We start from the raw sequence: 115,343 nt of genomic DNA on the forward strand, positions 1-115,343 counted from the left end.
GAAGCGAGCCGCTCTTGATCTTGATCTGCTTGTGATCTTGATCTCAGGCGCCCCGGTTAAACCACGCTGGCCGAACGCAGGCTTGAATCCGTGGGCCGCCGTCAGGCGGAACCCTAAGTAGCCGTTACCGCAGCAATGGATATGTACACAATCCAACCGTCTAGGCTGCCAGACCGCCTTCGCGAGCAAGCCCTCTCCCACAGTTTGATCACGGGGTGTCAGGGAGATAGGTGTCGGCTGTCAGGCCGTCTTCGCAGGCAAGCCAGCTCCCACAATTGGATCGTGGGGTGTCAGGGAGATAAGCGTCAACTGTCAGCCCCTCACGGGAGCAAGCTCCCTCGCCACAGGTACGGCGTCGCTGCAGATAACGGCTCCCACAGAGGTCTGCATTTTAATTCAAGGGCAAGTTGAAACAGTGCCAAATGGGAGGTTTCAGCCTACCTTGTAGGATCCTGCCACATCTTGCCGTTTGGTGATCGTGAAAGCGGCACGTATGATGCATCCCAAACTCCCGCAGATTAGAAGCCTATGTCCCTGATAGTTCTACTGCTTCTGCCTTTTATCGGCAGCTGTCTGGCGGCCTTGCTGCCGCATAACGCACGTAACACCGAATCGCTGTTGGCCGGCCTTGTGGCGCTGGTCGGTACTATTCAAGTCGCCCTGCTCTACCCTCAGATCGCCCACGGTGGCGTGATCCGCGAAGAATTCATGTGGTTGCCCAGCCTGGGGCTCAACTTCGTGTTGCGCATGGATGGGTTTGCCTGGCTGTTCTCGATGCTGGTGCTGGGCATCGGCACGCTGGTGTCGCTGTATGCGCGCTACTACATGTCGCCGGACGACCCGGTGCCGCGTTTCTTTGCATTTTTCCTGGCGTTCATGGGCGCCATGCTGGGTTTGGTGATCTCCGGCAACCTGATCCAGATCGTATTCTTCTGGGAACTGACCAGCCTGTTCTCGTTCCTGTTGATCGGCTATTGGCACCACCGCGCCGATGCGCGACGCGGGGCGTATATGGCGCTGATGGTCACTGGCGCGGGTGGGCTGTGCCTGTTGGCGGGAGTGATGCTGCTGGGGCATATCGTCGGCAGCTATGACCTGGACCAGGTGCTGGCGGCGGGCGATCAGATTCGCGCGCATTCGCTGTACCCGGTCATGCTCGCCCTGGTGCTGATCGGCGCCTTGAGCAAAAGCGCGCAGTTCCCCTTCCATTTCTGGCTGCCCCATGCCATGGCGGCGCCCACCCCGGTTTCGGCTTACCTGCACTCGGCGACGATGGTGAAGGCCGGCGTGTTCCTGCTGGCCCGCCTGTGGCCGTCGCTGTCCGGCAGCGAAGAATGGTTCTGGATCGTCGGCGGTGCCGGCGCCCTCACTCTCCTCCTCGGCGCTTACTGCGCCATGTTTCAAAACGATCTCAAGGGCCTGCTGGCCTATTCCACCATCAGCCACCTCGGGCTGATCACCCTGTTGCTGGGCCTCAACAGCCCACTGGCCGCAGTTGCCGCGGTATTCCACATTCTCAACCACGCCACCTTCAAGGCTTCGCTGTTCATGGCGGCGGGCATCATTGACCACGAAAGCGGCACGCGGGATATCCGCAAGCTCAGTGGGCTGGTGCGCCTGATCCCGTTTACCGCGACCCTGGCGATGGTCGCCAGCGCGTCCATGGCCGGGGTGCCGTTGCTCAATGGCTTCCTGTCCAAAGAGATGTTCTTTGCCGAAACCGTGTTTATCTCGTCGACCCAATGGGTGGAAATCGCCCTGCCGGTGATCGCGACCATTGCCGGTACATTCAGCGTGGCCTATGCCCTGCGTTTTACCGTGAACGTATTCTTCGGCCCGCCCGCCACCGACTTGCCGCACACGCCCCACGAGCCGCCGCGCTGGATGCGCGCACCCGTCGAGCTGTTGGTGTTCACCTGTCTGCTGGTGGGGATTTTCCCGGCCCAGGTGGTCGGCTCGATCCTCGCCGCTGCCGCCCTGCCGGTGGTGGGCGGTACGCTACCGGAATATAGCCTGGCGATCTGGCACGGCTGGAACGCGCCGATGATCATGAGCCTGGTGGCAATGACCGGCGGCGTGGTGCTGTACCTGATGCTGCGCAAGCAACTCAAGCGTGGCCGCTTCGAATACCCACCGCTGATCGGCTACTTCAACGGCAAGCGCGGTTTCGAGCGCTGCCTGGTGGTGATGATGCGCGGCGTGCGCCGCATCGAGAAACGCATCAGCACCAAGCGCCTGCAAACCCAGTTGTTCCTGTTGGTGCTGCTGGCAGTGATCGGCGCGATGATCCCGATGATCAACAGTGGCCTCAGCTGGGGCGACCGCCCGAAAATCCCGGGTTCCATCGTCTTCGTGACCCTGTGGTTGCTGGCGATTGCCTGCGCCCTCGGCGCCGCCTGGCAAGCCAAGTACCACCGGCTGGCGGCCCTGACCATGGTCAGCGTGTGCGGCCTGATGACCTGCGTCACCTTCGTGTGGTTCTCGGCGCCGGACCTGGCCCTCACCCAATTGGTGGTGGAAGTGGTCACCACCGTGCTGATCCTGCTCGGCCTGCGCTGGCTGCCAAGGCGGATCGAAGAGGTCTCACCCCTGCCCAGCTCGCTGCGCAAGGCGCGTATCCGCCGCCTGCGTGACTTGCTGCTCTCCACTGTGGTGGGCGGCGGCATGGCGCTGTTGTCCTACGCGATGCTGACCCGCCAGACGCCCAACGATATCTCCTCGTTCTACTTAAGCCGTGCCCTGCCCGAAGGCGGCGGCAGCAATGTGGTGAACGTGATGCTGGTGGACTTCCGTGGCTTCGACACCCTGGGCGAAATCACCGTACTGGGCGCTGTGGCCTTGACCGTGTACGCCTTGCTGCGCCGCTTCCGCCCGTCCAAGGAAAGCATGGAATTGCCACCCCAACAGCGCCAACTGGCGCCGGACGTGGCCACCGACCTGGTCAACCCGCGCCAGGCCAGCGACACCGCCCTGGGCTTTATGATGGTGCCGGCGGTGCTGGTGCGCCTGTTGCTGCCGATAGCGCTGGTGGTGTCGTTTTATCTGTTCATGCGCGGCCACAACCAACCTGGGGGCGGCTTCGTCGCCGGGCTGGTGATGTCGGTGGCGTTTATCCTGCAATACATGGTCGCCGGTACCCAGTGGGTCGAGGCGCAGATGAGCCTGCGGCCCATGCGCTGGATGGGCTTCGGCCTGCTGTCGGCCACCTTGACCGGGCTGGGCGCGCTGTTCGCCGGGTACCCGTTCCTCACTACGCATACCTGGCATTTCAGCCTGCCGTTACTGGGCGATATTCATATCGCCAGTGCGCTGTTCTTTGACGTCGGCGTGTACGCCATGGTCGTGGGCTCGACCCTGTTGATGCTCACCGCCCTCGGCCACCAGTCGGTGCGCGCGCATAAACCGAGCAACCAGCCCAAAGTGGTTGCTGCAACCGAAGGAGCCGCCTGATGGAAGAAGTCATCGCAATAGCCATTGGGGTCCTGGCGGCCTCCGGCGTCTGGTTGATCCTGCGGCCACGGACGTTCCAGGTGGTCATGGGTTTGTGCCTGCTGTCCTACGGGGTCAACCTGTTCATCTTCAGCATGGGCAGCCTGTTTATCGGCAAGGAGCCGATCATCAAGGACGGCGTGCCCCAAGACCTGCTCAACTACACCGATCCACTGCCTCAGGCCCTGGTGCTCACGGCCATCGTGATCAGCTTCGCCATGACCGCGTTGTTCCTGGTGGTGCTGCTGGCATCCCGGGGCCTCACCGGCACTGACCATGTAGACGGCCGGGAGCCCAAGGAATGACGTGGATGAATCAACTGATCGTCGCGCCGATCCTGCTGCCGCTGCTCACCGCCGGGCTGATGCTGATGCTGGGCGAGAAACGCCGCCCACTCAAAGCCCAGATCAATCTGTGCTCCAGCATCGCCGGACTGGGCGTTGCCGTGCTGCTGTTGTACTGGACGCAACAAGGCGGCCCCGGCTCGATTGGTGTGTATCTGCCGGGCAACTGGCAGGTGCCGTTCGGCATCGTCCTGGTGGTGGACCAACTGTCGGCGATGATGCTGGTGCTGACCGGGGTTATCGGCGTCAGCGCGCTGCTGTTCGCCATGGCCCGCTGGGACCGTGCGGGCACCAGCTTCCATGCCCTGTTCCAGATCCAACTGATGGGGCTGTATGGCGCCTTCCTCACCGCCGACCTGTTCAACCTGTTCGTGTTCTTCGAAGTGCTGCTGGCCGCCTCCTACGGCCTGATGCTGCACGGTTCCGGCCGTGCGCGGGTGTCGTCGGGGCTGCATTACATTGCGATCAACCTGCTGGCGTCGTCGCTGTTCCTGATTGGCGCGGCGATGATCTACGGCGTCACCGGCACGCTGAACTTTGCCGACCTGGCGTTGAAGATCCCGCTGGTGCCGGAGGCTGATCGCGGCCTGTTGCATGCTGGTGCAGCGATCCTGGCTACGGCGTTCCTGGCCAAGGCCGGCATGTGGCCGCTGAACTTCTGGCTGGCACCCGCCTATTCCTCCGCCAGCGCGCCGGTGGCGGCAATGTTCGCGATCATGACCAAGGTCGGCGTGTACACCGTGCTGCGCCTGTGGACCCTGCTGTTCTCCGGCCAGGCCGGGGCTTCGGCACTGTTTGGCGGCGATTGGCTGGTGTATGGCGGCATGGCGACCATCATTTGCGCGGCACTGGCGATGGTGGCGGCGCAGCGCCTGGAGCGCATGGCCAGCCTGAGTATCCTGGTGTCGGCGGGTATCCTGCTGTCAGCGGTAGGGTTTGCCCAGCCGAGCCTGACCGCGGGGGCGCTGTTCTATCTGGTCAGTTCTACCCTGGCACTGAGTGCGCTGTTTTTGCTGGCGGAGTTGATCGAGCGTTCGCGTTCGGCCAACGACCTGCCGCTGGATGAAGAAATTGATGCGCTGCCCAAAGCCATGGAATCGCTGCATCCGCGCCCGGGTGTGAACCTGGACGATGAGCAAAAAGCGGTGATCGGCCAGGTCATCCCTTGGACCATGGCCTTCCTGGGCCTGAGCTTTATCGCCTGCGCGCTGCTGATTATCGGCATGCCGCCGCTGTCCGGGTTTATCGGCAAGCTCAGCCTGTTGAGCGCGCTGATCAACCCACTGGGCTTGGGCAACGCCGTGGACGAGTCCATCCGCCCGGCGGCCTGGGGCCTGGTGGCGCTGCTGATTCTCTCTGGCCTGGCCTCGCTCATCGCTTTCGCCCGCCTCGGCATCCAGCGCTTCTGGACCCCGGAAGAACGCCCATCACCGCTGCTGCGCCGCTACGAGTGTGTGCCGATCTTCCTGCTGCTGGGGTTGAGCATCGCGCTGACCTTCAAGGCCGAGGCGCTGATGCGCTACACCCAGGCCACTGCCGAAAGCCTGAACAACCCGGAACACTACGTGATGGCAGTGCTCGCGACCCGGCCAGTGCCGAGCCCTGAAGCCAAGGCCGCCGCCCTGGAGGTGCAGCCATGAAGCGTCTGTTCCCGGCTCCCTGGCTGTCGTTGGCGTTGTGGGTATTGTGGCTGGTGCTGAACTTGTCGATCAGCCCCGGCAACCTGCTGCTGGGCGCACTGTTGGGCTTTCTTGCGCCGCTGATGATGGCGCCGCTGCGCCCGCTGCCGATCCGCATCCGCCGCCCTGGGGTGATCATCCGCCTGTTTTTCCGGGTCGGCCTCGATGTGATCATCTCCAACCTGCACGTGGCATGGGGCGTACTCACCTGCGGCTCCCGCCCACCGCGCTCGCGCTTTATCAAGATCCCCCTGGACCTGCGCGACGCCAACGGCCTGGCTGTGCTGGCGATGATCACCAGCGTGACCCCCGGCACCGTCTGGTCGGAGCTGGCCCTGGACCGCAGCATCCTGCTGCTGCACGTTTTCGACCTGGATGACGAAGCCTCGTTTATCCAGCAATTCAAGCAAGCCTACGAACGGCCCCTGATGGAGATCTTCGAATGAGCGCCCTGCTCGCCAATGCGATCCTGTTCAGCCTGTTCCTGTTCTCCCTGGCCATGGTGCTGACCCTGGTGCGCCTGTTCAAAGGCCCCTCGGCCCAGGACCGGGTACTGGCGCTGGACTACCTGTACATCCTGGCGATGCTGATGATGCTGACCCTGGGTATTCGCTATGCCAGCGACACTTACTTTGAAGCGGCGCTATTGATCGCGCTGTTCGGCTTCGTCGGCTCGTTCGCCCTGGCCAAATTCCTGCTGCGTGGCGAGGTGATTGAATGATGCCGTTATGGGTTGAAATTATCGTGGCGGCGTTGCTGTTGCTCAGCGGCCTGTTTGCCTTGATTGGCGCGATTGGCTTGCTGCGAATGAAAGAATTTTTCCAACGCATGCACCCGCCAGCACTAGCCTCGACGTTGGGGGCGTGGAGCGTGGCGTTGGCGTCAATCATCTACTTTTCGGTGCTCAAGTCCGGGCCGGTATTGCATGGCTGGTTGATTCCGATTTTGCTCGCGATCACCGTGCCGGTCACCACACTGCTGCTGGCGCGAACCGCGCTGTTCCGCAAACGCATGGCCGGTGATGACGTGCCCGCCGAAGTCAGCAGCCGCCGCTGACTCTTCAGGCGAATTCAGTAAAAATGTGGGAGCTGGCTTGCCTGCGATAGCGGTTTATCAGTTACAGCATCATTGACTGAAACTGCGCTATCGCAGGCAAGCCAGCTCCCACCATTTGGTTTGGCGCCAGGCAAAAGAGCGGATACGCGCCGCCAATTGCGCCAGCTCAGCATCATCGGCCCGCACCAAGTCGAAATCCCAGACAAAAATCGAATAATCCTACATCCTACTCGCACGATAAAAGGCGAAACATCCGATATTTCCTATTTACATTCTTTTGTATGTTTATGGCGAATAAATCAGGATGCCAACGTCCATGGCTAACCACGGCTACATGTCCATTAACGGAAAATCTCAAGGCCTGATCTCGGCTGGTTGCTCAACCCAAGACTCCATCGGCAACAAGTGCCAGGAGGGGCACCGAGACGAAATCATGGTGATGTCCTTCAATCACAATATGCTCAACACCGGCAATGTCAGAGCTTCCACTCACGGCCCGGTGGTCATCACAAAAAACATTGATAAATCCTCGCCCTTGTTGGCCGTGGCGTTATCCAACAGAGAAGAACTGAACTGCGTCATCAACTTCTATCGAATTTCACAGTTTGGTCGGCACGAAAAATACTACACCGTCGATATAAGGGGCTGCATCATTGCCAGCCTGACCGTGGACGTTCCCCATTCCGTACTCCTGAATGATGTAGACGCACAAGAACATCTGTCGATTCGTTATCGGGAAATTATCTGGACACATCACATCGCGGGGACCAGCGGCTATGGCTCATGGGAAACCGGGCGATGAAATCAAAGAACAAAAATCAAACACCGAGCTTTTATGACTTATGGGTCGTCAGCCAAGCCGCAGGCAACCTGACCAGCCAGGCTTGCACAATCAGCGCTCGTCATCTGCAGGACGGTGTGACTCGCTCGATATTCAATCGGGAAGTGGCCTATTACGCTCGCAGTATTGTTAACGATGTGGAGCAGGGAAAAAAGACCGTCGCAGAGGGGCTGATCGAGATAAAAAAAGAGCAGCGTAGTTTGCTGGATCAGTCAATAGCAATTGGGAGAAATGGAATTGGAGCCGTTGCAGGCGCGCTTCAAATAGCTACTGGTGCCGGAATTTGCTACGCATCGGTGGGTACCCTGTGCCTCGTCGCAGGAGTGCCATTAATGGCACATGGCGCTAATAATTTATATGAAGGTGGACACAACCTAGTAACAGGTAGATCCGATACCGTCGGTCCGGTTCGTACAGCATATCAATCAGTTGCATCCGCCGTCGGTCACGGAGAGCGGGAAGCAAACATGGCCTACGGCGCCGTTGATATTAGCCTATCTATCTACAGCACTGTAAGACATATATACAAACCAGATGCTTGGCGTTTATTTAGGTATTTGGATTCAGACCGGATACGAGCCTATAAAACCATGACACCAACTTCGCTGACAGCGGAGGCCGCAACAGATGCAATCACATTAAAGCAACTACATGAAGAGTCTAAAAAGTGATTATTATGGCTTTTCTAATACTCTCGCCACTGGGGCTGTTATTCGCTTACTGGCTTAGAGTTATCTTCTCCGGCAAAGGACTTGGATATACAAAAATCTATATCTGCTTAGCAGTCAATATTTTCTTTATGATGACACATATGGAAATCGCTCAATTTGACAAATACTTATACTTCGGTACTCATCCAGAAGTCATCGAAAACTATCCAATCATTGGCTGGATCGCACTAGCGTTCTTCATACTGCATGCACTCGCACTCCCAGTTAAACGCGACTTGAACTGGTGGTGGAAACGCTAAGTGACATCGCTATTTTTTGTAAAAAAACGCCCCGAACCAGTCAGGGCGTTTTTCATTCAGCGTGCAGCTATCAACGGTCAGTCAGCCAACCGCCACGTCGTCCCACCCTTGCCGTCTTCCAACACCACACCCATCGCGGTCAGTTGGTCGCGGATACGGTCGGATTCCGCCCAGTCTTTATTGGTGCGAGCCGCCAGACGCGCCTGGATCAGTGCATCTACCTCAGCGGCATCCACACGCCCTTCAGCGCCGGCTTGCAGGAAGTCATCGGCCTCCATCTGCAACACGCCCAGCACGCTGGCCAGTTCTTTCAGACGCGCCGCCAGGCCCGCCGCTGCGTCGATATCGGTCTCGCGCAAGCGGTTGATCTCGCGCACCATCTCGAACAGCACGGCGCAGGCTTCCGGGGTACCGAAGTCGTCGTTCATCACTTCGGTGAAGCGTGCCACGAAGGCTTCGCCGCCTGCCGGCGCCACCGCAGGCAAACCTTTCAACGCGTGGTAGAAACGCTCCAGGGCGCCCTTGGCGTCCTTGAGGTTGTCTTCCGAGTAGTTGATGGCGCTGCGGTAGTGGCTGGACACCAGCAGGTAACGCACCACTTCCGGGTGGTACTTTTCCAGCACGTCGCGGATGGTGAAGAAGTTGTTCAAGGACTTGGACATCTTCTCGCCATTGATGCGGATCATGCCGCAGTGCATCCAGGCGTTGGCGTAGGTCTTGCCTGTGGCGGCTTCGCTCTGGGCGATTTCGTTTTCGTGGTGCGGGAACTCAAGGTCGCTGCCGCCGCCATGAATGTCGAAGGTCTCGCCCAGGCAGCAGGTGGACATCACCGAGCATTCGATGTGCCAGCCCGGACGCCCGGCGCCCCACGGCGACTCCCAGCTCGGCTCGCCCGGCTTTGTACCTTTCCACAGTACGAAGTCGAGCGGGTCCTGCTTGGCTTCGTCGACTTCGATCCGCGCGCCGATGCGCAGGTCTTCGATCTTTTTGCGCGACAGCTTGCCGTAGCCCATGAACTTGGCGACGCGGTAGTACACGTCGCCGTTGCCTGGGGCGTAGGCGTAGCCCTTGTCGATCAGGGTCTGGATCATCGCGTGCATGCCAGGGATGTGGTCCGTGGCACGCGGTTCCATGTCCGGCTTGAGGATGTTGAGGCGCGCCTCGTCCTCGTGCATGGCGGCGATCATGCGCTCGGTCAGCGCGTCGAACGACTCGCCGTTTTCGTTGGCACGGTTGATGATCTTGTCGTCGATGTCGGTGATGTTGCGCACGTACGTCAAGTCATAGCCGCTGAAACGCAACCAGCGGGTCACCAGGTCGAAGGCAACCATGCTGCGGCCGTGGCCGATGTGGCAGTAGTCGTACACGGTCATGCCGCACACGTACATGCGCACCTTGTTGCCGTCCAGCGGCTTGAAGACTTCTTTGGTCTTGCTGAGCGTGTTGTAGATCGTTAGCACGATGTTTCCCTTAAATCACTGGCCCCACGAATCTCGCAAGGTCACGGTACGGTTGAATACCGGAGCGCCTGGTTTCGAGTCCTTGATATCCGCGCAGAAGTAGCCTTCGCGCTCGAACTGGAAACGGTCTTCCGGCTGTGCGTCGCCAAGCGATGGCTCGGCACGACAACCTGTGAGCACTTGCAGGGAATCAGGGTTGATGTTGTCGAGGAAACTCGCGCTGTCTTCAGCCTTCTCAGGGTTTGGCGAGCGGAACAGACGATCGTACAGGCGCACTTCGCATTCGATGCTGGCAGCGGCCGGCACCCAGTGGACCACACCCTTGACCTTGCGGCCTTCAGGGTTCTTGCCCAGGGTGTCCGGATCGTACGAGCAGCGCAGCTCGACGATGTTGCCGTCGGCGTCCTTGATCGCTTCGTCCGCACGAATCACGTAACTGCCGCGCAGGCGCACTTCGCCGTTCGGCTCCAGGCGCTTGTAGCCTTTTGGCGGCTCTTCCATGAAGTCGTCACGGTCGATGTAGATCTCGCGGGCGAATGGCAACTTGCGCACGCCCAGCTCTTCTTTCTGCGGATGACGCGGCAGTTCGAGGTTCTCGACCTGGCCTTCCGGGTAGTTGGTAATCACGACTTTCAACGGGCGCAGCACGCACATGGCGCGCGGGGCGTTGGCGTCGAGGTCCTGACGGATGCTGAATTCGAGCATGCCGAAATCGACCACGCCGTCGGAGCGGTTGGTGCCGACCATATCGCAGAAGTTGCGGATCGACGCCGGGGTGTAGCCACGGCGGCGGAAGCCCGACAGCGTGGACATGCGCGGGTCGTCCCAGCCATGCACGTGTTTTTCATCGACCAGTTGCTTGAGCTTGCGCTTGCTGGTGATGGTGTAGTTCAGGTTCAGGCGGCTGAACTCGTACTGACGTGGGTGCGCCGGGACCGGCAGGCTGTCCAGGAACCACTCGTACAGCGGGCGATGGCTCTCGAACTCCAGGGTGCAGATGGAATGGGTGATGCCTTCGATGGCGTCCGACTGACCGTGGGTGAAGTCGTAGTTGGGGTAGATGCACCACTTGTCACCGGTCTGGTGGTGATGGGCATGGCGGATGCGGTACATGATCGGGTCGCGCAGGTTCATGTTCGGCGAGGCCATGTCGATCTTGGCGCGCAGCACGCGGGCGCCGTCCGGGAATTCGCCGGCGCGCATACGGTTGAACCAGTCCAGGTTCTCTTCCACCGAACGGTCGCGGAACGGGCTGTTCTTGCCCGGCTCGGTCAGCGTGCCACGGTACTCCTTGGCCTGCTCGGGGGTCAGGTCGTCCACATAGGCCTTGCCGGCCTTGATCAGCTCGACAGCCCAGTCGAACAACTGGTCGAAATACTTGGAGGCATAGCGCACTTCACCGGACCATTCGAAGCCCAGCCACTTGATGTCGCTTTCGATGGCGTCGATGTATTCCTGGTCTTCCTTGGCCGGGTTGGTGTCGTCGAAACGCAGGTGCGTGACGCCACCGAACTCCTGGGCCAGGCCGAAGTTCACACAGATCGACTTGGCGTGGCCGATGTGCAGGTAGCCGTTGGGCTCAGGTGGGAAACGGGTGACGATCTGCGTGTGCTTGCCCGAATCCAGGTCCGCCTGGATGATCGGGCGCAGGAAATTGACCGGGACGGCAGGTCCGGCCTTGGTATTCGAGGTAGGGTCGACAGTGGGCTTGCTCATAGGATCCTTGAACAGACAGGTGCGTGGCCAGGTGGGGCCAGATAAAACAAAGGGCTCATAATAGCCGAAGCAGTCAAGACACATACAGAGCGCGGCCAATTAATTGCCCGGGCGGTAAAAAACCACCTCGAAATTCCCGCAGGGCACGCTAAACTGCGCGCCTTGGCCGTCGTTTAGCCAGACAGGTAAGGTGCCCAGGCGCCCACACCCACGAATTCCCTGAAAAGAGTAGCGAACATGACTCAAGTCAAACTGACCACCAACCACGGTGACATCGTTATCGAGCTGAACGCCGAGAAAGCGCCGATCACCGTCGCCAACTTCATCGAATACGTCAAAGCCGGCCACTACGAAAACACTGTTTTCCACCGTGTCATCGGTAACTTCATGATCCAGGGCGGCGGTTTCGAGCCGGGCATGAAAGAGAAGAAAGACAAGCGTCCAAGCATCCAGAACGAAGCGGACAACGGCCTTTCCAACGACAAGTACACCGTCGCCATGGCCCGTACCATGGAGCCGCATTCGGCCTCCGCGCAGTTCTTCATCAACGTCGCCGACAACGCCTTCCTGAACCACAGCGGCAAGAACGTGCAGGGTTGGGGCTACGCGGTGTTCGGTAAAGTCACCGAAGGCACTGACGTTGTCGACAAGATCAAAGGCGTATCGACCACCTCCAAGGCCGGTCACCAGGACGTTCCAGCCGAAGACGTGATCGTCGAGAAAGCCGAGATCGTTGGGTGATATTGCTGATTTCAGATTTGCATCTGGAAGAGGAGCGCCCGGACATCACCCGGGCGTTTCTGGATCTGCTCCACGGCCGCGCCCGTGGCGCCCAGGCGTTGTACATTCTGGGGGACTTCTTCGAAGCCTGGATTGGCGACGATGGCATGACCCCCTTCCAGCGTTCCATCTGCGCGGCTCTGCGTGAGCTGAGCGACAGCGGCACCCCGATTTTCATCATGCACGGCAACCGTGATTTCCTGATCGGCAAGGCGTTCTGCAAAGCGGCAGGCGCTACCTTGCTCAAGGACCCGACGGTCGTGCAGTTGTATGGCGAGCCAGTGCTGTTGATGCACGGCGACAGCCTCTGCACCCGCGACCTCGGCTATATGAAGCTGCGGCGCATCCTGCGTAACCCGGTTGTACTGTTTATCCTGCGCCACCTGCCCTTGGGCACCCGCCACAAACTGGCGCGCAAGTTGCGCAGTGAGAGCAGCGCTCAAGTGCGCATGAAGGCCAACGACATTGTCGATGTCACCCCTGAAGAAGTGCCACGGGTGATGCAGCAGTTCGGCGTGCGCACCCTGGTCCACGGCCATACCCACCGCCCCGCCATCCATAAGTTGCAGATCGGCGACCAGGCGGCCAAGCGCATTGTGCTGGGGGACTGGGACAAGCAAGGGTGGGCGCTGCAGGTGGATGAGCAAGGATTTCAGCTGGCGGCGTTTGACTTCGTCAACCCGCAGTTGGCGTTGCCTGGCGCCTGAACCTCTGACACAACACCGTTCAACCTGTGGGAGCTGGCTTGCCTGCGATGCAGACACCTCGGTGTATCAGATGCACCGAGGTGATGCTATCGCAGGCAAGCCAGCTCCCACACAAGCCAGCTCCCACAGGGACCGCGCTGACCTTACAATCAGTGCCCCGAAGCCGCAGGCCCGGCCTTCGCCGTGAACGGTGGCTTGGCCAGCCACACCAACAACATCAAGCCCATGAACATCCACCCCAGCAACGTGAAGTAATCCACGGTGGACATCATGTACGCCTGGCTGGTGAGAATCTGGTCCAGTTGGGTATAGGCCTTCTGCCCTGCCCCACCCAGCGCCTGCAACGCATCGCGGGTGGTCGAGTCGTAGACGGTCATGTTCTCGCTCATGTAGGCATGGTGCTGGTCGGCCCGGCGGATCCAGATCCAGGTTGTCAGCGAGGCCGCGAAGCTGCCGCCCAAGGTGCGCAGGAAGGTCGCAAGCCCCGCGCCGTCGGCAATCTGGTGCGGCGGCAGGTCGGACATGAGGATGCTCAAGGTCGGCATGAAGAACAGCGCCACGCCGATACCCATGAACAGCTGCACCATGGCGATGTGGGTGAAGTCCACTTCGTTGGTGAAGCCGGCGCGCATAAAGCAGCTCAAGCCAATCGCCAGGAACGCCAGGCCCGCCAGCAGGCGCAGGTCGAACTTGTGCGCGTACTTGCCCACGAACGGCGACATCAGCACCGGCAAAATGCCGATGGGCGCCACTGCCAGCCCGGCCCAGGTGGCGGTGTAGCCCATCTGGGTTTGCAGCCACTGCGGCAGGATCAGGTTGATGCCGAAAAAGCCCGCATAACCCAGGATCAACACGATGGTGCCGATCCGGAAGTTACGGTGCGCGAACAGCCGCAGGTTGACCACCGGGTGCTTGTCGGTCATCTCCCAGATCACGAACACCGCCAGGGCAATCACCGAAATGGCCGCACCAATGATGATGAAGTTGGACTCGAACCAGTCCAGGTCATTGCCCTTGTCGAGGATGATCTGCAAGGCGCCCACACCGACGATCAGGCTCAGCAGCCCAACGTAATCCATCGGCTGATAACTGGTGACCACCGGACGCTTCTTCAACTGCGAACGCACCACCATCACCGCAAAGATACCGATGGGCACGTTGATGAAAAAGATCCACGGCCAACTGTAGCTGTCGGTGATCCAGCCGCCGAGGATGGGCCCGGCAATCGGCGCGACCACCGTGACCATCGCCAATAACGCCAGGGCCATGCCGCGCTTGGCCGGCGGGTAGACTGCAATCAACAAGGTCTGGGTCATCGGATATAACGGCCCGGCGACCAAGCCTTGCAGCACCCGAAAGCCGATCAGCTCAGGCATCGAGGTAGAGATACCGCACAGGAACGACGCCAGCACGAACAGCAGGGTCGCCCACAAGAACAGCTTCACCTCGCCAAAGCGCCGGCTCAACCAACCGGTGAGCGGCAAGGCGATGGCGTTGCTCACCGCAAACGAAGTGATCACCCAGGTGCCCTGCTCCGAACTCACCCCCAGGTTGCCGGAGATAGTCGGCAACGCCACGTTGGCGATGGTGGTGTCGAGCACCTGCATGAAGGTCGCCAGCGACAGGCCAATAGTGGCCATCAACAGGCTGGGTGGCGTGAACGAGGCGTTATTGCTCATCAGCGTTGCGCAGCCTTGGGAGCGGCGACGCTGTTGTCATGGATCAACTGGTTGATCATGGCATCGGCCTCGGCCAATTGGCGGTCATACACGTTGGTGGTGAACGAGGCTTTTTGCGGCGCCTGTTGCGCCAGCACCGGGCCGCTCTGGTCGTGCAGGTCTACGTTGACCACGGTGCTCAAGCCCACGCGCAGCGGGTGTTTGGCCAGCTCTTCGGCGTTGATATGGATGCGCACCGGTACCCGCTGCACGATCTTGATCCAGTTGCCGGTGGCGTTCTGTGCAGGCAACAAGGCGAACGCGCTGCCGGTGCCGGCGCCGAGGCTGTCGACGGTGCCGCTGTACTTGACGTCGCTGCCGTAGATGTCCGACTCGATATCCACCGGCTGGCCGATGCGCATATCCCGCAGTTGGGTTTCCTTGAAGTTGGCGTCGATCCACAGCTGGTCCAGCGGGATCACCGCCATCAGCGCGGTGCCCGGTTGGACGCGCTGGCCCAGTTGCACGGTGCGCTTGGCCACATAGCCGGTGACCGGCGCGATCAAGGTGCTACGCGCATTGGTCAGGTACGCCTGGCGCAGTTGCGCGGCGGCCGCTTGCACATCGGGGTGGGACGAAATCACCGTGTCATCCACCAGGGCATTGGTGGTTTTCAGTTGTTGCTCAAGGTTGGTCAAGGCGTTCTTGGCAGCGGTCAGGCTGTCGCGAGCGTGGGACAGTTCTTCCTGGGAAATCGCGCCGCCCTGGGCCAGGGTCTTGCGGCGGTTGTAGTTGTCCTGGGCCGTCTGTACATCGGCCTTCTGCGCATTGACCTGGGCTTTCATGCCATCGACGTTGCTGTACAGGCCGCGTACTTGGCGCACGGTGCGGGCCAGGTTGGCCTGGGCACTCTGCAGGCCGACGGCGGCGTCGTTGGGGTCGAAGTTGATCAGCACCTGGCCTTCATGCACCAGGTCGCCATCGTCGGCGCCAATGCTGACCACGGTGCCGGTGACCAGCGGGGTGATTTCCACCACGTTGCCGTTCACATAGGCGTCGTCGGTGCTTTCATTGAAGCGCCCGTAGAACTCATACCAGGCCCACACGCCCACCACACTCAGGATGACGATCAGCGCCAGGCCGATCAGCATCACTTTGCGTTTGCGGGGGTTGGTGTCTTTGGGTTGTTCGGTTGCGTTGTTGCTGTCGGCAGTGGCCATGACAAATACCTCAAATTATTCCGTGCGTGTAGCTGGGGTGGTCGCGGCCACGCTGTTGGCGTGGTACCCGCCACCCAGGGCCTGCATCAATTGAATCGACAGGTCGATCTGCGCCGCATTCAGGGTGGCCAGCTGACGCTGGGCCTGCAGCAATTGCTGCTCGATGCTGAGCACATCCAGGTAGTTACCGATGCCTGAGCTGTAGCGTTGCACCCCGGTGTCGTAGGACTGCTGGGCGATGTCGGCGGCATGTTGCTGGGCCTGGATCTGCCGCCCGGTGTCGCGCAGTTGGGACAGGCTGTTGCCGATATCGCCCAAGGCTTGCACCAGGGTTTTGTTGTACTGGGCCACGGCCAGGTCGTAGTCGGCATCGCGAGCATCGAGGTCGGCGCGCAGACGGCCGCCGTCAAAGATCGGCAGCGAAATCGTCGGAGCAATGTTGAAGAAGCGGCTGGCCGAACCGAACATCGCATCGCCCAGCAACGACTCGGCACCGGCGCTCGCGCTCAGGTTGAGGTTGGGGTAGAAGCGGGTCTTGCTGGCAGCGATGTTCTTGCTCGCGGCCTCTACGCGCCAACGTGCGGCGACCAGGTCCGGGCGACGGCCAAGCAACTCGGCAGGCAACACCGCCGGCACGGCCACGGCGCTGGGTTTGAGCACCGCTGGGCGCGCCAACTCGTCACCGCGGTCCGGGCCTTTGCCGAGCAACACAGCCAACGCGATCTTGGCGCTTTGCAGTTGTTTTTCCGCGTCAATCAGTTGCGACTGAGAGCTGGCTTCCAGGCTCTCGGTCTGCTGGAACTGGTACTCGCTGTCGATACCGGAACTCAGGCGGCGCTTGCTCAGGTCGAGCATCTGGCGGGTACGCTTGAGGTCATCCACGGCCAGGTCACGCACGATATGGGCCTGGCCCAGGTCGCTGTAGGCCTTGGCCACGTTCGCGGCCAGTGTCAGGCGCGCGGCCTGCTGGTCGACTTCGGCAGCACGGGCCTCGCCCAACGCCGCTTCCCAGGCGGCGCGCTGGCCGCCCCACAGGTCGAAGTTGTAATTGAAGCTGGCGCCGATGTTGCGCACCGTCGAATAGGCATCGCCCTGCCCGCGTGGGTCCTGGTCCTTGGCCAGGCGCGAACGGCTCACGCCGGCGCTGGCATCCAGGGTCGGCATACGGGCGGCGTTGGCGGCATAGGCCGCCGCTTCGGCCTGGTGGGCGCGGGCGTCGGCGACTTGCATGTCGGGGCTGTTCTGCAGGGCTTCCTGGATCAGGCCGTCAAGCTGTGGGTCGCCCAGGCTTTTCCACCAGTCGGCGGCCGGCCAGGCGGCGCTCGACAGCGTCACGCCGCTGAGGGATTTACCGGTGTGCAAGGTATTGGCGTCGAGGCGCTGGCCCTGGGTGTCGAGGCCGCTGTAATTGGCGCAACCGGCCAACGTCATCGCCGCCAGCACCAGGCTGAATGCGCGTGTGTTCATGATCTACCTACCCGCTGGATCGTGATGGGGTCACCCGCAGCGATCAGCATTTTCTTCAGGATCCGCTCCAGGGTTTCCAGCTCGCCCGGCTCAAGCACACCGGCCAACTGGTTGAGAGCCTTGGCGCCGATGTGCGGCAGCATGTCCGCCAGGCGCTGGCCCTCGGCGGTCAGCACCAACTGCACCTGGCGCCGGTCCAGCTCGGAACGCTTGCGGCTGAGCAGGTCTTTTTGCTCCAGACGGTCGAGCATGCGCGTCATCGAACCGCTATCCAGGGATAGGTTGCGGCACAGCTCCGCCGGGGTATCGACGCCGAACTGGGCCATGATGATCAACACCTTGAACTGCGCGGCGGTGATGCCGTGGGGTTCCATATGGGTGTCGATGATGCGGTCCTTGAGGATCGCGGCGCGGCCCAGCAACAGCCCGAGGTGGCAGTTGTGGAAGTTGTCAGGGGTGAAGTGAGGCATCGAAAGTCACCTTATTACTGCCTAGGCAGTGAATGTGTGACGAGATGTTACTGCTTAGGCAGCGAATGTCAAATGGAATAATTAGGTTGCTTGGTAGTTGAGTAACTTAGAGCCTTGGACAGCAATCAAATCAGCGAGAGTCCAGTTAAGGCTTTTTGTAGGAGCGAGCTTGCTCGCGAAAAAACTCACGGGCACCGCGTGCATTCAGGATGCACGCGTTATCGTTGACGTTTTTCGCGAGCAAGCTCGCTCCTACATTTTTTGATCGGGCAAGGTTTAGAAATCGCGCTTGTAGAAGATATCCAGGGAACTCGCTACGCCCGTGGCCACTTCCAAGTACACCTTCTTGCTCAGCAGGTAGCGCAAGGCAATGGTGTTAGCCGGCTCGAACACCCCTACCCCATAACGCAAGCTGAGCTTCTCGTTGATCTTGCCGCTGGCCACCACGGCGGTGCTGTTACCCGTACCCTGGGTGTCCAGATCAAAATCCTGAATCCCCAGCTTATTGGCAATATCCGAAGTCACGCCAGCGCTGCCCATCAAGCCCAGGCCCAGGGCGGCTTCGGCGAGCATGTTGTTGTCTTCGCCAGTGTTGGTGCGCGAACGGCCCAGCACCAGGTATGACAACGCATCTTCCTGGGCCATGGCCGGCTCGGAAAAGATCTGCGTGGTGGGTTGTTCGGCGCTGCCGCTCAGGCGGATACCTGCGGTGACCGTGCGGCTGGATTCGGTAACGATGCGCACCGCTTCGATATCCAGGAACGGCTGGTCCAAGGGCCCCGCGAACAACAGGCGTGCGCGGCGCACATTGAGGCGCTGGCCGTAGGCACGGTAGCGGCCGTCGTTGAGCCACAGCTCACCACGGGTGTCCATGTTGTCGCCGATATGCACATGGCCCTGAACCTTGGCGGTGAGGCCGAAGCCGGCGAAGTTGAGCTGGTCCTCACCCACTTCCACGTCGATATCCATGGCCATGGCCATCGGCGCTTTGCCCTCTTCGGTCTGGCTGCCGATGATCACGGTGTCGTCGGACACCTTGACCGTCGAAGGCGGCAGTTCGCGCACGGTGATGTCGCCACGGGGGATGTGGACTTTACCGGCAATCGCCAGTTTGTCGTCCTTGAGGCTGATCTTCAGGTCGGGGGCCACTTCCAGCTTGGCGTAGGGCTCCACGGTGACCGGCAGTTGCGAGCCTTTGAGGCTGAGGTCGACCACCAGGGCACGGCCCCAGTCGATCTGCCCCGTGAGGCTGCCCTGCCCGGCCTTGCCGCTGCGCCAGCCACCGTTGAGCTGCACGCTTTCACCGGCGATCTGCGCCTGCAGGTTCAGGCCCTCGAGGCTGATGGGCAACTCCGGCCCGGAGACTTCACCGTCCACCAGGTTCAAGTTGCCGTTGACCTGCGGCGTGAGCAACCCGCCGGAGATGCGGCCGCTGCCGTTGAGCTTGCCGGTGAGTTTTTCAACCATTGGCACAAAGGGCCGCGCCACGGCGAGGTCCAGGCCAGTAAGGCTGAAGTTGCCGGTGATTGGCTTGTTGTTTGGCAGCGGGTTGATCTGCGCCTGCAACAGCAACTCGCCGAGCTTGCCGCCATGAAAGTTGAGCTGAGTGTCGATGCGCTTGGGATTGAGGGTGGTTTCCAGCTTCAGGGTGTCGTAGGGGAAATCCAGCCACTGGCCCTTGTCGCGCACGCGCAGGGTGCCGCCACTGGCGTCCACCGCGACCACACCTTTTGGGCCGCTCTGGGGCAGGTCCAGTTGCACATCGGCGTTGAGCCTGCCCTGCCAGGCGAAGTCTTTGGGCAAGAACCCCGCGAGGCTGTCGAGGGGGAATTGCTTGAGGTGGTAACGCAACTTCGGCTCGGGCATCAGGCGCTGGTCTTCCCCACACAGGCTGGCGCCACCGGAGACCCAGCAGTGCGCACCGAAGGTCAGCTTGCCATCGGCCAGGCGTTCGATCTTCGCCGGGGCTTGCAGCCGCCAGTCTTGGCCACCGGCTTGCACGTCGCCACTGGCCAGGCGCCCGCGCCAGTTGTCTTTGTCAAGGTTACCATCCAGGGCCAGGGCCAGTTTGACCAGCGGGCCAGTCAGCGCCAGCTGGACTTTCTGGTTCTTGATATCGCCTTGGGCGCTGGCGGTGAGGTTGCCGACTTGCGTCTCGCCGCTTTGAATGCCGTTGGCCTTGAGGTCGAGCTTGGCGCGCTGGGCGCTATCAAGGTTGGCGTCCAGGTTGAGGGTTTGCAGACGGTTGTCGGCAAAGGCCAGTTGCTGACCCTTGAGGTCGAGCTTGCCTTGAGGGGCTTTCAAGGTGCCAGCCACTTCGACACGCCCGTTGACTTGCCCACGCAGTTGCGGCCAGAGCTGGGCCAGGCGCGCCAGCTTGATGTCGATCTGCCCGGCCAGACGCTGTTGCAGGCTGCCGCTGCCATTGATGCGGTTGTCGCCCAGGCGGATGTCCAGGTTGGCGAGGGTCCATTGTTCGCCGGCGCCTTCGGCCTTGGCCGCCAGCACAGCGGTTTGCCCGCGCAGGCGGCCCTTGAGGTCGAGGTCAGCGTTGAGCTTGAGTTGTTCGTTCTTGAACTCACCTTTGCTGCGCAGCGGCCCGGCCAGGGTGCCGGGCAACTCTGCGACCCAGTAGGCAGGGTTCAGCGCCGACAGATCCAGCGCAGTGTCCCAGGCAATGCCGTCGGCAAATTGCAGGTTCAGGTGGCCTTCGGCCTTGCCTTGGCCGGCACTCAGTTTCAGCTCAGGCAGGAAGACCTGCTTGAGGTCGCCACTGAAGGGGGTGACCACATTGAACTTGCCCGCCGGGCCGTCGAGGTCGGCCTTGAGATTGCCCAGGTAGTTGCCGTCTTTATAGGAGATTTCACCGTTGAAGGTGCGCAAGGTCACTTGCGGTTCGTCAATGACCGGATAGAGGCGATGCCAGGGGAAGTCCAGCCAGTCGATCTTGGCGTCCGCGCTGAAGCCTTGTTGCCAGTCCAGGTTGGCACTGAGCTTGAGGCTTTGCTTGTCGCCGGCCGTCAGGTCCAGGCCAGCAATCTGTGCGCCCTTGGCGTCAACCTTGCCCTTGAGCAGTAAATCCACCGGGCCGTTTTCGGCCGGTAGCACGGCCTTGCCCAGCAACTGGTAGCCATTGCTCAGGTCGCCTTTAGCGTTCAAGTCCAGTTGGTTGAGTTGCAGGGTATCGGGCAGGTCTGCGCTGGGTTTGAACGACTCGGAGGTGATGTGCACCTGCGCCGGCAGGTTTTCCACCAGGGGTTGCAGCTCGCCAGTGAGCTTGGCCGGCAGATAGCCGCTGCTGTCGGCGTCGAGCTTGAGAGTCTTGAGCAGGTCGCCATCGATCTTGAGCGCAACGCTCCAGGGAACACCGCCTGGGGCGTAGGGCAGGCTGAGGTTGCCGGTGGCGTTCAGCGGCCAGTCGCCGGTGGGTTGCAGCAGGCCGGCGAGGTCCAGCACCAGGTCGTCGCGTTGTAAATGTACCGAGTCGATCTGCATACCGGCGCCAGTCCAATGCGCCACCAGTTGCAGGCCCTTGAGTTCTTCATTGCCGTTGAACAGCAGGCTGCCAATGCGAACATCGCCCAACTGGAGAGAAACCGGCAGCTTCAGGTCGGGCAGTTGAATCGGCCCGCTGTCGCTCTCTTCGGCACTGGGGGCGAATTCCAGTCTGACCTGTTCCACATCCAGTCGGTTGATGCACAGGGTCATGCGCAGCAGGCAGCCGGGGGACCAGTCAAACGTCGGTGCATTCAGCTCGACGCGGCTGCCATCCTGCTGCCACAGCAAATGATCGGCACTCCACTGCCCTCCCAGGCGCCCCTGGAAATTTTCCACGCTCAAACCTGGCACCTGGGCCAAGGCCCAACGACTGCCCGCCTGGGTGCCAAGCACTGACCACAGCGCCAACAACAGCAAGACGAGGATGGCAACCAACGCCAGCCCCGCTATTTTCAAACCACGCATCACAGCTCAGGCCCCATGGAAAAGTGCAAGCGAATGCCGCCCGGATCTTCGAGGGCATGGGCCAGGTCGAGGCGAATCGGCCCCACCGGCGACACCCAGCGCACGCCGACGCCCACGCCGGTTTTCAGGCTGGGCAAGTCCAGGTTGTTGAACGAGTTGCCCTGGTCGACAAAGGTCGCGATACGCCATTTATCGGTGATGGAATATTGATACTCAGCGCTCAAGGCCACCATGTAGCGGCCGCCGATGCGGTCGCCGCGATCGTTCTCGGGCGATAGCGTCTGGTACTCGTAGCCGCGCACGCTCTGGTCACCACCGGCGAAGAAGCGCAAGGAAGGAGGCACGGATTTGTAGCCATTGGTGGCACTGCCGCCAAATTGCGCACGGCCCAGGAAGCGGTGGTTGTCCCACAAGGTGGTCAAGCCCTTGACCGTCGCTGTGCCGTAAAGCAAGTTGGTGTCGGACCCCAGGCCCTCTTTGGCGACCTTGGTGTCGAACATCAGGCGGTAGCCATGGTGCGGGTCGATGCGGTTGTCACTGCGCAGGTAGGAATAACTCACGCCAGGCATCAGCAGGTTACTCAGGCCCGAGTCATTGCCCAGGCGATATTCTTCGCGCTGGTACTTGAGGGAGATCACCCGCGTCCAGCCACTGGGCAACTTGCTGTGCCATTCGGGGCCGATGGTGAGCAGCTTGCTCAGGGTGTCAGTGTTAGCGATCTCTTCATTCTGGTAGCCGCCAGCAAAGCGCAATTTGTCAGTGAGCGGCGGGTCGAGCGGGATGTCGTACCACAACCCGACGTTCTGCCGTGGCGCCGACAGTTCAGCTTCCCAGCCATAACTGTGGCCCTGTGGGTTGACCCAATGGCGCGTCCAGTTGGCTTTGCCCCGTGGGCCGACGTCAGTGGAATAACCCAGGCCCAGGCCCATGGTGCGCGGCTTGCGGGTGTCCAGTTGCACCGCCACCGGGATCACATCATCGGTGGCGGCGGTGGGGCTGGCGTCGACGCGCACGCCTTCGAAGAAGCCACTGGCTTGCAGGTTCTGGTTGAGTTCGGCGACCAGTTCGGAGTCATAGGGTGTGCCGGGCTTGAACGGCACCATGCGCTGCAACAGCTCTTCATCAAAGGGCGTGTCGCCGGTGAAGCTGACCTTGCCCATGCTGTAGCGTGGGCCGCTGTCGTAAATGAGTTCGATGTCGGCCACGCCCGCTTGAGGGTCTATGGCAAGTTTCTGGCTGGTGAAGCGCCCGCTGAAAAATCCGTAGCGCGAGGCCTGGTTCTGGATCAGGCGCTTGGCGTCTTCATAATGGCCGTGATTGAGCACGGCGCCGGGCTTGAGGTCGTCGCTGGCGGGCACGCGAAAGGTCTTGAGACTCGCGGCCTGGCCGTCGACCCTTATGGTGACGTCGCGCAAGTGCACCGGTTCGCCGGGGTCGATGGTGAGGGTCAGGCGCGGGTTCTTGCCGCCCTTCACCTCGCTGTTGATCTGCGGCTGATAGTAGCCCAGGGCCTGCGCGGCTTTGCGCGCCTGCTCCTCGGCGCCACGGCTGAACCGCAGCAAGGCTTCTTCATCACGATCGCCCACACCGCCGATGTAGCCTTCGATGTTGGCTTTCAGCGCGTCGTTCGAGGGTTTGATCCGCACGTCCAGTTCGCTTTGCGCCAATGCGCCGCAGCTCGTGAACAGCAGAATCAAGCCGCTGGTAAATCTTCCTGGAAACTTCATAGGCGCGGATGCTACACGAGCGAGAGAGGAACTATGAACCCGGATTCTTCTGAATAATTCTGTCTCAAGCCGTTGCAGGATGTAACGCCTGGGGATTGGGATGGAAAAACACATGCTCGCGCACCGGCCCTACGGCGACTTCGCCGATTTCCTCATAGCCCTGGCGCTTGTAGAAATCCAGATAACGGGAGTTACCGGTGTCGAGCACCACGCCGGATGAATGCGGGTCGTCCGCACACCAATTGTGTACCGCTTCCAGCAACTGCTCACCATGGTGCTTGCCCTGGAACTGCGGGTGAATACCCAGCAACGGCAGCACATGCACAGACGTGTTGGGCAGGCACGCCATGACGGCATGATGGTATTCCAGGTAACGCCGCGTACCGCGCACGCCGGTGCTCAGCCACATGCGGATTTGCCAGGCCCAGCTTTCGGTGATGCCCAGGCGCCGCTGGGGCGGTGCAATCAGGGCAATGCCGATCAGCCGGTCGTTGACGAACAGGCCGATGGCCGGGAGTTTCTGGAAAAAATGCTGCTTGACCAGTTCGCGCACAGTGGCACGTACTCGCTGTTCATAGCCCGCCCGCTCGGCTTCGAAGATGTAGGCAAAGGTCGGCTCATGGCGATACGCCTGGTACAGCAGGGATCGCGCTTCACGGGAGTAGCCGCTATTGAGCAGGCGGATTTCGGCAGTGGCCGTCGAAGTGTCTGGCATAACAGTCAATCTCCCTGGGCGCCACTCAAACATGGCGTTCTTATGGGTACGAACCTGCACAGCTCCAGTCGTTCCCAGACATTAGCAGCGCATTCATCCTGCCGCCACGCTGGCCCCCATCCGACTTGTCGGCTAGCATCGCCCTTTTGCCAGACTGGACTGCCGACCATGAAAATCGTCTCCTTCAATATCAACGGGCTGCGTGCTCGCCCTCATCAGTTGGCGGCGCTGATTGAAAAGCATCAACCGGACGTGATCGGTTTGCAGGAAACCAAGGTCCACGATGATCAGTTCCCGTTGGCCGAAGTGCAGGCCCTGGGTTATCACGTGTACTACCACGGGCAGAAAGGCCACTACGGCGTGGCCCTGCTTTCGCGCAAAGAAGCGTTGAGCTTGCACAAAGGCTTTGCCAGCGATGAAGAAGACGCCCAGCGCCGGTTTATCTGGGGCACCTTCGCCGACGAAAACGGCCACCCAGTGACCATCATGAACGGCTACTTCCCCCAGGGCGAAAGCCGCGACCACCCAACCAAGTTCCCGGCCAAGCAGCGCTTCTATGAAGACTTGCAGCAATTGCTGGAAAGCCAGTTCAGCAATGACCAGGCGCTGGTGGTGATGGGCGACGTGAACATTTCCCCAGAGGACTGCGACATCGGCATCGGCGCCGACAACGCCAAGCGCTGGCTGAAAACCGGCAAGTGCAGCTTCCTGCCGGAAGAACGCGAGTGGATGGCACGCTTGAAGAACTGGGGCCTGGTGGACAGCTTCCGCCACCTCAACCCGGACGTGACCGACCGCTTCAGCTGGTTCGATTACCGCAGCCGTGGCTTTGAGGACGAGCCCAAGCGCGGGCTGCGCATCGACGTGATCTTGGCGTCCACCGGGTTGGTGCCTCGGGTCAAGGACGCGGGGGTGGATTATGATTTGCGTGGGCTGGAGAAACCGTCGGACCATGCGCCGATCTGGTTGGAACTGAGCTGATTGTAGGAGCGAGCTTGCTCGCGAAGAACTTGAGGGCGCCGCGTTTATTCAGGAAGCCCGCGTTATCGTTGACGTTTTTCGCGAGCAAGCTCGCTCCTACAGGAGATCAGGGGTGCCAGCCCCGTGTCGGTCATATGGCTGCAATCCGACTGACTTAATCTTCCGGCACTCCCTTTGGCCTAAGAAGGTGCCGGCATGATGCTGCGCGTTCTGTTCCTGTGTTTTGCAATCGCATTCCCCGCCGTGGCGGCCCCTCTGTCCATTCCCGACCAAGGCCCGGCCCTGCGCATCCAGGGCTCCAACACCATCGGCGCGGCACTCGGCCCGGCGCTGGTCAAAGGCTTGATGGAGTATCAGGGCTTGCAGGATGTGCGTGCTGAACCGGGTGCCGGGGGGAATGAGCAGCGCGTGGTCGGCAAGACACGCCAAGGCCAGACGGTCACCATCGAGGTGGCGGCCCACGGTTCCAGCACCGGCTTTGCGGCGCTGAAAAACAATCGCGCCGACCTCGCCGCCGCGTCCCGCCCGATCAAAGACAGCGAGCTGGTGGACCTCGACCCCCTGGGGGACTTGAAAACCCCAGGCGCCGAGCATGTGATCGCCATTGATGGCCTGGCAATCATCGTCAACCCGCGCAACCCGCTCAATAGCCTCAACACCGAGCAATTGGCGCAAATCTTCAACGGCGAGGTCAGCACCTGGGAGGCACTGGGAGGTACAGGCGGGACCATTCATTTATATGCCCGGGATGATCAATCCGGCACCTTCGACACCTTCCGGGAACTGGTGCTGAGCCGCCGCGGCCAACCGCTCGCGCCGTTGGCCAAGCGCTTTGAATCCAGCGAACAGCTTTCCGATGCGGTGAGCCAGGACCCCCAGGGCATCGGTTTTATCGGCCTGCCCTCTGTGCGCCAGGCCAAGGCGGTGGCGATTGTCGACGGCGACTCGCAACCGATGTTGCCGCTGACCAGCCTGATCGCCACCGAGGATTACCCGCTGTCACGTCGGCTGTTCTTCTACTTGCCGCCCTCTTCCCGCAACCCATGGGCCAAGGCGTTGGTGGAGTTTTCCCAAGGCAGCAAGGGCCAGGCGATTGTGGCTGCCAATGGCTTCATCGCCCAGCAGGTGCAAGCGATCGGTGTGGCGCCGCGCCCGCCGATGCCCGACGATTACCAGGCCATCGCCCGAGACGCTCAGCGCCTGACGGTGAATTTTCGTTTCGACGAGGGCAGCGCCAGCCTCGACAATAAGGCGCGCCAGGATGTGCAGCGGGTGGTCGCCTATATCAGAAGCCACGGCAAGCTGAATAAGCAGGTGACGCTGGTGGGGTTTGGCGACACCAAGAATGATCCGCAACGTGCGGCGCTGCTATCGAAGTTGCGGGCGATGGCAGTGCGCCGAGAGCTGGTCAAGAGCGGCGTGGTGCTCAAGGATATTCGCGGGTTTGGCGCGCAGATGCCGGTGGCGGCCAATACTGCGGATGAAGGCCGGATCAAGAATCGGCGAGTGGAGGTTTGGGTGTACTGAAGATCGTTGAAGATCGTTCCCACGCTCCGCGTGGGAATGCCGCTCTGGACGCTCCGCGTCCGCTCTTGAGAGGGTGACGCAGAGCGTCACGGGAGGCGTTCCCACGCAGAGCGTGGGAACGATCATCATCAGTGTTACTGCCCGCCGCGCATCAATTCCCGAGGCACATATTTGCCAATCTCGAACTTGCCAATCGCCGCACGGTGCACTTCGTCCGGGCCGTCGGCCAGGCGCAGGGTGCGTTGCATGGCGTACATATAGGCCAGCGGAAAATCATTGGACACCCCGGCGCCGCCGTGCATCTGGATCGCGCGGTCGATGACCTTCAAGGCCACATTCGGCGCCACCACCTTGATCTGGGCGATTTCGCTTTTCGCCACTTTGTTACCCACGGTGTCCATCATGTACGCCGCTTTCAAGGTCAGCAGGCGGGCCATGTCAATTTCCATGCGTGAGTCGGCGATCTTGTCGATATTGCCGCCCAACCGCGCCAAAGGCTTGCCGAAGGCAGTGCGGCTGACCGAGCGTTTGCACATCAACTCCAATGCGCGTTCGGCCATGCCGACCGAACGCATGCAGTGGTGAATGCGGCCAGGGCCAAGGCGGCCCTGGGCGATCTCGAAGCCACGGCCTTCGCCCAGCAACACGTTTTCATAAGGCACACGCACATTGTCGAACAGCACTTCGGCATGGCCGTGGGGCGCATCGTCGTAGCCGAATACCGGCAGCGGCCGCAGGATTTTCACGCCTGGGGTATCGACCGGCACCAGGATCATCGAGTGCTGCTGGTGACGCGGTGCATCGGGGTTGCTCAGGCCCATGAAGATCAGGATCTTGCAGCGCGGGTCGCAGGCGCCGGAGGTCCACCACTTCTTGCCGTTGATCACCCACTCGTCGCCCTGGCGTTCGGCGCGGGCGGCCATGTTGGTGGCGTCCGAGGAAGCCACATCCGGTTCGGTCATGGCAAAAGCCGAGCGAATCTCGCCGCGCAGCAAGGGTTCGAGCCAGCGCTGTTTCTGTTCTTCGTTGGCGTAGCGCACCAGCACTTCCATATTGCCGGTGTCGGGAGCGGAGCAGTTGAATGGCTCCGGGCCGAGCAACGAGCGGCCCATGATTTCCGCCAAGGGTGCGTATTCAAGGTTGGTCAGGCCAGCGCCCAGTTCGGATTCCGGCAGAAACAGGTTCCACAAGCCCTCGGCCTTCGCCTTGGCCTTGAGTTCTTCCATGATCGCCGTGGGCTGCCAGCGATCACCTTCGCTGACTTGGCGTTCGAACACCGGTTCGGCCGGGTAGACATAAGCGTCCATGAACGCAGTGACGCGTTCACGCAGTTCCTGAACCTTGGGCGAATAGGCGAAATCCATGAGCAGCTCCCTTCTTTGAGAGGTTGTTTAGGTCATGCATTCGATGCTAGAACAGCGCTGATAATTTACCTAGCCTATTCTCGCCGTGTATTAACATTCATCACCGATATATGATCGGTGTATGAGCACCTCACAATAAGAGCGCAACGAAATGAATCTGAGCAAGGTCGACCTCAACCTCTTTATTGTCTTCGACGCGATTTACACCGAAGCCAACCTGACCCGCGCCGGCCAGATCGTGGGTATCACCCAGCCGGCGGTGTCCAACGCCCTGGCGCGGTTGCGCGAGACCTTCAACGACCCGCTGTTCGTGCGTACCGCCCAAGGCATGGTGCCCACGCCCATGGCGCAAAACATCATCGGCCCGGTGCGCAATGCGTTGTCGTTGCTGCGCGTGTCCGTGCAGGAAAGCCGCATCTTCAACCCGCAGCAGGCGGCCAAGACCTACCGTATCAGCATGACCGACCTGACCGAGGCCGTGATCCTGCCGCTGCTGTTCCAGCGCCTGCGTCGCCTGGCGCCTACCGTGATGATCGAGAGTTTCCTGTCCAAACGTCGCGAAACCACCAAGGAACTGGCCGCCGGGCGCCTGGATTTTGCCGTGGATGCGCCGCTCAATACCGACCCGCAGGTGCGTCACGTCAAGCTGATGGAAGACCGCTACGTGTGCGCCATGCGCAAGGGCCACCCGATGGCGGGCAAGGATAAATTCACCCTGGATGATTACCTGTCGCTGACCCATATCCATATCTCCAGCCGCCGCAACGGTTTGGGCTATGTGGACCTGGCCTTGGGCAAGATGGGCATTCAACGCAAGATCGCCCTGCGTTCCCAGCACTACCTGATGGCCTATCAGGTGTTGCAACAGACCGACATGGTGATGACCGTGCCCGAGCGTTTCGCCCGTCGTCATGAACTGCACTGGTTCCAACTGCCAGTCAACAGCGTGCCGCCGCTGGAAACCCATTTGTACTGGCACGAAAGCACCGACCAGGACCCGGCGAACCGCTGGATGCGTGAACAGATGATCGAGTTGTGCCAGCAGGTGACGGCCCAGGAAAAGAAAGCCCAGCAGCCTTGACGTTTACGTCAACCTGCAATTAGCTTAGCGCCAAGACTTCCTTGAGCACCGCCATGAGCACCACCTACAGCATCTCCGACCTCGCCCGCGAGCTCGACATCACCACCCGCGCCATTCGTTTCTATGAAGAACAAGGCCTGCTGGCCCCCGAACGTCGAGGCCAGGAGCGCATTTACTCGGCGCGGGACAAGGTCAGCCTCAAGCTGATCCTGCGTGGCAAGCGCATCGGCTTCTCCCTGGCCGAATGCCGCGAACTGATCGAACTCTACGACCCCACCGGCGGCAACCAGATCCAACTCAACAGCATGCTGGCCAAGATCGCCGAACGCCGTGAACAGTTGGAACAGCAACTGCTGGATATCGAACAGATGAAGCTGGAACTGGACACCGCTGAAGAGCGTTGCACCCAGGCCCTGGCGCAGACCATCAGCCAAGCCGGCCATTGACCAGAAGGTAACTGCCATGTCCCTCCCCTCCCACGTACGCCTGGTTGAAGTCGGCCCGCGCGACGGTTTGCAGAACGAAGCCCAGCCCATCAGCGTGGCGGATAAAGTCCGATTGGTAGACGCCTTGAGCGCCGCTGGCTTGAGCTATATCGAAGTCGGTAGTTTTGTCTCGCCCAAATGGGTGCCGCAAATGGCAGGTTCAGCCGAAGTGTTTGCGCAGATCCAGCGCAAGCCCGGCGTGACCTATGGCGCACTGGCACCGAACCTGCGCGGGTTCGAGGATGCGCTGGCGGCCGGGGTCAAGGAAGTCGCGGTGTTCGCGGCGGCGTCCGAGGCGTTCTCCCAACGCAATATCAATTGTTCCATCAGCGAGAGCCTGGAGCGCTTCGCACCGATCATGGCCGCCGCCAAGCAGCACGGCGTCAGCGTGCGCGGCTATGTGTCCTGTGTACTGGGTTGCCCCTATGAAGGCGATATCGCCCCGGAGCAAGTGGCGGCCGTCGCCCGCGAGCTGTATGCCATGGGCTGCTATGAAGTGTCCTTGGGCGACACCATCGGTACCGGCACGGCGGGCGCTACCCGGCGCCTGTTCGAAGTGGTCGGCGCGCAAGTGCCACGGGACAAGCTGGCCGGGCACTTCCACGACACCTACGGGCAGGCCATCGCCAACATCTATGCCAGCCTGCTGGAGGGCATCACGGTGTTCGACAGCTCTATCGCAGGCCTGGGCGGCTGCCCCTACGCCAAGGGCGCCAGCGGTAACGTCGCTACCGAGGACGTGCTGTACCTGCTCAACGGCCTGGGTATCGACACGGGTATCGACCTGGAACGCTTGATTGGCGCCGGCCAGCAGATCAGCCAGGTGCTGGGACGGCCTACGGGTTCCCGCGTGGCGAAGGTGCGTAACGCAGGTGAGTAGCACAGCTGTGACAATGTGTTACCGCACACCGGCATAACGGGTAACGCGGGAACAAAATCCGCCGTGCAAACTGAAAGAAAATACTGACAAAAAACCAACTTGTTGATTTTAAAGGCTTTTAAAAAGTTGGCACGCCTTCTGCTATCTCTATGGCATAACAAGAATAAAAAGCGCCAAACCTAATAAAAATAAGACGAAACGACTCTGACATAACAAAAACAACACGGCAGAGACGCAGCTAACAGATTTTTTTGGAGAAGATGTGCTTCCCAGGGTACGGCATGCCGCAACCCGCAACCGGATAGAGAAAAATAAAACTACCTCAGGTAGCTACCCACTGGTTGGATCGTTTACGAAGAAGCAGGTCAGCGTTCAAAAAAATACGTTTGCTCTTGACCCCGGATGGGGGTCGCCAAAAAAGCGGTACGGGCCACGGCTACCAAAAACAACAACAGGCCGCCCCTCAATAATAAGAAAAGAGCACGCAACGACAAATTAAAGGGGACCTTCGGGTCCCCTTTGTGCTTTCTGGGTTTCACTATTTTGGTGGCACAGCAGGTTCGCGGGGTATCAGGTAGATGTGGGCCGGCAGTCAGGCCGCCATCGCAGGCAAGCCAGCTCCCACAGGGGGTTGACGTTGTCAGCGCGCTTGCAGCTCCTGGATGGAAATCTCGCGCATGCGAAACTTCTGGATCTTGCCCGTGACTGTCATCGGAAACTCATCCACGAATTTGAAATGCCTGGGCGTCTTGAAATGGGCGATGCGGTCCTTGCACCAGCTCAACAACTCCAGCTCGTTGGCCACTTGACCGGGATGAAACTTGATCCAGGCAACAATCTCTTCGCCATAACGTTCATCCGGGATGCCAACGATCTGCACGTCCGCCACGGCCGGATGAGTAAAGAAAAACTCTTCCAGCTCCCGCGGGTAAACGTTCTCGCCACCGCGAATGATCATGTCCTTGTTACGCCCGGCGATGCACACGTAACCCTGCTCATCCATGGTCGCCAGGTCGCCGGTGTGCATCCAGCCGGCCTCATCGATGGACTCGCGAGTGCCGTCGGGGTTGTTCCAGTAACCGAGCATCACGCTGTAGCCGCGTGTACACAGTTCACCGATCACGCCCCGGGCCACGGTGTTACCGGCCTCGTCGACAATCTTGGTTTCCAGTTGCGGTTGGGTGCGGCCCACCGTGGTAACACGCCGTTCGATATCGTCATCTGCGCCGGTCTGCAGCGACACCGGGCTGGTTTCAGTCATGCCATAGGCAATCTGCACCTCTGCCATGTGCAGCTCATGGATGACCCGACGCATCACCTCGATCGGGCATGTCGCCCCGGCCATGATCCCGGTGCGCAGGCTGGACACCTCGAACTCGGCCCGGCGTGGGTGATCGAGCAGCGCGATAAACATGGTCGGCACGCCATATAAGCCGGTGGCTTGTTCTTCGGCGACGGCGCTCAGCGTCAGCAACGGGTCGAAGCCGTCATTGGGGTAGATCATGGTGGTGCCGTGAGTGATACAACCGAGGTTGCCCATGACCATGCCGAAGCAGTGGTACAGCGGCACTGGGATCACCAGGCGGCCCCCTGCCGTCAGGCCCAGGCTTTCACCGACCATGTAACCGTTATTGAGGATGTTGTGGTGACTGAGGGTGGCGCCCTTGGGGAAGCCGGTGGTGCCGGAGGTGTACTGGATATTCACAGGTTGATCGAAATGCAGGCTGGCCTGACGGCTTTGCAGTTGCTCGGGCGGCACGCCTGCGCCAAGCGCCGCCAACTGCGACCAGGGCATGAATTCCGGCGGCGGGCTGGGGTCCAGGCTGATGAGGCCGCGCAGCTCGGGTTTCAATGCCTGGAGCATGGCGTGGTAATCGGAGCTTTTGAACGAACCGGCGCATACCAGCCATTGGCAGCCGGATTGTTTGAGCACGTAGTCCAATTCACTGCTGCGATAGGCCGGGTTGATATTGACCAGGATCACCCCGAGCTTGGCGCTCGCCACCTGGCAGATCAGCCACTCGGCACAGTTAGGCGCCCAGATCCCCAGGCGGTCGCCGGTTTGCATGCCCAGGGCGATGAATGCGCGGGCGTGCAGCTCAACTGTCTCGGCCAGCTGCCGCCAGGTGTAGCGCCGCTGCTGGTGGCGCACCACCAAGGCTTCGCTGTCTGGATACTGCGCAACGGTGTGATCGAATGCCTGGCCAATGGTCATGGCCAGCAAGGCCTTGTCCTGGGAGCCACGGCTGTAACTCTGGTTCGGTTGATCCATAACGACCCCTGTTATCTTTTTTGTAGGTTGACGTATACGTAAACTACGATTGACAGCGCCGCAACGCAAGCTTACGTTAACGTAAAGGTGAGCGCCCTCCTCTCGCGCCCTGCCCACACAACAACAAAGCTCACATTAAGGTGCCTGTCCATGAGTTACCCGTCCCTGAACTTCGCCCTCGGCGAGACCATCGACATGCTGCGCGACCAGGTGCAGTCCTTCGTGGCCAAGGAGATCGCACCGCGCGCGGCCCAGATCGACCTCGACAACCTGTTCCCCGCCGACCTGTGGCGCAAGTTCGGCGACATGGGCCTGCTGGGCATCACCGTGCCCGAGGAATACGGCGGTGCCGGCCTCGGTTACCTGGCCCATGTGGTGAGCATGGAAGAAATCAGCCGTGGCTCGGCCTCGGTGGCGTTGTCCTACGGGGCGCACTCCAACCTGTGCGTCAACCAGATCAACCGCAACGGCAACCACGCACAAAAACTCAAGTACCTGCCCAAGCTGATCAGCGGCGAGCACATCGGCGCCCTGGCCATGAGCGAGCCGAATGCCGGTTCCGACGTAGTGTCGATGAAACTGCGCGCCGACAAGCGCGACGACCATTACGTACTCAATGGCAGCAAGACCTGGATCACCAACGGCCCGGACGCCAACACCTATGTGATCTACGCCAAGACCGACCTGGAAAAAGGCCCCCACGGCATCACCGCTTTCATCGTCGAGCGCGACTGGAAAGGCTTCAGCCGCAGCAACAAATTCGACAAACTGGGCATGCGCGGCTCCAACACCTGCGAGCTGTTTTTCGACGACGTCGAGGTGCCCGAAGAAAACATCCTCGGCGTGCTCAATGGCGGCGTGAAAGTGTTGATGAGCGGCCTGGACTACGAGCGCGTGGTGCTTTCCGGTGGCCCTACCGGGATCATGCAGGCATGCATGGACTTGATCGTGCCCTACATCCACGACCGCAAGCAGTTCGGCCAGAGCATCGGCGAATTCCAGTTGATCCAGGGCAAGGTCGCCGATATGTACACCCAGCTCAACGCCAGCCGCGCTTACCTATACGCGGTGGCCCAGGCGTGTGAACGCGGCGAGACCACGCGCAAGGACGCTGCGGGCGTGATCCTCTACAGCGCCGAGCGCGCCACGCAAATGGCCCTGGATGCAATCCAGATTCTGGGCGGCAACGGCTATATCAATGAATTCCCCGCCGGGCGCCTGCTGCGTGACGCCAAGCTCTACGAAATTGGTGCGGGCACCAGTGAGATTCGGCGGATGTTGATCGGTCGCGAACTGTTCAACGAAACCCGCTGAAGGAGCACGCCCATGGCCACCTTGCACACCCAGCTCAACCCGCGCTCGGCGGAATTCGCCGCCAACCGCGCGGCGATGCTTGAACAGGTCGACGCCCTGCACAGCCTGCTCGCCCACGTCCATCAAGGTGGCGGCGCCAAGGCCCAGGAACGCCACACGTCACGCGGCAAGCTGTTGCCCCGCGAGCGTATCAACCGTCTGCTCGATCCGGGTTCGCCGTTTCTCGAGCTGAGCCAACTGGCCGCCCACCAGGTGTATGGCGAAGACGTCCCGGCTGCCGGGGTGATTGCCGGCATCGGCCGGGTGGAAGGCGTCGAATGCATGATTGTGGCCAACGATGCCACGGTCAAAGGCGGCTCCTATTACCCGCTGACCGTTAAAAAACACCTGCGCGCCCAGACCATCGCCGAGCAAAACCGCCTGCCGTGTATCTACCTGGTGGACTCCGGCGGCGCCAACCTGCCGCGCCAGGACGAGGTGTTCCCCGACCGTGAGCATTTCGGGCGGATCTTCTTCAACCAGGCCAATATGAGCGCCCAGGGCATTCCTCAGATTGCCGTGGTGATGGGCTCGTGCACCGCCGGCGGCGCCTACGTGCCGGCCATGGCCGACGAAGCGATCATGGTGCGCCAGCAAGCCACCATCTTCCTTGCCGGCCCGCCGCTGGTGAAGGCCGCCACCGGTGAAGTGGTGAGCGCCGAAGAGCTGGGTGGCGCCGATGTGCACTGCAAGGTCTCGGGCGTGGCCGACCACTATGCCGACAGCGATGAGCACGCCCTGGCGCTGGCGCGGCGCAGCGTGGCCAACCTCAATTGGCGCAAGCAGGGTGAGCTGCTGCAACGCTCGCCGGTGGCGCCGCTGTACAGCAGCGAAGAGTTGTACGGCGTGATCCCGGCGGATGCCAAGCAACCCTTTGATGTGCGCGAAGTCATCGCACGGCTGGTGGACGGCTCGGTGTTCGATGAGTTCAAGGCCCTGTTCGGCACGACCCTGGTGTGCGGCTTTGCGCACTTGCATGGCTACCCGATAGCGATCCTGGCCAACAACGGCATCCTCTTCGCCGAAGCCGCGCAAAAAGGCGCGCACTTTATCGAACTGGCCTGCCAGCGCGGGATTCCGCTGCTGTTCCTGCAAAACATCACCGGCTTCATGGTCGGCCAGAAGTACGAAGCCGGCGGCATTGCCAAGCACGGCGCCAAGCTGGTCACCGCCGTGGCGTGCGCCAAGGTGCCGAAATTCACCGTGATCATCGGTGGCAGCTTTGGTGCGGGTAACTATGGGATGTGTGGCCGCGCCTACGACCCGCGCTTTTTGTGGATGTGGCCCAACGCACGCATTGGCGTGATGGGGGCCGAACAGGCCGCCGGGGTGTTGGCGCAGGTCAAGCGCGAACAGGCTGAGCGCGCCGGCAACGGTTTCAGTGCCGAGGAGGAAGCCGCGATCAAGCAGCCGATCCTCGACCAGTATGAAACCCAGGGCCATCCCTACTACTCCAGCGCGCGCTTGTGGGATGACGGCGTGATCGACCCGCTGCAGACCCGTGACGTGCTGGCCCTGGCCTTGTCCGCCGCACTGAACGCCCCCATCGAGCCGAGCCGCTTCGGCGTGTTCCGCATGTAACCTGTAGGAGCGCGCCTGTTGTGGCGAGGGAGCTTGCTCCCGCTGACTGCGCAGCAGTCCCGGCTTTTTTGGGGGCGCTGCGCACCCCAGCGCAAGCAAGCTTGCTCGCCACAACAAGCTCGCTCCTACAGGAGGCCTCTCATTATCATGGAGCTCCTTGCATGAGCGACTTCAACACCCTCGAACTGATCACTGACCGCCGTGGCTTTGCCACGCTGTGGCTCAGCCGCGAAGCCAAGAACAACGCGTTCAACGCCGAGATGATCCGCGAATTGATCCTGGCTCTTGACCGCGTACAAGGCGACCCGTCCCTGCGCTTCCTGGTACTGCGCGGGCGTGGCAAGCACTTCAGCGCCGGTGCCGACCTGGCCTGGATGCAGCAATCGGCCGAGCTGGACTACCACACCAACCTGGACGACGCCCGGGAACTGGCAGAGCTGATGTACAACCTGTCCAAACTGAAAATCCCCACGCTGGCGGTGGTGCAAGGTGCGGCCTACGGGGGCGCGCTGGGCCTGATCAGTTGCTGTGACATGGCCATCGGTGCCGACGACGCGCAGTTCTGCCTGTCGGAAGTGCGTATCGGCCTGGCGCCGGCGGTGATCAGCCCGTTCGTGGTGCAGGCCATCGGCGAACGCGCTGCCCGTCGTTATGCACTCACAGCCGAGCGGTTCGGCGGCCAACGCGCACGGGAGATCGGCTTGCTGGCGGAAAGTTATCCTGCCGAGAGCCTGGATCAACAGGTGGACCAGTGGGTCACCAACCTGCTGCAAAACAGCCCGGCGGCCATGCGTGCCAGTAAGGATTTGCTGCGCGAAGTGGGCAACGGTGCCCTCACCCCCGCGCTGCGCCGCTATTGCGAAAACGCCATTGCGCGCATCCGGGTGAGCGCCGAGGGCCAGGAAGGTTTGCGTGCATTTCTGCAAAAACGTGCGCCAAGTTGGCAAACCCAGGAGCCGCGTTCATGAGCACACTCAACACCGCTCTGGTGGCCAACCGTGGCGAAATCGCCTGCCGGGTCATGCGTACCGCCAAGGCCATGGGGTTGACCACCGTGGCTGTGCACAGCGCCATCGACCGCGATGCCCGCCATAGCCGTGAAGCCGATATCCGCGTCGACCTGGGCGGCAGCAAGGCCACCGATAGTTACCTGCAAATCGACAAGCTGATTGCCGCCGCCCACGCCAGCGGCGCCCAGGCGATTCACCCCGGCTACGGCTTCCTCTCGGAAAACGCCGGCTTCGCCCGGGCCATCGAGGCGGCAGGCTTGATCTTCCTCGGCCCGCCCGCCTCGGCAATCGACGCCATGGGCAGCAAATCCGCGGCCAAGGCCTTGATGGAAACGGCTGGCGTACCCCTTGTGCCGGGTTATCACGGCGAGGCCCAAGACCTGGAGACCTTCCGCGCCGCCTGTGAGCGTATCGGCTACCCGGTGCTGCTCAAGGCCACGGCGGGTGGCGGTGGCAAGGGCATGAAAGTGGTCGAGGACGTCAGCCAACTGGCCGAAGCCCTGGCTTCCGCCCAGCGTGAGGCGCTGTCGTCGTTCGGCAACGGGCAGATGCTGGTGGAGAAATACCTGCTCAAGCCGCGGCATGTCGAGATCCAAGTGTTTGCCGACCAGCAGGGTCATTGCTTGTACCTCAATGAACGCGACTGCTCGATCCAGCGTCGTCATCAAAAGGTCGTGGAAGAAGCCCCGGCACCCGGCTTGAGTGTCGAGCAGCGCCGGGCCATGGGCGAAGCGGCCGTGCGCGCTGCCCAGGCCATCGGGTATGTCGGCGCAGGTACGGTGGAGTTTTTGCTGGATGCCCGTGGCGAGTTTTTCTTCATGGAGATGAACACGCGGCTGCAGGTGGAGCATCCGGTGACCGAAGCGATTACCGGCCTCGACCTGGTGGCCTGGCAGATCCGGGTTGCCCAGGGCGAGGCGCTGCCGATCACGCAAGAGCAGGTCGCGTTGAACGGTCATGCAATTGAAGTGCGGCTGTATGCCGAAGACCCGGCCAATGACTTTCTGCCGGCCACCGGGCACCTGGCGCTGTACCGCGAGTCCAGCCCGGGCCCTGGACGCCGGGTGGATAGCGGCGTCGAGCAAGGCGACAGCGTGTCGCCCTTCTACGACCCGATGCTCGGCAAGTTGATTGCCTGGGGTGAAGACCGCGAACAGGCGCGCCTGCGCTTATTAAGCATGCTGGATGAGTTTGCGGTCGGCGGGCTCAAGACCAACCTGGGCTTTTTGCGGCGCATCATCGGGCACCCTGCGTTTGCCGCGGCCGAGTTGGATACCGGGTTTATCCCGCGCTATCAGGGTGAGCTGTTGCCGACGCCAGGAGCCTTGAGCGATGAGTTCTGGCAAGCGGCGGGCTCGGCGTTTATGCAGAGCTTGCCGGTGGGTGACGGGCCTTGGGCAAGTCACCAGGGCTTTCGCGCGGGCCTGCCTGCCGAGGTGTCGCTGCACCTGAGCTGCAATGGGCAGGATCGGTTGGTGACACTGACCGGGCAACCGTCTCAGTTATGCGGCGAACAGTTGCTGACTGAACATCAGGGCGTGCGCCGTGCTCATCTGGCGGTGCGCAGTGAAGGCAGCCTGTACCTGCGTTGGGACGGCGAGATGCATGCCGTCAGCCTGTTCGACCCGATTGCGGCGGTCGAGGCCAATCAATCCCATCAGGGCGGCCTCACCGCCCCCATGAACGGCAGCATCGTGCGGGTGCTCGTGGAGGTGGGCCAAACCGTTGAGGCTGGTACTCAACTGGTAGTGCTCGAAGCCATGAAGATGGAACACAGCATCCGTGCGCCCCACGCCGGGGTAGTCAAGGCGCTGTTCTGCCAGGAAGGTGAAATGGTAGCCGAAGGCAGCGCGCTGGTGGAGCTGGAAACGGCCGACTAGAACTTCGCCGTGGCTTGCACCACCACACCCAGGAGGCGGCAGCCGTCGCTGAGCAGCACCTTGGGGTAAGTGGGGTTGAGCGGCACCAGGTAGTGCTGGCCGCTTTCTTCCTGCAATTGGCGAAAGGTGGCCTGGGGGTTACCGGCCCATTGGGCCACCACCAGCCTGCCGGGCTCGGGTGCGATGGCCGGGTCAACCAGGATCATCATGCCAGCCGCAATGCTCATGCCCGTGGGGGCGGTCATGGCGTCTCCCGTCACCGGCAACCAGAATGCCTCGCCTCGGGCGTGGTAATCGGTCAATTCGTAGCGCTCGGCTCTATAAGGCGCACGCTCCTCACGCAGCTCGCAGGCCTGCTTCCAGTCGCTGACCGGGTAGCGGAAATACGGATTGTAGTGGGGGTCCAGTTCCGGCACTTGCGCGGCCCGTTCACGAATCTCCAGCGCCACCTCCAAATACCCCAACCCCAGTTCGGCGAGCACACGGTTCATGTCCGCCAGGCTCGGCACACGGCGTTTATTGAGCCAATGGCCGACGCCGCCCTGGGACATGCCCAGGCGCCGCGCCAGTTCATCCTGCGTGACCTTGCGGTCTTTCATGTTGGCCTTGACCAACGCTATCCAGTTATCCATGGCGCATCACAATACGGCGCCCATTTTTGCGGGCAATAAACAGTTTGTAGTAATCCATAAAACGACAGGAATACGATACGTACTATCATCAAGCCCAAGGATTTCGACACCCACCGGAGTATTGCCGCTTATGACGACCCGCACGCACCCAACGCCCGAACTGACTGAAGTAAACGACATGTGCAACAGTGGCGCGGCCCAGCGCGCACTGGACTACTACTTGAAAGAAAATCGGTCGACGCCGGATTCGGACGGGGCCATGTTCGCGATCAAACCCGAAGTCAGCCAGGAGGAGGCCCTGATACACGCCTCGGAACTGTTGCGCAGTGCAGCGGCAACCGCCTACGAGTCGGCGTGCAGCCATCAGGGCAACCAGCGCGACCTGGCGTTTTCGGTGGTGTATTTGATCGATATGGCGAAGGCGATGGTGGAGCGGTCGTTGCAAGCGCCAAGAGCGGCGGCAAACGCTTAGCAGGTATGAAAGAAAAATATTTCTATCCCACGGATAAAAACATTTGACTTGCAAATGATAATGATTATTATTGGGCTCAGCTGATCGCGAGATCAGTCGATAGACCAAGAGACCTTAGGTCGGACTCTTGGAATATCTCCTCATCAGGCTAATCACGGTTTTTGACCCGGCTCTTTGGCCGGGTCTTTTTTTTGCCAGTTTTCCTGGCATGGCTTCAGGCTAATGAAGACTGTGTGTTGCTTGATGGCGCGCATGGTAGCAAAAGACTATCGCCCAAAGAAAGTCGTCCGAGTGCTCTAGCGCGTATCTCTGCGAATTAGCGCTTGAGAATCAATCTCATAGACTCTAAGCTGCGGCGGCGTCACGGATGACGCCCCCTCCCCTGCAACAATTTTTGCATCCTGGTTTTACCGAACGCCTGTGTAAGATAGCCGCCACATCACTCATATTCAGGCAACCAGACTATGACCGTGGCCTTGACCTCCATCAAGATCAGCACCGACTTCGACAGCGGCAACATTCAGGTCCTGGATGCCAGCGACGCTTATCAGTTGTTGCTGGCAATCAAACCCGACACCCGCAGCGATCACTACCAATGGTTCCACTTCAAGGCCGAAGGCATGCACGTGGGGCACACCCATACCTTTCGCTTGAGCAACGCAGGGCGCTCGTCCTACAAGCATGCCTGGAGCGGCTACAACGCCGTGGCGTCCTACGACCATATCAACTGGTTCCGGGTACCGACGCGCTTTGATGGCGAGATCCTGCACATCAACCTCCAGACCCGGGAAAAGCACGCCTGGTTTGCCTACTTCGAGCCCTATAGCCGTGAACGCCACGACTGGCTGATCGAGCAAGCCCTGAAGTACGCCGGGGTCACCCTGCTGGCCACCGGCAAGAGCGCTGAAGGCCGCGATATTCAACTGCTGCGCCGAGGCAAAGGAATCGAGGGCCGGCGCAAGGTGTGGATCATCGCCCAGCAGCATCCCGGTGAGCACATGGCCGAATGGTTTATGGAGGGCGTGATTGAGCGCCTGCAAAAGGACGGCGACGACGAACTGAAAAAACTGCTGGCCGTTGCCGATCTGTACCTGGTACCAAACATGAACCCGGATGGCGCCTTCCACGGCCACCTGCGCACCAACGCCATGGGCCAGGACCTGAACCGCGCCTGGCAAAGCGCCAGCCAGGAACTCAGCCCCGAGGTCCTGTTCGTCCAGCAACAGATGGAAAAGTACGGCGTGGATATGTTCCTCGACATCCACGGCGATGAAGAAATCCCCTACGTGTTCACCGCCGGCTGCGAAGGCAACCCTGGCTACACCCCGCGTATCGACGCCCTGGAAAAACACTTCCGCAGCCATTTGAGCCATCTGACACGAGACTTCCAGACCACCCACGGCTACACCCGCGACCTGCCCGGCCAAGCCAACATGACCCTGGCCTGCAACGCGGTAGGAGAAAAATACGACTGCCTGTCCCTGACCCTGGAAATGCCCTTCAAGGACAACGACGACGCGCCCAACCTGCGAACTGGCTGGTCAGGCGATCGTTCGAAACAGTTGGGCAAGGACGTATTGAGCAGCGTCGCTGATATCGTCGGGCGTTTGCGCTAACCCCCGAGGCGAGCTCTTTGTGGCGAGCGAGCTTGCTCGCGCTGGGCCGCATAGCGGCCCCATGAAAATCACTGCCGGATCACCTGACACACCGAGCAGGCTGTTTTGGGGCTGCTTCGCAGCCCAGCGCGAGCAAGCTCGCTCGCCACAAGAGCGGTCAATCCTTGCTGCCGGTCATGCTTTGCAAGACACCATCGCGGCGGATCAAACCGTGGAACAACGCGGCCGCCAGATGCACCAGCACGGTGAGAAACAGCAGATTGGCCAGGTAGCCGTGGGCCTTGCGCAACAGCGCGAACAACGGCGCATTCGCCCCCACCAGTGCGGGCAGTTGCAGGTTACTGCTGAGCATCACCGGGTCGCCAGCCGCTGAAATCATCGCCCAACCCAGCAGCGGCAACACCAGCATCAACGCGTACAACAGCACATGGGAAGCCTTGGCTGCGAGCCTTTGCCACACCGGTAAATCCGCTGGCAACGGCGGTTGGCGCGTCGAGAAACGCACCCCCAGGCGCACGATCACCAGCGCCAGAATCGCAATGCCCAGCGGCTTGTGCAGGTGGATCAGCCACTCATGGCGCTCCGACACCGACGCCGCCAGACCCGCGCCGATAAACAGCATGGCGATGATCATCAACGCCATCAGCCAGTGCAGCACGCGCGCCAGGGGCGCAAAGAACCGTGGTTGAGCATTCATGGCTTCGACTCCTGAGGGGCGCTGTGCAACGGGCTGACTTCACCGGCGCGGCGCAGGTACGAACTGGCATACGCGGCCGAACGGGCGGCCAGCAAGGGGTCGTTGGAGGCTTGGATACCACTGGGCAGAATCAGCGGGTCAAAGTTGATATCGCGGCAATCACCGTCTGCCTGGGGCTGGCTGCTTTGCAGCACCAACGTGCCGGCGTTGAGGACCTTGTGCGCGCCGGTCCAGGTCTTGCTTGCGTCGTCCAGCGGGTCGCCGGGGTTGGCCAGGGTCATGTTCAACTGCCAACGCAATGGCCCGGCGGCCAGGCGTCGCACCAAGTCCTGCTCGAGGAAGTCACTGCCAGCAGGTGCGGTATCACCCGCCGCGTCCTGGCTCTGGGGCACCACCTCCCAACGCACGGCCTGGCGCGTACCATCGGCAGCCACCAGGTAAAACGCGTTGATGCCGTTATAGGTTTCAGTCGCATAACTGGCCGATGGCTTGGCGGTCTTGACCCAGGCCAGGAATGGCGCTGTCTCGGGGTGTGCGGCAAAAAACGCCGGCATGCTTGACGGGTTCGGCTTGCCGGTGGCCGGGTCTGGCGCACCGGCCTTGAGCAACTGGTAAAACGCCTCGGGCGTGCCCACTGGGAACACCGGCATGCTGTTCATCCCCGTACGCCATTGCTGGCCGTTGGCCTGGCTGAACTGCACGGCGAAACTGCGAATCGGCACACTGCTGTCCGGCGCGTAGGGGTTGCCGCTGGGCAAGGCAAAGCGGCCGATGATCGGAGTCTTGGCCTCGCTGAACACCTGGGCGTTGGAATAGGCACGGGCCTCGGTACTGCTCTCGAAATAACCCGCCACGCATACGCCCTTGGCATGGTTACGGCGAAAGCCCGGATGCACGCCGTTATTGGTTTCCAGGGCATTGACCAAGGTTTTTGGCCGCAGGCGTTGTGGGTCGAGCGTGCCATTGACGTAGGCAAATGCCCCGGCAACAACCGCAACCACGGCACCGATGCCGGCAAGTCGTGCGATCAGGCTCGCAGTGCTCAAAGGAGGACGGGGGGGTGATGAGTGATCTACCATGCAGGAACTCCAGGGCCAGAGGCCTCAGGCTGAAACATAAGGTCGGAGCATTAAGACGAACGCCGATTGGCTCTATTCCCAGGCCCTGGATTTATTTTGCGGAACGGGGAATATCCTTCAACGCCGGACGTCTCTCTAGTCCCAGCGTAGTGACCAGCCAGACGCCCATGCATGAACTCGACGAACAGTTACGTGAACTCATTCCCAGGTTGCGGCGTTTTGCCCTGTCCCTGACGCGCAACAGCAGCAGCGCCGATGACCTGGTGCAATCGACCCTGGAGCGCGCCATCGTCGCCTGGGCCGATAAACGTATCGAGGGCGATTTGCGCGCCTGGCTGTTTTCGATCCTCTACCGCCAGTTCCTCGACGCCCACCGCCGCAACCGCCGCTATGCACGCATGCTCGAATTCTTCACCGGCCGCGATGACGTGCAACCTTCGGTGGAACGCACGGTGCTGGCCCAATCCACCCTGCAAGCCTTCGACCAACTGAACACCGAACAGCGCGCCCTGTTGCTGTGGGTGTCCGTCGAGGGCTTGAGCTACAAGGAAGTGGCCGAGATCCTCAAGGTGCCCATCGGCACCGTGATGTCACGCCTGTCCCGCGCACGCCAAGCGCTGCGTCAACTCAGCGATGGCGAAATGACCGGCCCTGCCCTGCGGAGACTCAAATGATCAGCCTGCCCCCCAGCGAACGCGATTTACATGCCTACGTCGATCACCAATTGCTCGACACTGATCGCCGTGTGCTTGAAACCTGGCTGGCCAGCCACCCCGAAGTGGCGGCCCAGGTACAGGCCTGGCAACAGGATGCGCAGCTGCTGCGTGCGTCATTGAGCGGCGCCCTGCAACAGCCGCACAACCCGGCACTGGACCCGGCGCTGATTCGCCAGCGCATCAAGAAACAGTCCCGTCGGCACCTGGCCACGGCGGCGTTGTTGCTGATCGCCGTGAGCCTCGGCGGGGTTGGCGGTTGGCACGCCCGTGAAGCCACCCAGCCGCCGCTGTTGCCGATGACCGACGCCATGCAGGCCTATCGCCTGTTTGCCCAGGACGGCATCATGCCCGCCGACTACAACGCCCAGGACCGCGGCACCATGCAGGCCTGGCTCGACCGTTATTTCAACCAGGCCCATCGCCTGCCCGACCTGAGCCAAGCCGGTTTCAAGCCGGTCAGCGGGCGCCTGCTCACCACCGACCAAGGCGCGGCAGCCATGGTGCTGTACCAGGACGCCCAAGGCCGGCGCATCAGCTTCTACATCCGCCCGCCGGGCCCGAACAACGGTTTCCTGCCTCGCGGCAGCCGCAGTGCCGATGGCTTGCAGGCCGACTACTGGTCGGGCGGCGGCTACAACTATGCGATGGTCAGCCCGGTGGATCAGGCCGCCGCGTTGCAGACGCCATTCTAGAAACCGACGTCCAGCACCACATTATCCAGATAGGTGCCAGCCGGTGGTGTGGGCTGGTCGGTGTAGACCTTGGCGTTGTAGTTGTACACCTGGCTGCCATTGCCCAAGCCGTTTCCGGGGTTGACCTCGGCCGTGGAGCTGGCCCGCCGCGCCGCGCCGACACTGCCCCAGCGCGTGGTGCCGGCACTTTTGAAAATGTCATAGGCCAGGTAATTGCCGCCGGAAACCATACGTCGCCGGCCGCCGACACTCACCGGGTTCTGGCCATCGCTCAAGCCCACGGTATAGGCGCTGCCCTTGGTGCAGGCGATGTTGATGGTCTGCCCGCTCACCGCGGTAAACCCACTGACCACCGGCGCGCTGCCGAAGCTGATATTCGGGGCGGTGATCTGGCAGTCGTTGGTCACGGTCATGCTGACGGTCAGGGACGCCGTGCCACTGCCAGTGTCACGTCCCAGGCAAATGCCGCCAAGGCCGATCCCCGAGCAATAGTTCCACACCCAGGCGATGCTCAATGTCTCGGTGTACACCCCGGCGGCGACGTTGCTGCCGGTGATGCTGCTCAGGTACAGCGGTACGGTTTTCGCGCCGGGCCCTGCGATCAGGCCAATGCTCTGGGCGATGCCGCCAGCGCCGCCGAAATCGAATTGGCTGCCACGGGTGATGGGATAGCTGGTGCTGTTGTTGCCATAAATCGTATAGCTGATCACATCACCGGTCGGCCCGACCATGCCACTTTGCGACGATGTGATCGTGGCGTAAAAGTGGTCGGTGGACACCAGCAGCGATATCAACGCCGAGGTGCAACTCAACCCTGAATTAGTCGTAGAGCTGGTTTGCGCGGCAGTGCGCACCGTCATTGAGCTGATTGAGCCGAAACTGGGCGGCACGGTGGACACCACCGAACACGCCGCCATCGCCTGCCCGCAAAACAACAAACCTACGCCATATAACCCTACGCTGCCCCTCACCTGAACACTCCCTGTTCGATGCCTCATTGGCACACTAATGGCCCGATCAAGGGCACGTCCTGTTGCTGCTCATCAATATCGAATGTCGCCTGGCAGGTGCGGCCCTCACCGAGGGTGACCTGCAAGGTGTTGTGGGCGCTGAGGTTTTCCAGATACACCAGGCCATCCCAGCCGACCACCGCCTGGGTGTTGCTTTGTTCGTGCACTACCAGGCTGCCCAGCGGCAACTCCTGATGCTGGCGGTCCACCAGAGTGATGCTTGCAGCGAGCACCCGACGCAGGGGGAATTCCAGCAAGTAACCGCTGCCACGGCGTACCGATACGCGCTGCTCAACATTGGGGCTTTGCACATTCGCCGGCAGGTTCAAGGGGTCGATCTCGTATTTGCCGCGGTAATAGGCACTGCTCCACGGCACCAGCAAATGGCCGTTGCGGTCGGTCTGGCCCACCAGCTGGTTTTCGTAGCGCACCGGAATCCCGGCAAAGCCTTGGGTGCTCACTACCACAAAGGCGTCATTGATGCGGTTGGCGGCAAAGGTTTCGCCGCCCATCCACACCAGCGAGCCGCTGGCATCGGCCCAGCGCGTCATGGCCTCACTGCTGCCGTACACGCCGGCCTGCAACTGCACCGACTGCAAGCGCCAGGTCAGGTCGGCCTGTCGATAGCTGGGGGCATCGCCCTGGGCATAGCCGAGGTTGTAGCCCACCCCGCCTTCGCTGGGCACCGCGCGGCTGTAGTTGATGCGCTGGCGACTGGCGCCGTCCTTGCTGCGCTCGGTGCTCAAGGCCAAGCTGCCGTTGAGGTCGAACGGGATGACCAGTTGCGCCTGCATGGCCCAGTTGCTGTCACCGATTTCGCGGTTGGCTGACAGATAAAAGCTGGTGTTGCGCCACAACGGCTTGCTCCAGCTCAGGTTGAGCAGGCGCGTGCGCGAGTCGTCCGCCGCCTGCACGTCGAAATAGCCCAGGCCCAGGCTGCCGAAACGTTGGAGGTTGAGGCTCAGGGTCACCTGCTCGCTGCGCTTGCTGAGACTGGCGTATGGGGTATCGACCAGAGTCAGGTCGGCGTAGTCGTCGCGACGTTCCACCCGTTGGTACATAAAGCTGTAGCGCGTGCTGTTGTACTGGTAACCGAGGCTCAGTTGCTGGCCCGTGCGGCTGTCGAACTGGCTCTGGCTGAGGGCGGTATTGAGCACGCCGAAGTTGCCCAGGCGCAGGTTGCCACCGAGCCCGCCGAGGGTCAGGTCGCTGGAGGCTTCAGCGTGGCTCTCCAGAGTCAGGTTATCGGAATAGCCATAGCGGAACGTGCCACTGGCCACGCCCGGTCCGTAGCCGAAGTCCCGTAGGGTGTAGTCACGGCGCAAGGTACCGGCGGCCAGCGAAAAGTCCGTCAAGCCTTGTTGCAGCAAGGTGCTGGTGACGTAGAACGGTACCGTGGTCGACACTTGGCGGCCCAGGGCATCGGTGGTGACCACCACGGCCTCGCCGGCACCGTTGATGAATGGGATGTTGGTCAGGGTGTAGGGGCCGGGTTGCAGTCGCGCGCTGTCGGATTTGTAGCCGTTGATAAACAGGTCCACCGACGAGGGCACCGCCGCCTCACCGGCAAACTGCGGCAAGGGGTACGTGACCAGGTCGGGGCGCACGGCAAAATCCCGGGAAAGTTGCACCCCGCCCAGGCGCACCGAGCTACTCCAGGGCAGCGCGCCACTGATCACGTCGCCGGCCTCGTAGGTCAGCAGGCGCTCATCGTCGGAAAAACGCCAGGTGGTGTCGTAACGGCGGTAACCATTGTTGAGGGTGCCGCCGCTGATTCCATCGGACAGGGTCTGGCGCAGTTGCCCGGTGTTGGACAAGGTGCCCCAGGTGTCGAACAGCCGTACTTCGTTCCAGGCCGCGAGGTAACTGCCGCCATCGTCGGTGTCATTGAAATACACGTCATAGTTGAGCAAGGCGCCGAAGCTGCTCATGGCCTGGGTACGCGGATAGGTATTGCGGTTGCCGATGAACTGTTCCTGCAGCCAGGAGGGCGGCACATCCAGCAGCAGGCGCTGGCCGTTGCTGTCGTAGTCGCTGTGCAGGCCCGGCACCTGGTCCAGGGCCACACTGCCGACGGGCTCACCGGGCAGTTTCATGCCCACGTCCTGCAACGCGCTGGCCGGCACAAACAGCTGGCCGGCGCGCTGCTCGACCGCGATGACGCGGCCGGTGTCCATCTGGTTGACCACCAGTTCCAGAAACAGCTGTGCATCGGCAACTGCCTCCATGCTGCCGGGCGGCGGCGGCAGGTCGCCCGCCATCGCTGCGCCCCACAGCCCGCTTGCCACTGCCACCGACGGCCATAAAACCCGAGCCCAACCACGACTCACCATGGCGTTGTGTCCTTCAATGGACATCTCCATCCTGTTAAAACCCGGGCGTGTGCCCGTTGCGCTACATAACGGCTATCGCGTGGGCGCCAGGCTCTCCAGTTGCGGCGCGCCGTTGACGCGTACCTGCAACGGCTGGTCGGCCGATACGGCATCCGGCACCGGCCAGCGCATGCTCGCGCCCGGCAGCACATAGCCGAGCAAACCGTCCACCAACGGCCGGGTCTGCCCGCCCTGTTTGAATGACGCATCGGTAAGCCGCGCATGCACGGCGCCCTGGTTGCGCACCTCGATGTAGTTGCGCCCTGCCACGTTGACCTTTTGCCAACTCAACTGCGGCTTGCCCGCGCCCTTGGGGTCGCGCTGGCGGGTAGCGTCGTCCTTGCTCCACAGGCCGGCGCCATAGGCAAACAGCGGCACCGAATAACGCATCTGGAAGCGAATCGCCGCTGCCGTGTTCTTGCCCTCCGGCGGTGCTGGCACCTGCAGCGCCGAGGGGATTTCGTCAATGATGATGCGATAGGCCAACTCCTGCCCCGGCGGTACCTCCCGGGTGCGGGTCAGGCGCACCAGTTGCTTCTGGCCCGGCTCGATCCTGGCCACCGGCGGGCTGCCGATCACATCGCGCTGGTTCTGGTACTGCTCGTCGAAACCGTTCTGGCTCCAGGCAAACACGCGGATCTGCAGGTTGGCGGTCTCGGTGCCACGGTTCTCCAGCCACAGCGCGCTGGCCTGTTGGTCAGCCTCCAATACCGGGTCGATGGGCCAGATCAGCACCGAACTGGCCGCCTGTACAAACCCCGCCGAGCACAACGCCCCCAAGGCGAAACCCGCGGTCCATAACCGTCGCAAAGCACAACCCATGACACCCCTCCTTAAACCGTTAGCCCTACCACGTCAGCTGCACCTGCAGCGTGTCGCTGTACGTCCCCCCAGGCTGATTGCCCGGTAAAACCACCCGCCCGTAAATCGGCAGGCTGATATTGCTCGCATCGCTGTAGGTCACGCTGACGCTCTGGTTGATGCCCAGGCTCTGGCTGAATGCCGCATCGCGAAACAATTGGTAAGCCACCCGCGCGCTGCCACTGTTGAGCTGCAAATTGCGTCCGGTGCTGCTGTACAGGCCGCCATCCACGCTCATGCTCAGGGCCACGCCCGGCGTGCATTGCAGGGTTACCCCGCCAGTGAGAGCCGCTGTGACCGTGCTGGTGGCCAGGGCCGAATAGCTGCCGTAGGCCAAGGTGCCGTAGTTGGCGCCGCCGCCCACGATCAGACAGCCCGGCGTGATGGTCGCACTCACCTGGAAGCTCTGGTTGACCACCGCGGACAGCGGCAACGGTATCGCCAGGCCGATGGCGAGCAACACCCTGGGCCACATCGTTAGAACGTCAGTTCCACGGCCACGGTGTCGGTGTAGGTGCCCGCCGGCAGTCCCGCCTTGCCCACCGCCCGGCCGTAAAGGTTGACGGTCTGCGCCACGCCGGTACTGGTGGCGAGGGTCACCACGCCGTCAATCGCCAACAGCGCTGAACGCCCGCTGTCAGTGTAGAAATCGTAGGGCACGAAGTTACCCACGCCATCGGCCAGCGCACGAGTGCCACCGGGGGAAGCACCATCGTGGGCGCCGGCACGCACCTTGATTGTTGGCGCGGTGCCAGCCGAACACAGGATCGACAACGCGCCGCCGGTACCGGTGCCGCCGAGTAACTGGGCGTCGGCATTGGTAAACAGGCTGTTGGTGGTACCGAAGTTCAAGCTACCGAAATTCAGCCCGGTGGCCGCCCCGGAGCCGTTGACCTGGCAACTGGCGATCAAGGTCAGGCTGGAACTGATCTGCCCGGTCACCGTGGTCGCCGCGTTCAGGCTGGACGCCAGCCCCAGGCCCAGGGCACAGAGGCCGATTCGCGATACAAGTACATGCATGATATCCATCCTCGTGGTTTACCAATCCAGAGTCACCGTCAGGGTGTCTGTGTAGATGCCGGCCGGTAGGGCCCTGGTATTCGCCACCACGGAACCGAATACCGGGATCGGTACCTGGGTGCCCTGGGTCACGACGAAATTGCGTTGCTGGCCGATCCTGTAGGCACTGCGCCCCTGGGGATCCGCCGACAGTCGATAAGGAATGGTCTGGCGGCCATTGCTCAGGCGCCGCGTGGTGCCGTCGCCATTAGCGCCGCCGTCGATGGTCACCGTGAAACTGCTGACCACCGAGGGGTTGCAGGACACCGACAGCGGCGCCTTGTCAGCATCGGAAATCGACGCGCCCAGCGTGTTGCTCCAGGTCGGCCCCTGGCTGCCGAAATCCATTAGCGCCGTGCCGCCCTCAGGCGTGACCGGCGCGGTTTCCACGTCTTTGCTCACTTCGCAACTGGCGGTGATCACCAAACGCGCGTGGACCTGGCCGTTGACCACCGCCGCCTGCGCGTCATCCGCCAGCAACAGCAGGCCACCCAGGGCCGTCACAGCCAGGTAGCGGCTTACCATGTGACCGTGACCTTGAGCAGGTCGGAATAACGGCCGACAGCGGGAATGCCTTTGAGCGGTTCGATGCGGCCATACAGTGGCAGGTCGACAGAGCCGGTGTCCGGCACGCGGCCACTGATGGGCACGTCCACTGGCAAGGGGATCAGCCGCGCGGCGTCGGCATAGATTCGATAGGGGATGGGCCGACTGGAGGGCGCCGGATTGGCGAGATAACGTACTTCGCCGACGCCGCCATGCAGGCCGCCGTCAACGCGCACTTGGTAAGGCGTGTCGGGGTTACATTCCAGGCGCGGCTGGCGTTGGCTGATCAGGGCCGCACTCAGGGGGCCGGCCGGGTCATCCAGACGCGGGCCGCTGCCGAAATCCAATACGCCAAGTTGCTCGATGCCCGCATTGCGGGTGGTGCCCACCAACTGGCAACCCCGCTGCACGTCGATGCGCACCTCCACCTGGAGTTGCGCAGCAAACACCGTGTTGCAGAGCATCGTGCCCATGACAGCCAATACCGCCGGTCCCTTCACAGCCCCAATTCCTTATACAGGGGTGACAACTGTGTATGAGGTTAGCCAGTTAACGCGAAAGTGCCAGTTTGCATGGCTTGGGGCCCTTTCCTATTGGTCAAACGGCATCGGGCGTCCTACAGTGAGCGACCACCGTAATACAGAGTGTTTATTCTTGGCCGTGCTTGCCCTGCTCCAGCGCCTGCTGGGTAAAAAAACCGACGCCTCGGACGCCTCGCCTATCCCGGCGTATTTTCAAAAAAAGGCCGAACAACAGGGCTATACCCTCAGTGACGGGCAAATCCGGGCGATTACCGCCCTGAATCGCGAGGCACAACACCTGCTCAACGGCCAGGCCACGCGCAGCCTGTACCTGCACGGCCCGGTGGGGCGCGGCAAAAGCTGGCTGCTGGACGGATTTTTCCAGGCACTGCCCATCGCCGAGAAGCAGCGCGTGCATTTCCACACCTTCTTCGCCCGGCTGCACCAAGGCATGTTCCTGCACCGCGAGCGTGACGATGCCTTGGGCGCCACTCTGGACGAGTTGCTGACCGGCTGCCGCGTGCTGTGTTTCGACGAATTCCATGTGCACGATATCGGCGATGCGATGCTCATCAGCCGCCTGTTCAAGGCCCTGTTCCAACGCGGCGTGCTGGTGCTGGTGACCTCCAACTACCCACCCGAAGGCTTGCTGCCCAACCCGCTGTACCACGAACGCTTCAAGCCGGTGATCGAGCTGATCGCCGCGCGCATGGAGGTGCTGGAAGTCAGTGCGCCTCAGGACTTTCGCAGCCTGGCTCAGGCCCACGCCCAACAACGCTTCACGGGCGGCCAATATGTATGGCCAGGTACAACAGGCCAGCGTGAAAGCCTGGGCCTGCCTGCCACAGATTGCCCGGTGCAAACCCTGAAGGTCGGCACTCGGCAGTTACAGTGCCGAGGCCATCAGGCACGAACCATCGCATTTACCTTCAACGACCTGTGCGAACAGCTCACGGCGGTCATGGATTACCTGTTGTTGTGCCAGGACTTCGACCACTGGATCATCGACGGCCTGCCGCATCTGGCCGAATGCCCCATCGCCGTGCAACAGCGCTTTATCAACCTGGTAGACGTGCTCTACGACCAGGACAAGCAACTGACACTTATCGGTCACCAGCCCCTGGATAAATGCCTGGAAGGCCAGGCCATCGACCTCGCCCGCACCGCCAGCCGCCTGCGCCAATTGCACACGCGCTGCCCGCAACCCGCGCCCGAGCCGCTATCATGAGCGCCTTTTACGCCTCCTTCCGAGCACTGCGCCCTGCATGAATACCCTCGCCCAACTCAAGGCTGGCCAATTGGCTGGCGTTACGCGCCTGGACCTGGCCTGCGGGCTGACCGAGTTCCCCCGGGAAATCTTCGAACTGGCCGATTCGCTGGAAATCCTCAACCTCACCGGCAACGCCCTGAGCAGCCTGCCCGACGACCTGCACCGCCTGACACACCTGCGTGTGCTGTTCTGTTCGGACAACGCTTTTACCGAACTGCCCGAATGCCTGGGCCAGTGCGCCAAACTGAGCATGATCGGCTTCAAGGCCAACCAGATCAGCCAGGTAGCCGCCGCCGCCCTGCCGCCACAGTTGCGCTGGCTAATCCTCACCGACAACTGCATCAGCCAATTGCCCGATGAACTGGGTCAGCGCCCGTTACTGCAAAAATTGATGTTGGCCGGTAACCAGTTGACCGACCTGCCGCCAAGCCTGGCCCAGTGCCAAAACCTGGAGTTGATCCGCATCGCCTCCAACCGCCTCACCCACCTGCCGCAGTGGCTGCTGACCCTGCCGAGCCTGACCTGGCTGGCCTATGCCGGCAATCCGGTGGAAATGGCCGTGCAGGTAAGCGCTGACGAGGCGACGCCGAACATCGCCTGGCAGGAGCTGGAAATGGGCGAAGTCCTGGGCGAAGGCGCTTCGGGGATCATTCGCAAGGCGCTGTGGAAACCCCATGCGTTGCCGGTCGCGGTCAAGCTGTACAAGGGCTCCATCACCAGCGACGGTTCACCACTGCATGAAATGCAAGCCTGCATCGCGGCCGGGCTGCATCCCAACCTGATCAAGGTTGAAGGACGCGTCATCGGCCACCCCGACAACCAGGCCGCGCTGGTGATGGAGCTGATCGACCCGAGTTACCGCAACCTCGCAGCCCTGCCGAGCCTGGCGTCGTGCACGCGGGATGTCTACGAACCCACCATCCGTTTCAGCCTGGACGTGGCACTGCGCATGGCGCGGGGCGTTGCTTCGGTGGCGGCGCACCTGCATCGGCACGGCATTACCCATGGTGACCTGTATGGTCACAATATTTTGTGGAACGCAGCAGGTGATTGCTTGCTCGGAGACTTTGGCGCGGCGTCATTCCATGCCACGGCGAACACCCTGGAAACCCGTGCGCTGCAGCGTATTGAAGTGCGGGCGTTCGGGGTGCTGCTGGGGGAGTTGTTGGAGCGGGTTGAGGCACAAGCTATTGACAAGATGCTGTGCGAACTGTGCGAGCGTTGCTGTCAGCCGGATGTACTGGCCCGACCAGGCTTTGAGGAAATCGAGGCCCTGCTGGAATCTCTGCAGCACCCCTGAACTAATGTGGGAGCGGGCTTGCTCGCGAAGGCTGTGTGACAGTCAACAGATGTATTGGCTGTTCCACCGCATTCGCGAGCAAGCCCGCTCCCACATATTAACCGCGTGTACTCAGATAGAAATCAGCCCGCCAGGCCGACAAACATATCCTGCACATCATCATGATTGTCCAGGCCTTCCAGGAACGCCTCGACTTCAGCCATCTGCTCATCGGTCAAACCGCTGACCGGGTTCTTGGAGATATAGCCCAGCTTGGCCGACAGCACGGTAAAACCCTGCTCCCGCAAGGCTTTCTGCACGGCATCCAGGTCGGTGGTTTCGGTAATGAACAAGGTGGCGCCTTCTTCACCCTCTTCAAAGTCTTGGGCACCGGCTTCGATGGCGGCCATTTCTGGATCGGCGTCTGGCGTGTCCGGTGATGCTTCGATCAGGCCCACATGGTTGAAATCCCAGGCCACCGAACCGGAAGCGCCCAGTTGGCCCTTGCGGAAGGCCACGCGGATTTCCGCCACGGTGCGGTTGATGTTGTCGGTCACGCACTCGACGATCAAAGGCACCTGGTGCGGCGCAAAACCTTCGTAGGTCACGCGGTGGTATTGCACGGTCTCACCGAGCAGACCGGCGCCCTTTTTGATCGCGCGGTCCAGGGTTTCCTTGGGCATCGAGGCCTTTTTGGCCTGCTCCACCACCAGGCGCAGGTGCGCGTTGGTCGCGGTATCGGCGCCGTTGCGGGCGGCGATGGTGATTTCTTTCACCAGCTTGCCGAAAATCTTGCCCTTGGCATTGGCTGCCGCTTCTTTATGTTTGACTTTCCACTGTGCGCCCATGACTCACTCTCTTATTTCCATCGCGCCGAAACGTCTACTGGCCGGCGCTTTGGGGGCAGAGTTTATAGCGCGAGAACGCTTCGTTCCACCAAAAAACCGGCCAGGGTACTCAGGTGCGCAAGGGTTTGATCACCGCATTGCGGTCCGGCACAAAATCCCCGGCCTGGGCCAGTACGGCGGGCCTGGCATTCCAGTAGGGCATCAGCACCAGCGACGAAAACAGTGCCGCACCGGCAAACACAATAAATACCGTAACGGTATCGAAATAGCCTGGCAGCAAACCACCCAGGATCGCTCCCACCGAACCGCAGCCGTTGACAAAGCCCGCAGCGGTAGCGCCGGCCTTGGCGGTGCCGAAGTCGATGGCCGCCGTGCTGCTGATCATCGAGTCCGGCCCATACAGCGTCAGCCCCATGACAAACAGCAACGTCATCACCAGCACCACACTGCCGGTGTGCAGCGCGCCCATAAACAACGCCAGGGCAACCGTCAGCGCCAACAGGCTGAGCACGCAGGCGGGCATGCGCCGAGCACCGAACAGTTTGTCGGAGGCCAGGCCGATCAACACCGGCCCCAATAAACCGGCCAGCTCAAACGCGGTGGGCACGATGGCGGCACCGACCTTGCCCACCGACGGCATCTGCTCGTAGACGATCACCGGCCCCCACAACAGAATCGCGTAGCGCGCCGGCTTGAGCAGGAAGTAAGCCAGCCCCAGGGTCAACACCGTACGGTTGCGCAGGATCGCGCGCAGGGGCTCGAGTACGCTCACGCGCTGTTCGGCGGCCAACTGCTCGGCGCTCAGCACCGGCTCGGGCTCGACTGTCGGCAAGCCCACATCCTGCGGGGTATTGCGCTGGAACATAAAGAAGAGCACGGCCACCACCGCGACCACTGCGGCGCTGGAAATAAACGCCGCATGCCAGCTGCCGATCAGCGTATAAGCCCACCAACCGGCAAACGGTGACGCGACCAACCCGCCAAATGCATAACACGAACTCCACAGCCCCAGCACCCGCCCCCGCTGCTGGGCCGGGAAGAAACTACCAAGGTTCTTGCACAACCCCGACCAGCCAGTGGACTGGGCCAAGCCCTGTACCAACATGCAGGTGACAAAAATCGGCAAAGTGGCACAGGTGCCCATCACCAGCGCCGCGCCTGCGGAAATCAACAAGCCACCGAGCACCACTACCCGTGGCCCGAAGCGGTCTGCAAGCATGCCCCAGGTGAACTGGCCCACCGCATACGCTGCGAGATAGAGGCCATCCAGGTTAGCCATCGTCATTTTGTCGAGGGGGAAACTCGGGTCGTCGCCAATCCCCAGCTTTGCCACCGAAAAGGCTTTGCGGGTGAAATAGAACGCGGCGTACGCCAGCCAGGTAATGGCGAAAATCTGCACGCGCCAACGCTTGATACTACCCATAGGGATATTCATGGTGGTTCTGACCTCAGGTGTGAGTGTGCCGGCAGAATCGAAAGAAAACGCCTGTTGTTCTTATGGTTGAGCACTGCAATGCCGGGCCTTGGATAGCGCGGTATTGGTCAGATGGGTGCGATGTGCCTGCGCCCATGGCCGCCGTGGTTGTAGGACTCAACCTACGGCGGCTGAGGTGCATCAAAACAATGGCTGACTCATAGGTAAAATCGATTTATCGTATTTCAAATATAAGCTCAGGTTTTAAGAGGACGTACCATGTCGGTTTCCCATGCCCAGCTCAAAGCCTTCCATGCGGTGGCCATTCACGGCAGTTTTACCGGGGCTGCAGAACGGCTGTTCCTGACCCAGCCTGCGATTTCCGACCAGGTGCGCAAACTTGAAGAGCGCTTCGGCGTATTGCTGTTTCACCGCAACAAGCGTTCGGTGCGCCTGACCGATCTGGGTGAACGCCTGCTGGGTATCACCCAGCGCCTGTTTGTGATCGAGGCCGAAGCCGAAGAATTGCTGCAGGATTCGCGTGCCCTGCTCACCGGCACCCTTACCCTGGCGGTGGATGCGCCCGTGCACGTCCTGCCGCAGATTGCACGCTTCTGCCAGCGCTACCCTGGGATCAGCGTGAAGATCGAAACGGGCAATACCGATGAGTCACTGTCGCGCCTCTACAACTACCAGGCCGATCTGGCGCTGTTGGGGCGCGATGTCGATGATGTGCGCCTGTTGTCAGTGCCGCTGCCCGACGACCAACTGCTGGCTTTTGTCGCACGGGACCATGCCTGGGCCGGGCGCGAGTCGATCTGCCTGGCCGACCTCGATGACACCCCGCTGGTACTGCGGGAAACCGGCTCGGTCACCCGTCAGACCCTCGAACAGGAAATGCGCCAGGCCGGCCTGCGCATTCGTCCGGCGATCCAGGTGGAAGGCCGCGAGGCCGCCCGTGAAGCCGTGGTGGTAGGGATTGGCGTGGGCGTGGTGTCGGCGGCAGAGTTCGGTGCCGATGCACGGGTGTACGCCATGCCGATCCGCGATTGCACCCAACGCATGAAAGAAACCCTGGTGTGCCTGAAAGAGCAAAGTTCACGCCGTGTGGTCGCGACCTTTCTGGAGATTGTGCGTGAGAGCCTTCACGCCAACTCGAAAAACGCCTGAATCAAGCGCAGCGAGCGACGGCGCTCCATGCAGCCGAGCATATGCCGATTCAGCAGGCCATCGCCGAGGATCGGCACTGCCTGCACACGCGGGTCCGGGCTGACCTCCATCGACGACACCACGCCCACGCCCAACTCTGCCGCCACCGCCTCGGCCACAGCTTCCCGACTGTCCAGTTCCAGCAGCACTTTGGGCTGCACATTCGCCGCCAGGCAGGCGTCGTCAAAGGTGCGGCGGGTGGTGGAACTGGGCTCGCGCAGCACCATGATCACCTCATGCAACTGCGCCAGTTCAATACCGTCGGGCTGCTTGGCCCACGGGTGTGCGGCCGGCACCAAGGCGCAAATCCGTGACTGGTCCAGGGGTTGCAAGTGCAGGCCATTGCGCGGTTCCACCTCGGTGAGCACCGCCACATCCGCATGTTCGGACAGCAACGCCACCAGGGTTTCCTGGGCATTGCCCAAACGCAGGTTCACGGTAATGCCGGGGTAGCGCGCACGCAGGCTGGCGATCATAGGCATCACCAGGTGGGGGCCATCCGCCGCCACTTCCAGGCGCCCGGTGAGCAACTGGCGGTTGGCCTCCAGCAGGGTTTGCGCCTCGTCGACCAACCCGAAGATAGCCCGCGTGATGGCCGCCAGGCGTGCGCCCTCCTCGGTCAATTCCACCCGACGTGCGGTGCGGCGCAACAGCGGGATCTGGTAGTGCTCCTCAAGCGCCTTGATATGCCCGGTCACCGCCGGCTGGCTGATAAACAGCCGAGCCGCCGCACGGGTAAAACTGCCCTCACGGGCCACGGCATCGAATGCACGCAGTTGGAACAGATTCATAGCTATCGGCCTCACTGATAGCTCGCATAACAACAAACAATTTGATTGATGACAAGCCAAACTGCAATTTAGGCGCCGTAGCTTGAACCCCAACCCCTTGCGAGGATTTGACATGCCCACTGCCGCGCCGATCCTGTTGACCCCCGGCCCCCTGACCACCTCGAACCGCACCCGCCAGGCGATGATGACGGACTGGGGCTCGTGGGACGACCGCTTCAACCAGCTCACAGCCAGTGTGTGCAGCCAGTTGCTGGCGATCCTCAACGGCGCCGACAGCCACCACTGCGTGCCGTTGCAAGGCAGCGGCACCTTCGCCGTCGAAGCTGCGATCGGCACCCTGGTCCCCCGCAATGGCAAGGTGCTGGTGCTCATCAACGGCGCCTACGGCAAGCGCCTGGCGAAAATCTGCGAGGTGCTTGGCCGCGCATTCAGCACCTTTGAAACCGCCGAAGACGAGCCCACCACTGCCGCCGATGTGGATCGCCTGCTGCACGCCGACAGCGCCATCACCCACGTCGCGCTGATTCATTGTGAAACCAGCACCGGCATTCTCAACCCGTTGCCGCAGATCGCCGAGGTGGTCAAACGCCACGGCAAGCGCCTGATCATCGACGCCATGAGTTCCTTCGGCGCGCTACCGATTGATGCCCGCGAAATCCCCTTCGACGCGCTGATCGCCGCCTCGGGCAAATGCCTGGAAGGCGTACCGGGCATGGGCTTTGTCTTTGCGGAAAAACACGCACTGGCCGCGGCACAGGGCAACTGCCATTCCCTGGCGATGGACCTGTTCGACCAGCACAGCTACATGACCAAAACCGGCCAGTGGCGCTTCACCCCGCCGACCCACGTGGTCGCCGCCTTGCATGAAGCGCTGCTGCAGTACGCCGAGGAAGGCGGCCTGCCCGCCCGTCACCAGCGCTATGCAAATAACTGCCAGGCCTTGCTGGACGGCATGGCCGAACTGGGCGTGCGCAGTTTTCTACCGGCGGCTATCCAGGCGCCGATCATTGCCACCTTCCACGCCCCCGACGATCCTCGCTATCAGTTCAAAGCGTTCTACGAACGGGTCAAGGCCAAGGGTTTCATTCTGTACCCGGGCAAATTGACCCAGGTGGAAACCTTTCGCGTGGGCTGCATCGGTCATGTCGACGCGGCCGACATGCGCGCAGCCGTCAAGGCCATCGCCGAGGTGCTGCAAGAAATGTGCAGGAGCGAGCTTGCTCGCGAAGAGTGTTAACGAAAACGCGGGCATCCTGAGTTAACGCGGCGCCTGGATGTTTTTCGCGAGCAAGCTCCTACATAGATGAATGTTATTACCCCACAGGATCTGAACCATGAACTATCAAAACCCCAACACCCTCCAGGCCGTTATCCTCGACTGGGCTGGCACCGTGGTCGATTTCGGCTCCTTCGCCCCCACGCAGATTTTTGTCGAGGCCTTCGCCGAGTTCGACGTGCAGGTGTCGATCGAGGAAGCCCGTGGCCCGATGGGCATGGGCAAGTGGGACCATATCCGTACGCTCTGCGACCAGCCGCAGGTTGCCGAACGCTACCGCAAGGCGTTCGGCCGCACGCCCACCGACGACGACGTGACCGCCATCTACCAGCGCTTCATGCCGCTGCAGATCGAGAAAATCGCCGAGCACTCGGCCCTGATCCCCGGCGCCCTCGACACCATCGCCGCCCTGCGCGGCCAAGGCATCAAGATCGGCTCCTGCTCCGGCTACCCCAAGCAGGTGATGGACAAGGTCGTGGCCCTGGCCGCCACCAATGGCTACGTCGCCGACCATGTCGTGGCCACTGACGAAGTGCCCAACGGCCGACCATGGCCGGCCCAGGCGTTGGCCAACGTGATAGCCCTGGGCATTGATGATGTGGCGGCCTGCGTGAAGGTCGACGACACCGTGCCGGGCATTCTCGAAGGTCGCCGTGCCGGCATGTGGACCGTGGCCCTGACCTGCTCGGGCAATGCGCTGGGCCTCACCTACGAGCAATTCCGCGCCCTGGACACCGACACACTGGCCAGCGAACGCCAGCGCATCGAAGCGATGTTCGAAGCTTCACGCCCACACTACCTGATTGACACCATCACCGATCTGCCACAGGTCATCAGTGACATCAACCAGCGCCTGGCCCGCGGGGAAATGCCGCAGGCCTACTGACCGAGGTCAAGACAACGGCATTGGCAACAAGCGCAGCGCTCAAAACAGGCATAGAGTTAATGCACTCCATCGCTAAAGAATGGAGGTATGCCCTGATGAGTGAGGAACACAGCGATGCCGTGGAAAAATTCCGATACACGCTACAGCACCATGTCGATTGCGTTGCACTGGTTGATGGTGGTGCTGCTGGCGGTGGTCTACGCCTGCATTGAACTGCGCGGCCAATTCCCCAAAGGCAGCGGCGCACGCACGCTGATTGTGGAAATGCACTTTATGCTCGGCCTTACCGTGTTTGTGCTGGTATGGCTGCGCCTGTTCGCACGCAGCCTGGGGGTGGCGCCGAAGATCGTGCCGGCACCGCCGCAATGGCAAAGCCTGCTGGCGACACTGATGCACGCTGCGTTGTACGCGTTGATGATCGGCATGCCGATTGCCGGCTGGTTGATCGTCAGCGCCGAAGGGCACTCGGTGATGTTCTATGGGATGGAGTTGCCGCCGTTGATTGGGGAAAACAAGGCACTGGCCAAGGAGATTGAAGGCTGGCATGTGCTGTTTGGCCAGATCGGTTATTGGCTGATCGGGCTGCACGCGTTGGCGGGCATCTTTCATCATTACGTGATGCGCGATAACACGGCGCTGCGCATGATGCCGGGTGGGAGGAGGCTTTAACCCAGCCAATTAGCTCCCCTGTGGGAGCGGGCTTGCCCGCGAAGGCGGTGTGTCAGTCACAGTGCCTCTTACTGCAAGACCGCTTTCGCAGGCAAGCCAGCTCCCACAAGAGGTTCGCGCCAGTCGCTGAAGCCTCGGCGGCCTTGCAGGCCGCCGGTATGGATGAAGATCAGGCGCATGCCGGGGGCAAAGCGTCCGGCCTCGATCTGCTGTTTCAACGCCAGCAGCGCCTTGCCGGTGTAAAGCGGTTCCAGCGGTAGACCGCACGCTAGTTCGGTGCGCTGAATGAAGTCGAGCAACAGTGGATCGGCTTTGGCAAAGCCGCCGCGACTGGCGTCCAGCAATGTATAACCGTCCTGCACGATGGCACTCACGTTCTGCGCCACACCGTGGTCATCCGGCACCGCCATGGCGCCATATACCGGATGCGCGCCCGCCTCCGCCAGTGCCAGCCCGGCCAGTGTCGTGCCGGTACCCGCCGCCAACCACCAGGCGTCGTAATCGCTCCAACCGAGGCTGTCCAGTTGCGCCCGCGCCTGCTCGACCAACACGCCACAGCCCTGCGCACCGGCCAGCCCACCGCCGCCTTCGGGTATCGGATGAAAGCCAGGATACTGCTCGCGCCAAGGCAACCAGAAACCCGCTTCATGCCGCGCCCTATAACCGCCATAACCGAGCCAATGCAGTTGCATGCCAAACGCTTTGAGGTCGAGAACCGTGGGGGTGTCTCGAGGATGGCCCCGCAGCAGGCCGACCGTGGAAAAACCAAAGCGCTTGCCCGCCGCCGCCAGCGCATGCAAATGGTTGGAGTACGCACCGCCGAGACTCATCACCCCGGCGGCTCCAGCGTGTCGGGCCTGGGCCAGGTGCTCGGTGAGCTTGAACCACTTGTTGCCACTGATCAGCGGGTCGATACAGTCCAGGCGCAGCACGGCCAACTCGACTCCGTTCAGCCAGTCCAGGTGCAAGGGTTCAAGGGGCGCGTGAGGAAGCCAGTCGAAAGGGCCCATCGGCAGGTATCTGAATGAAAAGAGGGCGGTAGTCTACCACCGCCCCTCTTGGCGTATTACAGCTCTGCAGCCAGGCGCGAGCCCTGGTTGATGGCGCGCTTGGCGTCCAGTTCGGCCGCCACATCGGCGCCACCGATCAGGTGCACGTTCTGGCCGGCGGCGACCAGGCCGTCGTGCAATTCGCGCAGCGGGTCCTGGCCGGCACAGATGACGATATTGTCCACCGCCAGGACTTGCGGCTCGCCCTCGGCGCCGATGCGGATATGCAAGCCTTCATCGTCGATCTTCAAGTACTCGACGCTGTTGAACATCTGCACCTGCTTGTTCTTCAAACCGGTGCGGTGGATCCAGCCCGTAGTCTTGCCCAGGCCATCGCCCACTTTGGAAGCCTTGCGTTGCAGCAGGAACACTTCACGGGCCGGCGCGTGGCGCTCGGGTTTGATCCCGGCCACGCCACCACGGGCTTGCAGCTGAGTGTCGATGCCCCATTCTTTCCAGAACGCCTCACGATCCAGGCTGGTGGATACGCCTTGGTGGACGAGAAATTCAGACACGTCAAAACCGATGCCGCCGGCGCCGATCACCGCCACGCGCTTGCCCACCGGCTTGCGCTCGAGGATCACGTCCAGGTAACTCAGGACCTTGGCGTTGTCGACACCGGGAATCGCCGGGGTACGCGGTGCGATGCCGGTGGCCAGGATCACTTCGTCATAACCGCCCGCTACCAGTTGCGCAACGTCGACACGGGTGTTGAGGCACAGCTCGACGTGGGTGGTCTGCAATTTGCGTTTGAAATAACGCAGGGTCTCGAAGAACTCTTCCTTGCCCGGCACGCGCTTGGCGATATTGAACTGGCCGCCGATCTCGCTGGCGGAGTCGAACAAGGTCACCTGATGCCCGCGCTCGGCGGCCACGGTAGCCGCGGCCAAACCCGCAGGGCCTGCGCCGACGACCGCGACCTTTTTGATCTGCTTGACCGGCAAGTAATTGAGCTCGGTTTCGTAGCACGCCCGCGGGTTGACCAGGCAGGTGGTGAGCTTGCCGCCAAAGGTATGGTCCAGGCATGCCTGGTTGCAGCCGATACAGGTATTGATCTCATCGGCGCGCCCGGCGGCGGCCTTGTTGACGAACTCGGGGTCGGCGAGAAACGGCCGCGCCATCGAGACCATATCGGCGTCGCCTTCGGCCAGGATCTGCTCAGCAATTTCCGGGGTGTTGATGCGGTTGGTGGTGATCAGCGGAATCTGTACCGAACCGCGCAATTTGGCCGTGACTTTACTGAACGCACCACGGGGTACCTTGGTGGCGATGGTCGGGATACGTGCTTCGTGCCAGCCGATACCGGTGTTGATGATCGTCGCGCCGGCCTGTTCGATGGCCTTGGCCAACTGCACGATCTCTTCCCAGACACTGCCGCCTTCCACCAGGTCGAGCATCGACAGGCGGAAGATGATAATGAAGTTCGGGCCTACGGCTTCGCGTACGCGGCGCACGATTTCCACCGCCAGACGCATGCGATTTTCAAAGCTGCCGCCCCAACGGTCGGTGCGATGGTTGGTATGGGCAGCGAGGAACTGGTTAATGAAGTAGCCTTCGGAGCCCATGATTTCGACGCCGTCATACTCGGCGACCTGGGCCAGCAGCGAGCAGGTGACAAAATCCTGGATCTGCTTTTCGATGCCCTCTTCATCCAGTTCCTTGGGTTTGAACGGGTTGATCGGCGCCTGGATAGCGCTCGGAGCCACCTGCTTGGGGCTGTAGGCGTAACGCCCGGCGTGGAGGATCTGCATGCAGATCTTGCCACCCGCGTCGTGCACGGCTTGGGTAACGATCTTGTGCTTGCTCGCCTCTTCTTCGGTGGTCAGCTTGGCTGCACCGGCGTACACGCCGCCTTCATCATTGGGGCCAATGCCGCCAGTGACCATCAGGCCTACGCCGCCACGGGCGCGCTCGGCAAAATAGGCCGCCATACGCTCGAAACCGCCGGGCTTTTCTTCCAGGCCGGTGTGCATCGAACCCATCAGGGTACGGTTGCGCAAGGTGGTGAAACCCAGGTCCAACGGGGCCAGCAGGTGCGGGTAGGCAGCAGCGGTCATGGTACAGCTCCACAACGGATCATCACGGGACGTGGCGCACTCGAACGGCGTGCCATCGGTTTATGTCCCACAGACTAAGAGGCGGTGGACCACGGCTCAATGACTGAAACTGACAAGTTATTGATCCAAATGCACAGCGCCCCTTGGCAAGCCACGCCATGGGCCCTACCCTAGTCGCGAACCCTGCACCTGGTCTGTTGTCTGTTGCCCCATGCGTAAACTTCTAGCGTTCACCGTCATCATGGCCCTGGTTGCCTCACTCGCCGCGTATCTGGTCTGGACCCAGGAGCGCCCCGTGGCGCATTACCTGTCCGACCTGCGCATCACCCTCGCCGTCAACGAGGGCGAACCAGCCGACCGGGGCAACCTGCTGGGTATCCAGCCGGAACTGTTCCCTGCCGATTACCAGAGCCTGGAACGCCTGCATCTGAAGCTGTCCGCCTACCTGCAAAATGCCCGGGACCTTGGGCTGATCAATGCCAAGACCGTTGTGGTGCTGCCGGAACATATCGGCACTTGGCTGATGCTCGGCGGAGAAAAGAATGAGCTGTACCAGGCCGCTCACCTCAAGGACGCCATGAACTGGCTGTCGATCAGCAACCCGCTGCAATTTGCCAAAGCCTGGATCAGCGCCACTGGCGACAACCGCATGGACGATGCGTACCTGCGCATGAAAGCCCCGGCAATGGCCCGCGACTATCAAGTGTTGTTTGGCGGCCTCGCCAAAGAATTTGGCGTGACCCTGGTGGCCGGTTCCATCGCCCTGCCCAACCCGAGCGTGATCCAGGGGCAACTGGAGATCGGCCACGGCGCGCTGTACAACGCCAGCGTGGTGTTCGCCGCCGACGGCTTGCCGCTGGGCCAGCCGCAGCGCCAGCTTTACCCGATCTACGATGAACGTGGCTTTATAGAACCTGGCGATGAGCATGTCGTCAACGTTGTCGATACCCCCGCCGGGCGCCTGGGCATTCTGGTCGGCAGCGACAGCTGGTACCCGGACAACTACCGCAAGCTCAACGAGCAAGGCGCGCAATTGATCGCGGTACCCGCTTTTGTCACCGGCCGCGATACCTGGGACCGTCCGTGGCGCGGTTTCAAGAGTGTGTCTACGCCCTCAGAAGTGAGCCTCAAGCCTGAAGAAACCAGTGAGGGCGCGGCCTGGCGTCGCCTTACCCTGATCAGCCAGCCGCCTGTCAGCGAAGCCACCGCGGGCATGAGCGTCTTTCTGCGCGGACAATTCTGGGACCTGGGCAGCGCCGGCCAAAGTTTTCTCAGTCGCAATGGGCAAGTCTTCGCCGATGGCGACGCCCATGGTGCGCGCCTGCTGAATATCTGGCTGTAGCGCCGTGAAGCCGGTGCGCCTGGGGGATCTGTCGGTGGGCTTCGTGCACACCCTGGCCGACGCCATCCACAGCCACGGCCTGGACCCACAGCCCCTGCTGCTGCAATACGGCCTCGATCCAGCTCGCCTGGCTGAGGCCGGCGCACGCTTGTCGATCCCGCGCTACATGCGCCTGGGCCACGCGGCCATCCAACTGACCGGCAACCCCGGCCTGGGTCTGCGTATGGGCCAGCTCAGCCGCTTGAGCCAGGCTGGTCTTGCCGGCGTTACTGCCGCCCAAGCGCCCACCGTGCGCGAAGCGGCACGCACGCTCACACGCTTTGAAGCACTGTACGGCTCCAACTATCGCGGGCAATCAAGCTTTCATGAAGACGCCGAAGGCGCGTGGCTGAGGTTTTATTCCATCAGCCCCTACAACACCTATAACCGCTTTGTGGTGGATTCGATCATCGCCGGCTGGCTGCAGCAATTGTCTGGCCTGGCCCAACAGCCGGTGCAGGCCCAGCGCATTGAAATCGAATTCGACGCGCCGGACTACCACGACCACTACAGGGTGCTGGGAGAGGGCGTGGTCCACTTCGGCGCCGAGGTCAATCAACTGCGCCTCAGCCAACCCACCCTGGCGCTGCGCAACCCGCAGCATTGCCCAAGCACCTGGCACCTGTTGCTACAGCTGTGTGAAAGGGAATTAGAGCAGTTGACCCGCACCCGCAGCCTGCGCGAGCGCATTACCCGGTTGCTCGGGCCGATGCTCAATGGCGGCCGGGAACCCGACCTGGAGGAAGTGGCGGCACGCTTGAAGCTGCCAACCTGGACATTGCGGCGCAAACTGGCCGAGGAAGGCACGCAGTTTCGCGCGATCCTCAATGACACCCGTCGCGACCTGGCCATGACCTACATTCGCGATACGGAACTGGCGTTCGGCGAGATCGCCTACTTGCTCGGTTTTGCTTCGGCCCAAGCCTTCCAAAGGGCCTTCAGGCGTTGGAACAACCAGACCCCAGGGGAATTTCGCCGCAGTCAGCGCCACTCCGCCTGAAGTCGGTGTTACAGCTCGGTGGCATCGTCGGCAGGATCCAGTGGGTCTAGCTCGAATGCCTGATACTCCAGCAGCTCTTCCTGGTAATCGTCCATGGTGGACTCCTTTTCGTGTTGAAAGCGGTTGCAGATTAATGACCTGCGAACCCAGCCTAAAGTGCCGTCATGACGAAAAAATGTCGACGCCGTGACATTCCTGCTCTTCAGGATTAAACGTAGCGGCGATCACTTGATTTAACTCAACCGCAACCTCGGTCAAAATGTGGGAGCGGCTTTGCTCGCGAAAGCGGTGGGTCATTGAACACACTTGGCGACTGTTACACCGTATTCGCGAGCAAGCCCGCTCCCACATCAGAACAGCATTGCGTTACTGCGCAGGCATCGGAAGCGGTGGAATCGCTTCCGTCGGCGCCGGCAAGGACGGATCAGTCGGCGCCGGTGCAACCGGAGCAGGCTCTGTCACCGGTGCAATCGGTGCAGCCTCAGGTGGCGGCGCAAGCGGCTCTGCAGCCGCAGGCGCTACAGGCACATCCTTCGGCGCTTCGACCTTCTCGGCTGCCGGAGCGGTCTTGGGCTCGGGCACGCCGAGGTCGGCCTTGGGCTGCTCGGGGATATGCTCGGCCTGCTTTACTTCCTGCGGCAGGAACACGTCCACCAACGCAAAGTAGCGCTCGTAGAACTTCGGTGCCGAGACGGTCTCGCTTGCCACCTTCACCATCGAGTCGTCGGTGGAGCCAATCGGCATCGACACCGAGCCCAGCACGCCCACACCGAGGCTCGCGGAGTTGTTGACCTTCTTCAGCGCATAGCGGTCCTGCAAGGCGTTGGCAAACATCGTCGAGTGATTGCTGCCCTTGCCATCAGCAGCGCACACCACATTGAAACTGATCTGCAGGTGGGTCTCGCCGGTCTGCTGGAAGCTCTTGTTGCCGGCCACCAACTTCGGATCGCTGCTGGTGATGATGTAGCCCTGGCTCAGCAGGGCACGGCGCGCAGCTTCACAGGCCGCCACATCGCTGACCGGGTAATCGCGGGAAAACGTACCGGAATCGTCGAAATTCTCATGTTCATAGATAGCGGTCTTGGGTGACGAGCAGCCCGCGGCGCCCGCCAGCACCAGCGCCAACCCGAGATTGCGCAAGTGAAATGATGTCGACATTGAAAATCCTGAAGAAAACGGTCCGGACGGTATTGTGCAACAGAACGCGACATTGAAGCGCGATTCCTGTCGGTAAAACATCTCAAGCTCAGACAGCGGCGTCAGTAGGAAAAAGCCCGGCGCACATATGATCGATAAAGGCCCGCAGCTTGGCCGAAGCATGGCGACTGGCCGGCCACAGCAACCAGAAACTGCCGCGATGTTCGAGGTGCTCATCCAGCACCCGTCGCAAACGCCCATGCTGTACGGCCTGGTTGACCATGTAGTCCGGCAGGCACGCAATGCCCAGTCCTTCTTGCACCACATGATTGAGGGACTCGATGGTAGTGCTGACCAGCGGTGCGCGCAGGTTCAGTTCTGCCGCCCCCGGGACATGACGCAGCGGCCAAGGCTCCAGCTTACCGGTGGCGCAGAATTTGTGCCGCAGGCAGGCGTGATGATTCAGGTCCTGGGGCCGACGGGGGGTGCCGTGCTGGTCGAAGTAGCCGGGCGTACCGACGAGGACCAACTGGTAATGCCCAAGATGGCGCACCATCAAGCGCGAATCTTCTGGCTTGCCGGTGCGAATCACCGCGTCGAAGCCCTCCTCTATCACGTCCACCATGCGATCGGAAAAATCCACATCCAACTCGATGTCCGGGTAGGCACGCATAAAATCGCTGATCACCGGCATCAACAAACCACGCACTTGGGGCACACTGATCCGCAGCTTGCCGCGAGGCTTGGCAGTGACCTCAGTCAATTCCTGTTCGGCCGCTTCCAACTCCGCCAGGATGCGCCGCGAACGTTCCAGGAAGAGCGCGCCCTCGCTGGTCAGAGTGATGCTGCGGGTGCTGCGATGAAACAACCTGACGCCCAGGCGCTCTTCCATTCGCGCAATGCTTTTACCCACCGCCGACGATGACACGCCCAGTGCACGGCCCGCAGCGGTGAAGCTAAGCGTTTGCGCGACCTGCACAAAAACCGAGAGGCTGCCCAGATTGTCCATGGTGATGCCTTTGCCGATTGCGGACATCAACGTCCGATAAGTTCGGAACCTTAGCCTGTTTTTCCGCGCCTCGCAGCCCCCTACCCTGGCGCCTTGACCCTTTCAAGGAGAGCCCCGATGAACGACAGCCCCCAATTGATCGATACAGCCCCCCACGCTGAACCGCTGCCACTGGCCGGTTTGCTGGCGTTGGCCTGCGCCGGCTTTATCACCATCCTCACCGAGGCAATGCCCGCCGGTTTGTTACCGCAAATCGGTGCTGGGCTCGGGGTCTCCCAGGCTCTGGTCGGGCAACTGGTAACGCTCTATGCGCTCGGCTCGTTGCTCGCCGCTATCCCGCTGACATTGCTGACCCGGGGTTGGCGCCGGCGGCCGTTGCTGTTGATCGCCATCGGCGGCTTTGCATTGGTTAACAGTGTCACCGCCTTTTCCAGCCACTATGGCTTGACCTTGGCTGCACGATTTTTCGCCGGTGTGTTCGCGGGCTTGCTGTGGGCCTTGCTGGCGGGTTACGCCAGTCGTATGGTCGCACCTCATCTGCAGGGCCGGGCGATTGCCGTGGCCATGCTGGGTGCGCCGCTGGCCTTGTCCCTCGGCGTGCCCGCCGGCACCCTGCTGGGTACGCTGGTCGGATGGCGCGCCAGTTTTGCCATCATGACTGGCCTGACCCTGTTACTGCTGGTATGGGCGCGTTGGCAACTGCCGGATTTTGCCGGTGAACCGCCAAGCAAACGCCTCGGCTTACGTCAGGTACTGGCGTTGCCAGGCATACGGCCGGTGCTCTGGGTGACCTTTACCTACGTGCTCGCGCATAACATTCTCTATACCTACATCGCCCCTTTGCTGGTGCCCGCCGGTATCGGCCGCGAGATTGATCGCGTGCTGCTGGTGTTCGGCCTGATGGCCCTGCTGAGTATCTGGCTGGTAGGCGTCTGGATTGACCGGCACCTGAGGCTACTGACCCTCATCAGTTGCGCGATGTTCGCCGTTGCGGCCCTGCTGCTCGGACTATGGTTCAACTGCGTAGTCGCCATTTACGTCAGCGTGGCGTTGTGGGGGCTCGCCTTCGGTGGCCTCCCAGCGCTATTGCAAACCGCGCTGGCCAAGTCGGCTGGCAACTCGGCCGATGCCGCCCAATCGATGTTGGTCACGGTATGGAACCTGGGCATCGCCGGAGGTGGATTAGTGGGCGGGCTCTTGCTCGAACGTTGGGGCGTCGTGGCATTTCCATGGGCAGTTCTAGGATTGATCGTGTTGGCGCTGGGCGCAATCCGGGGTAAAGCGCTGCCCGCGCGATGACAAGTTTGTTTACAACTTATTCCTCACCTTCCTATCATCGCCCCTGGGTGCGTTGTTGCATAAAGCACGGCGCAGGTTAAAAGCCAAGCATTGGTCGGGCCGCCAATGGAGATTTGTCGTGCCTGATAAACACCCCGCCATCCCCCGCCCCCAGCGTTTGACTGAGGGCGCGCTGTCCGCCCTTGAGCGCTTTTCACACATCGAAGCCGTCAGCGGTATCGTGCTGCTGCTGGCCGCCATCGTCGCGCTGGTGTGGGCCAACAGCCCCGCCGCCGCGACCTACGAGCATTTCTGGAACACGCCCATCACCCTCGGGCTGGGCGATTACAGCGTGTCGCGCTCCCTGCATTTTCTGGTGAATGACGGGCTGATGACCATTTTCTTTCTGGTGGTCGGTACCGAGATCCGCCAGGAAATCAAAGACGGCGCCCTCGCCAACCTGAAGCTGGCCACGCTGCCCTTGGGCGCGGCGTTGGGCGGTGTGCTGATGCCCGCACTCATCTACACCCTGCTCAACCACGACACCGCCGCCGCGAGTGGCTGGGCAGTCCCCACCGCGACCGACATCGCCTTTGCCGTGGGTGTGCTTGCGCTGCTGGGCAAATCGATTCCGAGTGGCGTACGCATCCTGCTGCTGGCCTTGGCGATCATCGATGACATCGTGGCGATTCTGATCATCGCGATCTTTTTCACCGCCAGCCTCGACTACATGGGCTTGGTGATTGCTGCCGGCGGGCTGGCCCTGGTGTTGGTGTTCCAACGCATGGGCATCAGCAAGGCGGCGATCTACCTGCTGCCAGGCGCTATCGTGTGGTTTGGCCTGCTCAAGACCGGCGTGCACCCGACGCTCGCCGGGGTGATCCTTGGCTTGATGACCCCCGTCAATTCCAAGCCCACCCGGGAACGCCCGCTGGAAACCATCGAACGCACCTTCAACGAGCTGATGGACCGGTTCTCGCAGCCAGCCGAAGGGGCCCAACAAGTCGCCACGCCCCTCAAGCAATTGCGCGAAGCTCAACGGGAAATACTGCCGCCGGTGCAGCGTGTTCAATCGGCGCTGCACCCGTGGGTAGCGTTCGGCGTGATGCCGCTGTTTGCATTGGCCAACGCCGGTGTGAGCCTGGACGGTTTCAATCTGGATGACCCGCTGGCCCACGGTGTGTTCATGGGCGTCATCTTCGCCCTGGTGCTCGGCAAGCCTCTGGGCGTGATGCTGGCGAGCCTGGCGCTGGTCAAGCTCAACATCTGCAAGCTGCCGGACGGTGTGACCTGGACGGGCGTTGGCCTGGTCGGCCTGCTGGCGGGGATCGGTTTCACCATGTCGATCTTTATCTCGTCCCTGGCATTTTCCGACCCGGCCCTGCTGTCGGCTGCGAAGCTGAGCGTATTGGCGGCTTCAACCCTGGCGGCGGTGATCGGGTTGACGTGGGGCAAGCTCAAGTTTGCTGCCAAGCCTATCTGAGGCAGAGCACCAACCTGTGGCGAGGGAGCCTAAAAAGCCGGGACTGCTGCGCAGTCAACGGGAGCAAGCTCCCTCGCCACAGTGACAGTCCCATTTAACTGAGTAGCCGCTTTATCAAGGGCAAAAAAAGACCCCGGCCTTTTCAGGTCGGGGTCTTTTTATTCAGGCCGGCATCAATACTTCTTGATGTCTGCCTGGGTTTCCAGCTGCTTGCGGTAGGCCGCGAAGTCCTGCTGGCCAATACGGGAAGCGAGGAAGCGGCGGTATTGCGCTTTTTCTTCGTCCGTAGGGGCCGCCGCTTCGTTCACACCGTTCAAGCGCACGATCACCAGGCTGCCATCGCGCAGGGTCACGGTGGTGAAGGTCGGCTTGTCCTTGGCCACAGGCTTGGGCATGCGGAACAAGGCTTGCAGCACGGCCGGGTCGATGGAGTCCTGACCACGGGTAGCTGCCTCAGTCACCTTCCAGGCCTGGCCGTCAACCGGCTGGTCCAGCGCGGTCTTGCCATCACGCAGGCTGGCGATCAACTCGTCGGCATGGGCTTTGGCGGCAGCGCTCGCGCGCTCCTTGGTCATCTGGGTGCGAATGGCCGCAGCGACGTTCTCCAGCGGCAACTGGGCCGGCTTGAGATGCTCTTTGGCACGCAGCACGATGATGGTTTCCGGGTCCAGCTCGATAGCGCTGCTGTTGGCACCTTCATCCAGCACTTCCGGGCTGAAGGCTGCAGTGACCACGGCACGGTTGGCCGCAACACCTTCGCCACCTTCACGGCCAAACGGCGCGGAAGTGTGGACGGTCAGCTTCAGGTCAGACGCCGGCTGGGCCAGGTCAGAGGCTTCGAATGCCGCATCTTCCAATTGCTTGGTCGCTTCGACAAAACGCTGTTCAACCTGCTGTGCCTTGAGCTCGCGGGTCAGCTTGTCTTTCAGGCTGGCGAACGATGGCACCTCAGGCGCTTCAACGCCCAGCAACTTGATCAGATGCCAACCGAAGGTAGTGCGCACTGGCGCCGACACCTGGTCTTGCTTCAAGCCGTACAGCGCGGTTTCGAAGTCCGGGTCATAAACGCCAGGGCCGGCAAAGCCGAGGTCACCGCCATTGTTGGCCGAACCTGGGTCCTGGGAGAACTCCTTGGCCAGGGCTTCGAACTTCTCACCCTTGGCCAGGCGCGCCTGGATGTCTTCGATCTTGGCCTTGGCTTGCGCCTCGGTGACCTTGTCGTTGACTTCAATCAGGATATGCGCGGCACGACGCTGTTCAGCGAGGTTGGCGGTTTCCTTCTCGTAGGCAGCCTGCAGCTCATCGTCCTTGACGCTGACCTGGTCGAAGAAGGAAGACTTCTTCAACTCCAGATAGTCGATGACCACCTGGTCCGGGGTCATGAACTCTTTGGCGTGCTGGTCGTAGTAGGCCTTGACCTCGTCGTCGGTGAGTTTCACCGCCGCAGGGTCAGCCTTGATGTTGACGGTAGCGAAGTCGCGGGTCTGTTTTTCCAGACGGGCAAATGCCAGCACCTCGGCGTCGGTCACAAAACCGCTGCCGGCGATGCCTGCGCGAACCTGGCCGATCAGCATTTCCTGGGTCAGCATTTGACGGAATTGCATGCGGCTATAGCCCAGCTGACGGATCACCTGGTCAAAGCGTTCGGCGTTGAACTTGCCGTCCACCTGGAATTCCGGCGTCTGCAGGATCACCTGGTCCAGCGCCGCTTCCGAGAAGCCGAACTTGGAATCGGCAGCACCTTGCAGCAGCAGCTTGCGGTCGATCAGGCCCTTGAGGGCAGCATCGCGCAGCAGTTTTTCGTCCAGCAGGGAAGCATCGAAATCCTTGCCCAACTGTTGCATCAGCTGGCGCCGTTGCATATCGACGGCCTGGCTCAGTTCGGTCTGGGTGATTTCTTCACCATTGACCTTGGCCACGTCCTGCTTGTTATTACCCGAAGCCTGGAAAATGGCTTCGATACCGGTGAACGCCATCAAAGCGACGATGATCCCGATAATGGTCTTGGCAATCCAGCCTTGTGAATTGTCCCTGATATTTTGCAGCATGCGTCCCCCAGAAACGGTTGAACTTCAAAAATTAGGCAACCGTGGAGCGTGGGTAGAGTCCGGATAGAAGAAAGGCGCATCCGAGGATGCGCCTTCTCGTAACTGGCGGAGCGGACGGGGGTTCGAATCTGCACCCCCGGCGTGGCGACCCGATACGTGGGTCAGCTACCGCTCCGCTGCCAGGCCAGACCTGCGTCCGACCCGGGTAAGCAAAGGCTTGAACGAAGCTTAGTTAACGGCTTCTTTCAGGGCTTTACCGGCTTTGAAACCTGGTTTCTTGGCAGCAGCGATTTGCAGTGCTTTGCCGGTCTGTGGGTTACGGCCAGTGCGAGCTGGGCGGTCAGTCACAGAGAAAGTACCGAAGCCTACCAGTACCACGGAGTCGCCGGCCTTCAGAGCGCCAGTGACGGATTCGATTACTGCGTCCAGCGCACGGCCAGCAGCAGCTTTCGGGATATCAGCGGATGCAGCGATAGCATCAATCAGTTCCGACTTGTTCACTCTAAGTCCCCTTATATATCTATTGAGTATGATTCTAAGTTTTTTGGTAAAAAGCAAAACCAGTGCTGAATGGCCTACAGACACTTAAGAGCCGCTTTATAACAAGGGCTCTAAAAAGCTGTCAAGGAAGCCCCCCAGGCTCCAACACATTAATGCGTGCTAATTCTTTCCTTGGAATCGGACTCGCGTTTTTCGTCCTTCGCGACTATCTCCGGGACCACATCCGGCAAGGGCTCCGGCGCGTATTGCAGCGCAATTTGCAGGACCTCGTCAATCCATTTAACCGGTTTAATCTGAAGATCCTGCTTGATATTGTCAGGAATTTCCTTCAAGTCGCGAACATTCTCTTCAGGAATGATCACGGTCTTGATTCCACCCCGGTGCGCAGCGAGTAATTTCTCTTTCAGACCACCGATCGCCAATACCTGACCACGCAGGGTAATTTCCCCGGTCATCGCCACATCGGCGCGTACAGGAATGCCGGTCAACGCTGATACCAGCGCCGTGCACATGCCTACGCCAGCGCTAGGGCCGTCTTTAGGGGTCGCCCCTTCCGGCATGTGGATATGGGTGTCGTGCTTCTCGTGGAAGTCCAGCGGGATGCCCAGGCTGCGGGCGCGGCTGCGCACCACGGTCTGCGCGGCGGTAATGGATTCGACCATCACGTCCCCCAGGGAACCGGTCTTGATCAATTGGCCTTTGCCCGGAATCACCGCAGCTTCGATGGTGAGCAATTCGCCACCTACCTGAGTCCACGCCAAACCAGTCACCTGGCCGACCTGATCCTGTTGCTCGGCCAGGCCGTAGCGGAATTTCTTCACGCCCAGGAAGTGTTCCAGGGAATCGGCAACTACCTTCACAGAGAAGCGTTTTTCCAGCGCGTGCTCCTTCACCGCCTTGCGGCAGATCTTCGCGATCTGGCGCTCGAGGCCCCGTACACCGGCCTCGCGGGTGTAGTAGCGCACGATGTCACGGATCGCCTCGACCTCGAATTCGATCTCGCCCTTCTTCAGGCCGTTGGCCGAAATCTGCTTGGGCGCCAGGTACTTGACGGCGATGTTGATCTTCTCGTCTTCGGTGTATCCCGGCAGACGAATCACCTCCATCCGATCCAGCAAGGCTGGCGGAATGTTCATGGAGTTGGAGGTGCACAAGAACATTACGTCAGACAAGTCGTAGTCGACTTCCAGGTAATGGTCGTTGAAATTATGGTTCTGCTCGGGATCAAGCACTTCGAGCAAGGCCGACGCCGGATCGCCACGCATATCGCTGCCCATTTTGTCGATTTCATCGAGCAGGAACAGCGGGTTGCGTACACCCACCTTTGTCATCTTTTGAATCAATCTTCCTGGCATCGAACCGATGTAGGTGCGGCGATGACCACGGATTTCCGCTTCGTCACGCACGCCACCCAAGGCCATGCGCACGAACTTGCGGTTAGTCGCGCTGGCAATCGATTCCGCCAGGGATGTTTTACCCACACCTGGAGGCCCGACCAGGCACAACACCGGCCCGCGGATTTTTTTCACACGCTTTTGCACGGCGAGGTACTCAAGGATGCGCTCCTTGACCTCTTCCAGGCCGTAATGGTCAGCGTCGAGGATCTCTTCAGCACGGGCCAGGTCCAGGCGCACCTTGGTCTGGGCTTTCCACGGCACTTGCACCAACCAGTCGATATACGAGCGCACCACGGTGGCTTCGGCCGACATCGGCGACATCTGCTTAAGCTTGTTCAGCTCCGCGGTGGCCTTGGTCAGGGCGTCTTTGGGCAGGCCAGCGGCATCGATACGCTTCTTCAGCTCTTCGATTTCGTTGTGGCCCTCCTCGCCGTCACCGAGTTCTTTCTGAATGGCCTTCATCTGCTCATTCAGATAGTACTCGCGCTGGCTACGCTCCATCTGCTTCTTCACACGGCCACGGATGCGTTTCTCAACCTGCAGCAGGTCGATTTCGCCATCCAGCAACGCCAGCACGTGTTCGACACGGGCCGACAGGTCGATGATTTCGAGGATGTCTTGCTTCTGCTCGATCTTCAGCGCCATGTGGGCGGCCATGGTGTCGACCAGGCGGCTTGGCTCATCAATGCTGTTGAGGGACGACAGGACTTCAGCCGGAACTTTTTTGCCCAGTTGCACATACTGCTCGAACTGCGAGAGCAGGCTGCGCACGAACACCTCGGACTCACGCTCCGGGGCTTCGACTTCGTCGATCAGCGCCACTTCTGCACGCAGGTGGCCATCCACCTCCATGAAACGCTCTACGGCGCCGCGCTGCTCACCTTCGACTAACACCTTGACGGTGCCATCGGGCAGTTTGAGCAATTGCAGGACAGTGGCAATGGTGCCGACGCGATACAGGGCATCTTCACCTGGATCATCATCGGCAGGATTCTTCTGGGCCAACAGCAGGATTTGCTTGTCGCCCGTCATCGCGGCCTCGAGGGCTTCGATAGACTTCTCGCGCCCCACGAACAGCGGGATAACCATGTGCGGATAGACGACGACATCACGCAACGGCAGGAGAGGCAATTCGATGGTTGTCTTCATGATTTCGCCTCTATGACAGTTCAAAAATAAGCTTGAAACCAAGATGGGGGTTACATGCAAAAAAAACAAGCTCAATGCCAGTAGTTAAACGCATGAATACACGCGAATTTAACCACCGCTCCGAGAAAAGCCCCCAAAAAACAAGGGGCCCCTAGAGGCCCCTTGCTTGTACCGCAACTGCTGAACGCTTACGCGTCGGGTGCAGCCTTGGCAGCCGGCTCACTGTTTTCGTAGATATACAGTGGCTTGGATTTGCCTTCGATCACGCTTTCGTCGATCACCACTTTACTCACCTCGGACTGCGAGGGGATTTCGTACATGGTGTCGAGCAACACGCCTTCGAGAATAGAACGCAGGCCACGTGCACCGGTCTTGCGCTCCAGTGCCCGCTTGGCCACCGATTTCAGCGCATCGGTACGGAACTCGAGGTCTACTCCTTCCATCTCGAACAATTTGCCGTATTGCTTGGTCAGGGCGTTTTTCGGCTCGGTGAGGATCTGGATCAAAGCCGCCTCATCCAACTCGTCCAACGTCGCCAGGACCGGCAGACGGCCAACGAATTCCGGGATCAGACCGAACTTGACCAGATCGTCAGGCTCGACTTCACGCAGGGACTCGCCCACTTTCTTGCCCTCTTCCTTGCTACGCACTTCCGCACTGAAACCAATGCCGCCACGGGTGGAACGCTGCTGAATCACCTTCTCCAGACCGGAGAACGCACCGCCACAAATGAACAGGATGTTGCGCGTATCAACCTGAAGGAATTCCTGCTGCGGGTGCTTGCGGCCGCCTTGTGGCGGAACGGAAGCAACCGTGCCTTCGATCAGTTTCAACAGGGCCTGCTGCACGCCTTCACCGGAAACGTCCCGGGTGATCGACGGGTTGTCCGACTTGCGCGAGATCTTGTCGATCTCGTCGATGTAGACAATACCCATCTGGGCCTTCTCTACGTCGTAGTCGCACTTCTGCAGCAGTTTCTGAATGATGTTCTCGACATCTTCACCCACGTAGCCAGCCTCGGTGAGGGTGGTGGCGTCGGCGATGGTGAACGGAACGTTCAACAGGCGAGCGAGGGTTTCTGCAAGCAGGGTTTTACCCGAGCCTGTAGGACCGATCAGCAAGATGTTGCTCTTGCCAAGTTCAACCTCGTCACCTTTCTTGTCACGCTGGTTCAAGCGCTTGTAGTGGTTGTACACCGCTACGGCCAGAACCTTCTTTGCACGCTCTTGACCAATGACGTACTGGTCAAGGATGCCGCTGATTTCTTTAGGCGAAGGTAATTTATGCGCACTGCTCTCGGCCTGGGCTTCCTGCACCTCCTCACGGATGATGTCATTGCACAGGTCGACGCATTCGTCGCAGATAAACACCGAGGGGCCGGCAATCAATTTGCGTACTTCATGCTGGCTTTTGCCACAGAAGGAGCAATAGAGCAGCTTGCCGTTGTCCTCGCCGTTGCGGGTGTCAGTCATTCGTTCGATCCAAATCCGATAGGCTTGCAACACAAGATGAAGGCTTATGCGGGCTTTTTCAAGCCCGCCAGTGGTCGGACATGCCGACCAGCCCTATTTTGAGCGGCTTATATTAAGCGGGGCGCTTGTCGATCACTGCGTCGATCAACCCGTATTCCTTGGCGGCTTCAGCGCTCATGAAATTGTCACGGTTGGTATCGCGCTCGATTTCTTCCAGGGTGCGCCCGCTGTGCTTGGCCATCAGCGTGTTGAGACGCTCACGAATGAAGAGGATTTCCTTGGCGTGGATTTCGATGTCCGACGCCTGGCCCTGGAAACCGCCCAGTGGCTGGTGAATCATCACACGCGAGTTCGGCAGGCAGAAACGCTTGCCTTCGGCACCCGCGGTCAGCAGGAAGGCGCCCATGCTGCACGCCTGGCCAATACAGGTGGTCGACACGTTTGGCTTGATGAACTGCATGGTGTCGTAGATCGACATGCCCGCAGTCACCGAACCGCCCGGTGAGTTGATGTAGAGATGGATGTCCTTGTCCGGGTTTTCCGCTTCAAGGAACAGCAATTGCGCACAAATCAGGTTGGCCATGTAGTCCTCTACCGGGCCAACCAGAAAGATCACTCGTTCCTTGAGCAGGCGCGAGTAGATGTCGTAGGCGCGTTCGCCACGAGCGGACTGCTCGACAACCATCGGGACCAGGCCGCCTGCGGCCTGGATATCAGAGTTCTGCTGAATATAGGAATTACGGAACATGCTCTGCAGTTACTCCCAAATAGTCATGTCTTGAAAACGCATAAGCCAGCGCGAGGCTGGCTTATGGTTGAATTTCCAACGAGTTGGACAATCAGTCGGCTTGTGCTGCTTCCGCCGGTTTGACTGCTTCTTCGTAAGAGACCGCTTTATCGGTCACCTTAGCCTTCTGCAGAACAGTATCCACAACTTGTTCTTCCAGCACAACCGAACGTACTTCGTTCATCTGCTGCTCGTTCTTGTAGTACCAAGCCACGACCTGCTCAGGCTCCTGGTAGGCCGAAGCCATTTCCTGGATCATTTCGCGAACGCGGTCTTCGTCTGGCTTGAGGTCAAACTGCTTGACCACTTCGGCCACGATCAGGCCCAGCACAACGCGGCGCTTGGCTTGCTCTTCGAACAGCTCGGCCGGCAGTTGATCAGGCTTGATGTTGCCGCCAAACTGCTGAACCGCTTGAACGCGCAGGCGATCCACTTCGTTGGACAGCAGGGCCTTAGGCACTTCGATCGGGTTGGCGGCCAGCAGACCGTCCATGACCTGGTTCTTGACCTTGGACTTGATAGCCTGGCGCAGCTCACGCTCCATGTTCTTGCGAACTTCGGTGCGGAAGCCTTCGATGCCTGTTTCCTTGATGCCGAACTGAGCGAAGAACTCTTCGTTCAGCTCTGGCAGCTTAGGCTCGGAAACGCTGTTGACGGTAACGGTGAACTCGGCGGCTTTGCCAGCCAGGTCCAGGTTCTGGTAGTCAGCAGGGAAAGTCAGGTTCAGAACGCGCTCTTCGCCGGCTTTGGCGCCAACAAGGCCGTCTTCGAAACCAGGAATCATGCGGTTGGAACCCAGCACCAGCTGAGTGCCCTTGGAGGAGCCGCCAGCGAAGACTTCGCCGTCAACCTTGCCAACGAAATCGATGTTCAGTTGGTCTTCGTTCTGGGCGGCACGGTCGGCCACTTCGAAACGAGTGTTCTGCTTGCGCAGGATTTCCAGCATGTTGTCCAGGTCCGAATCAGCCACTTCGGCGCTCAGACGCTCGATTTCGATACCTTCGAAACCGGCCACTTCAAATTCCGGGAACACTTCGAATACGGCAACGTATTCCAGGTCCTTGCCCGCTTCCAGGGACTTGGGCTCGATCGAAGGCGAGCCAGCAGGGTTCAGCTTCTGCTCGACAACGGCTTCGTAGAAGGAAGCCTGGATCACGTCACCTACAGCTTCCTGGCGCGCATCGGCACCAAAACGACGCTTGATTTCGCTCATAGGCACTTTGCCTGGACGGAAACCAGCAATCTTGGCCTTTTGGGCAGTCTGCTGCAGACGCTTGTTGACCGCAGTCTCGATACGCTCTGCCGGCACGGTGATGCTCAGGCGGCGCTCGAGAGCAGTAGTATTTTCAACAGAAACTTGCATGGATATTCCTCGTTGCACAGACATTAGCCGGCCATTTCCGACCCCAATCAAGGGCATGCATTCTAGTGGGTCAAACTCAAGAAGTCACCCTACTGAAAACACCGCGAAAAACAGCCGGCAATTTATCGGTACGAAAGCACTGAAGTACCTCGCCCCGGTGACAAATACAGCCAAATTGCGCCAGGGCTCTGCGCCGCCCCTTTCTATATATAGAAGGAACAACCATTCATCTCCCTGGCGGCCCGCCCTGCGAACAAAGCGAGCAAGCAACGCGGCATCATCGAGATACATAAATACGACGACACGCCCTGCCGGGGCAGCCCAGCACCTGCAACCACCCAATAACAAACCGCCAAAACCAAAAAAGGCGCCAGACTGTTAAATCTGGCGCCTTTCGAATATGGGGTGGACGAAGGGGATCGAACCCTCGACAACGGGAGTCACAATCCCGTGCTCTACCAACTGAGCTACGCCCACCATATTGCGTTAACAAAGAAACCAAACCACTTCTTTGTTGAGCCCTGCCCCGCCTGACGACCGGGAAAAGCTTTAATTGGTGCGGATGAAGAGACTCGAACTCTTACGCCTCGCGGCGCTGGAACCTAAATCCAGTGTGTCTACCAATTCCACCACATCCGCGCTTGAAGCTCTTAAAGCAAAGGCGCCAGACTGTTAAATCTGGCGCCTTTCAGAATATGGGGTGGACGAAGGGGATCGAACCCTCGACAACGGGAGTCACAATCCCGTGCTCTACCAACTGAGCTACGCCCACCATATAGCGCTACTTGTGCCAAAGCTGCCTAATGGCGCACCCGGCAGGACTCGAACCTGCGACCATCCGCTTAGAAGGCGGATGCTCTATCCAGCTGAGCTACGGGCGCCTTATTAATCTGTACTCTTGGAGGATTACAAACTAAGTGCTTCCAGCCTTGCAGTACAACTATTCTGCTCGACCTTCTTAACCAGTGCTAGGCTGTGCCCGACAAGTGCGACGAATAGTATAGATGCCCTGGAAACCCGTCAAATCTTTTTTGAAAAAAACTGATTTTATTTAAGGGGTTAGGGCAATTTGCAGACCAAGCGCCTTTGCCCTCGCGCCTTGGCATGCGAGAATGCGCGCACTTTTCTTCCCCCTCTCGATGGTTAATCACGCGTAATGACTGCACAACTTATCGACGGCAAATCAATCGCCGCCAGCCTGCGCCAGCAGATCGCCAAACGAGTCACCGAGCGCAGCCAGCAAGGCCTGCGCACGCCTGGCCTCGCGGTGATCCTGGTCGGCAGCGATCCTGCCTCTCAGGTTTATGTCTCGCACAAGCGTAAAGACTGTGAAGAGGTCGGCTTTATTTCCAAGGCCTACGACTTGCCTTCGGACACCACTCAACAGGCCCTGACCGACCTGATTGACAGCCTCAACGATGACCCGGGCATGGACGGCATCCTCCTGCAACTGCCGCTGCCAGAGCATTTGGACGCCTCCAAACTGCTTGAGCGCATCCGCCCGGACAAAGACGTCGACGGTTTCCACCCTTATAACGTCGGCCGCCTGGCCCAACGCATTCCCCTGCTGCGCCCATGCACGCCTAAAGGCATCATGACGCTGCTGGAAAGCACCGGTGTCGACCTGTACGGCCTTGACGCTGTGGTGGTGGGCGCATCGAACATCGTCGGTCGCCCGATGGCCATGGAGCTGCTGCTGGCCGGCTGCACCGTGACCGTCACCCATCGCTTCACCAAGGACCTCGCCGGCCACGTCGGCCGTGCCGACCTGGTGGTAGTCGCCGCCGGCAAGCCGGGCCTGGTCAAGGGTGAGTGGATCAAGGAAGGCGCCATCGTTATTGACGTGGGTATCAACCGCCAGGAAGACGGCAAGTTGGTGGGCGACGTGGTGTATGAAACCGCCCTGCCCCGAGCAGGCTGGATCACGCCGGTCCCCGGTGGTGTCGGGCCGATGACCCGGGCCTGCTTGCTGGAAAACACCTTATATGCAGCGGAAACGCTGCACGGTTAATAACCAGAGGTGATGAAAAAGCCCTGCCTTAGCGCAGGGCTTTTTATTGCCCGTAAAAAAACCGTTTTTTCTTAGTTTTTAGGCACTTTCGTCTGGTTCTAGAAGAACATTCGACAGTTCTTCATCCATACTCCTAAAATGTAACGTCATTTGTCTTAAGACCCGTTCTACAACGGCATTTCCTTACTTTTTAGCGAGTTCATCCGCGTGAAAATTCGTCTTTCTATTGTCAGCCTGTTTTTTGCGTTAACAGGCACCTTCGCCCACGCCGCCGAATCCACCCTGGCCCCGCGTGACGCCTCCAAGCTGCAGATCGCCTCCGGCAGCGCCATGCTGGTCGACTTGCAGACCAATAAAGTCATTTATTCCAGCAACCCTGACGTGGTGGTACCTATCGCCTCGGTGAGCAAGCTGATGACTGGCCTGATCGTCCTCGAAGCCAAGCAGAATATGGACGAGTACATCGACATCAACATCACCGACACGCCCGAGATGAAAGGCGTGTTCTCCCGGGTGAAGATCGGCAGCCAGATGCCACGCAAGGAAATGCTGCTGATCGCGCTGATGTCTTCGGAAAACCGCGCCGCCGCCAGCCTCGCCCACCACTATCCAGGCGGTTACGCGGCCTTCATTGCCGCGATGAACGCCAAGGCCAAGTCCCTGGGCATGACCAGCACCCACTACGTGGAGCCCACCGGCCTGTCGATCCATAACGTGTCGACCGCCCGCGACCTGAGCAAGCTGCTGGCCTATGCGCGCAAGTTTCCGATGCTGAGCCAGTTGAGCACCACCAAGGAAAAGACCGTGTCGTTCCGCAAGCCTAATTACACCTTGGGCTTCTCCAACACCGATCACCTGATCAACCGCGCCAACTGGGATATCAAGCTGACCAAGACCGGCTTCACCAACCAGGCCGGCCATTGCCTGGTGTTGGTGACGAGCATGGGCAATCGCCCGGTGTCGCTGGTGATTCTGGATGCCTTTGGCAAGTTCACCCATTTTGCCGATGCCAGCCGTATTCGTAGCTGGGTCGAGACCGGCAAAGGCGGCGCAGTGCCGGATGTGGCGCTGCGTTACAAGGCCGATAAAAACCTCAAGAACCGAGCGACCGCTGCGGAAGTGCGTCGATAAGCAACGGTTTTAGTGTGGGAGCGGGCTTGCTCGCGAATGCGGGGTATCAGTCGCTACATTCATGGCTGACCCACCGCATTCGCGAGCAAGCCCGCTCCCACATTATTTGAGCTTCACTTCTTCTCTGCCAACACCTTGAGCGCTTGGGCCGCCGCTTGCTCCTGCCCCGCCTGCGCCGTGGCATTGGCCGCTTCGCGCCAGCGCTGCACGTCCACATTGGCCGGCAACTGGCTCGGGCGCTGGGTCAGAATGGCCCAATGGCCCGCGCTCGCCCACGCCGACTCGAAGTCGCTGAAGCGCATGATCAGCCGGCGCTCGTTGCCAGAGCGCAACAGCACCGTACTCTTCTGTTGGTTGAACCCCACCACCACGACATAGCGCGCCCCGGACCAATAACTGGCGTTGATCCGCGCCATCACTGGGTAACCCGCCGCCACCTGCGCCAGCACGGCGGTCAGCTTGGCCTCCAGTGGATACACCATCAGCCCGTATTCACGTGCCAACACTTGCATGTTGCGCTCAAGGTCCGCCTCGGCGCCGGGCAGGTGCAGCGGTTTATCAAGCAAACCCGGTGTCATGACAATGCCTTGTTGCGACAGCATGCTGGCAAGTGCCGTAGGACCGCTCTGATAAGCCTCGCTGCGAAAGGTCGGCACGCCAGTGAGTTCAACGCGCTCCGGCAAGCCTGGCAGTTTCGATGGTGTGCTGCTGGCACAGGCCGCCAGCCCAAGGGCAGCGGCGAGCAGCAAGGAGGTTTTAAGGTTCGACCGTAAGCGCAATTTTTTCACTCTCTTGATCAACTGCCGGTAAAGGCCTCCGATCATAGGGCGCCCCGCCCCGCCGGTATAGCCCACTGGCTCAGTAAAGCGGCGCTGATAGAGCAAAGAAGTTGGACCGACTCGACCATTGGTCAATAGCAGGCAACCGCCAGCTGACTAGACTGTCCATTGAGAAGACTGTGTGTGCCCCAAGTGGGCGAAAGGAGGCCCGAATGAGCCTTGCGACAACGATTTTCCTGTTGATCTGTGGTTGGCTGGCCGTCGCCGCCGCCATGCTGTGGGGAGTCATGCGCGTGACGCGCCGGCATCATCACCCCCACGTCAAACCTGCTGCACCTGCAGAACCGCACAAGGCGACGGCGCATCACGCCTAGCCAGGCATGCAATTGAAGTCCTGGGTCGCGGCAATTTCCTTGCCGTGGTCGTCCTCAAGAGACGCGCGCACCGTGGTGCCCAGGCTCGACTCCACCAGGGTGTAGTGCTCACCTGCCTTGAAATGCTTGTACTCGATGCGGCCCTGGCAGTCCTGCTGGTTGTCATCACCCGGCTCGTCTTCAAATAAAGTCACGTCCAGGCGATGGTCACCCGGGGTCACCTCAAAATAGCGCCCATCGTCCACCCGCTTGCCATCGACACGCTCGGCCATCAGGTCATTCGGCGCTTCTTCCTGCAAGCCGATCCAGGCTTCGCTGGGGTCCGCCTTGGGGATCGGGCCGGCGCAGGCCGACAGTAAACAGACAAAGCCAAGGACGGGAACTAACAACAGTGGTTTGAGTGACATGACAGGGCTCCAAAGGGCATGAATGAAAAGCTCGTATCCGATGGCTGACAAGCTTGATGAGCCGCCCTTCCTGGAACAAATGAATCCCTATGAAAGTATCTTCAGCCCTTGACTAAAACTTCCTTCACCTGGCTGAAAGGTGCGTGTTAGGTGGGTCGGTCAAGACTGCCGGGGTTTGCAATCCTGCTCTTCTCGGAGACTCACGCATGCTCGGGCTGGTAAAGACCGCACTGCACAAGCCGTACACCTTCATCGTGCTGGCTATATTCATCTGCATCATCGGGCCGATGGCGGCCCTGCGCACGCCCACGGATGTTTTTCCCGATATCGGCATTCCCGTGGTCGCCGTAGTGTGGCAGTACAACGGCCTGTCTCCGGACGCCATGGCCGGCCGGGTGATCTACACCTACGAACGCTCCCTGAGCACCACCGTCAACGACATCGAGCATATCGAGTCGCAATCGTTGCCCGGCATGGGCATCGTCAAGATCTTCTTCCAGCCTGGCGTCGATATCCGTACCGCCAATGCCCAGGTCACGGCGGTGTCACAAACCGTGCTCAAGCAAATGCCACCGGGCATCACCCCACCGCTGATCCTCAACTACAGCGCCTCCACGGTGCCGATCCTGCAAATGGCGTTCTCCAGCCCCAGCCTTTCGGAAGCCAAAATTCGCGACCTGGTGCAGAACAATATCCGCCTGCCCTTGAGCGCCCTGCCCGGCCTGGCCATGCCCACCCCAATGGGTGGCAAGCAACGGCAGATCACCCTCGACCTCGACCCTCAAGCCCTGGCCGCCAAAGGCTTGTCGGCCCAGGACGTGGGCAACGCCCTGGCGCTGCAGAACCAGATCATCCCGGTGGGCACCGCCAAGCTCGGCCCCAACGAATACACGATCCTGCTCAACAACAGCCCCAAGGCGATTGATGAGCTCAACGACTTGCCGATCAAGACCGTCGACGGTGCGCTGATCACCATCGGCCAAGTGGCCCATGTGCGCGACGGTTCACCACCGCAAACCAATATCGTGCGGGTCGACGGCCATCGCGCCGTGCTGATGCCGGCGCTGAAAAACGGCAGCATCTCCACGCTTTCGATCATCGACGGTATCCGGCAGATGCTGCCGCGCATCAACGAAACCTTGCCACCGTCGCTGAAAACCTCGCTGCTGGGCGATGCCTCGGTGTTCGTCAAGCAGTCGGTGGGCAGCGTGGCCCAGGAAGGCATCATTGCCGCACTGCTCACCAGTGCGATGATCCTGCTGTTTCTCGGCAGTTGGCGCTCGACCTTGATCATCGCCGCGTCGATTCCCCTGGCAGTGCTGTCGGCCATCGCGCTGTTGGCCGTCAGTGGGCAAACCCTCAACGTGATGACATTGGGCGGGCTGGCGTTGGCGGTGGGCATCCTGGTGGACGACGCCACGGTGACCATCGAGAACATCAACTGGCACCTGGAGCAAGGCAAGGCGGTGAAGGCCGCGATTCTCGACGGCGCCGCGCAAATCGTCGGCCCGGCTTTCGTCTCGCTGTTGTGCATCTGCATCGTGTTCGTGCCGATGTTTTTGCTGCAAGGCATCGCCGGTTACCTGTTCCGGCCAATGGCGCTGGCGGTGATCTTTGCCATGGCCAGTTCGTTCATTCTCTCGCGTACCCTGGTGCCGACGCTGGCGATGTATTTGCTCAAACCACATAGGCCGGAGGCAGGCGCGGGGCATCATCCGGAAGATGCATTCATCAATCACCACGAGGGTGAACAGCACTTGAGGCCGCGCAATGCGTTGTTGCAATCGGTGCTGAATTTTCAACAGGGATTCGAGCGGCACTTTTCCAATATCCGCGACACCTACCATGGCCTGCTGACGCTGGCGCTGGGTGCACGCAAGCGCTTCATTGTCGGGTTCCTGGCCTGCGTACTCGCGTCGTTCCTGCTGTTGCCGAGCCTGGGCCAGGACTTTTTCCCGGCCACCGATGCGGGTGCCTTGGCCCTGCATGTGCGCTTGCCACTGGGCACGCGCATCGAAGAAAGTGCCGCGGCGTTCGATCGCATCGAAGCACGGATTCGCGAGGTTATCCCGGCCGAAGAACTGGACACCATCGTCGACAATATTGGCATTCCGCTCAGCGGCATCGACATGGCCTACAGCAGCAGCGGCACCATCGGCCCGCAGGACGGTGACATCCAGGTCAGCTTGAAAACGCACCACGCGCCCACCGCCGACTATGTGAAAAAACTGCGTGAAGCCCTGCCGCAAAGTTTCCCCGGCAGCCACTTTGCGTTCCTGCCCGCCGACATCAGCAGCCAGATCCTCAACTTCGGCGCTCCCGCCCCTCTGGACGTCAAAATCTCCGGGCGCAATGACGCGGAAAACCGCGCCTATGCCGTCGAGCTTGAACGGCGCTTGCAACATGTACCGGGGATTGCCGACCTGCGGATCCAGCAGTCCACCGGCTACCCCTCGCTGCAAGTAAACGTGGACCGTATGCGCGCCAATGGCCTGGGCATCACCGAGCGTGACGTCACCAACAGCATGGTCGCCTCCCTCGCCGGCAGCTCGCAAACCGCGCCGACCTTCTGGCTCAACCCGGCCAACGGCGTGTCTTACTCCATCGTCGCCGCCACCCCGCAATACCGCCTCGACAGCCTGCCGTCCCTGGAAGCGCTGCCAGTGACCGGTGCCGATGGGCAGGCGCAAATTCTCGGCGGCGTGGCAACCATCTCCCGGGTACAGAGCCCGGCCGTGGTGACCCACTACAACATCGAACCAACCCTGGACCTGTACGCCAACGTGCAAGGCCGCGACCTCGGCGGTGTGGCCCGCGATGTGCAAAAGGTGCTGGATGACACTGCGTCCCTGCGCCCCAAAGGCGCGACCATCAGCCTGCACGGGCAGATCGATGCGCTGCATGAGGCGTTCAGTGGTTTGAGCTTCGGACTGCTCGGCGCGGTGGTGCTGATCTACTTGCTGATCGTGGTCAACTTCCAATCATGGGCCGACCCTTTTGTGATCATCACGGCGTTGCCGGCAGCATTGGCGGGCATCGTGTGGATGCTGTTTCTCAGTGGCACCTCGTTGTCGGTGCCAGCACTCACCGGCGCCATCTTGTGCATGGGCGTGGCCACCGCCAACTCGATCCTGGTGGTGAGCTTCTGCCGTGAGCGCCTGGCTGAACATGGCGATGCGTTGAAAGCCGCGCTGGAAGCCGGCTATACGCGCTTTCGCCCGGTGTGCATGACTGCCCTGGCAATGATCATCGGCATGTTGCCCCTGGCCATTTCCGAAGAGCAGAACGCCCCGCTCGGCCGGGCGGTCATCGGTGGCCTGGTCTTCGCCACCATCGCCACTTTGTTGTTTGTTCCCGTGGTCTTCAGCCTGGTCCACGGTCGTCATCCTACTCGCGCAACTGCTGGAGAAACGCCCCATGTCGCCTGATCAAAAACCCTCGCGCAAGCGTCTGATGCTCCTGGGTGTCGGTGGCCTGACGTTGGCTGCCCTGTTAGTCGCCAGCGGCCTGCACGCGCGTACGCTGCACGAGCAGTCGGTCACCGCCTGGACCGAAGCCGCCGCCGTCCCCCAGGTAATGGTGTTCCAACCCAAGCCAAACGCCGGCGGTGACACCCTGCGCCTGCCCGCCCACCTGGACGCATGGAGCAAAGCGGCGATCCATGCGCGGGTCAGCGGCTACTTGAAGGACTGGAAAGTCGACATCGGTGCCCAGGTCAAGGCCGGGCAAATCCTCGCCGAAATCGACAGCCCAGACCTTGACCAACAACTGGCCCAGGCCCATGCCCGCCTGATCCAGCAACAAGCCAATGCACGCCTGGCAGCCACCACGGCGACCCGCTGGCAAAACCTGCTGGCCAGCCATTCGGTATCGCGCCAGGACGCCGATGAGAAAACCTCCAACGCCGCAGCCGCCAAGGCCAACACCGAAGCCGCCGCAGCGGACTACGCACGACTGTGCGCCCTGGAAAGCTACAAGACCCTGCGCGCGCCGTTCGCCGGCACCATCACCGCCCGCAACACGGACATCGGCCAGTTGATCAAGGCCGATAACGCCAGCGATCCGGAACTGTTCAACATTGCCGACACCCACCAATTGCGCTTGTACGTGCCGGTGCCGCAGAACTATGCAGCGGTGATTCACACGGGCCTTGAGGCTGAACTGACCGTCCCTGAGCACCCCGGCGAGCACTTCAAGGCACGCCTGATCGGTGACTCCACTGCCATCGACCGCCGCTCCGGCACCCTGCTCGCCCAGTTCGTTGCCGACAACCCCAACGGCGAACTGCTGCCAGGCGATTACGCCGAAGTCACCCTGCCGATTCCGGCCGATACCCATGGCGTGAGCATCCCGGCCAGCGCCTTGATCTTCCGCGCCCAGGGCACCCAGGTTGCGGTACTGGACGGTCGCAACCATGTGCACCTGCAAGACATTCATATTGGCCTGGACCTCGGCGAGCGCCTGGTGATCGACCAAGGCCTGAAGCCTGCTGACCGCATCATCGACAACCCGCCCGACGCCCTGCGCGAAGGCGACCCGGTGCAACTGGCCGACGCCTCGGGAGGTACGCATGCGCCCAAGGCTTAAGCCGCTGGCGGCACTGATGGTGCTGGCGTTGCAGGGTTGCTCGATGGCGCCCACCTATACGGTGCCATCGATTGACCTGCCCGCCCACTACCGCGAACAAACCAGCGATGGCCCCTGGCACAGCGCGCAACCGTCGGATCAACTGGCGCCCCAGTGGTGGCAGCTTTACAACGATTCGCGCCTGAACGGGCTGCAGCAGCAACTGCTCAAGGCCAACCCGGACCTGGCCGCGGCGCTGGCGCATTTCGATGCGTCCCAGGCCTACGCCAGTCAACTGCACGCGGGCCTTTTCCCGCAAATCACCGCCAGCGCGCAACCGCTGCGCCAACGTCAATCGGATTCACGACCGCTACGCGGTACTACACAGCCGTCGGTGTACAACAGCAATACCGCTGGGTTCTCCCTGGGTTACGACCTCGACCTGTGGGGCAGAATCCGCAACCAGGTCGCTGCGGGCGATGCCCAGGCGCAAGCGTCCTTTGATGATCTGGCGGTGGTGCGCCTGAGCCTGCAACAGCAGTTGGCGAGCCTGTATGTGCAGCTCAATGGGCTGGATGCACAGGGCCGAATCCTCAACACGTCGTTGCAGGACTTCAGCCAAGCGTTGCAACTGACCCGCAGCCGTTATGAAGGCCAGATTGCGTCGGAACTGGACCTGACCCGCGCGCAAAACCAACTGGCCGAAGCCAAGGCGCAGCTGGACGAAGTGCGTGGCCAGCGCAACCTCGCCGAGCATGCCATCGGCGAATTGGTGGGCGTGACGGCCAGTGATTTTTCATTGCCGCCCAGCCCGCAGCTAATGGCGTTGCCAAGCATTCCGGCGCAGTTGCCCAGCCACTTGCTGCAGCGTCGTCCAGACATTGCCGCAGCTGAACGTCGTGTGTTTGCGGCCAACGCAACGATCGGCGTGGCCAAGGCGGCGTGGTTCCCGGATTTCAGTTTGACCGGTGTGCTGGGCGGACAGACCCAAGGCGTTGGCAACCTGCTGTCCGCCGGCAACCGGTATTGGGCACTGGGGCCGCAGATGAACCTGCCGATCTTCGATGGCGGACGCTTGAGCGCCAACGAGCGCCAGGCCAAGGCCGAATTCGAGGAAGCCTCGGCACAGTACCGTAGCCACGTATTGAAAGCCGTGCGCGAGGTGGAAGATAACCTCGCACAACTGCGGGATTTGCAGCAGCAAGCCGAGGACGAACAAGCGGCCGCAGAGGCGGCGCAACATACCCAGGCCTTGGCGATGAACAGCTATCAGGCCGGGGCGGTGAGTTACCTGGACGTGGTCACCGCCCAAACCGCCGCGTTGCAGGCACAGAGAACGTTGCAGGCGGTGCAGACCCGGCAGTTGCAGGCGAGCGTGGGACTTTTGACCGCACTCGGCGGCGGCTGGCAGCCGGGTTAATAGCCACTGATCGTTCCCACGCTCTGCGTGGGAACGCCGCTCAGGACGCTCTGCGTCTGCCTCTAAAATCGTGACGCGGAGCGTCACAGGGTGCATTCCCACGCGGAGCGTGGGAACGATCAGGCCGCGAGCTGGCCGCTGGCAATGGCCGCTGAAGCGGCCACCATCGCGCGCAACAACACCGCACACCCTGCCGCCAGGTCATCCGGCGCGGCATTTTCGATTTCGTTGTGGCTGATGCCGCCTTCACACGGTACAAAGATCATCCCCGCCGGGCCAAGCTCAGCCACGAAAATCGCGTCGTGCCCTGCCCCGCTGACGATGTCCATGTTCGACAAGCCCAAGCCATTGGCGGCATCGCGCACCGCCTCCACGCAGCCTTTGTCGAAGTACAGCGGCGGGAAGTCCGCCGTGGGCTGCATGTCGAAACTCAAGCCATGTTTGGCGCAGGTGTCCTCGATCACCTGACGCACCTGGGCAATCATCGAGTCCAGCCGTGCCGGTTCCAGATGACGAAAATCCAGGGTCATGCGCACCTCACCGGGAATCACGTTGCGCGATCCCGGATACGCTTGCAGGCACCCCACCGTGCCGCATGCATGGGGCTGGTGCGCCAAGGCCGCAGCGTTCACGGCGGCCACCACCGCTGCCGCGCCTACCAGGGCATCCTTGCGCAAGTGCATGGGTGTAGGGCCGGCATGGGCTTCAACACCGCGCAGCTTCAGGTCAAACCACTTTTGCCCGAGGGCGCCGAGCACCACGCCGATGGTTTTGTGTTCATCCTCCAGAATCGGCCCTTGTTCGATATGGGCCTCGAAATACGCGCCGACCTTATGCCCGCTGACCGACCGTGTTCCGGCATAACCAATCGCGTTCAACGCCTCCCCCACGCTGACGCCGTCCGTATCGACCTTGGCCAGAGTATCGGCGAGGCTGAACTTCTCGGCAAACACCCCTGAGCCCATCATGCACGGCGGGAAACGCGAGCCTTCTTCGTTGGTCCATACCACCACTTCCAGCGGCGCCTCGGTTTCCACATTCAGGTCGTTAAGGGTGCGCAGCACTTCCACACCGGCCAGCACGCCGAAGCAACCGTCGAACTTGCCGCCGGTGGGCTGGGTGTCGATATGGCTGCCGGTCATCACCGGTGGCAGGTCGGGATTGCGGCCGGGACGGCGCGCAAAGATATTGCCGATGCCGTCGATGGTCACGGTGCAACCCGCCGCTTCACACCACTGCACGAAGAGATCGCGAGCCTTGCGGTCGAGGTCGGTAAGGGCCAGGCGACACACTCCGCCTTTGGGGGTGGCGCCGAGTTTGGCCAGGTCCATCAGCGACTGCCACAGACGGTCACGGTTGATGTGCTGATGGGTCGATTGCAGAACGTCGAGGGCAGCGTTCATGGGGGTCTCCTCAGGCTACAGGTTCTTATGAATTAACGCGGTCAACTGTGGGAGCTGGCTTGCCTGCGATAGCGGTGTGTCAGCCGACACGGCTTTAACTGATAGTCCGCTATCGCAGGCAAGCCAGCTCCCACCTGAACCGTGTTTACAACGGGGATTTGGCGGTGAGTGGAGTGCTAGCGCGCTTGGCATTGAGCCCGTAATACAACACCCCGCCCAACGCCGAGCCGGTGAACCAGCCGTAGCTGTAGAACCAGCTGAACGCATCGCTGCCCAGCGACAGCAGCGTCAGCACCACCGGTACGCCAAAGGCGATAAAGCCGCTCCAGTTCCAGGCCGGGTACACGTCGTCGCGGTACAGGCCGGCCAGGTCCAACTGTTGTCTGCGGGTGATGAAATAGTCCACCACCATGATCCCGGCAATCGGCCCCAGCAGGCTTGAATAGCCCAGCAGCCAATTGGAATACACGGTTTCCAGGCTGACGTCCGAGACAATCAGCCCGAGTTTTTTCAGCAGTTCGTGGGCCATCAGCGCCAGCCCTACCAGGCCGGTGAGGATCACCGCCGTAGTGCGGTTGATCAGCTTGGGCGCGATGTTCTGGAAGTCGTTGGTGGGCGAGACGATGTTCGCCGCAGTGTTGGTGGACAAGGTGGCGACGATGATCAGCGCCATGGCGATGGCCACCCACACCGGGCTCTGGATATGACCAATCAGGCTCACCGGATCGGAGACGCTCACCCCCACCAGTTTCACCGAGGCGGCGGTCATGACCACGCCGAGGGCGGCGAACAGGAACATGGTCAGCGGCAAGCCGAAGATCTGCCCCAGAATCTGGTCTTTCTGGCTGTTGGCGTAGCGGCTGAAGTCGGGAATGTTCAGTGACAAGGTGGCCCAGAAGCCCACCATCGCCGTAAGCCCCGCCATGAAGTAACCGGTGAGGCTGGCGCCTTCGGGGCGCTTGGGTGGAATAGCCATCAGCTCGCTGAGGGACACGTTCGGCATCGCCCATACCAGCAGACCAACTCCTACGGCGACCAACAGCGGCGCCGACAAGGTTTCCAGGCGCTTGATCGACTCGGCGCCGCGCAGCACCACCCACAGGTTCAAGCACCAGAACAGCATGAAACCGATCACCTCACCGGTACCGCCGAGGGCTTTCCAGCCGTCGAAAATCGAACCCAGGAACAGGTGGATCGCCAGCCCGCCGAACATCGTCTGGATACCAAACCAGCCGCAGGCCACCAGCGCGCGGATCAGGCACGGTACGTTGGAACCGAGGATGCCAAAGGACGAACGCAACAGCACCGGAAACGGAATGCCGTACTTGGTGCCGGGAAACGCGTTGAGGGTCAGCGGGATCAACACCACGATATTGGCCAGTAGGATCGCCATCAGCGCCTCCCCCACCGACAGCCCGAAATACGCCGTGAGCACCCCGCCTAGGGTGTAGGTGGGCACGCAGATCGACATGCCGACCCACAGCGCGGTGATGTGCCATTTGTTCCAGGTGCGCTCGTGCACTTTGGTAGGTGCCATATCGTGGTTGTAGCGAGGGCTGTCGAGGACGTCGGGGCCGGCGTCGAGTTCGTACAGGCCGTTGCGCTCGATGACTTGCGATCTGTTCTGTTGCATGGCCGCTCCACGGTTTTTTTAAAATTATTGTTGCTCACCTGCACGCTAGGTTCAGGTGGCCGGAGTACCGCATCAACAACATGACATCCAGGGTTCCGGCCAACTGCCCGTGCACTCAATAACCGTGCCGACAACCGCCTCTGAACCCGCACCGCTTGTATAACTTGCTGATGTTTATCAGCTTTCCAATTGAGCCTGCGCTACTTGCCGCACGCGTCAGGCTAAACAATACGCAAGTTGCCAGAACCTGCAGGTCTCAAACTGGTGCATCACAATTATTTTTATTTCTCGACGCCGTCAAGCGGCATATCTCAAGCGCCTGATTTGCAATAAGAAATATTGAACAGATCAAGAACCTGTCAAGTGCGTCAAAACAGGGTGGGCGTGCTTCATTTTGGTGAAAATAGTATTTTTAACTTATAAATCAATTAGACAAAAACATTAAAGGCTTGATAAAAATCTTCTTGCTCATTCGAAAAACTCGGGCTAGTTTCTATTCCTGTCACCGATGACAGGAATTAACCGACCCTCGGTACGCAGCATTACAACACTTAGAACTGGCACAAGCCGGTCAAGCCTGTGAGGAACTCGACATGTCGCTGTTGATCCGTGGCGCCACCGTTATTACCCATGATGAAAGTTACCGCGCCGATGTGTTATGCGCAGAGGGTCTCATTCGCGCCATTGGCACGAATCTGGATATTCCCACAGGCTGCGAAATACTCGATGGCAGCGGCCAATACTTGATGCCAGGCGGCATTGACCCCCATACCCATATGCAACTGCCCTTCATGGGCACCGTGGCCAGTGAAGACTTTTTCAGTGGCACGGCGGCAGGCTTGGCCGGTGGTACCACGTCGATCATCGACTTCGTGATTCCCAACCCACAGCAATCGCTGATGGAAGCTTTCCACCAGTGGCGCGGCTGGGCCGAAAAGTCTGCCGCCGACTACGGGTTTCATGTAGCGATCACTTGGTGGAGCGAGCAGGTACGCGAGGAAATGGCCGAGCTGGTCAGCCATCACGGCATCAACAGCTTCAAGCATTTCATGGCCTACAAGAACGCGATCATGGCTGCCGATGACACCTTGGTCGCCAGTTTCGAACGCTGCCTGGAACTCGGCGCGGTGCCCACGGTGCATGCCGAAAATGGCGAGCTGGTGTACCACCTGCAACGCAAGCTGATGGCCCAGGGTATCACCGGGCCGGAGGCCCATCCGCTGTCGCGCCCGTCCCAGGTGGAAGGCGAAGCGGCCAGCCGTGCCATCCGGATTGCCGAGACCATCGGCACGCCGCTGTACCTGGTGCATGTGTCGACAAAGGAAGCCCTGGATGAAATCACTTATGCCCGTGGCAAGGGCCAGGCGGTGTACGGTGAGGTGCTCGCCGGCCACCTGTTGCTCGATGACAGCGTGTACCAGCACCCCGACTGGCAGACCGCCGCCGGCTATGTGATGAGCCCGCCATTCCGCCCACGCGGGCACCAAGAGGCGCTGTGGCACGGCCTGCAAGCGGGCAACCTGCACACCACCGCCACCGATCACTGCTGTTTCTGCGCCGAGCAAAAAGCCGCCGGGCGTGACGACTTCAGCAAGATCCCCAACGGTACCGCCGGCATTGAAGACCGCATGGCGCTGCTGTGGCATGAAGGCGTCAATACCGGGCGTTTGTCGATGCAGGAATTTGTCGCGCTGACCTCCACCAACACCGCGAAGATCTTCAACCTCTACCCGCGCAAAGGCGCGATACGCGTAGGCGCCGATGCCGACCTGGTGCTATGGGACCCCGAGGGCACGCGGACCATTTCCGCCAAGACCCACCATCAGCAGGTGGACTTCAACATCTTCGAAGGCAAGACCGTGCGCGGCGTGCCCAGCCACACCATCAGCCAGGGCAAGCTGGTGTGGGCCGATGGTGACCTGCGCGCCGAGCGAGGGGCCGGGCGGTATGTGCAGCGGCCGGCGTATCCCTCGGTGTTCGAGCAGTTGAGCAAGCGGGCAGCGCTTTGCAAGCCAGTGGCCGTGAACCGCTGAGTCCAAAAAAAGCGGACGCGGAGCGTCCAGTGAGGCTTTCCCACGCAGAGCGTGGGAACGATCGCCCATCAGAGGCAGCACCTCAATAACCGTGAGGCCAACACCGTGATCCAGACCCTGACCCACCTCCCCCACCCCCGCGAAGACGGGGCCACCCTCGCCAGCCAGTTCACCGACCTGGCACCGCCCCTCAACGCCCGCCAGGCCCAACTGGAAGCCTCGCGCTGCCTGTACTGCTACGACGCGCCTTGTGTGAATGCGTGCCCCAGCGAGATCGACATCCCTTCGTTCATTCGCAATATCCACACCGAGAACGTGCAAGGGGCCGCGCAGAAAATCCTCTCGGCCAACATCCTCGGTGGCAGTTGCGCACGGGTGTGCCCGACGGAAATCCTCTGCCAGCAAGCCTGCGTACGCAATAACGCCGAAGAATGCGCCCCCGTGCTGATCGGCCTGTTGCAACGCTATGCCATCGACAACGCGCACTTCAGCGAACACCCGTTCCAACGCGCCGCGCCCACTGGCAAGCGCATCGCCGTGGTCGGTGCCGGGCCTGCCGGTTTGGCCTGCGCTCACCGCGCCGCCTTGCACGGTCATGACGTGGTGATTTTCGAAGCGCGGGAAAAAGCCGGCGGACTGAATGAATACGGAATCGCCAAATACAAACTGGTGGACGACTTCGCCCAGAAGGAACTGGATTTCCTCCTGCAGATTGGCGGCATCGAGGTTCGCCACGGCCAGCGCCTGGGCGACAACCTGACCTTGAGCGAACTGCACCAGCAATTCGATTCGGTGTTCCTCGGCCTGGGTCTCGCTGCCAGCAAACAGCTGGGCCTGCCCTTTGAGGACGCCCCCGGCCTGCTCGCCGCCACCGACTATATCCACGAACTGCGCCAGGCCGATGACCTCAGCCAACTGCCCCTGGCCGACCGCTGCATCGTGCTCGGCGCCGGCAACACCGCCATCGACATGGCCGTGCAGATGGCCCGCCTCGGTGCCCGCGATGTCAACCTGGTATACCGCCGTGGCCTGGCCGACATGGGCGCAACCCACCACGAACAGGACATCGCCAAGGCCAATCAAGTACGGCTGTTGACCTGGGCGCAACCCGACGAGGTCCTGCTCGATGACCAAGGCCGCGTACGCGGCATGCGCTTTGCCCGCACCTGCCTGGAAAACGGTCGCCTGCTGCCTACCGGGGAAACCTTCGAACTGGCCGCCGACGCGATCTTCAAGGCGATCGGGCAAGGCTTCGACAACGACGCCCTGCACGATCCGCTGGCCCAGCAACTGCATCGCGTCGGCGAGCGCATCTTCGTCGATGAGCAACTGCGCACCAGCATCCCAGGGGTGTATGCCGGCGGCGATTGCGTCAGCCTCGGCCAGGACCTCACCGTTCAGGCGGTACAACATGGCAAGCGGGCCGCCGAAGCCATGCATGCCCAACTCATGCTGACTGTGGAGGCTGCGTAATGGCCGATCTCTCGATTGTATTCGCCGGTATCAAAGCGCCCAATCCGTTCTGGCTGGCCTCCGCGCCGCCCACCGACAAAGCCTACAACGTGGTGCGCGCCTTCGAGGCCGGCTGGGGTGGCGTCGTGTGGAAAACCCTGGGGGAAGACCCGGCGGCGGTGAACGTGTCGTCGCGTTACTCCGCGCACTATGGCGCCAACCGCGAAGTGCTGGGCATCAACAATATCGAACTGATCACCGACCGTTCCCTGGAGATCAACCTACGGGAAATCACCCAGGTGAAAAAGGACTGGCCGGACCGCGCACTGATCGTCTCGCTCATGGTGCCTTGTGTCGAAGCGTCCTGGAAAAACATCCTGCCCTTGGTGGAGGCGACCGGCTGCGACGGCATCGAACTGAACTTCGGCTGCCCTCATGGCATGCCCGAACGGGGCATGGGCGCCGCCGTCGGCCAGGTGCCGGAGTACGTGGAGCAAGTGACGCGCTGGTGCAAGACGTATTGTTCGCTGCCGGTGATCGTCAAGCTCACGCCGAACATCACCGACATCCGCGTGGCGGCGCGGGCGGCCTATCGCGGCGGCGCCGATGCGGTGTCGCTGATCAACACCATCAACTCCATCACCAGCGTGGACCTGGAGCGCATGGTCGCCCTGCCAGTGGTCGGTACCCAGAGCACCCATGGTGGTTACTGCGGCTCGGCGGTCAAGCCGATTGCGTTGAACATGGTCGCCGAAATCGCCCGTGACCCACAGACCAACGGCCTGCCGATCTGCGGCATCGGCGGTATCGGCACCTGGCGCGACGCCGCGGAATTCGTCGCCCTGGGCTGCGGCGCGGTGCAGGTGTGCACGGCGGCGATGCTGCATGGGTTTCGCATCGTTGAAGAAATGAAGGATGGCTTGTCGCGCTGGATGGACACCCAAGGCCATGCCAACCTGCAGGCGTTTTCCGGGCGGGCGGTGGGCAACACCACGGATTGGAAGTACCTGGACATCAACTATCAGGTCATCGCCAAGATAGACCAAGAGGCGTGCATTGGCTGTGGTCGTTGCCATATTGCCTGCGAGGACACCTCGCACCAGGCCATTGCCAGCTTGAAGCAGGCCGATGGCACGCATCTGTATGAGGTGATCGACGATGAGTGCGTGGGCTGCAACCTGTGCCAGATCACCTGCCCGGTGGCCGACTGCATCGAGATGGTGCCGATCGATACCGGCAAGCCGTTTTTGAACTGGACGCAGGACCCGCGCAATCCTTACCGGGAAGCGGTGTAACCCTAGCCCCTCGTTCCCACGCTCCGCGTGGGAACGATCAGCTCAAGGCTCCAAACCAATCCCGCGCAAAATCACACTGGTCACTGTCTGAATGGCCTTCTCGAACTGCCTGTCCGACAACGGCTGGTGATCATTCAGAATCTTCACCTGGTGGTCGAAGTCGGCATAGTGCTGGGTCGAGGCCCAGATCATGTACAGCAAGCTCGAGGGCTCCACCGGCAGGATGCGTTTGTCTTGCACCCATTGGCGAATCTTCGCTTCCTTCATCTTGGCCCAGTCGTACAGGCTTTCATCCAGGGCCTCGCCGAGTGTGGGCGCGCCGTGGATGATTTCATTGGCCCAGACCTTGGAGCCATACGGGCGCATGCGCGATCGCTGCATCTTGGCGCGGATGTAGCTGCTGAGCACCACCCGAGGGTCGTCGAAGGTTTCAAAGCTCAGGGCGTCCTGCTTCCACAACTCCAGCAGGTCGAACAGCACCGCGCTGTACAGCTCGCTTTTGGTGGTGAAGTAGTAATGCAGGTTGGAGCGCGGCAGTTGCGCTTCTTCGGCGATGTCTGCCATGGCGGTGCTGCCATAGCCTTTGTTGGCGAAGACCTTCTCCGCCGCCAGCAGGATTTTCTCGACGTTGACCCGACGAATTCCGATCTTGTGATTGCCCATAAGGGCTCCCTGACAACAACACGGCCTAAAGACTACCACCGGCTCTAGATCGGGGCGACAGGCCAAGCCGAAACTTCGTACACTGCCGGCTCCTATCCTCTGATCGGTATTGAACAATGTTGCTCAAGAAGTCCCTGACCGCTGCTGTCCTGTTCACTGCCCTGCTGGGCGCCTCCACGGCGTTTGCCCACGCCCACCTCAAGAGCGCGGAGCCTGCGGCTGACAGCAAAGTCGCCGCACCCAAAGACCTGCGCCTGACCTTCAGCGAAGGCGTCGAAGCCACCTTCACCAAGGTCTCCCTGAGCAAGGACGGCACCGAAATCGCCATCAAGGGCCTGGAAACTCCGGACGCCGACAAGAAGACACTGGTGGTCACGCCTGCCGCTCCGCTGGCAAGCGGCACGTATAAGGTCGAATGGCATGCGGTGTCCGTCGACACTCACAAAAGCGAAGGCACTTACAGCTTCAAGGTCGGCCAATAACCCATGGCAACCCTGCTGGTGCTGTGCCGCTTCCTGCACTTTTGCGTCGTGTTGCTGATGTTCGGGGCCTGGGTGTTCAGGCCCTGGCTGCTCGGCGCTCACGTCGTGCAGCCGACACTGGACCGGCAATTGCTGCGCATCACCCGTGGCCTGGCCGGCTTGGGGCTGTTCACCGGGGTTGTGTGGTTGCTGTTGATCACCGCCAGCATGGCCGGCAGTTGGGAGTCGGCGCTGCAACCGGCCACGGTGCAGTTGGTGCTGGGCAAGACCTTTTTTGGCCAGGTATGGGCCTGGCATCTGCTGCTGAACCTGCTGCTGGTGATCGTGCTGATCAAGCCCTGGCCGGCCTTGCGCTTGCCGCTGCTCGCCCTGCTGCTGGCGACCCTGGCCCCCGTAGGCCATGGCGCCATGCTCGATGGGCTGAGTGGGCGGTTGCTGATCCTTAACCAGGTAGTGCACCTGCTGTGCGTTGGGGCCTGGCTCGGTGGGTTGCTGGTGTTGGTGCTGATCCTCCGGCAGGCGCAAGACCACCACCTGGAGCCGATTCTGCGTCGCTTCAGTGGTGTGGGATATGGCTTGGTCGGCGGCCTGCTGGTAACCGGTCTGATCAACGTGCGCGTGCTCACCGGGCAACTGTGGCCCACGCCGCTGTTCGAGGGCTTCGCCTTGATCCTGCTGATCAAGGTGGGGCTGGTGCTGGGCATGCTGGGGTTGGCGCTGTTGAACCGGTTGCGTATCAAGCGCTGCGAACAACGCCTGGGCAGTTTGAGAGCCAGTGTGATGATGGAGTGGCTGTTGGGCATTGCAGCAGTGGCTGCGGTTTCCCTGCTTGGCACCCTGCCGCCGATGGTCATGGCTGGCTGAAACCTGCGTTGCAATGCAATCCATGTAGGAGCGAGCTTGCTCGCGAAAAACTCACAGGCGCCGCGTTCATTCAGGAAGCACGCGTTATCGTTGACGTTTTTTCGCGAGCAAGCTCGCTCCTACAGGGGGCGACCGTGCCGCTGCGTTGAATCGTTTCACCCAAGTCATCATATAACTTCTGCTTGACACGCCCTCAAAACCTCGCAAATATCGCGCTCAATGTTGTACGACAACGTATAACAAATAATAAAAACAACAAAACAAAGGGAGCCTCACTGTGAGTCAATCCGCCCGTCATTCCTGCACTCGCCTGGGCCTTCTCGGTCTCGGCAGCCTGGCCGTCACCCTGCCGCTGGGTGCCAACGCCGAAGGCTTTATCGACGACGCCAAGGCCACGCTCAACCTGCGTAATGCCTACTTCAATCGCAACTTCACCAACCCGACCAACCCCCAGGGCAAGGCCGAAGAGTGGACGCAGAATTTTATCCTTGATGCCAAGTCCGGCTTTACCCAGGGCACGGTCGGTTTCGGGATTGACGTGCTGGGCCTGTATTCGCAAAAGCTTGATGGCGGCAAAGGCACCGCCGGCACCCAACTGTTGCCGGTGCATGACGATGGCCGCCCCGCCGACAATTTCGGGCGCCTGGGTGCCGCGCTGAAGACCAGGCTGTCGAAGACCGAGTTGAAAGTTGGTGAATGGATGCCGGTGCTGCCGATCTTGCGTTCCGATGATGGCCGCTCCCTGCCCCAGACCTTTCGTGGCGGCCAGGTCACCTCCAATGAAATCGCCGGCCTGACGCTCTACGGTGGCCAGTTTCGGGGCAACAGCCCACGCAACGACGCGAGCATGGAAGACATGTTCATGAACGGCAAAGCCGCGTTCACTTCGGACCGTTTCAACTTCGGCGGCGGCGAATACACTTTCAACGACAAACGTACCCAGGTCGGCCTGTGGTACGCCGAACTGACTGATATCTACCAACAGCAGTACCTCAACCTCACCCACAGCCAGCCGCTGGGAGACTGGACCCTGGGCGCCAACCTCGGGTTCTTCAACGGCAAGGAAGACGGCAGCGCCCTGGCCGGCGACCTCGATAACAAGACCCTGTTCGCCCTGCTCTCGGCCAGATACAACGGCCATACCTTCTATGTTGGCCTGCAAAAACTCAGCGGCGACAGCGCCTGGATGCGCATCAACGGCACCAGCGGCGGCACTCTGGCCAACGACAGCTACAACGCCAGCTACGACAACGCCAAGGAAAAGTCCTGGCAGGTGCGCCACGACTTCAACTTTGTGGTGCTCGGCGTTCCGGGGCTGACCCTGATGAACCGCTATATCAGCGGCAGCAATGTACACACCGGGGCGATCACCGACGGCAAGGAGTGGGGGCGTGAGTCGGAGTTGGCCTACACGGTGCAGAGCGGTGCGCTGAAGAACCTCAATGTGAAGTGGCGCAACTCGACCATGCGTCGGGATTTCAGCAATAACGAGTTCGATGAGAACCGGATTTTTATCAGCTATCCGATTTCGTTGTTGTAGTTCCAAAGGCAAATCCGATCTCTAAGGTGCCACCTATCCATGTGGGAGCTGGCTTGCCTGCGATAGCGGTGGGTCAGTTACCACATCCTTTTCAGACTCACCGCTATCGCAGGCAAGCCAGCTCCCACCTTTGATCTCATGTGCCTGGAAGGACGTTGACAACACCAGGAATCCCTAACACTATTTCCCCATAGTCATACGACAACCTACAACAAAAATCTGGAAGGCCCATGACCACCACCACCCCCGCTCCCTTCAACCGTCTGTTGCTCACTGGTGCCGCCGGCGGCCTGGGCAAGGTCCTGCGTGAACGCATGCGTCCTTATGCCCAGGTGCTGCGCCTTTCGGATATCGCTGAAATGGCCCCCGCCACTGACGCTCGCGAAGAGGTACACATCTGCGACCTGGCCGACAAACACGCCGTGCATCAGTTGGTAGAGGGCGTCGACGCCATCCTGCACTTTGGCGGCGTTTCGGTGGAGCGCTCGTTCGAAGAGGTGCTGGGCGCGAACATCAGCGGCATTTTCCATATCTACGAAGCGGCCCGCCGCCACGGGGTCAAGCGGGTGATCTTCGCCAGTTCCAATCACGTGATTGGTTTCTACAAACAGGGCGTGCAACTCGACGCCCATTCCCCGCGCCGCCCGGACAGTTACTACGGCCTGTCCAAGTCCTACGGCGAAGACATGGCCAGTTTCTACTTCGACCGTTATGGCATCGAGACCGTGAGCATCCGTATCGGCTCCTCGTTCCCGCAACCGCAGAACCGCCGGATGATGCACACCTGGCTGAGTTTCGACGACCTGACCCAACTGCTCGAACGCGCGCTGTACACGCCCAACGTCGGCCATACCGTGGTGTACGGCATGTCGGCCAACCTCGACACCTGGTGGGACAACCGCTACGCCGCGCACCTGGGCTTTGCCCCCAAAGACAGCTCCGAAGTGTTCCGCGCCCAGGTCGAAGCCCAACCGCCCGTGGCCGCCGATGACCCGGCCAAGGTCTACCAGGGCGGTGCGTTCTGCGCGGCGGGGCCGTTCGGTGACTGAGTGCCCCGCAACCCAAGGGAATGACCATGACTGCTGAACTGATTGTCGATGCCCGCAATGCGGTGGGCGAATGCCCGGTGTGGGTGCCCGAAGAAAACGCCCTGTATTGGGTAGATATCCCCAACGGCGGCCTGCAACGCTGGAACGCCGCCACCGGCCATCTGGCGGCGTGGAAAGCCCCAGAGATGCTCGCCTGTATTGCGCGCACCCAGGCAGGCAATTGGGTCGCTGGCATGCAAACCGGCTTCTTCCAACTCACGCCCCACCACGACGGCAGCCTCGACACCGTGCCGCTGGCCAGCATCGAGCATTCACGCAAGGACATGCGTTTGAACGATGGCCGCTGCGATCGCCAGGGCCGTTTCTGGGCCGGCAGCATGGTGCTGGACATGGGCTTGAATGCCGCCGAAGGCGTCCTTTATCGCTATGGGTCCGGGGCTGCGCCCCACGCGCTACTGGAGGGGTTCATCACCCTCAACGGCCTGGCCTTCAGCCCCGATGGTCGCACGATGTACGCTTCCGATTCGCACCCGAAGGTACAAAAGGTCTGGGCGTTCGACTACGACATCGAGACCGGCACGCCGTCCAATCGCCGCCTGTTCATTGATATGAACGACTTCCCCGGGCGTCCCGACGGTGCAGCCGTGGACGCCGAGGGCGGATACTGGATCTGCGCCAACGACGCCGGGTTGGTTCACCGTTTCACCCCGGACGGTCGCCTGGGCCGCTCCCTGAGCGTGCCCGTGAAAAAACCCACCATGTGCGCCTTCGGTGGCAGCCGCCTGGACACTCTGTACGTCACCTCCATCCGCGACGACCCGAGTGAACAGTCGCTGTCTGGTGGCGTGTTCGCCCTCAACCCCGGCGTCCAAGGACTGCCCGAACCCCGCTTCATCGTTTAATCGCTGTGCCTTGAATACAACAATAACAAGACAGGAGTGACTTCCATGGACTTCAAACGCACCTTGCTCGCCGCTGCAATCTTCACCCTCAGCAGCGCAGCCCACGCGCTGGAAATCAAGTTCGCCGACATCCACCCCGCTGGCTACCCCACCGTGGTCGCAGAAGAAAACATGGGCAAGGCCCTGACCAAGGCGAGCAACGGCGAGCTGACCTTCAAGTATTTCCCCGGCGGTGTGCTGGGCTCCGAGAAGGAAGTGGTCGAACAGGCCCAGGTCGGCGCCGTGCAAATGACCCGCGTCAGCCTCGGCATCGTCGGCCCGGTGGTGCCGGACGTGAACGTGTTCAACCTGCCGTTCGTATTCCGCGACCAGGCGCATATGCGCAAGGTCATCGATGGCGAGATTGGCGACGAGATCCTCGCCAAGATCACCAACTCCGAGTTCGGCCTGGTGGCCCTGGCCTGGATGGATGGCGGCACGCGCAATCTCTATACCAAGAAACCGGTGCGCAAGATCGAAGACCTCAAGGGCATGAAGATCCGCGTGCAAGGCAACCCGATTTTCATCGAAGCCTTCAACGCCATGGGCGCCAACGGCATTGCCATGGACACCGGCGAGATCTTCAGCGCCCTGCAGACCGGGGTCATCGACGGCGCGGAAAACAACCCGCCGACCTTGCTGGAACACAACCACTTCCAGAACGCCAAGTACTACACCCTCACCGAACACCTGATCCTGCCTGAACCCATCGTGATGTCGAAAATCACCTGGAACAAGCTCGACCCCGCCCAGCAGGACATGGTCAAGGCCGCCGCCAAGGCCGCCCAGGCTGATGAGCGCGTGCTCTGGGACGCCAAGTCCGCCAGCAGTGAAGAGAAACTCAAGAAGGCCGGCGTGGAGTTCATCACTGTCGACAAAAAGCCCTTCTATGAGGCCACTGCGGCGGTGCGTGCCAAATACGGTGCGCCGTATGCGGACATGATCAAGCGCATCGACGCGGTTCAATAACCTCCCCTGCCCTGCATAAGGCCTGGCGCGGTCGGCATCGACGCGCCCGGTCACGGTGAACGCCATGAAGACTTTACTGCTGCGCTTCAATGACCGCCTTTACATGACCTGCATCTGGGTAGCCGGTCTTTCCGTCCTGGGGGTCGCCTTGATCATTCCCTGGGGTATCTTCACCCGCTACGCCCTCGGCACCGGTTCCAGCTGGCCGGAGCCCACCGCCATCCTGCTGATGCTGGTGTTCACCTTTATCGGCGCCGCTGCCAGTTATCGTGCCGGTGCGCACATGTCGGTAGCGATGATCACTGACCGCTTGCCGCCTGTCCAACGCCGCCTCGTCGGCATCCTCTCGCAACTGCTGATGGGCACCATCTGCGTGTTCATGACGATTTGGGGCACCAAGCTGTGCCTGTCCACCTGGAACCAATTCATGAGCGCCATCCCTACCCTGCGCGTAGGCATCACCTATATGCCGATCCCGATTGGCGGCGTGCTGACCCTGGTGTTCGTGGTCGAAAAGCTGCTGCTCGGTGATCAGAGCAACCGCAAGGTGGTGCGTTTCGATCTGGTTGAAGAAAACGAAGGGGCCGCCTGATATGGACGCATTGATTCTGTTGGGCAGCTTTGTTGTATTGATTCTGATCGGCATGCCGGTGGCCTATGCATTGGGGCTGTCGGCACTGATTGGCGCGTGGTGGATCGACATCCCGTTCCAGGCCCTAATGATTCAGATTGCCGGTGGGGTGAACAAGTTTTCGCTGATGGCGATTCCGTTCTTCGTACTGGCCGGGGCGATCATGGCCGAGGGCGGTATGTCGCGGCGCCTGGTGGCCTTTGCCGGGGTGCTGGTGGGCTTTGTGCGTGGCGGGTTGTCCCTGGTCAACATCATGGCTTCGACGTTTTTTGGCGCGATTTCCGGCTCATCCGTGGCCGATACCGCCTCGGTCGGCTCGGTGCTGATTCCGGAAATGGAACGGCGGGGTTATCCGCGCGAATTCGCCACCGCCGTGACCGTCAGCGGTTCGGTGCAGGCGCTGCTGACGCCGCCCAGCCATAACTCGGTGCTGTACTCCCTGGCGGCAGGCGGCACCGTCTCCATCGCCTCGCTGTTCATGGCCGGTGTGGTGCCGGGCCTGTTAATGAGCGCGTGCCTGATGGTGCTCTGCCTGATCTTCGCGAAAAAGCGCGACTACCCCAAAGGCGAAGTCATCCCCTTGAAGCAGGCGCTGAAGATCGCCGCCGATGCGCTCTGGGGCCTGATGGCCATGGTGATCATCCTCGGCGGCATCCTCTCGGGCATCTTCACCGCCACCGAGTCGGCGGCGATTGCGGTGTTGTGGGCATTCTTCGTGACCATGTTCATCTACCGCGACTACAAATGGCGCGAACTGCCCAAGCTGATGCATCGCACGGTGCGCACCATTTCCATCGTGATGATCCTGATCGCCTTCGCCGCCAGCTTCGGCTACATCATGACCCTGATGCAGATCCCGGCGAAGATCACCACGCTGTTCCTGACCCTGTCGGACAACCGCTACGTGATCCTGATGTGCATCAACGTCATGCTGTTGTTGCTCGGCACGGTGATGGACATGGCGCCGCTGATCCTGATCCTCACGCCTATCCTGATGCCGGTGATCCTGGGCATCGGCGTCGACCCGGTCCACTTCGGCATGATCATGCTGGTGAACCTGGGTATCGGCCTGATTACCCCGCCGGTGGGCGCGGTGCTGTTCGTCGGCGCGGCGGTGGGCAAGACCAGCATCGAGAAAACCGTAAAGGCCCTGCTGCCGTTTTATGCGGTGTTGTTCTTGGTGCTGATTGCGGTGACCTACGTTCCGGCGTTGTCGCTGTGGTTGCCCCACTTGGTGCTGTAAAGGCAAACCAATGTGGGAGCTGGCTTGCCTGCGATAGCGATCTGTCAGTGAACGCATTCGTGACTGATACACCGCTATCGCAGGCAAGCCAGCTCCCACAGTTGAATCCTCAGTGTTTGTTTTGACTTCACTAGGCAGGTCAATCGTGATTGAGCTTACAGATCAATTCACCCATCTGGTGCTCGCCCCCGCCATCGGCGGCAGCCTCGTCAACTGGACGGTACGCGACACCGGGCAACCGCTATTGCGGCACAGCGACAAGCACGCGATCAATACCGGGCTGCCGGGCAAGCTGGGCTGCTATCCATTAGCGCCCTGGTCCAACCGCATCGCCCACGGCGGCTTCGACAACCCCGATGGCTGGCTGGCACTGGCACCCAATAGCCCCACTGACCCTTTTCCGATTCACGGTTCGGCCTGGCAGCAGGTATGGCAGGTGACAAGCCAGTCAGAACATGAAGTGGTGTTGGAGCTGCGCTGCGAAACGCCCTTCGCCTATCACGCCCGCCAACGGTTTCGCTTGAACAACGGTGAGTTGAATATCCAATTGTATGTAACTCACTTGGCCGAGCAACCCGCCTGGCATGGGCTGGGCTTGCATCCGTACTTGCCGCGCCGGCCGGGTACGCGGCTGCAGGCAAAGGCTAGGCAAGTGTGGATGAGTGATGCAGCCAAGCTGCCCACAAGGCTGGAACCTGTTCCCGAGGCCTGGGATTTTCGGCAACTCAAAGGATTGCCAGAGGGGCTGGTGGACAACGGCTTTTGCGGCTGGGATGGGCACTGCGTGATCGAACAACCGGAGCTTGGCTATCGCCTCGAATGCCAGGCCAGCGGCGCCGATTACTTCCTGCTGTACTGCCCGCCAGGGTTGGAGTTTTTCTGCATCGAACCGGTGAGCCATCCGGTGAATGCCCATCACCTGGCGGGCAAGCCTGGCCTGAAGCTGCTGGAGCAAGGCCAGTCAACCCACCTGGCATTCAACCTGAAATGCACTCCAAATGCCTGAACTGTAGGAGCGAGCTTGCTCGCGAAAAACTCACAGGCGCCGCGTTCATTCAGAAAACACGCGTTATTGTTGACGTTTTTCGCGAGCAAGCTCGCTCCTACAGTCAGAGGATGCGTCAACGTCAGGGTGGGCTGTTTTTCAGGCGCCCTGCTGTATCGATACTCACCACCACCGACAACCCCGGCCGCAAGCGCTCACTCTCGGCCTGGTCCGGGTCCACGATGATGCGCACCGGCACCCGCTGGGCGATCTTGACGAAGTTGCCGGTGGCGTTGTCCGCCTGCAACAGGCTGAACTCGGAACCAGTGGCCGGGGAAATATGCTGCACCGTGCCATGGAATTTGCGGTGGTTCAGCGCATCCACGGTGAACGTGACCGGCTGGCCGACCTGCACATTGTCCATCTGGGTTTCTTTCATATTGGCAATCACCCACAACTGCTTGGGCACCAGCGCCATCAGTTGCGCGCCGGAATTGACGTAGGCGCCGAGGCGCACGCCGATCTGCCCGAGCTGACCATCCCGTGGCGCCGTGATGCGTGTATTAGACAGGTCAATGCGCGCCAACTCCACCGCCGCCTCGGCACTCGCGACAGCTGCCTCCAGGGAGCCGCGGTTGACGATTACCGTCTGCAAATCTTGGCGGGCGATTTCCAGGCTGGCCTGGGCCTGGGCCACGGCGGCGATGGTCTGCGCGTTGGCCGCACGGGTCACGTCCAGTTCGCGTTTGGACACCGAACCATCGCTGATCAGTTCTTCATTGCGGCGCAAATCCGCAGTGCTCTTGCGTGCCTGGGCCTGGCTGTCGACCAACGCGGCCTGGCGCAGCTTGATGGTCGCTTCGGCGCTGTTGCGTTGCTGCACCACGTTGGCCAACGAGGCCTTCTGCACCGCCAGTTGCGCAAGGGCCTGGTCGAGGCGTTGCTTGTAGATACGGTCATCCAGGCGCACCAGCAGGTCGCCGGTCTTGACGTACTGGAAGTCCTGCACCGGCACTTCGAACACATAGCCGCTGAGCTGCGGGCCGATAATCGTCACCTGCCCACGCACCAAAGCGTTCTCGGTGGTTTCCACCGCGCTGCTGAACGGCGGCAGTTGCCAGGCGTACAGCACAATCAGCACACCGATGATGGCGATGGCGGCAAAGCCCAGGGACGAGATGATACGCACGCGCAAGGGCCGCAATTGGGTAGGCACCGCGCCCGGGGGCGTGCTGCCTTCCGGCGTGGCGGCGATGGCGGTCGTGGTGGTGGTTGAAGGTTCAGTCATGAAGTTGCGCCGCTGGGTTGAACAGGAGGAATTGCCTTGGTGGTGCTCATCAACCACAGGCTACGGGTGAAGATCCACAGCATGGTCAGGATCGCGATAATCGCGATCAGCATGAAGACATCGTTGTAAGCCATGACGTTCGCCTCGCGGGTGGCCGCCGTGGCCAGGCTGCGGATGCCCATGAGGTTGCGCAGTTCCGGGTCAGCGACGATCTTGCCATAGGCCGCGCCACCACTCTGCACACGCGCCGCCACAAGCGGGTCGATCAGGGTCAGGTGCTCGACGATCATGCTCGAATGGTACTTCTCGCGCACGATCTGGAAGGTGCCTAGCAACGCCGCACCGATCAGGCCGCCGAGGTTCTGGCAGATCCCGAACATCACCGAGAAGCTCACCAGGTTGCGCGGGTTGGTGAGTACGTTTTTGGTGCCCAGCACCATGGTCGGCCCCAGGAAGAACGTACCGCCGAAGCCTAGCAGGAACTGGCTGATATAGAGGTTCTGCGGACGGGTGAGGTTGCTGGAAAAACTGTCCATCACCGAACCTGTCGCCATCAGCGCCAGGGAAATGATCAGCGGCATCAGCAAATGCGCCGGGTTGATCGTCAGCGCGCTGACCACCAGCCCGGCAATCGCCCCGGCCAGCATCACCACGTACAGGGTGTGCATCTGCTGGTAGCTCATGTTCAACATCTGCATGAACCCCACCGCACCGGTGGATTGCTCGGACAGCACCATGCGAATCAGCACCACCGCCAACGCCAGGCGGATCATCACGCCGCTGCCCAGCCAGCGCGTCATCAGCATCGGGTTGCTGCGGTTATGCTCGATGGCGAGCCCCGCCATGATCAGCACCAGGGAACAGGCCGAGGCTACGCCGATCCACGGCGCTTCCAGCCACCAGTCGATGCGCCCAAGGGACAGCACCGCACAGAGCAAGGCCACGCCGCTGGCGAGGATGGCGAAGGTGAGAAAATCGAGTTTTTCAAAGGTCTTGAAGCGATCGCCCGGCGGCAGCTTGAGCAGGAACACGCAGCCCAGGCAGATCAGCGCCAGGCCCAGTTCGAACAAATACAGCCCGCGCCATTCGGCAATTTGCAGCAAGTCTTCGGAAAACAGCCGCGCGAGGGGCAGCGCCAACTGCGCGGTACCCAGCCCCAACACCAAAGCTTTCAAACGCCACTTGGCCGGGAATGCCTGGATCATGTAGTACAAGCCCAACGAACTCAGCGCCGCACCCACCATGCCATGGGCGGCCCGTACCGCAATCGCCGAACTGAGGTCATTGACGAACAAGTGGCCGAAGGTCACCAGCGCGTAAAGCACCAGGAACACCTCGGTAAACGCGCGCAGGCCGAACTGTTGGCGAAACTTTACCAGCAGCAGGTTCATGCACACGTTAGTCATTACATAGGCGGCGGGCAGCCAGGCCATTTCCGCGGTGGTCGCGCCCAAGGCGCCTTGCAGGTATTGCAGGTTGGCGATGACCAGGGCGTTACCCAAGCCGCCGGTGATTGCCACCAGCACGCCGACCAGCGCGAAAAGCCAGCGCTTATGCGTAGGATGCAGCGGCGTCGACGGCGAGCCAGGCAGGCTCGGCCGCTCGTGGGGTTGCCAGGTGTGGGGGGTGTATTTATCCATTCGGTGACCTTGGTAAGCCGGGGTGCAAGGCCGGTGAATCCGTTATACAGAGGAACAGTAACCTGAGAGGCGTTCATGTTGCCATCTTGAGGACGCAATTGATCGTCAATGGGGCACAGTCAAATGGCGCCCACTGCCCGGCATCATTTGTCTTGCCCCTTCGCCCAGCGCTTGAACTCAGCGATCAGGGTCCGGCTTGATCGCTATATCAGGCACCGGCTTATAGAACGGTCCATAGTCCAGCAGTAGCTCCTCGCCTCTCTTGATGTCCTTGAGCGCCACATAGAACGTCAGGTTTTTCCCGACCGCGATGGACACGACATTGTTGGACATCCACGCAGGCCCCTCGCCCAGTTGCGAGGTATTGATCAGGCTCAGGGTGTTGCCAGTGTGCAGGCCGCTCACCGTCCGGGTACCCGAGCGCGTACCGAACAGGTAAGTCATTACAGCTCGCGAACCTTGCTTGCGCTGCTCCTCGAACAGTGACGCTTCGTCTGCATGGTATTTGCCTGCATAAGGGCCAAGCACTTCAAATTGGGGGATATCGCGCCGCGCCCATACCGAAGCGCCGCGAGCCGGCCCCCCATCGTCCAACGGCGTGACCACCTCCAGGGCATCGTCAAATCGGGTCTGATGCTGGCCTTCGGTGCGCAGCCAGTCTTTGATCGACGCCTTGATCTGTGCTGAAACCCTCGCCTTAGTCGGGCTATCAAGCCCATCGAGCACGCCATTCCAGTGGGAGATGCGGATGTCATCGATCGGGCCTTCGAGTGATTGGGTCAAGCTGATTCTGGGGTTCACCGGGTCCTGCAGAATCGGCAGCGTGTTGTCGATCTGATGACGAGGCAATGTTGGGAAATCGCTGGGTTCAACCTTGATCACCACGGGCGGGACTGTCGAAGCGGGGGCTGGGGCCCCCAGGCCTTGCGTTGTGCCGGCGCCGACCTTTGATGGTGGCGGGTCCAAGGGCTCTGATGCGGGGCGTTTTCGTGGACTATCCGTAACCGATTGCCCAGGAACGGGGCGCGGCCCAGTGCCTTGCTGTAACCGTCCCAGACGTTGCGAGGCGTTCGCTGTAAACGAGCCGTCCGCTCTCACGTACTTACTCCAGAGGTCTGGACTAAGCCTGTGCTGTTGCACAAACTGCGCCTGCGTGACGGAATTGTCTGCGCTCTCGGCAAGCGCTTGCCACTGGCGCAAAAGGTCACCGGTAATCCTGCGATAGGCGCCATCGGTTACATTCTTCATCAGGGCTTCGCCGGCCGCCGACAGGCCACCATCAGGACGGACATACGCTCTGAACGAATGCACACTCAGGTTATGCTGAACGGCGAACCCCTCCATGGTCATGGTCTCACGCGCCTGCTGAGTCAGCTTTTGCCACCTATCGATATGCGTTTCGGTCACCCTGCCCGCCGCCATGTTGGCAGAGCGGTCGCGCACCGTCACACCGGCAGGGCTCAGTTTGCCGTCAGGCTGCACGTAATACTCAAAGGTTCTCGGGGATAGATGTTTCTGGCGAGCAAAGCCCCTGCGTGTAAGGCTTCGTTGCTGCGCGGGCGGCAACGCCTCCCACTCGCGCAAATGCCCAGCCGTGATCAACTCCATGCGCGCCCTGGGAACATGGGTGATCGGGCCCAGTGCGGCGCGCTCAAGGCGTTCGCTGGCGGTCTTTTTCAAGGAACCATCAGCGTTGACCCAGTCTCTCCAAGTGGCTGGATGGAGCCCGTTGTCGCTTGTGAACTGCGCTTGCGTGATCGCATTATTCGGGTCCTCGAAATAGGCTTTCCACTGGCGAAGGTGGTCGTCGGTAATCTTGTTAGGGGCAATACCGACCACCCTGTCCATCAGTTCTCTACCGACCGGCCCCAATGTACCGTCTCGCCGCACATGGGTTTTGAACGAGCCTGGATTAACGTGATAAAGCTCGGCAAACCCCTCGAGCGTCATTTCGTCACGCTCCGTCTGTGGCATGTCTTGCCAATCACGGATATGGGTTTCAGTCACGGTATAAAATGGCGTATTGGGTGCACGGTCGCGCACCGCCACGCCGATAGCGGTCAACTGACCATCTGGTTTTACATAGCGATTGAACACTTTCGGGTGCAGATGTTGCTGCCGGGCGAAGCCTGCGGGGGTAAGGCTTTGCTGCTGCTCCAATGATAACGCCTGCCAAGCGCGCAAATGATCGGCCATGGGGGTCTGGGCCTGAACAGCGGACGCCCGTGCGGCGCTTTGCAGTGCGCGTTCCAGACGCTGCGCGCCCGCCCCCTTCAACGAGCCGTCCGCGTTGACGTACTGCGCCCAGCTACGTTGGCTGAGCCCGTGCTGGCTCACGAACTGCGCTGACGTCAATGAGTTGCCTGGTTGCCTGAAAAGCTCATCCCACTGGCGTAAATGATCATCGGTAATCTGGTTACTTTTGGTGGGAACAGAGGAGTTGATCAGCGTTTCCCCGCGGGTCATCAGGGTACCGTCCTTGCGCGCATACGTTTTGAACGTACCCGGCCGAAGGTTATGAAGAACAGCAAACCCCTCCTGGGTCATTTCGTCACGCTGCGCCTGAGTCATGTTTTTCCACTCACGCACATGCGTTTCGGTCACCTTTGCGGTGAATGCGTTGGCAGGGCGATCACGCACGAGCACGCCGCTATCGGTTAACTGACCGTCTGGCTTTACGAAAAACTCAAAGGTTTTCTGTGTGAGTTTATTCTGCTTGGCAAAGCCCTTTCGGGTCAGCCTTATCTGCTCCTGCGGCGACAAGGCCTCCCAGGCCTTCAAGTGCTCAGCAGTGATCTGCCCGCCGCCGGGTGCCCCCAGGCGTTGCCATTCGTCGCCCTGTACATGCTGGACCAACAACTCGGTTTGCCGGTTGTTGTGATAAACCCGGGCCTGCACGGTGCCGTCTTCCGTGCGCGACACCTGGCGCACCTCATACACCGCTGTGTCACCGTTGCTGTCGGTATGGCGTATGTGCGAGGAGTGCCCATCGGCTGCCACATATACGCCCTGGCTGTTGCGTGTGAGCCCTGCGATTTTGGATTCAGGCACTTTGAAGTGCCCGAACAGCTCATGGCTCAGCTCACTTGGCCCATCGAAGCTCGCAGTGTCCACCTCACCGTCGACAGCCTGGGTTGCGGCCTTGAACTCATCGAGCGGGCCGCCATAAGGCCGCATCGCGTCGGCATCGAATGCATACCACTTGCCACCCTTGAGCACCGCGGCCCCCTCCACCGTCTGGCCTGCCACCTTCACGGTGCCGGTTGCGGCGGCCTCGTACTGTTTGCTGATCGCCTTCAACACGTCATAACTGCCGGTGGCGCCCCTGAGCTTGTTGACGGCCTTGACGCCTTTGGACAATACATAGAGACCAGCGCTACCCACCAACCTGGGCAAATCGCCCACCCCGCCGACGGGGTTGAGTACGTCAATGGCCGCCACGCCGATGACCTTGACCGCCCGCAATGCCTTGGCCCCGGCAGACAACGCAGAACGGCCGACCTTGAGCAACTTTCCTGCGGTGGCGGTGCCGGCGGTAAGAAAACCGAATACATCCAGCAAGAGGTCAAAAGCACCCGCGCCATACTGCCCGTTCTGAAAATTGATAATGGCGGACCTGAACGGGATCAGGTTCAACAAAAACTCGCTCAGCTGTGCGTTCGCCTTGTCCAAGGCGGTTTGCCCACGGGCCTGCTGTTTGATAGCGGGATCGTCGAGGTCCAAGTGTTCGACAAACGCCGTGGCAATCCCATGGGATCGAGCGCTGGTAAAGCTATCCCAAGGCGCGTTATTCAGCGGTCGCTCACGTCCCAGATCATCGGCTTTATGGCTGGGCGTGAATACTTTGGTCGTCGAAACCTTGTTGCCATCCCTGTCTTCCTTAACCTTTGTACTGTAAAGGCTCGTTTTTTCAATCGTGCCTTTATTGAAGTCGATGACGTAGGCGTGCGACGTGCCTTGCAGCTCGGTCTTGACCAGCAGCCCTGGTTCATTTTGAGCATACGTATTATTGAAATGCCCATCCATGACGTATGAGCCTTCCTGGAAAAAACTGACCTTTCCAAACTCGAAATGCTTGCGATCCTGTAAGGGCAGTTGCGAGATCATGTGCCTGACCGTTGTATTGACGGCGGCCTTTTTTTCCTCCATTGCACGGCTGAACTGCCGTTCGAATTCTGCCGGCACGCCAAATTGCCGATTGGCGTTCAAACTCGTTAGTACCCTTTGCAGGTCGTTGCCCTTGAGTGAGCTGCTGGGTTCGTGCGCCTTGAAAGGCCGGGACTCCAGCCAGTCGTCCATGGCGACATCCAAGAGTGAAATACCTCCCCCTTCAATCTTCACGTAGTGCTGATCGACAGCAAATACTTTCGCCTCGAAAAACGCGCCAAGGTCGCCAAATCGCTCCTTGAGCTTGGTCAGGGCGATCTCTTTTCGCGTGGGCAATGCCTTATCCAGTGCATGGGAGGCAGTGAGCCGGGTGTCCAGCTGGGCGTTGAATGCGGCCCTTGCCGATTCAAGTTGCGCGGGTGGATAGTCGCCATTCTGTCTTTTTGTGAGAACGCCACTGGCCACGGCCCAGTCCAGCAATGCCACCGTCTCTGCCGCTTGGGTAACTCCTGGGTCAACCCGCCGTGCTTCTTGCGCCTCGCTCATGACCTGGGCAAACGTCATGCCGGGGACTTTGCCCGGCGTCTGCGCCTCAATCGTCATCGCAGCAATCGCCAGGCTCGCCCATGCCTGGCTGCCGACTTTCACCGTCGCAGGAATGTCTTTGATCAGAAACTGCGGCGCCGACTTGGCCAGCAACAGGTACGCGCCGACACTTGCCAGTGCAGCGCTGGT

The 115,343-nt window shown here is 60.9% G+C and carries 94 protein-coding genes and 4 tRNA genes (1 of these 98 running past the window's edge); 52 read left to right on the forward strand and 46 right to left on the reverse strand.

Annotated elements, in window-relative coordinates:
- The first annotated feature begins 528 nt into the window (after nucleotides 1-528).
- From OC445_RS16135 to OC445_RS16175, 9 genes are all read left to right on the forward strand, one after another.
- Entirely contained in the window at nucleotides 529-3,450 is a 2,922-nt protein-coding gene (locus OC445_RS16135) for a monovalent cation/H+ antiporter subunit A (RefSeq protein ID WP_198790535.1), read from the forward strand.
- Entirely contained in the window at nucleotides 3,450-3,794 is a 345-nt protein-coding gene (locus OC445_RS16140) for a Na+/H+ antiporter subunit C (RefSeq protein ID WP_003192163.1), read from the forward strand. Before OC445_RS16135 ends, OC445_RS16140 begins: the two co-directional genes overlap by 1 nt.
- Nucleotides 3,791-5,473 carry a monovalent cation/H+ antiporter subunit D gene (locus OC445_RS16145; protein ID WP_034127904.1) on the forward strand — a complete coding sequence of 561 codons (1,683 nt, stop codon included), beginning with the start codon at nucleotides 3,791-3,793 and terminating at the stop codon, nucleotides 5,471-5,473. The genes OC445_RS16140 and OC445_RS16145 overlap by 4 nt, the downstream gene beginning before the upstream one ends.
- Nucleotides 5,470-5,958, forward strand: a complete 489-nt coding sequence (locus tag OC445_RS16150) for a Na+/H+ antiporter subunit E (RefSeq protein WP_054897285.1) — start codon at nucleotides 5,470-5,472, stop codon at nucleotides 5,956-5,958. Before OC445_RS16145 ends, OC445_RS16150 begins: the two co-directional genes overlap by 4 nt.
- A complete protein-coding gene (locus OC445_RS16155) occupies nucleotides 5,955-6,233 on the forward strand; it encodes a K+/H+ antiporter subunit F (protein WP_003192168.1) in 279 nt (92 codons plus the stop codon). Before OC445_RS16150 ends, OC445_RS16155 begins: the two co-directional genes overlap by 4 nt.
- A complete protein-coding gene (locus OC445_RS16160) occupies nucleotides 6,230-6,568 on the forward strand; it encodes a Na+/H+ antiporter subunit G (protein ID WP_034127905.1) in 339 nt (112 codons plus the stop codon). The genes OC445_RS16155 and OC445_RS16160 overlap by 4 nt, the downstream gene beginning before the upstream one ends.
- A gap of 316 nt (nucleotides 6,569-6,884) precedes the next feature.
- A complete protein-coding gene (locus OC445_RS16165; protein WP_124412574.1) occupies nucleotides 6,885-7,370 on the forward strand; it encodes an Hcp family type VI secretion system effector in 486 nt (161 codons plus the stop codon).
- Nucleotides 7,367-8,080 (forward strand): DUF4225 domain-containing protein, encoded by a 714-nt coding sequence (locus OC445_RS16170; RefSeq protein ID WP_127880715.1) that lies wholly within the window; start codon nucleotides 7,367-7,369, stop codon nucleotides 8,078-8,080. Before OC445_RS16165 ends, OC445_RS16170 begins: the two co-directional genes overlap by 4 nt.
- A 5-nt stretch (nucleotides 8,081-8,085) precedes the next feature.
- Entirely contained in the window at nucleotides 8,086-8,379 is a 294-nt protein-coding gene (locus OC445_RS16175; protein WP_233097269.1) for a hypothetical protein, read from the forward strand.
- A gap of 77 nt (nucleotides 8,380-8,456) precedes the next feature.
- Here the strand turns inward: OC445_RS16175 and cysS are convergent, their stop codons facing one another.
- Both cysS and OC445_RS16185 read right to left on the reverse strand, forming a co-directional pair.
- On the reverse strand, nucleotides 8,457-9,839 hold the full coding sequence (gene cysS / locus OC445_RS16180; protein WP_032902823.1) for a cysteine--tRNA ligase: 1,383 nt from the start codon (nucleotides 9,837-9,839) through the stop codon (nucleotides 8,457-8,459).
- Nucleotides 9,840-9,854: 15 nt separating this feature from the next.
- Nucleotides 9,855-11,555, reverse strand: coding sequence for a glutamine--tRNA ligase/YqeY domain fusion protein (locus OC445_RS16185; RefSeq protein WP_003192174.1), 1,701 nt, complete (start codon nucleotides 11,553-11,555; stop codon nucleotides 9,855-9,857).
- A gap of 237 nt (nucleotides 11,556-11,792) precedes the next feature.
- Here OC445_RS16185 and OC445_RS16190 point away from each other — a divergent pair, with 237 nt between their 5' ends.
- Both OC445_RS16190 and lpxH read left to right on the forward strand, forming a co-directional pair.
- A complete protein-coding gene (locus tag OC445_RS16190) occupies nucleotides 11,793-12,296 on the forward strand; it encodes a peptidylprolyl isomerase (protein WP_003174772.1) in 504 nt (167 codons plus the stop codon).
- Nucleotides 12,293-13,042, forward strand: a complete 750-nt coding sequence (gene lpxH / locus OC445_RS16195; protein WP_014718941.1) for a UDP-2,3-diacylglucosamine diphosphatase — start codon at nucleotides 12,293-12,295, stop codon at nucleotides 13,040-13,042. Before OC445_RS16190 ends, lpxH begins: the two co-directional genes overlap by 4 nt.
- A 149-nt stretch (nucleotides 13,043-13,191) precedes the next feature.
- On the opposite strand, the gene OC445_RS16200 is transcribed toward lpxH, so the two are convergent.
- The 7 genes from OC445_RS16200 to OC445_RS16230 all read right to left on the reverse strand — a co-directional run bounded on the left by OC445_RS16200 (nucleotide 13,192) and on the right by OC445_RS16230 (nucleotide 24,262).
- Nucleotides 13,192-14,721, reverse strand: a complete 1,530-nt coding sequence (locus tag OC445_RS16200; RefSeq protein WP_020302329.1) for a DHA2 family efflux MFS transporter permease subunit — start codon at nucleotides 14,719-14,721, stop codon at nucleotides 13,192-13,194.
- A complete protein-coding gene (locus OC445_RS16205; RefSeq protein ID WP_034127907.1) occupies nucleotides 14,721-15,920 on the reverse strand; it encodes an efflux RND transporter periplasmic adaptor subunit in 1,200 nt (399 codons plus the stop codon). The genes OC445_RS16200 and OC445_RS16205 overlap by 1 nt, the downstream gene beginning before the upstream one ends.
- 15 nt (nucleotides 15,921-15,935) lie before the next feature.
- Nucleotides 15,936-17,387 carry an efflux transporter outer membrane subunit gene (locus OC445_RS16210; protein ID WP_198790538.1) on the reverse strand — a complete coding sequence of 484 codons (1,452 nt, stop codon included), beginning with the start codon at nucleotides 17,385-17,387 and terminating at the stop codon, nucleotides 15,936-15,938.
- Entirely contained in the window at nucleotides 17,384-17,857 is a 474-nt protein-coding gene (locus OC445_RS16215) for a MarR family winged helix-turn-helix transcriptional regulator (protein WP_014718945.1), read from the reverse strand. The genes OC445_RS16210 and OC445_RS16215 overlap by 4 nt, the downstream gene beginning before the upstream one ends.
- A 276-nt stretch (nucleotides 17,858-18,133) precedes the next feature.
- A complete protein-coding gene (locus OC445_RS16220; protein WP_198790539.1) occupies nucleotides 18,134-21,820 on the reverse strand; it encodes a translocation/assembly module TamB domain-containing protein in 3,687 nt (1,228 codons plus the stop codon).
- Nucleotides 21,820-23,547: an autotransporter assembly complex protein TamA gene (locus tag OC445_RS16225; protein ID WP_198790540.1), complete on the reverse strand. Its 1,728-nt coding sequence runs from the start codon at nucleotides 23,545-23,547 to the stop codon at nucleotides 21,820-21,822. Before OC445_RS16225 ends, OC445_RS16220 begins: the two co-directional genes overlap by 1 nt.
- Before the next feature lie 64 nt (nucleotides 23,548-23,611).
- The gene (locus OC445_RS16230; protein ID WP_034127911.1) at nucleotides 23,612-24,262 is read right to left on the reverse strand and encodes a GNAT family N-acetyltransferase; all 651 of its coding nucleotides are present in this window, start codon (nucleotides 24,260-24,262) and stop codon (nucleotides 23,612-23,614) included.
- A gap of 168 nt (nucleotides 24,263-24,430) precedes the next feature.
- Between OC445_RS16230 and xthA the strand changes: the two genes are divergently transcribed.
- Nucleotides 24,431-25,243, forward strand: coding sequence for an exodeoxyribonuclease III (xthA, locus tag OC445_RS16235; protein WP_198790541.1), 813 nt, complete (start codon nucleotides 24,431-24,433; stop codon nucleotides 25,241-25,243).
- A 195-nt stretch (nucleotides 25,244-25,438) separates the two neighbouring features.
- Nucleotides 25,439-26,770, forward strand: a complete 1,332-nt coding sequence (locus tag OC445_RS16245; RefSeq protein WP_054917327.1) for a substrate-binding domain-containing protein — start codon at nucleotides 25,439-25,441, stop codon at nucleotides 26,768-26,770.
- Between the two features lie 134 nt (nucleotides 26,771-26,904).
- Here OC445_RS16245 and OC445_RS16250 read toward each other — a convergent pair whose 3' ends face one another.
- Nucleotides 26,905-28,134: an acyl-CoA dehydrogenase gene (locus OC445_RS16250; protein ID WP_034127914.1), complete on the reverse strand. Its 1,230-nt coding sequence runs from the start codon at nucleotides 28,132-28,134 to the stop codon at nucleotides 26,905-26,907.
- Between the two features lie 151 nt (nucleotides 28,135-28,285).
- On the opposite strand from OC445_RS16250, the gene OC445_RS16255 reads away from it, so the two are divergent.
- From OC445_RS16255 to OC445_RS16265, 3 genes are read left to right on the forward strand one after another with little or no spacing between them, the layout of a single operon-like run.
- Entirely contained in the window at nucleotides 28,286-29,215 is a 930-nt protein-coding gene (locus tag OC445_RS16255; RefSeq protein WP_034127915.1) for a LysR family transcriptional regulator, read from the forward strand.
- A gap of 53 nt (nucleotides 29,216-29,268) precedes the next feature.
- Nucleotides 29,269-29,661 carry a MerR family transcriptional regulator gene (locus OC445_RS16260; RefSeq protein ID WP_003192195.1) on the forward strand — a complete coding sequence of 131 codons (393 nt, stop codon included), beginning with the start codon at nucleotides 29,269-29,271 and terminating at the stop codon, nucleotides 29,659-29,661.
- Between the two features lie 16 nt (nucleotides 29,662-29,677).
- Nucleotides 29,678-30,580, forward strand: coding sequence for a hydroxymethylglutaryl-CoA lyase (locus OC445_RS16265; RefSeq protein ID WP_034127916.1), 903 nt, complete (start codon nucleotides 29,678-29,680; stop codon nucleotides 30,578-30,580).
- A 640-nt stretch (nucleotides 30,581-31,220) separates the two neighbouring features.
- Here OC445_RS16265 and OC445_RS16270 read toward each other — a convergent pair.
- Nucleotides 31,221-32,852 carry an AMP-binding protein gene (locus OC445_RS16270; RefSeq protein ID WP_262020216.1) on the reverse strand — a complete coding sequence of 544 codons (1,632 nt, stop codon included), beginning with the start codon at nucleotides 32,850-32,852 and terminating at the stop codon, nucleotides 31,221-31,223.
- Nucleotides 32,853-33,002: 150 nt separating this feature from the next.
- On the opposite strand from OC445_RS16270, the gene OC445_RS16275 reads away from it, so the two are divergent.
- The 4 genes from OC445_RS16275 (at nucleotide 33,003) to OC445_RS16290 (ending at nucleotide 38,676) form a co-directional block, all read left to right on the forward strand.
- Nucleotides 33,003-34,166: an isovaleryl-CoA dehydrogenase gene (locus OC445_RS16275; protein WP_181124793.1), complete on the forward strand. Its 1,164-nt coding sequence runs from the start codon at nucleotides 33,003-33,005 to the stop codon at nucleotides 34,164-34,166.
- A 12-nt stretch (nucleotides 34,167-34,178) separates the two neighbouring features.
- Nucleotides 34,179-35,786 (forward strand): carboxyl transferase domain-containing protein, encoded by a 1,608-nt coding sequence (locus tag OC445_RS16280; protein ID WP_198790543.1) that lies wholly within the window; start codon nucleotides 34,179-34,181, stop codon nucleotides 35,784-35,786.
- Between the two features lie 161 nt (nucleotides 35,787-35,947).
- Complete coding sequence (locus tag OC445_RS16285; protein WP_034127920.1) at nucleotides 35,948-36,754, forward strand: gamma-carboxygeranoyl-CoA hydratase; 807 nt, start codon at nucleotides 35,948-35,950, stop codon at nucleotides 36,752-36,754.
- Entirely contained in the window at nucleotides 36,751-38,676 is a 1,926-nt protein-coding gene (locus OC445_RS16290) for an acetyl/propionyl/methylcrotonyl-CoA carboxylase subunit alpha (protein WP_262020217.1), read from the forward strand. Before OC445_RS16285 ends, OC445_RS16290 begins: the two co-directional genes overlap by 4 nt.
- Here OC445_RS16290 and OC445_RS16295 read toward each other — a convergent pair.
- On the reverse strand, nucleotides 38,673-39,308 hold the full coding sequence (locus OC445_RS16295) for a LexA family protein (protein WP_089042228.1): 636 nt from the start codon (nucleotides 39,306-39,308) through the stop codon (nucleotides 38,673-38,675). The two genes, OC445_RS16290 and OC445_RS16295, sit on opposite strands and share 4 nt — an antisense overlap.
- 178 nt (nucleotides 39,309-39,486) lie before the next feature.
- On the opposite strand from OC445_RS16295, the gene OC445_RS16300 reads away from it, so the two are divergent.
- Nucleotides 39,487-39,780: a DUF6124 family protein gene (locus tag OC445_RS16300; protein WP_198790614.1), complete on the forward strand. Its 294-nt coding sequence runs from the start codon at nucleotides 39,487-39,489 to the stop codon at nucleotides 39,778-39,780.
- A gap of 464 nt (nucleotides 39,781-40,244) precedes the next feature.
- Nucleotides 40,245-41,396, forward strand: coding sequence for a M14-type cytosolic carboxypeptidase (locus tag OC445_RS16305; RefSeq protein WP_089042227.1), 1,152 nt, complete (start codon nucleotides 40,245-40,247; stop codon nucleotides 41,394-41,396).
- Nucleotides 41,397-41,553: 157 nt separating this feature from the next.
- Here the strand turns inward: OC445_RS16305 and OC445_RS16310 are convergent, their stop codons facing one another.
- Entirely contained in the window at nucleotides 41,554-42,093 is a 540-nt protein-coding gene (locus OC445_RS16310; protein WP_198790545.1) for a cytochrome b, read from the reverse strand.
- Nucleotides 42,090-43,172 carry a catalase family peroxidase gene (locus OC445_RS16315; RefSeq protein WP_054917334.1) on the reverse strand — a complete coding sequence of 361 codons (1,083 nt, stop codon included), beginning with the start codon at nucleotides 43,170-43,172 and terminating at the stop codon, nucleotides 42,090-42,092. Before OC445_RS16315 ends, OC445_RS16310 begins: the two co-directional genes overlap by 4 nt.
- Before the next feature lie 167 nt (nucleotides 43,173-43,339).
- Between OC445_RS16315 and OC445_RS16320 the strand changes: the two genes are divergently transcribed.
- Complete coding sequence (locus OC445_RS16320) at nucleotides 43,340-43,846, forward strand: sigma-70 family RNA polymerase sigma factor (RefSeq protein WP_054897273.1); 507 nt, start codon at nucleotides 43,340-43,342, stop codon at nucleotides 43,844-43,846.
- Complete coding sequence (locus OC445_RS16325) at nucleotides 43,843-44,580, forward strand: anti-sigma factor family protein (protein WP_034127926.1); 738 nt, start codon at nucleotides 43,843-43,845, stop codon at nucleotides 44,578-44,580. Before OC445_RS16320 ends, OC445_RS16325 begins: the two co-directional genes overlap by 4 nt.
- Here OC445_RS16325 and OC445_RS16330 read toward each other — a convergent pair.
- The 7 genes from OC445_RS16330 to OC445_RS16360 all read right to left on the reverse strand — a co-directional run bounded on the left by OC445_RS16330 (nucleotide 44,577) and on the right by OC445_RS16360 (nucleotide 50,892).
- Nucleotides 44,577-45,578: a spore coat protein U domain-containing protein gene (locus OC445_RS16330; protein ID WP_198790546.1), complete on the reverse strand. Its 1,002-nt coding sequence runs from the start codon at nucleotides 45,576-45,578 to the stop codon at nucleotides 44,577-44,579. The two genes, OC445_RS16325 and OC445_RS16330, sit on opposite strands and share 4 nt — an antisense overlap.
- Nucleotides 45,575-47,923 (reverse strand): fimbria/pilus outer membrane usher protein, encoded by a 2,349-nt coding sequence (locus tag OC445_RS16335; RefSeq protein WP_057975024.1) that lies wholly within the window; start codon nucleotides 47,921-47,923, stop codon nucleotides 45,575-45,577. The genes OC445_RS16330 and OC445_RS16335 overlap by 4 nt, the downstream gene beginning before the upstream one ends.
- A 72-nt stretch (nucleotides 47,924-47,995) precedes the next feature.
- A complete protein-coding gene (locus OC445_RS16340; RefSeq protein ID WP_057974936.1) occupies nucleotides 47,996-48,784 on the reverse strand; it encodes a molecular chaperone in 789 nt (262 codons plus the stop codon).
- 25 nt (nucleotides 48,785-48,809) lie between these two features.
- Entirely contained in the window at nucleotides 48,810-49,298 is a 489-nt protein-coding gene (locus OC445_RS16345) for a spore coat U domain-containing protein (RefSeq protein WP_014718968.1), read from the reverse strand.
- A gap of 2 nt (nucleotides 49,299-49,300) precedes the next feature.
- The gene (locus OC445_RS16350) at nucleotides 49,301-49,843 is read right to left on the reverse strand and encodes a spore coat U domain-containing protein (protein WP_003192220.1); all 543 of its coding nucleotides are present in this window, start codon (nucleotides 49,841-49,843) and stop codon (nucleotides 49,301-49,303) included.
- Between the two features lie 18 nt (nucleotides 49,844-49,861).
- Nucleotides 49,862-50,407 (reverse strand): spore coat protein U domain-containing protein, encoded by a 546-nt coding sequence (locus OC445_RS16355; protein WP_034127930.1) that lies wholly within the window; start codon nucleotides 50,405-50,407, stop codon nucleotides 49,862-49,864.
- The gene (locus tag OC445_RS16360) at nucleotides 50,401-50,892 is read right to left on the reverse strand and encodes a spore coat U domain-containing protein (RefSeq protein ID WP_087149522.1); all 492 of its coding nucleotides are present in this window, start codon (nucleotides 50,890-50,892) and stop codon (nucleotides 50,401-50,403) included. Before OC445_RS16360 ends, OC445_RS16355 begins: the two co-directional genes overlap by 7 nt.
- 190 nt (nucleotides 50,893-51,082) lie before the next feature.
- Here OC445_RS16360 and zapE point away from each other — a divergent pair, with 190 nt between their 5' ends.
- Complete coding sequence (gene zapE / locus OC445_RS16365) at nucleotides 51,083-52,177, forward strand: cell division protein ZapE (RefSeq protein WP_198790548.1); 1,095 nt, start codon at nucleotides 51,083-51,085, stop codon at nucleotides 52,175-52,177.
- A 37-nt stretch (nucleotides 52,178-52,214) separates the two neighbouring features.
- Nucleotides 52,215-53,519, forward strand: a complete 1,305-nt coding sequence (locus OC445_RS16370) for a protein kinase (RefSeq protein ID WP_198790549.1) — start codon at nucleotides 52,215-52,217, stop codon at nucleotides 53,517-53,519.
- 122 nt (nucleotides 53,520-53,641) lie between these two features.
- Here the strand turns inward: OC445_RS16370 and OC445_RS16375 are convergent, their stop codons facing one another.
- Together OC445_RS16375 and OC445_RS16380 are read right to left on the reverse strand one after the other, a co-directional pair.
- Nucleotides 53,642-54,346, reverse strand: coding sequence for a YebC/PmpR family DNA-binding transcriptional regulator (locus tag OC445_RS16375; RefSeq protein WP_262020218.1), 705 nt, complete (start codon nucleotides 54,344-54,346; stop codon nucleotides 53,642-53,644).
- A 109-nt stretch (nucleotides 54,347-54,455) separates the two neighbouring features.
- A complete protein-coding gene (locus OC445_RS16380; RefSeq protein WP_072446088.1) occupies nucleotides 54,456-55,781 on the reverse strand; it encodes an MFS transporter in 1,326 nt (441 codons plus the stop codon).
- 258 nt (nucleotides 55,782-56,039) lie between these two features.
- Between OC445_RS16380 and OC445_RS16385 the strand changes: the two genes are divergently transcribed.
- On the forward strand, nucleotides 56,040-56,930 hold the full coding sequence (locus tag OC445_RS16385; RefSeq protein WP_034127935.1) for a LysR substrate-binding domain-containing protein: 891 nt from the start codon (nucleotides 56,040-56,042) through the stop codon (nucleotides 56,928-56,930).
- Here the strand turns inward: OC445_RS16385 and OC445_RS16390 are convergent.
- Nucleotides 56,906-57,760, reverse strand: coding sequence for a LysR substrate-binding domain-containing protein (locus OC445_RS16390; RefSeq protein ID WP_198790550.1), 855 nt, complete (start codon nucleotides 57,758-57,760; stop codon nucleotides 56,906-56,908). The genes OC445_RS16385 and OC445_RS16390 overlap by 25 nt on opposite strands.
- Before the next feature lie 112 nt (nucleotides 57,761-57,872).
- Here OC445_RS16390 and OC445_RS16395 point away from each other — a divergent pair, with 112 nt between their 5' ends.
- The 3 genes from OC445_RS16395 to OC445_RS16405 all read left to right on the forward strand — a co-directional run bounded on the left by OC445_RS16395 (nucleotide 57,873) and on the right by OC445_RS16405 (nucleotide 60,591).
- Entirely contained in the window at nucleotides 57,873-58,997 is a 1,125-nt protein-coding gene (locus OC445_RS16395; RefSeq protein ID WP_072446092.1) for a 2-aminoethylphosphonate--pyruvate transaminase, read from the forward strand.
- Between the two features lie 97 nt (nucleotides 58,998-59,094).
- The gene (gene phnX, locus OC445_RS16400; protein WP_054917363.1) at nucleotides 59,095-59,922 is read left to right on the forward strand and encodes a phosphonoacetaldehyde hydrolase; all 828 of its coding nucleotides are present in this window, start codon (nucleotides 59,095-59,097) and stop codon (nucleotides 59,920-59,922) included.
- 114 nt (nucleotides 59,923-60,036) lie between these two features.
- Nucleotides 60,037-60,591, forward strand: coding sequence for a cytochrome b (locus OC445_RS16405; protein WP_198790551.1), 555 nt, complete (start codon nucleotides 60,037-60,039; stop codon nucleotides 60,589-60,591).
- 68 nt (nucleotides 60,592-60,659) lie between these two features.
- Here the strand turns inward: OC445_RS16405 and OC445_RS16410 are convergent, their stop codons facing one another.
- Both OC445_RS16410 and OC445_RS16415 read right to left on the reverse strand, forming a co-directional pair.
- Nucleotides 60,660-61,601 carry a 1-aminocyclopropane-1-carboxylate deaminase/D-cysteine desulfhydrase gene (locus tag OC445_RS16410; protein ID WP_262020219.1) on the reverse strand — a complete coding sequence of 314 codons (942 nt, stop codon included), beginning with the start codon at nucleotides 61,599-61,601 and terminating at the stop codon, nucleotides 60,660-60,662.
- Between the two features lie 56 nt (nucleotides 61,602-61,657).
- On the reverse strand, nucleotides 61,658-63,697 hold the full coding sequence (locus tag OC445_RS16415; RefSeq protein ID WP_054917366.1) for an NADPH-dependent 2,4-dienoyl-CoA reductase: 2,040 nt from the start codon (nucleotides 63,695-63,697) through the stop codon (nucleotides 61,658-61,660).
- A 211-nt stretch (nucleotides 63,698-63,908) separates the two neighbouring features.
- On the opposite strand from OC445_RS16415, the gene OC445_RS16420 reads away from it, so the two are divergent.
- Both OC445_RS16420 and OC445_RS16425 read left to right on the forward strand, forming a co-directional pair.
- Complete coding sequence (locus OC445_RS16420) at nucleotides 63,909-65,039, forward strand: carbon-nitrogen hydrolase family protein (RefSeq protein WP_034127941.1); 1,131 nt, start codon at nucleotides 63,909-63,911, stop codon at nucleotides 65,037-65,039.
- Nucleotides 65,040-65,043: 4 nt separating this feature from the next.
- Nucleotides 65,044-66,078 carry an AraC family transcriptional regulator gene (locus OC445_RS16425; RefSeq protein ID WP_034127942.1) on the forward strand — a complete coding sequence of 345 codons (1,035 nt, stop codon included), beginning with the start codon at nucleotides 65,044-65,046 and terminating at the stop codon, nucleotides 66,076-66,078.
- 366 nt (nucleotides 66,079-66,444) lie between these two features.
- Here OC445_RS16425 and OC445_RS16430 read toward each other — a convergent pair whose 3' ends face one another.
- Both OC445_RS16430 and OC445_RS16435 read right to left on the reverse strand, forming a co-directional pair.
- Nucleotides 66,445-67,236: a DUF2242 domain-containing protein gene (locus OC445_RS16430; RefSeq protein WP_034127943.1), complete on the reverse strand. Its 792-nt coding sequence runs from the start codon at nucleotides 67,234-67,236 to the stop codon at nucleotides 66,445-66,447.
- 88 nt (nucleotides 67,237-67,324) lie between these two features.
- Nucleotides 67,325-68,224 carry a LysR family transcriptional regulator gene (locus OC445_RS16435; protein ID WP_169918742.1) on the reverse strand — a complete coding sequence of 300 codons (900 nt, stop codon included), beginning with the start codon at nucleotides 68,222-68,224 and terminating at the stop codon, nucleotides 67,325-67,327.
- Between the two features lie 117 nt (nucleotides 68,225-68,341).
- Here OC445_RS16435 and OC445_RS16440 point away from each other — a divergent pair, with 117 nt between their 5' ends.
- The gene (locus tag OC445_RS16440) at nucleotides 68,342-69,523 is read left to right on the forward strand and encodes an MFS transporter (RefSeq protein WP_127880739.1); all 1,182 of its coding nucleotides are present in this window, start codon (nucleotides 68,342-68,344) and stop codon (nucleotides 69,521-69,523) included.
- A gap of 118 nt (nucleotides 69,524-69,641) precedes the next feature.
- Nucleotides 69,642-70,985: a Na+/H+ antiporter NhaA gene (gene nhaA, locus OC445_RS16445; protein ID WP_054897258.1), complete on the forward strand. Its 1,344-nt coding sequence runs from the start codon at nucleotides 69,642-69,644 to the stop codon at nucleotides 70,983-70,985.
- Between the two features lie 173 nt (nucleotides 70,986-71,158).
- Here the strand turns inward: nhaA and OC445_RS16450 are convergent, their stop codons facing one another.
- The 10 genes from OC445_RS16450 to OC445_RS16495 form a co-directional block, all read right to left on the reverse strand.
- Nucleotides 71,159-73,033: a SurA N-terminal domain-containing protein gene (locus OC445_RS16450; RefSeq protein WP_103299422.1), complete on the reverse strand. Its 1,875-nt coding sequence runs from the start codon at nucleotides 73,031-73,033 to the stop codon at nucleotides 71,159-71,161.
- A 228-nt stretch (nucleotides 73,034-73,261) separates the two neighbouring features.
- Nucleotides 73,262-73,534: an HU family DNA-binding protein gene (locus tag OC445_RS16455; RefSeq protein WP_003174819.1), complete on the reverse strand. Its 273-nt coding sequence runs from the start codon at nucleotides 73,532-73,534 to the stop codon at nucleotides 73,262-73,264.
- Between the two features lie 149 nt (nucleotides 73,535-73,683).
- Nucleotides 73,684-76,080 (reverse strand): endopeptidase La, encoded by a 2,397-nt coding sequence (gene lon, locus OC445_RS16460; RefSeq protein WP_034127948.1) that lies wholly within the window; start codon nucleotides 76,078-76,080, stop codon nucleotides 73,684-73,686.
- A 188-nt stretch (nucleotides 76,081-76,268) separates the two neighbouring features.
- Nucleotides 76,269-77,552 carry an ATP-dependent Clp protease ATP-binding subunit ClpX gene (clpX, locus tag OC445_RS16465; RefSeq protein WP_003192254.1) on the reverse strand — a complete coding sequence of 428 codons (1,284 nt, stop codon included), beginning with the start codon at nucleotides 77,550-77,552 and terminating at the stop codon, nucleotides 76,269-76,271.
- A 112-nt stretch (nucleotides 77,553-77,664) separates the two neighbouring features.
- Nucleotides 77,665-78,300, reverse strand: a complete 636-nt coding sequence (gene clpP, locus OC445_RS16470) for an ATP-dependent Clp endopeptidase proteolytic subunit ClpP (RefSeq protein ID WP_003192255.1) — start codon at nucleotides 78,298-78,300, stop codon at nucleotides 77,665-77,667.
- A 91-nt stretch (nucleotides 78,301-78,391) separates the two neighbouring features.
- Nucleotides 78,392-79,702 (reverse strand): trigger factor, encoded by a 1,311-nt coding sequence (gene tig, locus OC445_RS16475; RefSeq protein WP_034127949.1) that lies wholly within the window; start codon nucleotides 79,700-79,702, stop codon nucleotides 78,392-78,394.
- Between the two features lie 401 nt (nucleotides 79,703-80,103).
- Nucleotides 80,104-80,179 (reverse strand) — tRNA-His (locus OC445_RS16480).
- A 77-nt stretch (nucleotides 80,180-80,256) separates the two neighbouring features.
- Nucleotides 80,257-80,341, reverse strand: a tRNA-Leu gene (locus tag OC445_RS16485).
- A gap of 57 nt (nucleotides 80,342-80,398) precedes the next feature.
- Nucleotides 80,399-80,474, reverse strand: a tRNA-His gene (locus tag OC445_RS16490).
- A 32-nt stretch (nucleotides 80,475-80,506) separates the two neighbouring features.
- Nucleotides 80,507-80,583: transfer RNA gene (locus tag OC445_RS16495), tRNA-Arg, on the reverse strand.
- Between the two features lie 275 nt (nucleotides 80,584-80,858).
- On the opposite strand from OC445_RS16495, the gene folD reads away from it, so the two are divergent.
- Both folD and pbpG read left to right on the forward strand, forming a co-directional pair.
- Nucleotides 80,859-81,713, forward strand: coding sequence for a bifunctional methylenetetrahydrofolate dehydrogenase/methenyltetrahydrofolate cyclohydrolase FolD (gene folD, locus OC445_RS16500; RefSeq protein ID WP_003192259.1), 855 nt, complete (start codon nucleotides 80,859-80,861; stop codon nucleotides 81,711-81,713).
- Nucleotides 81,714-81,920: 207 nt separating this feature from the next.
- On the forward strand, nucleotides 81,921-82,844 hold the full coding sequence (gene pbpG / locus OC445_RS16505) for a D-alanyl-D-alanine endopeptidase (RefSeq protein ID WP_236455073.1): 924 nt from the start codon (nucleotides 81,921-81,923) through the stop codon (nucleotides 82,842-82,844).
- A 113-nt stretch (nucleotides 82,845-82,957) separates the two neighbouring features.
- Here the strand turns inward: pbpG and OC445_RS16510 are convergent, their stop codons facing one another.
- Complete coding sequence (locus OC445_RS16510; RefSeq protein WP_057975025.1) at nucleotides 82,958-83,623, reverse strand: peptidase C39 family protein; 666 nt, start codon at nucleotides 83,621-83,623, stop codon at nucleotides 82,958-82,960.
- Between the two features lie 212 nt (nucleotides 83,624-83,835).
- On the opposite strand from OC445_RS16510, the gene OC445_RS16515 reads away from it, so the two are divergent.
- On the forward strand, nucleotides 83,836-83,997 hold the full coding sequence (locus tag OC445_RS16515; protein WP_164919344.1) for a hypothetical protein: 162 nt from the start codon (nucleotides 83,836-83,838) through the stop codon (nucleotides 83,995-83,997).
- On the opposite strand, the gene OC445_RS16520 is transcribed toward OC445_RS16515, so the two are convergent.
- On the reverse strand, nucleotides 83,994-84,404 hold the full coding sequence (locus tag OC445_RS16520) for a hypothetical protein (protein ID WP_198790556.1): 411 nt from the start codon (nucleotides 84,402-84,404) through the stop codon (nucleotides 83,994-83,996). The two genes, OC445_RS16515 and OC445_RS16520, sit on opposite strands and share 4 nt — an antisense overlap.
- 206 nt (nucleotides 84,405-84,610) lie before the next feature.
- Here OC445_RS16520 and OC445_RS16525 point away from each other — a divergent pair, with 206 nt between their 5' ends.
- From OC445_RS16525 to OC445_RS16535, 3 genes are read left to right on the forward strand one after another with little or no spacing between them, the layout of a single operon-like run.
- Nucleotides 84,611-87,832, forward strand: a complete 3,222-nt coding sequence (locus tag OC445_RS16525; RefSeq protein WP_198790557.1) for an efflux RND transporter permease subunit — start codon at nucleotides 84,611-84,613, stop codon at nucleotides 87,830-87,832.
- On the forward strand, nucleotides 87,822-88,991 hold the full coding sequence (locus tag OC445_RS16530; RefSeq protein WP_105227222.1) for an efflux RND transporter periplasmic adaptor subunit: 1,170 nt from the start codon (nucleotides 87,822-87,824) through the stop codon (nucleotides 88,989-88,991). The genes OC445_RS16525 and OC445_RS16530 overlap by 11 nt, the downstream gene beginning before the upstream one ends.
- On the forward strand, nucleotides 88,975-90,390 hold the full coding sequence (locus tag OC445_RS16535; protein WP_198790558.1) for an efflux transporter outer membrane subunit: 1,416 nt from the start codon (nucleotides 88,975-88,977) through the stop codon (nucleotides 90,388-90,390). Before OC445_RS16530 ends, OC445_RS16535 begins: the two co-directional genes overlap by 17 nt.
- A gap of 119 nt (nucleotides 90,391-90,509) precedes the next feature.
- On the opposite strand, the gene OC445_RS16540 is transcribed toward OC445_RS16535, so the two are convergent.
- A complete protein-coding gene (locus tag OC445_RS16540) occupies nucleotides 90,510-91,793 on the reverse strand; it encodes a Zn-dependent hydrolase (protein ID WP_198790559.1) in 1,284 nt (427 codons plus the stop codon).
- A 145-nt stretch (nucleotides 91,794-91,938) separates the two neighbouring features.
- On the reverse strand, nucleotides 91,939-93,426 hold the full coding sequence (locus tag OC445_RS16545; RefSeq protein WP_181125305.1) for an NCS1 family nucleobase:cation symporter-1: 1,488 nt from the start codon (nucleotides 93,424-93,426) through the stop codon (nucleotides 91,939-91,941).
- A gap of 593 nt (nucleotides 93,427-94,019) precedes the next feature.
- On the opposite strand from OC445_RS16545, the gene hydA reads away from it, so the two are divergent.
- The 3 genes from hydA to preA all read left to right on the forward strand — a co-directional run bounded on the left by hydA (nucleotide 94,020) and on the right by preA (nucleotide 98,206).
- Entirely contained in the window at nucleotides 94,020-95,459 is a 1,440-nt protein-coding gene (hydA, locus tag OC445_RS16550) for a dihydropyrimidinase (protein WP_060765159.1), read from the forward strand.
- 105 nt (nucleotides 95,460-95,564) lie between these two features.
- Entirely contained in the window at nucleotides 95,565-96,932 is a 1,368-nt protein-coding gene (locus tag OC445_RS16555) for an NAD(P)-dependent oxidoreductase (RefSeq protein ID WP_198790560.1), read from the forward strand.
- Entirely contained in the window at nucleotides 96,932-98,206 is a 1,275-nt protein-coding gene (preA, locus tag OC445_RS16560) for an NAD-dependent dihydropyrimidine dehydrogenase subunit PreA (protein ID WP_198790561.1), read from the forward strand. The genes OC445_RS16555 and preA overlap by 1 nt, the downstream gene beginning before the upstream one ends.
- A 42-nt stretch (nucleotides 98,207-98,248) precedes the next feature.
- On the opposite strand, the gene OC445_RS16565 is transcribed toward preA, so the two are convergent.
- Entirely contained in the window at nucleotides 98,249-98,869 is a 621-nt protein-coding gene (locus tag OC445_RS16565; RefSeq protein WP_198790562.1) for a TetR/AcrR family transcriptional regulator, read from the reverse strand.
- Between the two features lie 116 nt (nucleotides 98,870-98,985).
- On the opposite strand from OC445_RS16565, the gene copC reads away from it, so the two are divergent.
- The 9 genes from copC to OC445_RS16610 all read left to right on the forward strand — a co-directional run bounded on the left by copC (nucleotide 98,986) and on the right by OC445_RS16610 (nucleotide 107,594).
- A complete protein-coding gene (gene copC, locus OC445_RS16570) occupies nucleotides 98,986-99,351 on the forward strand; it encodes a copper homeostasis periplasmic binding protein CopC (protein ID WP_197865546.1) in 366 nt (121 codons plus the stop codon).
- Nucleotides 99,352-99,354: 3 nt separating this feature from the next.
- Nucleotides 99,355-100,215 (forward strand): copper homeostasis membrane protein CopD, encoded by an 861-nt coding sequence (copD, locus tag OC445_RS16575; RefSeq protein ID WP_262020220.1) that lies wholly within the window; start codon nucleotides 99,355-99,357, stop codon nucleotides 100,213-100,215.
- Between the two features lie 277 nt (nucleotides 100,216-100,492).
- Nucleotides 100,493-101,755, forward strand: coding sequence for an OprD family porin (locus OC445_RS16580; protein WP_262020221.1), 1,263 nt, complete (start codon nucleotides 100,493-100,495; stop codon nucleotides 101,753-101,755).
- 230 nt (nucleotides 101,756-101,985) lie between these two features.
- Nucleotides 101,986-102,804, forward strand: coding sequence for an NAD-dependent epimerase/dehydratase family protein (locus OC445_RS16585; protein ID WP_198790565.1), 819 nt, complete (start codon nucleotides 101,986-101,988; stop codon nucleotides 102,802-102,804).
- Between the two features lie 26 nt (nucleotides 102,805-102,830).
- Nucleotides 102,831-103,706, forward strand: a complete 876-nt coding sequence (locus tag OC445_RS16590; RefSeq protein ID WP_198790566.1) for an SMP-30/gluconolactonase/LRE family protein — start codon at nucleotides 102,831-102,833, stop codon at nucleotides 103,704-103,706.
- Nucleotides 103,707-103,751: 45 nt separating this feature from the next.
- On the forward strand, nucleotides 103,752-104,714 hold the full coding sequence (locus OC445_RS16595; protein ID WP_003192291.1) for a TRAP transporter substrate-binding protein: 963 nt from the start codon (nucleotides 103,752-103,754) through the stop codon (nucleotides 104,712-104,714).
- A gap of 64 nt (nucleotides 104,715-104,778) precedes the next feature.
- On the forward strand, nucleotides 104,779-105,306 hold the full coding sequence (locus OC445_RS16600; RefSeq protein ID WP_054898249.1) for a TRAP transporter small permease: 528 nt from the start codon (nucleotides 104,779-104,781) through the stop codon (nucleotides 105,304-105,306).
- Nucleotide 105,307: 1 nt separating this feature from the next.
- Nucleotides 105,308-106,588 (forward strand): TRAP transporter large permease, encoded by a 1,281-nt coding sequence (locus tag OC445_RS16605; protein WP_032903436.1) that lies wholly within the window; start codon nucleotides 105,308-105,310, stop codon nucleotides 106,586-106,588.
- 145 nt (nucleotides 106,589-106,733) lie between these two features.
- Nucleotides 106,734-107,594, forward strand: a complete 861-nt coding sequence (locus OC445_RS16610; RefSeq protein WP_127880748.1) for an aldose 1-epimerase — start codon at nucleotides 106,734-106,736, stop codon at nucleotides 107,592-107,594.
- Nucleotides 107,595-107,715: 121 nt separating this feature from the next.
- On the opposite strand, the gene OC445_RS16615 is transcribed toward OC445_RS16610, so the two are convergent.
- The 3 genes from OC445_RS16615 to OC445_RS16625 all read right to left on the reverse strand — a co-directional run.
- Nucleotides 107,716-108,861: an HlyD family secretion protein gene (locus OC445_RS16615; protein WP_054917397.1), complete on the reverse strand. Its 1,146-nt coding sequence runs from the start codon at nucleotides 108,859-108,861 to the stop codon at nucleotides 107,716-107,718.
- Complete coding sequence (locus OC445_RS16620; protein ID WP_072446134.1) at nucleotides 108,858-110,501, reverse strand: MFS transporter; 1,644 nt, start codon at nucleotides 110,499-110,501, stop codon at nucleotides 108,858-108,860. Before OC445_RS16620 ends, OC445_RS16615 begins: the two co-directional genes overlap by 4 nt.
- Nucleotides 110,502-110,678: 177 nt before the next feature.
- On the reverse strand, nucleotides 110,679-115,343 hold the 3' portion of the coding sequence (locus OC445_RS16625; protein WP_262020222.1) for an SET domain-containing protein-lysine N-methyltransferase. Its footprint extends 609 nt past the window's final position; the window shows 4,665 of its 5,274 coding nt (coding positions 610-5,274); its start codon lies beyond the right edge, outside the window; it ends in the stop codon at nucleotides 110,679-110,681.

This window comes from Pseudomonas sp. Pse35, assembly GCF_024519715.1.
GTDB classification, from domain to species: Bacteria; Pseudomonadota; Gammaproteobacteria; order Pseudomonadales; family Pseudomonadaceae; genus Aquipseudomonas; species Aquipseudomonas paracarnis.

Coding starts and splice junctions, on each gene's coding strand:
- OC445_RS16135 (WP_198790535.1), top strand. CDS start 529: ATGTCCCTGATAGTTCTACTGCTTCTGCCTTTTATCGGCAGCTGTCTG.
- OC445_RS16140 (WP_003192163.1), top strand. CDS start 3,450: ATGGAAGAAGTCATCGCAATAGCCATTGGGGTCCTGGCGGCCTCCGGC.
- OC445_RS16145 (WP_034127904.1), top strand. CDS start 3,791: ATGACGTGGATGAATCAACTGATCGTCGCGCCGATCCTGCTGCCGCTG.
- OC445_RS16150 (WP_054897285.1), top strand. CDS start 5,470: ATGAAGCGTCTGTTCCCGGCTCCCTGGCTGTCGTTGGCGTTGTGGGTA.
- OC445_RS16155 (WP_003192168.1), top strand. CDS start 5,955: ATGAGCGCCCTGCTCGCCAATGCGATCCTGTTCAGCCTGTTCCTGTTC.
- OC445_RS16160 (WP_034127905.1), top strand. CDS start 6,230: ATGATGCCGTTATGGGTTGAAATTATCGTGGCGGCGTTGCTGTTGCTC.
- OC445_RS16165 (WP_124412574.1), top strand. CDS start 6,885: ATGGCTAACCACGGCTACATGTCCATTAACGGAAAATCTCAAGGCCTG.
- OC445_RS16170 (WP_127880715.1), top strand. CDS start 7,367: ATGAAATCAAAGAACAAAAATCAAACACCGAGCTTTTATGACTTATGG.
- OC445_RS16175 (WP_233097269.1), top strand. CDS start 8,086: ATGGCTTTTCTAATACTCTCGCCACTGGGGCTGTTATTCGCTTACTGG.
- OC445_RS16185 (WP_003192174.1), bottom strand. CDS start 11,555: ATGAGCAAGCCCACTGTCGACCCTACCTCGAATACCAAGGCCGGACCT.
- OC445_RS16190 (WP_003174772.1), top strand. CDS start 11,793: ATGACTCAAGTCAAACTGACCACCAACCACGGTGACATCGTTATCGAG.
- OC445_RS16200 (WP_020302329.1), bottom strand. CDS start 14,721: ATGAGCAATAACGCCTCGTTCACGCCACCCAGCCTGTTGATGGCCACT.
- OC445_RS16205 (WP_034127907.1), bottom strand. CDS start 15,920: ATGGCCACTGCCGACAGCAACAACGCAACCGAACAACCCAAAGACACC.
- OC445_RS16210 (WP_198790538.1), bottom strand. CDS start 17,387: ATGAACACACGCGCATTCAGCCTGGTGCTGGCGGCGATGACGTTGGCC.
- OC445_RS16215 (WP_014718945.1), bottom strand. CDS start 17,857: ATGCCTCACTTCACCCCTGACAACTTCCACAACTGCCACCTCGGGCTG.
- OC445_RS16220 (WP_198790539.1), bottom strand. CDS start 21,820: ATGCGTGGTTTGAAAATAGCGGGGCTGGCGTTGGTTGCCATCCTCGTC.
- OC445_RS16225 (WP_198790540.1), bottom strand. CDS start 23,547: ATGAAGTTTCCAGGAAGATTTACCAGCGGCTTGATTCTGCTGTTCACG.
- OC445_RS16230 (WP_034127911.1), bottom strand. CDS start 24,262: ATGCCAGACACTTCGACGGCCACTGCCGAAATCCGCCTGCTCAATAGC.
- xthA (WP_198790541.1), top strand. CDS start 24,431: ATGAAAATCGTCTCCTTCAATATCAACGGGCTGCGTGCTCGCCCTCAT.
- OC445_RS16245 (WP_054917327.1), top strand. CDS start 25,439: ATGATGCTGCGCGTTCTGTTCCTGTGTTTTGCAATCGCATTCCCCGCC.
- OC445_RS16250 (WP_034127914.1), bottom strand. CDS start 28,134: ATGGATTTCGCCTATTCGCCCAAGGTTCAGGAACTGCGTGAACGCGTC.
- OC445_RS16255 (WP_034127915.1), top strand. CDS start 28,286: ATGAATCTGAGCAAGGTCGACCTCAACCTCTTTATTGTCTTCGACGCG.
- OC445_RS16260 (WP_003192195.1), top strand. CDS start 29,269: ATGAGCACCACCTACAGCATCTCCGACCTCGCCCGCGAGCTCGACATC.
- OC445_RS16265 (WP_034127916.1), top strand. CDS start 29,678: ATGTCCCTCCCCTCCCACGTACGCCTGGTTGAAGTCGGCCCGCGCGAC.
- OC445_RS16270 (WP_262020216.1), bottom strand. CDS start 32,852: ATGGATCAACCGAACCAGAGTTACAGCCGTGGCTCCCAGGACAAGGCC.
- OC445_RS16275 (WP_181124793.1), top strand. CDS start 33,003: ATGAGTTACCCGTCCCTGAACTTCGCCCTCGGCGAGACCATCGACATG.
- OC445_RS16280 (WP_198790543.1), top strand. CDS start 34,179: ATGGCCACCTTGCACACCCAGCTCAACCCGCGCTCGGCGGAATTCGCC.
- OC445_RS16285 (WP_034127920.1), top strand. CDS start 35,948: ATGAGCGACTTCAACACCCTCGAACTGATCACTGACCGCCGTGGCTTT.
- OC445_RS16290 (WP_262020217.1), top strand. CDS start 36,751: ATGAGCACACTCAACACCGCTCTGGTGGCCAACCGTGGCGAAATCGCC.
- OC445_RS16295 (WP_089042228.1), bottom strand. CDS start 39,308: ATGGATAACTGGATAGCGTTGGTCAAGGCCAACATGAAAGACCGCAAG.
- OC445_RS16300 (WP_198790614.1), top strand. CDS start 39,487: ATGTGCAACAGTGGCGCGGCCCAGCGCGCACTGGACTACTACTTGAAA.
- OC445_RS16305 (WP_089042227.1), top strand. CDS start 40,245: ATGACCGTGGCCTTGACCTCCATCAAGATCAGCACCGACTTCGACAGC.
- OC445_RS16310 (WP_198790545.1), bottom strand. CDS start 42,093: ATGAATGCTCAACCACGGTTCTTTGCGCCCCTGGCGCGCGTGCTGCAC.
- OC445_RS16315 (WP_054917334.1), bottom strand. CDS start 43,172: ATGGTAGATCACTCATCACCCCCCCGTCCTCCTTTGAGCACTGCGAGC.
- OC445_RS16320 (WP_054897273.1), top strand. CDS start 43,340: ATGCATGAACTCGACGAACAGTTACGTGAACTCATTCCCAGGTTGCGG.
- OC445_RS16325 (WP_034127926.1), top strand. CDS start 43,843: ATGATCAGCCTGCCCCCCAGCGAACGCGATTTACATGCCTACGTCGAT.
- OC445_RS16330 (WP_198790546.1), bottom strand. CDS start 45,578: ATGAGGCATCGAACAGGGAGTGTTCAGGTGAGGGGCAGCGTAGGGTTA.
- OC445_RS16335 (WP_057975024.1), bottom strand. CDS start 47,923: ATGGTGAGTCGTGGTTGGGCTCGGGTTTTATGGCCGTCGGTGGCAGTG.
- OC445_RS16340 (WP_057974936.1), bottom strand. CDS start 48,784: ATGGGTTGTGCTTTGCGACGGTTATGGACCGCGGGTTTCGCCTTGGGG.
- OC445_RS16345 (WP_014718968.1), bottom strand. CDS start 49,298: ATGTGGCCCAGGGTGTTGCTCGCCATCGGCCTGGCGATACCGTTGCCG.
- OC445_RS16350 (WP_003192220.1), bottom strand. CDS start 49,843: ATGCATGTACTTGTATCGCGAATCGGCCTCTGTGCCCTGGGCCTGGGG.
- OC445_RS16355 (WP_034127930.1), bottom strand. CDS start 50,407: ATGGTAAGCCGCTACCTGGCTGTGACGGCCCTGGGTGGCCTGCTGTTG.
- OC445_RS16360 (WP_087149522.1), bottom strand. CDS start 50,892: ATGCTCTGCAACACGGTGTTTGCTGCGCAACTCCAGGTGGAGGTGCGC.
- OC445_RS16370 (WP_198790549.1), top strand. CDS start 52,215: ATGAATACCCTCGCCCAACTCAAGGCTGGCCAATTGGCTGGCGTTACG.
- OC445_RS16375 (WP_262020218.1), bottom strand. CDS start 54,346: ATGGGCGCACAGTGGAAAGTCAAACATAAAGAAGCGGCAGCCAATGCC.
- OC445_RS16380 (WP_072446088.1), bottom strand. CDS start 55,781: ATGAATATCCCTATGGGTAGTATCAAGCGTTGGCGCGTGCAGATTTTC.
- OC445_RS16385 (WP_034127935.1), top strand. CDS start 56,040: ATGTCGGTTTCCCATGCCCAGCTCAAAGCCTTCCATGCGGTGGCCATT.
- OC445_RS16390 (WP_198790550.1), bottom strand. CDS start 57,760: ATGAATCTGTTCCAACTGCGTGCATTCGATGCCGTGGCCCGTGAGGGC.
- OC445_RS16395 (WP_072446092.1), top strand. CDS start 57,873: ATGCCCACTGCCGCGCCGATCCTGTTGACCCCCGGCCCCCTGACCACC.
- phnX (WP_054917363.1), top strand. CDS start 59,095: ATGAACTATCAAAACCCCAACACCCTCCAGGCCGTTATCCTCGACTGG.
- OC445_RS16405 (WP_198790551.1), top strand. CDS start 60,037: ATGCCGTGGAAAAATTCCGATACACGCTACAGCACCATGTCGATTGCG.
- OC445_RS16410 (WP_262020219.1), bottom strand. CDS start 61,601: ATGGGCCCTTTCGACTGGCTTCCTCACGCGCCCCTTGAACCCTTGCAC.
- OC445_RS16415 (WP_054917366.1), bottom strand. CDS start 63,697: ATGACCGCTGCTGCCTACCCGCACCTGCTGGCCCCGTTGGACCTGGGT.
- OC445_RS16420 (WP_034127941.1), top strand. CDS start 63,909: ATGCGTAAACTTCTAGCGTTCACCGTCATCATGGCCCTGGTTGCCTCA.
- OC445_RS16430 (WP_034127943.1), bottom strand. CDS start 67,236: ATGTCGACATCATTTCACTTGCGCAATCTCGGGTTGGCGCTGGTGCTG.
- OC445_RS16435 (WP_169918742.1), bottom strand. CDS start 68,224: ATGGACAATCTGGGCAGCCTCTCGGTTTTTGTGCAGGTCGCGCAAACG.
- OC445_RS16440 (WP_127880739.1), top strand. CDS start 68,342: ATGAACGACAGCCCCCAATTGATCGATACAGCCCCCCACGCTGAACCG.
- OC445_RS16450 (WP_103299422.1), bottom strand. CDS start 73,033: ATGCTGCAAAATATCAGGGACAATTCACAAGGCTGGATTGCCAAGACC.
- lon (WP_034127948.1), bottom strand. CDS start 76,080: ATGAAGACAACCATCGAATTGCCTCTCCTGCCGTTGCGTGATGTCGTC.
- clpX (WP_003192254.1), bottom strand. CDS start 77,552: ATGACTGACACCCGCAACGGCGAGGACAACGGCAAGCTGCTCTATTGC.
- clpP (WP_003192255.1), bottom strand. CDS start 78,300: ATGTTCCGTAATTCCTATATTCAGCAGAACTCTGATATCCAGGCCGCA.
- tig (WP_034127949.1), bottom strand. CDS start 79,702: ATGCAAGTTTCTGTTGAAAATACTACTGCTCTCGAGCGCCGCCTGAGC.
- folD (WP_003192259.1), top strand. CDS start 80,859: ATGACTGCACAACTTATCGACGGCAAATCAATCGCCGCCAGCCTGCGC.
- OC445_RS16515 (WP_164919344.1), top strand. CDS start 83,836: ATGAGCCTTGCGACAACGATTTTCCTGTTGATCTGTGGTTGGCTGGCC.
- OC445_RS16520 (WP_198790556.1), bottom strand. CDS start 84,404: ATGTCACTCAAACCACTGTTGTTAGTTCCCGTCCTTGGCTTTGTCTGT.
- OC445_RS16525 (WP_198790557.1), top strand. CDS start 84,611: ATGCTCGGGCTGGTAAAGACCGCACTGCACAAGCCGTACACCTTCATC.
- OC445_RS16530 (WP_105227222.1), top strand. CDS start 87,822: ATGTCGCCTGATCAAAAACCCTCGCGCAAGCGTCTGATGCTCCTGGGT.
- OC445_RS16535 (WP_198790558.1), top strand. CDS start 88,975: ATGCGCCCAAGGCTTAAGCCGCTGGCGGCACTGATGGTGCTGGCGTTG.
- OC445_RS16540 (WP_198790559.1), bottom strand. CDS start 91,793: ATGAACGCTGCCCTCGACGTTCTGCAATCGACCCATCAGCACATCAAC.
- OC445_RS16545 (WP_181125305.1), bottom strand. CDS start 93,426: ATGCAACAGAACAGATCGCAAGTCATCGAGCGCAACGGCCTGTACGAA.
- hydA (WP_060765159.1), top strand. CDS start 94,020: ATGTCGCTGTTGATCCGTGGCGCCACCGTTATTACCCATGATGAAAGT.
- preA (WP_198790561.1), top strand. CDS start 96,932: ATGGCCGATCTCTCGATTGTATTCGCCGGTATCAAAGCGCCCAATCCG.
- OC445_RS16565 (WP_198790562.1), bottom strand. CDS start 98,869: ATGGGCAATCACAAGATCGGAATTCGTCGGGTCAACGTCGAGAAAATC.
- copC (WP_197865546.1), top strand. CDS start 98,986: ATGTTGCTCAAGAAGTCCCTGACCGCTGCTGTCCTGTTCACTGCCCTG.
- copD (WP_262020220.1), top strand. CDS start 99,355: ATGGCAACCCTGCTGGTGCTGTGCCGCTTCCTGCACTTTTGCGTCGTG.
- OC445_RS16585 (WP_198790565.1), top strand. CDS start 101,986: ATGACCACCACCACCCCCGCTCCCTTCAACCGTCTGTTGCTCACTGGT.
- OC445_RS16590 (WP_198790566.1), top strand. CDS start 102,831: ATGACTGCTGAACTGATTGTCGATGCCCGCAATGCGGTGGGCGAATGC.
- OC445_RS16595 (WP_003192291.1), top strand. CDS start 103,752: ATGGACTTCAAACGCACCTTGCTCGCCGCTGCAATCTTCACCCTCAGC.
- OC445_RS16600 (WP_054898249.1), top strand. CDS start 104,779: ATGAAGACTTTACTGCTGCGCTTCAATGACCGCCTTTACATGACCTGC.
- OC445_RS16605 (WP_032903436.1), top strand. CDS start 105,308: ATGGACGCATTGATTCTGTTGGGCAGCTTTGTTGTATTGATTCTGATC.
- OC445_RS16615 (WP_054917397.1), bottom strand. CDS start 108,861: ATGACTGAACCTTCAACCACCACCACGACCGCCATCGCCGCCACGCCG.
- OC445_RS16620 (WP_072446134.1), bottom strand. CDS start 110,501: ATGGATAAATACACCCCCCACACCTGGCAACCCCACGAGCGGCCGAGC.